Annotated in this window: 106 protein-coding genes (2 of these 106 running past the window's edge); 64 read left to right on the top strand and 42 right to left on the bottom strand. The window is 68.4% G+C overall.

Annotated features, from left to right (window positions below):
• The 3 genes from KLK06_RS35795 to KLK06_RS35785 all read left to right on the top strand — a co-directional run.
• On the top strand, positions 1–776 hold the 3' portion of the coding sequence (locus KLK06_RS35795; RefSeq protein WP_214640045.1) for an LLM class flavin-dependent oxidoreductase. 76 nt of this gene lie to the left of the window's left edge; 776 of the gene's 852 nt are visible here — the last part of the coding sequence; its start codon lies off the left edge, out of view; it ends in the stop codon at positions 774–776.
• A gap of 526 nt (positions 777–1302) precedes the next feature.
• Positions 1303–7581 (top strand): RHS repeat-associated core domain-containing protein, encoded by a 6279-nt coding sequence (locus tag KLK06_RS62590; RefSeq protein WP_214640044.1) that lies wholly within the window; start codon positions 1303–1305, stop codon positions 7579–7581.
• 500 nt (positions 7582–8081) lie between these two features.
• Positions 8082–9485 (top strand): DUF6444 domain-containing protein, encoded by a 1404-nt coding sequence (locus KLK06_RS35785; protein WP_214640043.1) that lies wholly within the window; start codon positions 8082–8084, stop codon positions 9483–9485.
• Positions 9486–9489: 4 nt separating this feature from the next.
• On the opposite strand, the gene KLK06_RS35780 is transcribed toward KLK06_RS35785, so the two are convergent.
• Positions 9490–10128: a methyltransferase domain-containing protein gene (locus KLK06_RS35780; protein WP_308168598.1), complete on the bottom strand. Its 639-nt coding sequence runs from the start codon at positions 10126–10128 to the stop codon at positions 9490–9492.
• 278 nt (positions 10129–10406) lie between these two features.
• On the opposite strand from KLK06_RS35780, the gene KLK06_RS35775 reads away from it, so the two are divergent.
• Entirely contained in the window at positions 10407–10673 is a 267-nt protein-coding gene (locus KLK06_RS35775; RefSeq protein ID WP_214640041.1) for a S1 family peptidase, read from the top strand.
• A 25-nt stretch (positions 10674–10698) separates the two neighbouring features.
• Positions 10699–11145 carry a hypothetical protein gene (locus KLK06_RS35770; RefSeq protein ID WP_214640040.1) on the top strand — a complete coding sequence of 149 codons (447 nt, stop codon included), beginning with the start codon at positions 10699–10701 and terminating at the stop codon, positions 11143–11145.
• A gap of 62 nt (positions 11146–11207) precedes the next feature.
• Here KLK06_RS35770 and KLK06_RS35765 read toward each other — a convergent pair whose 3' ends face one another.
• Positions 11208–11903 (bottom strand): GbsR/MarR family transcriptional regulator, encoded by a 696-nt coding sequence (locus KLK06_RS35765; protein WP_250906531.1) that lies wholly within the window; start codon positions 11901–11903, stop codon positions 11208–11210.
• Positions 11904–12104: 201 nt separating this feature from the next.
• Here KLK06_RS35765 and KLK06_RS35760 point away from each other — a divergent pair, with 201 nt between their 5' ends.
• The 3 genes from KLK06_RS35760 to KLK06_RS35750 all read left to right on the top strand — a co-directional run bounded on the left by KLK06_RS35760 (position 12105) and on the right by KLK06_RS35750 (position 15662).
• A complete protein-coding gene (locus tag KLK06_RS35760; protein WP_214640038.1) occupies positions 12105–12926 on the top strand; it encodes an oxidoreductase in 822 nt (273 codons plus the stop codon).
• Positions 12927–12935: 9 nt separating this feature from the next.
• A complete protein-coding gene (locus KLK06_RS35755; protein ID WP_214640037.1) occupies positions 12936–14447 on the top strand; it encodes a DHA2 family efflux MFS transporter permease subunit in 1512 nt (503 codons plus the stop codon).
• Between the two features lie 138 nt (positions 14448–14585).
• Complete coding sequence (locus KLK06_RS35750; RefSeq protein WP_214640036.1) at positions 14586–15662, top strand: serine hydrolase; 1077 nt, start codon at positions 14586–14588, stop codon at positions 15660–15662.
• A gap of 72 nt (positions 15663–15734) precedes the next feature.
• On the opposite strand, the gene KLK06_RS35745 is transcribed toward KLK06_RS35750, so the two are convergent.
• Complete coding sequence (locus tag KLK06_RS35745) at positions 15735–16922, bottom strand: cytochrome P450 (protein WP_214640035.1); 1188 nt, start codon at positions 16920–16922, stop codon at positions 15735–15737.
• A gap of 667 nt (positions 16923–17589) precedes the next feature.
• On the opposite strand from KLK06_RS35745, the gene KLK06_RS35740 reads away from it, so the two are divergent.
• From KLK06_RS35740 to KLK06_RS35705, 8 genes are read left to right on the top strand one after another with little or no spacing between them, the layout of a single operon-like run.
• The gene (locus tag KLK06_RS35740) at positions 17590–18435 is read left to right on the top strand and encodes a fumarylacetoacetate hydrolase family protein (RefSeq protein WP_214640034.1); all 846 of its coding nucleotides are present in this window, start codon (positions 17590–17592) and stop codon (positions 18433–18435) included.
• Positions 18432–19739: an L-fuconate dehydratase gene (locus KLK06_RS35735; RefSeq protein ID WP_214640033.1), complete on the top strand. Its 1308-nt coding sequence runs from the start codon at positions 18432–18434 to the stop codon at positions 19737–19739. The genes KLK06_RS35740 and KLK06_RS35735 overlap by 4 nt, the downstream gene beginning before the upstream one ends.
• A complete protein-coding gene (locus KLK06_RS35730) occupies positions 19736–20470 on the top strand; it encodes an SDR family NAD(P)-dependent oxidoreductase (protein WP_214640032.1) in 735 nt (244 codons plus the stop codon). Before KLK06_RS35735 ends, KLK06_RS35730 begins: the two co-directional genes overlap by 4 nt.
• 51 nt (positions 20471–20521) lie before the next feature.
• A complete protein-coding gene (locus KLK06_RS35725; protein WP_214640031.1) occupies positions 20522–21550 on the top strand; it encodes a sugar ABC transporter substrate-binding protein in 1029 nt (342 codons plus the stop codon).
• Entirely contained in the window at positions 21550–23031 is a 1482-nt protein-coding gene (locus KLK06_RS35720) for a sugar ABC transporter ATP-binding protein (protein ID WP_214640030.1), read from the top strand. Before KLK06_RS35725 ends, KLK06_RS35720 begins: the two co-directional genes overlap by 1 nt.
• Positions 23028–24017, top strand: coding sequence for an ABC transporter permease (locus KLK06_RS35715; protein ID WP_308168597.1), 990 nt, complete (start codon positions 23028–23030; stop codon positions 24015–24017). Before KLK06_RS35720 ends, KLK06_RS35715 begins: the two co-directional genes overlap by 4 nt.
• Positions 24017–24322, top strand: coding sequence for an L-rhamnose mutarotase (locus tag KLK06_RS35710; protein WP_214640029.1), 306 nt, complete (start codon positions 24017–24019; stop codon positions 24320–24322). The genes KLK06_RS35715 and KLK06_RS35710 overlap by 1 nt, the downstream gene beginning before the upstream one ends.
• 20 nt (positions 24323–24342) lie before the next feature.
• A complete protein-coding gene (locus KLK06_RS35705) occupies positions 24343–25272 on the top strand; it encodes an aldo/keto reductase (RefSeq protein ID WP_214640028.1) in 930 nt (309 codons plus the stop codon).
• A gap of 35 nt (positions 25273–25307) precedes the next feature.
• Here the strand turns inward: KLK06_RS35705 and KLK06_RS35700 are convergent, their stop codons facing one another.
• From KLK06_RS35700 to KLK06_RS35690, 3 genes are all read right to left on the bottom strand, one after another.
• Positions 25308–25646 carry an N-acetyltransferase gene (locus KLK06_RS35700; protein WP_214640027.1) on the bottom strand — a complete coding sequence of 113 codons (339 nt, stop codon included), beginning with the start codon at positions 25644–25646 and terminating at the stop codon, positions 25308–25310.
• 131 nt (positions 25647–25777) lie between these two features.
• On the bottom strand, positions 25778–26983 hold the full coding sequence (locus KLK06_RS35695; protein ID WP_308168596.1) for an ATP-binding protein: 1206 nt from the start codon (positions 26981–26983) through the stop codon (positions 25778–25780).
• 384 nt (positions 26984–27367) lie between these two features.
• Positions 27368–27961, bottom strand: coding sequence for a TetR/AcrR family transcriptional regulator (locus KLK06_RS35690; protein ID WP_214640025.1), 594 nt, complete (start codon positions 27959–27961; stop codon positions 27368–27370).
• A 155-nt stretch (positions 27962–28116) separates the two neighbouring features.
• On the opposite strand from KLK06_RS35690, the gene KLK06_RS35685 reads away from it, so the two are divergent.
• Together KLK06_RS35685 and KLK06_RS35680 are read left to right on the top strand one after the other, a co-directional pair.
• Positions 28117–29211, top strand: a complete 1095-nt coding sequence (locus KLK06_RS35685; RefSeq protein ID WP_214640024.1) for an aldo/keto reductase — start codon at positions 28117–28119, stop codon at positions 29209–29211.
• Positions 29212–29433: 222 nt separating this feature from the next.
• Positions 29434–30609 carry a C45 family peptidase gene (locus KLK06_RS35680; RefSeq protein ID WP_214640023.1) on the top strand — a complete coding sequence of 392 codons (1176 nt, stop codon included), beginning with the start codon at positions 29434–29436 and terminating at the stop codon, positions 30607–30609.
• A 46-nt stretch (positions 30610–30655) separates the two neighbouring features.
• On the opposite strand, the gene KLK06_RS35675 is transcribed toward KLK06_RS35680, so the two are convergent.
• From KLK06_RS35675 to KLK06_RS35650, 6 genes are all read right to left on the bottom strand, one after another.
• Complete coding sequence (locus KLK06_RS35675) at positions 30656–31603, bottom strand: DNA polymerase ligase N-terminal domain-containing protein (protein WP_214640022.1); 948 nt, start codon at positions 31601–31603, stop codon at positions 30656–30658.
• A gap of 15 nt (positions 31604–31618) precedes the next feature.
• Positions 31619–32293 carry a FadR/GntR family transcriptional regulator gene (locus tag KLK06_RS35670; protein WP_214640021.1) on the bottom strand — a complete coding sequence of 225 codons (675 nt, stop codon included), beginning with the start codon at positions 32291–32293 and terminating at the stop codon, positions 31619–31621.
• A 25-nt stretch (positions 32294–32318) separates the two neighbouring features.
• The gene (locus KLK06_RS35665; RefSeq protein ID WP_214640020.1) at positions 32319–33344 is read right to left on the bottom strand and encodes an MBL fold metallo-hydrolase; all 1026 of its coding nucleotides are present in this window, start codon (positions 33342–33344) and stop codon (positions 32319–32321) included.
• A gap of 199 nt (positions 33345–33543) precedes the next feature.
• Positions 33544–34662, bottom strand: coding sequence for a steroid 3-ketoacyl-CoA thiolase (locus KLK06_RS35660; RefSeq protein ID WP_214640019.1), 1119 nt, complete (start codon positions 34660–34662; stop codon positions 33544–33546).
• A 43-nt stretch (positions 34663–34705) separates the two neighbouring features.
• Positions 34706–35698: a sigma-70 family RNA polymerase sigma factor gene (locus tag KLK06_RS35655; protein ID WP_214640018.1), complete on the bottom strand. Its 993-nt coding sequence runs from the start codon at positions 35696–35698 to the stop codon at positions 34706–34708.
• A gap of 52 nt (positions 35699–35750) precedes the next feature.
• Positions 35751–36692, bottom strand: coding sequence for an NADP-dependent oxidoreductase (locus KLK06_RS35650; protein ID WP_214640194.1), 942 nt, complete (start codon positions 36690–36692; stop codon positions 35751–35753).
• Between the two features lie 78 nt (positions 36693–36770).
• On the opposite strand from KLK06_RS35650, the gene KLK06_RS35645 reads away from it, so the two are divergent.
• Positions 36771–37748 carry a GlxA family transcriptional regulator gene (locus KLK06_RS35645; protein ID WP_214640017.1) on the top strand — a complete coding sequence of 326 codons (978 nt, stop codon included), beginning with the start codon at positions 36771–36773 and terminating at the stop codon, positions 37746–37748.
• Between the two features lie 309 nt (positions 37749–38057).
• On the opposite strand, the gene KLK06_RS35640 is transcribed toward KLK06_RS35645, so the two are convergent.
• Positions 38058–38660, bottom strand: a complete 603-nt coding sequence (locus KLK06_RS35640; protein ID WP_250906565.1) for a TetR family transcriptional regulator — start codon at positions 38658–38660, stop codon at positions 38058–38060.
• Between the two features lie 242 nt (positions 38661–38902).
• Here KLK06_RS35640 and KLK06_RS35635 point away from each other — a divergent pair, with 242 nt between their 5' ends.
• The 6 genes from KLK06_RS35635 (at position 38903) to KLK06_RS35610 (ending at position 45412) form a co-directional block, all read left to right on the top strand.
• On the top strand, positions 38903–40564 hold the full coding sequence (locus tag KLK06_RS35635; protein WP_214640015.1) for an AMP-binding protein: 1662 nt from the start codon (positions 38903–38905) through the stop codon (positions 40562–40564).
• Positions 40564–41607 carry an acyl-CoA dehydrogenase family protein gene (locus tag KLK06_RS35630; protein WP_214640014.1) on the top strand — a complete coding sequence of 348 codons (1044 nt, stop codon included), beginning with the start codon at positions 40564–40566 and terminating at the stop codon, positions 41605–41607. Before KLK06_RS35635 ends, KLK06_RS35630 begins: the two co-directional genes overlap by 1 nt.
• Entirely contained in the window at positions 41607–42761 is a 1155-nt protein-coding gene (locus KLK06_RS35625) for an acyl-CoA dehydrogenase family protein (protein ID WP_214640013.1), read from the top strand. The genes KLK06_RS35630 and KLK06_RS35625 overlap by 1 nt, the downstream gene beginning before the upstream one ends.
• Positions 42758–43765, top strand: coding sequence for a bifunctional MaoC family dehydratase N-terminal/OB-fold nucleic acid binding domain-containing protein (locus KLK06_RS35620; protein WP_214640012.1), 1008 nt, complete (start codon positions 42758–42760; stop codon positions 43763–43765). Before KLK06_RS35625 ends, KLK06_RS35620 begins: the two co-directional genes overlap by 4 nt.
• Entirely contained in the window at positions 43765–44178 is a 414-nt protein-coding gene (locus KLK06_RS35615; protein WP_214640011.1) for a MaoC family dehydratase, read from the top strand. The genes KLK06_RS35620 and KLK06_RS35615 overlap by 1 nt, the downstream gene beginning before the upstream one ends.
• Before the next feature lie 67 nt (positions 44179–44245).
• Positions 44246–45412, top strand: coding sequence for a lipid-transfer protein (locus KLK06_RS35610; RefSeq protein WP_214640010.1), 1167 nt, complete (start codon positions 44246–44248; stop codon positions 45410–45412).
• Between the two features lie 16 nt (positions 45413–45428).
• On the opposite strand, the gene KLK06_RS35605 is transcribed toward KLK06_RS35610, so the two are convergent.
• Positions 45429–46871: a hypothetical protein gene (locus tag KLK06_RS35605; RefSeq protein WP_214640009.1), complete on the bottom strand. Its 1443-nt coding sequence runs from the start codon at positions 46869–46871 to the stop codon at positions 45429–45431.
• Positions 46872–47138: 267 nt separating this feature from the next.
• On the opposite strand from KLK06_RS35605, the gene KLK06_RS35600 reads away from it, so the two are divergent.
• From KLK06_RS35600 to KLK06_RS35580, 5 genes are read left to right on the top strand one after another with little or no spacing between them, the layout of a single operon-like run.
• Positions 47139–48197, top strand: a complete 1059-nt coding sequence (locus KLK06_RS35600) for an ABC transporter ATP-binding protein (RefSeq protein WP_214640008.1) — start codon at positions 47139–47141, stop codon at positions 48195–48197.
• Positions 48190–48864, top strand: a complete 675-nt coding sequence (locus KLK06_RS35595) for an ABC transporter permease (protein ID WP_214640007.1) — start codon at positions 48190–48192, stop codon at positions 48862–48864. The genes KLK06_RS35600 and KLK06_RS35595 overlap by 8 nt, the downstream gene beginning before the upstream one ends.
• Positions 48861–49532: an ABC transporter permease gene (locus KLK06_RS35590; RefSeq protein ID WP_214640006.1), complete on the top strand. Its 672-nt coding sequence runs from the start codon at positions 48861–48863 to the stop codon at positions 49530–49532. The genes KLK06_RS35595 and KLK06_RS35590 overlap by 4 nt, the downstream gene beginning before the upstream one ends.
• 44 nt (positions 49533–49576) lie before the next feature.
• Positions 49577–50494: an ABC transporter substrate-binding protein gene (locus KLK06_RS35585; protein WP_250906530.1), complete on the top strand. Its 918-nt coding sequence runs from the start codon at positions 49577–49579 to the stop codon at positions 50492–50494.
• 40 nt (positions 50495–50534) lie between these two features.
• On the top strand, positions 50535–51017 hold the full coding sequence (locus tag KLK06_RS35580) for a flavin reductase family protein (protein WP_308168595.1): 483 nt from the start codon (positions 50535–50537) through the stop codon (positions 51015–51017).
• A 21-nt stretch (positions 51018–51038) separates the two neighbouring features.
• Here the strand turns inward: KLK06_RS35580 and sppA are convergent, their stop codons facing one another.
• The 4 genes from sppA to KLK06_RS35560 form a co-directional block, all read right to left on the bottom strand.
• Positions 51039–52736 carry a signal peptide peptidase SppA gene (sppA, locus tag KLK06_RS35575; RefSeq protein ID WP_214640004.1) on the bottom strand — a complete coding sequence of 566 codons (1698 nt, stop codon included), beginning with the start codon at positions 52734–52736 and terminating at the stop codon, positions 51039–51041.
• Positions 52737–52847: 111 nt separating this feature from the next.
• The gene (locus KLK06_RS35570) at positions 52848–54719 is read right to left on the bottom strand and encodes a S8 family serine peptidase (protein ID WP_214640003.1); all 1872 of its coding nucleotides are present in this window, start codon (positions 54717–54719) and stop codon (positions 52848–52850) included.
• A gap of 66 nt (positions 54720–54785) precedes the next feature.
• The gene (glgB, locus tag KLK06_RS35565; RefSeq protein ID WP_214640192.1) at positions 54786–56945 is read right to left on the bottom strand and encodes a 1,4-alpha-glucan branching protein GlgB; all 2160 of its coding nucleotides are present in this window, start codon (positions 56943–56945) and stop codon (positions 54786–54788) included.
• Positions 56946–57242: 297 nt separating this feature from the next.
• Positions 57243–60449 (bottom strand): BTAD domain-containing putative transcriptional regulator, encoded by a 3207-nt coding sequence (locus KLK06_RS35560; RefSeq protein WP_214640002.1) that lies wholly within the window; start codon positions 60447–60449, stop codon positions 57243–57245.
• Positions 60450–60531: 82 nt separating this feature from the next.
• Here KLK06_RS35560 and KLK06_RS35555 point away from each other — a divergent pair, with 82 nt between their 5' ends.
• On the top strand, positions 60532–61371 hold the full coding sequence (locus KLK06_RS35555) for an NAD(P)-dependent oxidoreductase (RefSeq protein ID WP_214640001.1): 840 nt from the start codon (positions 60532–60534) through the stop codon (positions 61369–61371).
• On the opposite strand, the gene KLK06_RS35550 is transcribed toward KLK06_RS35555, so the two are convergent.
• The 3 genes from KLK06_RS35550 to KLK06_RS35540 all read right to left on the bottom strand — a co-directional run bounded on the left by KLK06_RS35550 (position 61368) and on the right by KLK06_RS35540 (position 66550).
• Entirely contained in the window at positions 61368–62732 is a 1365-nt protein-coding gene (locus tag KLK06_RS35550) for a phosphotransferase (RefSeq protein WP_214640000.1), read from the bottom strand. The two genes, KLK06_RS35555 and KLK06_RS35550, sit on opposite strands and share 4 nt — an antisense overlap.
• 3 nt (positions 62733–62735) lie before the next feature.
• Positions 62736–64436 (bottom strand): maltose alpha-D-glucosyltransferase, encoded by a 1701-nt coding sequence (gene treS, locus KLK06_RS35545; protein WP_214639999.1) that lies wholly within the window; start codon positions 64434–64436, stop codon positions 62736–62738.
• Positions 64437–64504: 68 nt separating this feature from the next.
• Positions 64505–66550 (bottom strand): alpha-1,4-glucan--maltose-1-phosphate maltosyltransferase, encoded by a 2046-nt coding sequence (locus KLK06_RS35540; RefSeq protein WP_214639998.1) that lies wholly within the window; start codon positions 66548–66550, stop codon positions 64505–64507.
• 239 nt (positions 66551–66789) lie between these two features.
• Here KLK06_RS35540 and glgP point away from each other — a divergent pair, with 239 nt between their 5' ends.
• On the top strand, positions 66790–69372 hold the full coding sequence (glgP, locus tag KLK06_RS35535; protein ID WP_214639997.1) for an alpha-glucan family phosphorylase: 2583 nt from the start codon (positions 66790–66792) through the stop codon (positions 69370–69372).
• A gap of 80 nt (positions 69373–69452) precedes the next feature.
• Positions 69453–70349: a MurR/RpiR family transcriptional regulator gene (locus tag KLK06_RS35530; RefSeq protein WP_214639996.1), complete on the top strand. Its 897-nt coding sequence runs from the start codon at positions 69453–69455 to the stop codon at positions 70347–70349.
• Here KLK06_RS35530 and KLK06_RS35525 read toward each other — a convergent pair.
• Entirely contained in the window at positions 70312–72240 is a 1929-nt protein-coding gene (locus tag KLK06_RS35525; protein WP_214639995.1) for an N-acetylmuramoyl-L-alanine amidase, read from the bottom strand. The two genes, KLK06_RS35530 and KLK06_RS35525, sit on opposite strands and share 38 nt — an antisense overlap.
• Positions 72241–72351: 111 nt before the next feature.
• On the opposite strand from KLK06_RS35525, the gene KLK06_RS35520 reads away from it, so the two are divergent.
• Entirely contained in the window at positions 72352–73257 is a 906-nt protein-coding gene (locus KLK06_RS35520; protein ID WP_214639994.1) for an NAD(P)-dependent oxidoreductase, read from the top strand.
• 2 nt (positions 73258–73259) lie between these two features.
• Positions 73260–74033, top strand: a complete 774-nt coding sequence (locus KLK06_RS35515; protein ID WP_214639993.1) for an enoyl-CoA hydratase/isomerase family protein — start codon at positions 73260–73262, stop codon at positions 74031–74033.
• A gap of 123 nt (positions 74034–74156) precedes the next feature.
• Here the strand turns inward: KLK06_RS35515 and KLK06_RS35510 are convergent, their stop codons facing one another.
• The 3 genes from KLK06_RS35510 to KLK06_RS60390 all read right to left on the bottom strand — a co-directional run bounded on the left by KLK06_RS35510 (position 74157) and on the right by KLK06_RS60390 (position 76672).
• Complete coding sequence (locus tag KLK06_RS35510) at positions 74157–75503, bottom strand: glycoside hydrolase (RefSeq protein WP_214639992.1); 1347 nt, start codon at positions 75501–75503, stop codon at positions 74157–74159.
• Between the two features lie 510 nt (positions 75504–76013).
• Positions 76014–76511, bottom strand: a complete 498-nt coding sequence (locus KLK06_RS35505; RefSeq protein ID WP_250906559.1) for a trans-aconitate 2-methyltransferase — start codon at positions 76509–76511, stop codon at positions 76014–76016.
• Positions 76493–76672, bottom strand: coding sequence for a hypothetical protein (locus KLK06_RS60390; protein ID WP_250906528.1), 180 nt, complete (start codon positions 76670–76672; stop codon positions 76493–76495). Before KLK06_RS60390 ends, KLK06_RS35505 begins: the two co-directional genes overlap by 19 nt.
• 214 nt (positions 76673–76886) lie before the next feature.
• On the opposite strand from KLK06_RS60390, the gene KLK06_RS35500 reads away from it, so the two are divergent.
• The 3 genes from KLK06_RS35500 to KLK06_RS62585 all read left to right on the top strand — a co-directional run bounded on the left by KLK06_RS35500 (position 76887) and on the right by KLK06_RS62585 (position 80053).
• Positions 76887–78188 (top strand): ATP-binding protein, encoded by a 1302-nt coding sequence (locus KLK06_RS35500; RefSeq protein WP_308168594.1) that lies wholly within the window; start codon positions 76887–76889, stop codon positions 78186–78188.
• Positions 78189–78205: 17 nt separating this feature from the next.
• Positions 78206–78772, top strand: coding sequence for an RloB family protein (locus KLK06_RS63200; RefSeq protein WP_214640189.1), 567 nt, complete (start codon positions 78206–78208; stop codon positions 78770–78772).
• 465 nt (positions 78773–79237) lie between these two features.
• Complete coding sequence (locus tag KLK06_RS62585) at positions 79238–80053, top strand: RDD family protein (RefSeq protein ID WP_308168593.1); 816 nt, start codon at positions 79238–79240, stop codon at positions 80051–80053.
• 625 nt (positions 80054–80678) lie between these two features.
• On the opposite strand, the gene KLK06_RS35485 is transcribed toward KLK06_RS62585, so the two are convergent.
• From KLK06_RS35485 to KLK06_RS60385, 5 genes are all read right to left on the bottom strand, one after another.
• Positions 80679–80780 (bottom strand): DUF3703 domain-containing protein, encoded by a 102-nt coding sequence (locus tag KLK06_RS35485; RefSeq protein ID WP_214640188.1) that lies wholly within the window; start codon positions 80778–80780, stop codon positions 80679–80681.
• Positions 80781–81066: 286 nt separating this feature from the next.
• A complete protein-coding gene (locus tag KLK06_RS35480; protein WP_214639990.1) occupies positions 81067–81264 on the bottom strand; it encodes a hypothetical protein in 198 nt (65 codons plus the stop codon).
• Between the two features lie 102 nt (positions 81265–81366).
• Positions 81367–83328 carry a PQQ-binding-like beta-propeller repeat protein gene (locus tag KLK06_RS35475; RefSeq protein ID WP_214639989.1) on the bottom strand — a complete coding sequence of 654 codons (1962 nt, stop codon included), beginning with the start codon at positions 83326–83328 and terminating at the stop codon, positions 81367–81369.
• A complete protein-coding gene (locus KLK06_RS35470) occupies positions 83318–83668 on the bottom strand; it encodes a hypothetical protein (RefSeq protein WP_214639988.1) in 351 nt (116 codons plus the stop codon). The genes KLK06_RS35475 and KLK06_RS35470 overlap by 11 nt, the downstream gene beginning before the upstream one ends.
• Positions 83669–84355: 687 nt before the next feature.
• On the bottom strand, positions 84356–84592 hold the full coding sequence (locus KLK06_RS60385) for a YciI family protein (protein WP_250906527.1): 237 nt from the start codon (positions 84590–84592) through the stop codon (positions 84356–84358).
• Between the two features lie 338 nt (positions 84593–84930).
• Here KLK06_RS60385 and KLK06_RS35460 point away from each other — a divergent pair, with 338 nt between their 5' ends.
• From KLK06_RS35460 to KLK06_RS35440, 5 genes are all read left to right on the top strand, one after another.
• Complete coding sequence (locus tag KLK06_RS35460) at positions 84931–85575, top strand: DNA alkylation repair protein (RefSeq protein ID WP_214640187.1); 645 nt, start codon at positions 84931–84933, stop codon at positions 85573–85575.
• A 180-nt stretch (positions 85576–85755) separates the two neighbouring features.
• Positions 85756–86727: a PLP-dependent cysteine synthase family protein gene (locus KLK06_RS35455; RefSeq protein WP_214639986.1), complete on the top strand. Its 972-nt coding sequence runs from the start codon at positions 85756–85758 to the stop codon at positions 86725–86727.
• A 172-nt stretch (positions 86728–86899) separates the two neighbouring features.
• Positions 86900–87241 (top strand): pyridoxal-phosphate dependent enzyme, encoded by a 342-nt coding sequence (locus KLK06_RS35450; protein ID WP_214639985.1) that lies wholly within the window; start codon positions 86900–86902, stop codon positions 87239–87241.
• Entirely contained in the window at positions 87124–87537 is a 414-nt protein-coding gene (locus KLK06_RS63195) for a pyridoxal-phosphate dependent enzyme (RefSeq protein WP_374197172.1), read from the top strand. Before KLK06_RS35450 ends, KLK06_RS63195 begins: the two co-directional genes overlap by 118 nt.
• Positions 87485–88057, top strand: a complete 573-nt coding sequence (locus KLK06_RS35440) for a TetR/AcrR family transcriptional regulator (protein ID WP_214639983.1) — start codon at positions 87485–87487, stop codon at positions 88055–88057. Before KLK06_RS63195 ends, KLK06_RS35440 begins: the two co-directional genes overlap by 53 nt.
• Here KLK06_RS35440 and KLK06_RS35435 read toward each other — a convergent pair.
• Positions 88054–88740, bottom strand: a complete 687-nt coding sequence (locus KLK06_RS35435; protein WP_250906526.1) for an NmrA family NAD(P)-binding protein — start codon at positions 88738–88740, stop codon at positions 88054–88056. The genes KLK06_RS35440 and KLK06_RS35435 overlap by 4 nt on opposite strands.
• Between KLK06_RS35435 and KLK06_RS35430 the strand changes: the two genes are divergently transcribed.
• The 3 genes from KLK06_RS35430 (at position 88717) to KLK06_RS35420 (ending at position 91425) form a co-directional block, all read left to right on the top strand.
• Positions 88717–89733 carry a hypothetical protein gene (locus KLK06_RS35430; protein WP_250906525.1) on the top strand — a complete coding sequence of 339 codons (1017 nt, stop codon included), beginning with the start codon at positions 88717–88719 and terminating at the stop codon, positions 89731–89733. The two genes, KLK06_RS35435 and KLK06_RS35430, sit on opposite strands and share 24 nt — an antisense overlap.
• A gap of 272 nt (positions 89734–90005) precedes the next feature.
• Complete coding sequence (locus KLK06_RS35425) at positions 90006–90950, top strand: NADP-dependent oxidoreductase (RefSeq protein WP_214639980.1); 945 nt, start codon at positions 90006–90008, stop codon at positions 90948–90950.
• Positions 90889–91425 (top strand): alpha/beta hydrolase fold domain-containing protein, encoded by a 537-nt coding sequence (locus tag KLK06_RS35420; protein ID WP_284735222.1) that lies wholly within the window; start codon positions 90889–90891, stop codon positions 91423–91425. The genes KLK06_RS35425 and KLK06_RS35420 overlap by 62 nt, the downstream gene beginning before the upstream one ends.
• Positions 91426–91566: 141 nt before the next feature.
• Here the strand turns inward: KLK06_RS35420 and KLK06_RS35415 are convergent, their stop codons facing one another.
• Positions 91567–93129: an alpha/beta fold hydrolase gene (locus KLK06_RS35415; protein WP_214639978.1), complete on the bottom strand. Its 1563-nt coding sequence runs from the start codon at positions 93127–93129 to the stop codon at positions 91567–91569.
• 285 nt (positions 93130–93414) lie between these two features.
• On the opposite strand from KLK06_RS35415, the gene KLK06_RS35410 reads away from it, so the two are divergent.
• A complete protein-coding gene (locus KLK06_RS35410; protein ID WP_214639977.1) occupies positions 93415–93831 on the top strand; it encodes a hypothetical protein in 417 nt (138 codons plus the stop codon).
• On the top strand, positions 93831–94259 hold the full coding sequence (locus tag KLK06_RS35405; protein ID WP_214639976.1) for a MarR family winged helix-turn-helix transcriptional regulator: 429 nt from the start codon (positions 93831–93833) through the stop codon (positions 94257–94259). The genes KLK06_RS35410 and KLK06_RS35405 overlap by 1 nt, the downstream gene beginning before the upstream one ends.
• A 154-nt stretch (positions 94260–94413) precedes the next feature.
• Here KLK06_RS35405 and KLK06_RS35400 read toward each other — a convergent pair whose 3' ends face one another.
• Genes KLK06_RS35400 through KLK06_RS35390 form a run of 3 tightly spaced genes read right to left on the bottom strand, consistent with a single transcriptional unit; the run spans position 94414 to position 97775 of the window.
• Complete coding sequence (locus tag KLK06_RS35400; protein ID WP_214639975.1) at positions 94414–95988, bottom strand: extracellular solute-binding protein; 1575 nt, start codon at positions 95986–95988, stop codon at positions 94414–94416.
• Between the two features lie 27 nt (positions 95989–96015).
• On the bottom strand, positions 96016–96882 hold the full coding sequence (locus KLK06_RS35395; protein ID WP_214639974.1) for a carbohydrate ABC transporter permease: 867 nt from the start codon (positions 96880–96882) through the stop codon (positions 96016–96018).
• Positions 96879–97775 (bottom strand): sugar ABC transporter permease, encoded by an 897-nt coding sequence (locus KLK06_RS35390; protein ID WP_214639973.1) that lies wholly within the window; start codon positions 97773–97775, stop codon positions 96879–96881. Before KLK06_RS35390 ends, KLK06_RS35395 begins: the two co-directional genes overlap by 4 nt.
• A gap of 423 nt (positions 97776–98198) precedes the next feature.
• Between KLK06_RS35390 and KLK06_RS35385 the strand changes: the two genes are divergently transcribed.
• From KLK06_RS35385 to KLK06_RS35370, 4 genes are all read left to right on the top strand, one after another.
• Positions 98199–99185: a hydroxyacid dehydrogenase gene (locus KLK06_RS35385; protein ID WP_308168592.1), complete on the top strand. Its 987-nt coding sequence runs from the start codon at positions 98199–98201 to the stop codon at positions 99183–99185.
• A gap of 118 nt (positions 99186–99303) precedes the next feature.
• Positions 99304–100149, top strand: a complete 846-nt coding sequence (locus KLK06_RS35380) for an NAD(P)H-binding protein (RefSeq protein WP_214639972.1) — start codon at positions 99304–99306, stop codon at positions 100147–100149.
• A 33-nt stretch (positions 100150–100182) separates the two neighbouring features.
• Positions 100183–100818 (top strand): TetR/AcrR family transcriptional regulator, encoded by a 636-nt coding sequence (locus KLK06_RS35375; protein WP_214639971.1) that lies wholly within the window; start codon positions 100183–100185, stop codon positions 100816–100818.
• Positions 100819–100820: 2 nt separating this feature from the next.
• A complete protein-coding gene (locus KLK06_RS35370) occupies positions 100821–102194 on the top strand; it encodes a phenylacetate--CoA ligase family protein (protein ID WP_214639970.1) in 1374 nt (457 codons plus the stop codon).
• Between the two features lie 31 nt (positions 102195–102225).
• Here KLK06_RS35370 and KLK06_RS35365 read toward each other — a convergent pair whose 3' ends face one another.
• Positions 102226–103026, bottom strand: a complete 801-nt coding sequence (locus KLK06_RS35365) for an alpha/beta fold hydrolase (protein WP_214639969.1) — start codon at positions 103024–103026, stop codon at positions 102226–102228.
• Positions 103027–103086: 60 nt separating this feature from the next.
• Here KLK06_RS35365 and KLK06_RS35360 point away from each other — a divergent pair, with 60 nt between their 5' ends.
• A complete protein-coding gene (locus tag KLK06_RS35360) occupies positions 103087–103506 on the top strand; it encodes a MarR family winged helix-turn-helix transcriptional regulator (protein WP_214639968.1) in 420 nt (139 codons plus the stop codon).
• A 140-nt stretch (positions 103507–103646) separates the two neighbouring features.
• On the opposite strand, the gene KLK06_RS35355 is transcribed toward KLK06_RS35360, so the two are convergent.
• Complete coding sequence (locus KLK06_RS35355) at positions 103647–104192, bottom strand: RICIN domain-containing protein (RefSeq protein ID WP_214639967.1); 546 nt, start codon at positions 104190–104192, stop codon at positions 103647–103649.
• Positions 104193–104371: 179 nt separating this feature from the next.
• Here KLK06_RS35355 and KLK06_RS35350 point away from each other — a divergent pair, with 179 nt between their 5' ends.
• A complete protein-coding gene (locus tag KLK06_RS35350; RefSeq protein ID WP_214639966.1) occupies positions 104372–104875 on the top strand; it encodes a nucleotidyltransferase domain-containing protein in 504 nt (167 codons plus the stop codon).
• 39 nt (positions 104876–104914) lie between these two features.
• On the top strand, positions 104915–105607 hold the full coding sequence (locus KLK06_RS35345) for a dihydrofolate reductase family protein (RefSeq protein WP_214639965.1): 693 nt from the start codon (positions 104915–104917) through the stop codon (positions 105605–105607).
• Here KLK06_RS35345 and KLK06_RS35340 read toward each other — a convergent pair.
• Positions 105604–105852 carry a hypothetical protein gene (locus KLK06_RS35340; protein ID WP_214639964.1) on the bottom strand — a complete coding sequence of 83 codons (249 nt, stop codon included), beginning with the start codon at positions 105850–105852 and terminating at the stop codon, positions 105604–105606. The two genes, KLK06_RS35345 and KLK06_RS35340, sit on opposite strands and share 4 nt — an antisense overlap.
• Positions 105849–106703: a hypothetical protein gene (locus tag KLK06_RS35335; RefSeq protein WP_214639963.1), complete on the bottom strand. Its 855-nt coding sequence runs from the start codon at positions 106701–106703 to the stop codon at positions 105849–105851. Before KLK06_RS35335 ends, KLK06_RS35340 begins: the two co-directional genes overlap by 4 nt.
• Positions 106704–106851: 148 nt before the next feature.
• Here KLK06_RS35335 and KLK06_RS35330 point away from each other — a divergent pair, with 148 nt between their 5' ends.
• Positions 106852–107160 (top strand): helix-turn-helix transcriptional regulator, encoded by a 309-nt coding sequence (locus tag KLK06_RS35330; RefSeq protein WP_214639962.1) that lies wholly within the window; start codon positions 106852–106854, stop codon positions 107158–107160.
• 2 nt (positions 107161–107162) lie between these two features.
• Positions 107163–107732 (top strand): SRPBCC family protein, encoded by a 570-nt coding sequence (locus KLK06_RS35325; RefSeq protein ID WP_214639961.1) that lies wholly within the window; start codon positions 107163–107165, stop codon positions 107730–107732.
• A 15-nt stretch (positions 107733–107747) separates the two neighbouring features.
• Here the strand turns inward: KLK06_RS35325 and KLK06_RS35320 are convergent, their stop codons facing one another.
• Positions 107748–108287: a DinB family protein gene (locus tag KLK06_RS35320; protein WP_214639960.1), complete on the bottom strand. Its 540-nt coding sequence runs from the start codon at positions 108285–108287 to the stop codon at positions 107748–107750.
• 64 nt (positions 108288–108351) lie between these two features.
• On the opposite strand from KLK06_RS35320, the gene KLK06_RS35315 reads away from it, so the two are divergent.
• A complete protein-coding gene (locus KLK06_RS35315) occupies positions 108352–108504 on the top strand; it encodes a hypothetical protein (RefSeq protein WP_214639959.1) in 153 nt (50 codons plus the stop codon).
• Positions 108501–109085 carry a hypothetical protein gene (locus KLK06_RS35310; protein ID WP_214639958.1) on the top strand — a complete coding sequence of 195 codons (585 nt, stop codon included), beginning with the start codon at positions 108501–108503 and terminating at the stop codon, positions 109083–109085. The genes KLK06_RS35315 and KLK06_RS35310 overlap by 4 nt, the downstream gene beginning before the upstream one ends.
• Before the next feature lie 66 nt (positions 109086–109151).
• Here KLK06_RS35310 and KLK06_RS35305 read toward each other — a convergent pair whose 3' ends face one another.
• On the bottom strand, positions 109152–110165 hold the full coding sequence (locus KLK06_RS35305) for a phosphotransferase enzyme family protein (protein WP_214639957.1): 1014 nt from the start codon (positions 110163–110165) through the stop codon (positions 109152–109154).
• 172 nt (positions 110166–110337) lie between these two features.
• The gene (locus KLK06_RS35300) at positions 110338–110940 is read right to left on the bottom strand and encodes an alpha/beta fold hydrolase (RefSeq protein ID WP_214639956.1); all 603 of its coding nucleotides are present in this window, start codon (positions 110938–110940) and stop codon (positions 110338–110340) included.
• A gap of 139 nt (positions 110941–111079) precedes the next feature.
• On the opposite strand from KLK06_RS35300, the gene KLK06_RS35295 reads away from it, so the two are divergent.
• The 5 genes from KLK06_RS35295 to KLK06_RS35275 form a co-directional block, all read left to right on the top strand.
• Complete coding sequence (locus tag KLK06_RS35295; protein ID WP_214639955.1) at positions 111080–111988, top strand: LysR family transcriptional regulator; 909 nt, start codon at positions 111080–111082, stop codon at positions 111986–111988.
• Positions 111989–112139: 151 nt separating this feature from the next.
• Entirely contained in the window at positions 112140–112508 is a 369-nt protein-coding gene (locus tag KLK06_RS35290; protein ID WP_214639954.1) for a hypothetical protein, read from the top strand.
• Positions 112499–113704, top strand: a complete 1206-nt coding sequence (locus KLK06_RS35285) for a DUF6395 domain-containing protein (RefSeq protein ID WP_214639953.1) — start codon at positions 112499–112501, stop codon at positions 113702–113704. The genes KLK06_RS35290 and KLK06_RS35285 overlap by 10 nt, the downstream gene beginning before the upstream one ends.
• A gap of 42 nt (positions 113705–113746) precedes the next feature.
• Positions 113747–114589, top strand: coding sequence for a M55 family metallopeptidase (locus KLK06_RS35280; protein WP_214639952.1), 843 nt, complete (start codon positions 113747–113749; stop codon positions 114587–114589).
• 204 nt (positions 114590–114793) lie between these two features.
• Positions 114794–115343, top strand: the 5' end (the start) of a protein-coding gene (locus KLK06_RS35275) for a flavin monoamine oxidase family protein (protein WP_214639951.1). The gene runs 1001 nt beyond the window's last position; only the first 550 of its 1551 coding nucleotides appear in the window; the start codon lies at positions 114794–114796; its stop codon lies off the right edge, out of view.

The raw sequence follows: 115343 nt of genomic DNA, 5'->3' as shown, positions 1-115343 counted from the left end.
TGGGGTTCGACTTCGTGTCGACGTCCGACCATCCGTGTGGCACGTCGCCGACGTACGAGATCTGGACGCTGTTGACCTGGATCGCCGCCGCCACCTCGCGGATCCGCGTCGCCACGCGGGTCCTCGGGGTGCCGTACCGGCCGCCGGCGATGGTGGCCAAGATGGCGGAGTCCCTGCACCGGCTCTCCGGGGGGCGGCTGATTTTGGGCCTTGGTGGCGGCTATTCGGATGAGGAGTTCCGGGCCTTCGGGCTGGGTGTGCCGACGCCGAGGGAGAAGGTCGACGGCATGGTGGAGGCGATCCACATCATCCGCGGGCTGTGGTCGTCGCCGTCGTTCAGCTACCAGGGCAATCGCTATCACACGTTGGACGCCGCGCTTTCGCCCAAGCCCGTCAGCCCGATCCCCATCTGGCTGGGCACGTACGGCAACCGGGCGCTGGCGGCCACGGGGGAGCTGGCGGACGGGTGGATCCCGTCGCTGGGGTTCGCGCCGCCTGCGGTGGCGGGGGAGATGCGTGCGCGGGTGCTGGCGTCGGCTGGTCGGGTGGGGCGGGAGGTGGAGTGTGTGTACAACGTGTCGGTTTTGGTTGGTGGGAGCTCGGACTCGCCTTCGACGGTGGCGGGGTCGGCTGAGGAGGTGGTGGAGGGGTTGATGAGGTTGATGCGGCTGGGGTTCACCTCGTTGAACCTGATGCCTGTGGGGGCGGACTTCCGTGGGCAGATGGAACGGCTGGCCACCGACGTCCTTCCCGTGTTGCGGGCGTTCTCTTCATAGGCCGGATTTTGGTGCACCGTTTCCGACTTCTGGACGATGACGCTCCTCCTGTACTCGGCGCACGGCCAAAAGGCACTCTCCCGCGCACGTCGTTCTATTGCGCTACTCCGCCCTGAGGGCGGCGATATCCGATCGCGTATTTCTGACGCCGCAGTTCTCGGATGGCTTGCAGGGAAAACACCTACGGTCGGCGCCGCCAGTACATTCAAGAACCTTGGCCTTCCTTCGCAGCGCTCGCGCTCCGTAGGAAGTTGCGCACCCATAGGCGTTACCATGTCATCGGTGATCAATCCCCCGGTAGGGGTCATGGCAAACATGACTCGAGGCTCGGCATGAATCGCCGCCGTCTACGGCCATCTGCCATGGGGTGACCTCGTACTCGGCATATCTCATTCCGAAACGGTTTGGCCGATGATCGTGGAATATTGCTCTCCGTAAGGCATTCGCGACAAATTGGCCCCTATCGCATCTTTGCCTGCTGATCTAGCATCCGACTGTCTTTCTGATCTTTACTTTCGGAGGTCGGGTGCACATCCCCCACAAGGTTGGCCTTGCCATGCCCAAAACAGGGCGGGTAAGATCCCGAGTAGTCCTCACCACAGGCTTGGTAACCGCGCTGCTCTTGACAACCGGCCATGCAGCTGAAGCCGCCATCCCAATATCCGCAACTCCCACCCATGCCTTCACGCCCGCCAAAGTGCAGCCGGTCGCCCAACGCCCTGATCGCGTCTCGGCCGCCCTGTCGGCCCGGCTGCAAGGCGGCCGAGTTCTGGTGTCCGGAGAGACGACCGAGTCGACGCTCACATATGTCAATCCGGATGGCACGGTCACGCTGGAGGCGTCCGGTGGGCCGGTCCGGGTCAAGCAGGGCGATGCGTGGACGCCGATCGATACCACGCTGGTGGCGGTCGACGGGGTGCTGCGGCCGAAGGCGTCGCTGGCGAAGGCGACCTTCTCTGCTGGTGGCGCGGACAAGCCGCTGGCCAAGCTGGAACGTTCCGATAGCGAGTTCTACGCTCTGACCTGGCCCACCCCGCTGCCCGCACCGAAGGTGGAAGGCAACAAGGCCACCTATCCCGATGCTGCCGGTCCCGGCGCCGATCTGGTCGTCACCGCCCTGCCGAGCGGCTTCGGCCACGACATCGTGCTGCGCGAGCGGCCCACCGGCTCGGTGGAGTACAAGATTCCCATCGAGGTCAAGGGGCTCACGCTCGCCGAGGCCAAGCAGGGCGGGCTCAAGCTCACCGATGGCAAGGGCAAGACGGTGGCCGCCGCTCCGCAGCCGGTCATGTACGGGGCCACCCCCGAAAACGCGCAGTCCGGCCGGGCAGCATCCGACACCAGGCAGGCGGCGCCGACAGGCGCCATCGACACCCAGGTGATCGAGCAGGACGGCCGCCCGATGTTGGTGCTGCGGCCGGATACGAAATTCCTGGCCGATCCCGCCACCACCTATCCGGTAACGGTGGATCCAGTCAGCTCGCTGACCACGCTCGGCGATGTCACCGTGGTCTCGCCCAACGGGCAGTCGGGCAGCACCACGATCTCGGTCGGCAACAGTGACTCCAGCAACCAGCGTAACTTCATGCGCACCATGCTGGCCTTCAACACCTCCGCCATCGCCGGCAAGTCGGTCACCGACGCACGGCTGGAGCTGCAAAGCGGCGGCAGTTTCGACTGGGGCTGCTTGACCGGGCAGAGCGTCAAGGCGCAACGCATCACCTCGACCTGGGACCCCCGCACCACCTACTGGAGCAACCAGCCGACCACCACCACCGAAGACGAAAAGCCCGCCACCGAGCCGGGCAAGTGCACCAGCAACTCCGCCATCCCCGCTGGCACCTGGACCTGGCCGGTCACCGACATGGCCAAGGACTGGGCAAGCGGCGCCCCCGGCAACGGCATCGCCCTGCGCCTGGTGACCGAAGACCCCACCCCGTACAAGGACCAGTACGAGCGCTCCTGGCAGGCCGAAGAATCGGCGGGCAGCGGCGGCACCCCGGCCAAACTGATCATCACCTACGGTTCCACCCCCTCGGTTGAGCAGCTGCGCGCCGCGCCGATCGTGGCCAACGAAGGCATCGTCTACACCTCCTCCACCACCCCGACCCTGTTCACCGGGGTCAAGGACCCCGACGGCGGCCTGCTGCGGGCGGAGTTCGAGGTGGAGAAGGACCCGGCCTCCGGCAGCACAGGCCAGCTGTGGGCCGGGGCCGTGGATGGGATCACTGCGGGAGACAACGCGAAGATCGCCGTGCCCGCGGGCAAGCTGACCGACGGATCGAAGGTCCGCTGGCACGCTCGCGCGTTCGACGGCATCGACTATTCGGCGTGGTCGTCATGGCAACTGCTGACCATCGACGCCACCGCACCGGCCGCTCCCACCACCTGGTGCCCGGAATACGACAACGACACCTGGACCGCCCGGCGCCGCCCCCTCGGCGATCCCACCGAGTGCGACCTGTCCAGCACCTCTGACGATCGGCGCGCATTCCGCTGGGGACTGGACGACCCGGCCACCCCCAATGAGGCGCCGCTCAAGGACGGCACGATCTACTACCCCAACGGCCGCCCCATCAAGATCGACCCCACCGACGGCTGGCACACCCTGTACGTGCGCACCGTCGACGTGGCCTCCAACACCTCCACTCTGACCGGCTACAGCTTCGGCATCGGCGCCGGCGGCCTGGTCAAATCCGCAGTAGGCGACCGCACCCAGCGATGGCTGGCGCTGATCACCGCCGCCGCACCGGACCGCACCCAGGCCCGCTACGAGTATCGCAAGGCCGGATCAAGCGCCTCCTTCACCGTCATCCCGACCACCGATGTCACCGTGCCAGGCTCCGGCCAGCCGATCGCCGCCTGGCCACAAACCCGCACCGACACCAGCAAGAACTTCCCCGAACTGGCCTGGGACCTGGCCAAAACCCTGCGCGACGCCCAGATCGCCGACGGCGCGATAGAGGTCCGGGCATGCCTGCCCGCAAGTGCCGGCGAGACCTGCGCCGAACCGGTCAAGACCACCCTCGACCAGTCCGCCTTCGGCGGCTCCTACGCCACCACCGACGTCGGCCCCGGCACGGTGGCACTGCAAAGCGGCGACTACTCCATCACCGCAACCGATGCCGACCTGTTCGGCATCACCGTGGCTCGCACCCACGCCTCGCTGACCCCCGGTCCTGACCGCCTCGACGAACAACTGGCCGAGAACAAAGTGTTCGGGCCTGGCTGGCGAGCCGGCTTCCCCTCAGCCCCATCGGATATCGCCGACTTCGTCCCGACCAGCGCCGGAGAGTCGGGCTCGCTGCAACTGGTCGGAGCCGACGGCACCACGCTGTCCTACGTCAAGAACGGAACCGGCTTCTCCGGGGTCGGGGACACCGCCGACGGCTCCATCGTCACCGCCACCAGCGAAGAGCTGACCGTCACCACACCCGCCGGGTCCAAAACCACCTACACCAAGGCCAACAACACCTGGGTGGTCTCCCGCACCCAAACCGCGGCCGCCGAGTCTACGGTCACCTACCTGCGCGATACCCAGGGCCGCATCACCCGCATCCTCGCCCCAACACCGACCGGGCTCACCTGCGGGCCGACCCTGGTCGCGGGCTGCCGGGCCCTCGAGCTGTCCTACGCCCCCACCACCACCGCCACGGGCGTGGCCTCCGGCTGGGGTGACTTCAAGGACCAAGTCAAGAGCGTGTCCCTCACCGCCTTCGACCCCGACTCGAACGCGATGAAGACCACGGTGCTCGCCTCATACGCCTACGACACGACCGGCCACCTACGCCAGGTCACCGACCCGCGCACCACCCTGGCCACCATCTACTACTACAACGGAGAGGGCCGCGCCTCTCAGCTCACCCCACCCGGCCTGGCTCCCTGGCGGTTCGAGTACGACGCCAAGGGACGCCTGGCCAACGTGCAACGAGAGGGCGGTGACATCGACCCCACCCAAGCCGTCGCCTACGACGTGCCGATCGGCGGGACCGGTGCACCCATTGACCTGACCGCTGCCCAGACCGCCAAGTGGGGTCAGGCGACCGATCTGCCCATCGTAGGCACCGCGACCTTCCCCGCTTCACACGTGCCGGCGCGCGGGTCTGATGGCTCCTACAATCCTGCGGCAGCGGATTGGGAGTACGCCGACATCACCCACACCGACGTCAACGGCCGCGCTGTCAACAACACCTCCTATGGCGCCGGTGCCTGGCAAATCGGCACTGCCCGCTACGACGACAAGGGCAACACGGTGTGGAAGCTGACGCCGGGTAACCGCGCCCAGGCGCTCACGCCCAGCGCGGACACCGACCCGTACGTGGCAGCCCGAAGGGACTCGGCCGAGCGGGCCAACCTGCTGGCCACGATCAGCACCTACAATTCCGATAGCGACCCGCTGACGGTGGACGCCCCGGCGCTGCAGGCGCAGCTCGCGGACGGCACGCTGGTGTCCGCACGCCGCCACACCTCCACTGTCTATGATGAAGGCAAGCCATCCAACGCCATCAACTATCACCTGGCCACCACGACCAAGGTGGAACCGGTCGTACTGGATGGCACCGCATCACCAGCCACGGCCGACACTAAGACTACCAAAACGGGATACGACCCGATCAAGTCAGGTGACGCCTCCGGCTGGGACCTGCGTCAGCCCACCAACTCGGTGACCGTCATGTCTGGAGCGACGGACATCGTCAGGAAGGCCCGTTACGACGCGTCGGGTCGTGAGATCGAACGACGTCAACCCGCCTCCAACGGCAGCGACGCCGGAACCACTGCCACCACCTACTTCACCGCTGGCGCACACCCCAGCTTGGCGGCATGTGGGAACAAGCCGCAATGGGCGGGGTTGGCCTGCCAGCGGGCGCCGCTCAGCCAGCCGACCGGCAAGCCGCTGCCGGTAACGCTCGTGACCTACGGCTACTACGGCGGGCCGACCAGCAGCGTGGATACGGCGGGGTCGACAGTGCGCACCACCACCTCGACCTACGACGTGGCGGGTCGCCCCTTCAAGAGCAAGATCATCGCAAGTCCGGCCGCGGACGGGGGCACACCGTTGCCTGAGACCACCGTCAGCTATGACCCAGCCACCGGACTGCGCGCCAGCCTGACCGATGGGACCAACACGCTGACCAATACCTACGACAGCTTCGGTAGGCGCGCCTCGACCAAGGACGCTGACGGCAACACCACCACCGTCAGCTACACCATCGACGGACAGTTGGCTTCGCTCAGTGACGCCAAGGGGAACACCACCTACACATACGACGGCACCGACGCCGCCGGACGCACCGAACGCCGAGGCCTCCCCACCGCGATTACCTCCGGCAAAACCGGCACGTTCACCGCGGCCTATACCGCCGACGGACAGCTGGCCGTCCAGACCTACCCAAACAGCCTGACCGCAACCAGCAACTACGACAACGCTGGCTTCCAAACCGGCCTGTCCTATGCCAAGGCGGGCACACCCTGGCTGGTCTTCCACAACGTCAGCGACGTTACCGGCCGGGTCGTCCAATCCGGCGACACCCGAGGCGCCGGCCAGCGCTACAGCTACGACGCTGCCGGGCGGCTGGTCAAGACCACTGACATCGACTCGGGTACTTGCACCACCCGCCAGTACACCCTCGACCCCAACAGCAACCGCACCAACCTGGACACCTTTCCGGCCGACGCCAGTGGCGCATGCTCCACCAGCACAAGCCCGGTCACCAAGGCCAGCACCTTCGACGGCGCCGACCGCATCACCAACAGTGGATACGCCTACGACGCGCTCGGCCGTACCACCACCGTCCCCGCGGCTGACGTGGCTGGCGGCGCCAACCTGACCGTCACCTACCACGTCAACGACATGGCCGCCTCACTCACGCAGAACAGCACTACCAAGACCTACGGCCTCGACCCGGCCAGCCGAGTCCGCACCATCACCACGACCACGCAGGGCGGATCCCCCGGAACCATCGTCAACCACTACGCCGACGACAGCGACAATCCGTCGTGGATCGCCGAAGCGGACGGCTCCTGGACACGGAACATCACTGGGTTCGACGGGATAGCCGCGATGGAACGCAGCGACGGCACCTCCCAGGTGAAACTGACCAACCTGCACGGCGACATCATTGCCAGCTGCGACAACACATCGAACGGAGCGATCACCGCCTACTACGACACCACCGAATACGGAGAGCATCGGCCCGGAAGTGATGACCCAGGCCGCTACGGCTGGCTCGGAAGCCACCAACGCTCCACCGGCGACGGTACCGGCGGCATCATCTTGATGGGTTCCCGCCTCTACAACCCGGCCACCGGACGGTTCCTCCAGGTCGACCCGATCCCCGGCGGAAGCGATAATCCCTATGAATACGCCGCACAGGATCCCATCAATAATGTGGACCTAGCCGGAACCAAGAAGAAGAAAAAGGTTCCAACACTCACGGCGTCCGACGTAAGAGTCAAATTCATTGGAGGCAGCTTCTATATCAGGCTATCGCCACGTGCCGTACGGGCTATCGCTCAAGCCGGTGTATGGGGTACCGCAGGCATGATCGCCGAAGCCGCGTGCACGAAAGTGAAAAGCTCATATGGGAAACTGGGCTGTCTCGGAGCAGTAGGGGCCGTCGCAGGCTACGTGTCCTCCATCGTCTCTGACGAGTACCAACCAGGTGCATCGCTCGTCTTTAAGGTTACCGGGAGGCTTGTCCGTAACCCAACTGTCAGTGTGGGTATGCCGTCTCAACCGTGGATCCTCGTGTGGGACGTATCCCATTCCTGGAGTTCTACACGATCTACCAATGTGGTGTGGTGATTGCAGCTTGCTCTAGCCGCTAGGGCAAGCCGCCACTAAGCCATCTTGCCCCTCGTGGCGCGCGGGACCCCATTGCTGTGGGTCCCGCGCGCTGCGAGACACAGGAATGCGGGATTATGCCTAGGCATTGTTGTCCCAGTCCAACGGTTAAGAAAATTTTGCACTACTAAAGACTCCCGGAAAGGTTTTAATGAAGCGAGTAGCTAAAAGAGGTTCGATCTGGCTCTTCTTTGCCTTCGGTCTCACCTTTGCCGTGATGCGTAGTGATCCAAGTCCAACCGTTTTGGTAATTGCGCTTGCCGTATACGCATTAATCGTACTCTTGGTAGAGCTGGCAATATTCTTGGTGAATAGCCTGCGAGATCGGCCCCCAATGGAGTAAGCGTGATTTCGGCCCGTGGCAGTAGACATTCAGCCTGTGCGCGGTAAGTGATGGGCGTTCTGGTCTCGTCACAGGGTGTGCTTTTGATCATTTGGGTCGGGCGGGGTGGGATCGTTGGATGTCTGGCCTGGCGGAGTTGTCGCGGGAGAAGCTGATCGCTCTCGCGCGTGCTCTGGCCGGGCGGGTTATCGCGCTGGAGAAGGAGAACGGCGAACTGCGTGAGCGGGTCGCGCGGTTGGAGCGGTTGATCTCGCGCAACAGCGGAAACTCGGGGATGCCGTCGTCCGGGGATGATCTGCCCGGCAAGCCGCAGCCGAAGGCCAAGCCCGCCAAGACGAAGGGCGGTGCGAAGCGTCGCCCGGGCAAGCCATCCGGCATGCCGGTCACCTATCTTGCCTGGTCAGAGTATCCAGACGGCCGTGTCGAGTATTTCCTTCCGGCATGTGCGGCTGTGGTCGAGTGGTTGTCCACAGGCGGTTGTCTATCTGTACACAGCCGCTGCGGACAGGTGTCCGACCATCCACAGAACCCGATTCTGCGCCGAAAATCGCCCGGGTTCTCACCCATCCTGGACAGCGTGAACCAACCCCTCCCGGAATCCTCCCCGTCGGCCAGGCCCTCCCCGCTGCCCTCTCTGGCGGAACGCACGCGGCGCGTCACAAGGTCGGTCCCGCAGGCGGTCGCGTGCCGCCGGACGGCCGCCCATATCTGGGGCCTGCACGTACTGAGCGTCGACACCACCGAAGACGACTGGCCGGTAGAACTCATCGCCCCCGGCCACTTGGCGATCCCCGGCTGCGTCACCCACGTGACCACCCTCCCTGCCGAAGACATCACGGAGCACAAAGGCGTCCGCCTCACCACCCAGGAGCGCACGGCCCTCGACTGCGTCCGCTGGCTTCCCCGTCTGGAGGCTGTGGCCGCCGTGGACCAGTTCCTCCGTCGCGGAGTGGACCTGGAGGCCCTCTGGCACCAGTCCACCTCGTGGCACCTACGCGACACACTCAGCCTCGCCGACCGGGGCGCCGGCTCACCCCGGGAAAGCTGGCTACGCGTGATCCTCGTGGACGGCGGCCTCCCCAGACCCACCACCCAGATCCGCGTACCCCTGGCGGACGACCGCGTCGCCTACCTCGACCTCGGCTGGCCGGAGTTCCAGGTGGCGGTCGAATACGACGGTCAGCAACACCACACGTCGTCCGCCGACCAACTCCACGACGAGCGACGCCGCGCGGAGCTACGTAGCCTCGGCTGGCGGATCATCGCTGTCCGCCGAGACGTGTTCCCCGGCCAGATCGCCGACCTCCTTCACCAGGTGGCGGACACCCTCATCCAGCAGGGCTGGCAACCAGGCACCCGTCAGACGACCCGCATCCTCGCCCGCATCAGAGCCGCCCGCCGTCGCCGACGGTTACTCGGTATGGGCGGGGCCTGCCTGTCCACGGATGGCCACCTGGAGCGTGACATCTCGACCACGCATGCCCCAATGGCGGAGTTCCCGCCACTCGGGTGTCCGGCCTGAGACGCTAGCGCGCTTGGTCGCCGTCACCGACGGCCCGCACCACCCGGGGACGGCGGGATACATAGACCACGGCGGGCGGCAGGTTGCGCCAGACCGTCATGGTCGTCACGACCTCTTCGAACTCTGTCCGCAGGCCACCGAGCAGCCGGCGCGCCGGAGCGGCCCAGCGCGTCCAGTTGTAGGCGAACTGCGTGTAGACCCCGGCGGGGGAGAGTACGCGGGCGACGGACTCGATCAGAGGAGGCCGGCCGGCGTAGGCGACCCAGGGCAGCCCGCTGACCACGACGTCCACCGGTCCGACGCGGAGCTCGGCGAGCAGGTCGGGCAGGCGCACGGCGTCCTCGCACACCACCTCGACCGACGGGTACGCCCGCGCGATCTCCGCGGCGAACCTGCCGTTGAGTTCCACCACGATGTGCCTGCCACGGCCGCCCAGCCGTTGTTGGATGGCAGAGGTGAAGGCGCCCGTCCCCGCGCCGAGTTCGACCACCACCGGCTCGCCGCGCTCCGGGATACCCACCACCATTTGTGCCGCCAGCCGCGCCGAACTCGGCAGCACCGAAGCCGTCTGCATGGGCGACCTGATGAATTCCCGCAGGATTCGACCGCTGCCGAGATTGTGGTGCTCCTGCTCGGTCGTCACAGTCCTTCTCCCCGAGTCCGCCGCTCCGCCGTGCCGCTCCGATCCTGGCGTACGTGTGGCGGTGCGACATGGCGCGTACATGGCTCAGAGGTGAACACGAAGGCTGGAAACTGCCTGACCCGAATGCAGCACGGAGGAATGCTGGTTGAGACCGGGTCGGTATGGCGCCCACACCAGCTGTCCGGGCTTGAATCCGCGGACTTGCCTGGCGCGTACTCCTCGCGATCCGGCCGCCTGTGGCCTTGTGGGCTGGAGGCGGCATCACCCGAGGAGGTCCGATGCGACGCCATCAACGATTACCCGCTGTTCACGTCCCCGACTTCTCGCACTACAACGGGGAACGCCGCGTGACCTACGAACATCAGGTCATCGTCGAAGGGCCGTCGGAGATGAGCGCCAAGGGAGACAGCGGCGGCCCTTGGTACTTCGGCAATACCGCGTACGGCATCCACCACGGTGGCGCGCTCAATCCGCCACACAATTGGGGGATGTTCACCCCCGTCCATTTCCTGCGCGCCCTCGGCGCGTTTGTCTATCAGCGTTAGCTCCCCACCCGGAGCGGGAGGCGAGATGAAGGGCGCGCTTGGCTTGTGCCTCGTCGTCTTGGCCGCCACAGGCTGCGGCGGCGTGGATCAGAGCACGTTCGTGGGTGCGGACCCGCGGGTCATCGTCGATGCCGAAAGAGACATCAGCCTGGAGATGAACATCCCGGGTGTCCTCGGCTACGACGCCAAGAGCAAGTGCCTGCACATGACCTTGACCGGCGGGCATGGGCAGGTTGTCGCCCCCGTGTGGCCCGCAGGAAGCAAGCCGGTGATCGAGCACGGCAAACATGGCGTCGCCGTCCCTGGTGCGGGTTCGATCCTCGAAGGCGACCGGGTGTACGGCGACGCCTACGTCGCCCGAACCACCGACGCCTTCGATCACCTCAGCTTGCCGGTCGACTGTGTGCCGCCCAATCGCGCGTTCGTCTTCATCACACTCGATCAGTCCCCCGCAGAGCCGGCACGGACGTAGGACGCGATCGCCACCACACCAGGACCATGTTGTGGCCCAGCACGCCGCAGTCAGACCTCACTTCACCGACTCGGGCGTTGCATGGAGAGGGCCTGTCGCCAATGCTCGGCCGCCTGGCCCATGTCGTGGCCGAGGAGTTCGAAGAACTGGCTGGTGGTGCGGAGCCGGTCGCCGGTGGGTGTGTCGGTGCCGAAGATTTCCACGCCGTGTCGGGCGGTGTCGGCCCATATCGCTATCGACCTGGCACTGGCCGCCCAGGTGTGGTACCAGACGTCGACGTCGACGAAGTACCGCATCCGGCGCGCCTCGCGCTCCCGGGCGACCATCCCTCTCTGCTCGAGCCACTTGATGGCATGGGAGATCGTCGCCGGACTGACGTGGAGTTGCTGGACGAGTTCCGTGGCGGTCAAGCTGCCGCCCTCGCTGAGGAACAGCGCGGCGAACACCCTGGCGGTCATGGGTGCCATCCCGCCCACGACCATCATGGCGACGAACTGTTCTTCGAACTCCCGGGCCGTATGGACGTCACGGTTGTCGGTGGTGTGCGGAACGTCGGCGTGGGGGGCGCGCTTGCGGCGGCGGGCGCGCCAGCTCGTCGCGTGCTGCGCGCGGGCCGCCCGGTAGCCGTGCGGGCCGCCGTTCCTGGCGATCTCGCGGGTGACGGTGGACGTGGACCGTCCCAGCCGACGGGCGATCTCCGCGTACGTCAAACCGGCCGCCAGCCCTTCGGCGATGCGGCGACGATCCTCGGCGGTCAACCGCTCTCCTGGCATGGCATCCTCTCCCCGGGTTGAGCGCTCACCGGCCCATGACGAACGCGGTGCCGGCAACACGGTTGCACTCAGCTACAAGCTCATTGCACCGATATATGGCCCACTACCTGCGCATATGAGTTTGGCGAGTTGTCTCATCTCGGAACACAAGCCTAGCGTTCACCCAGACCGAAGAGGAGATTCATCATGGAAAAGGTCGTTCTCGTCACGGGCGCCTCCGCCGGCATCGGCAAGGCCACCGCCCTCGAACTCATCCGCGCCGGCCACACCGTCTACGGCGCCGCGCGGCGCGTACCCAAGATGGACGACATCCGCGACGCCGGGGGACACGTCCTGGCGCTGGACGCACGCCGGCCGGAGGACCTGGAACGCGTCATCGGCGCCGTCGTCGAGGAGCAGGGTCGCATCGACGTACTGATCAACAATGCCGGCACCGTTCTGCACGGCGCTGCCGAGGACATCCCCATCGACCTGGCGCGCGACCAGTTTGAGGTCAACCTCTTCGCACCGGCCCGGCTGACGCAGCTCGTCCTTCCGTACATGCGCGAGCAGGCCTCCGGCACGATCATCAACGTCTCCTCCATCGGAGGCGAGATCGCGCTCCCGCTCGGCTGCTGGTACTACGCGAGCAAGCACGCGCTGGAGGCCTACTCCGACTCCCTGCGCATGGAGGTGGAGCCGTTCGGCATCGACGTCGTGATCATCCAGCCCGGCATCATCAAGACCGAGTTCGAAGACCGCACGGCACAAGACCTCCGTGAGATCTCCGGCACGACCGCGTACGGGGAGATGGCCGAAGCCATGGCCACACGCGCCGAGACGCAGCTCGGCGAGAACTCCCAGGGCAGCGACCCCAGCGTCGTCGCCACCACCATCCGGCAGGCCATCGAAGCCGGCAAGCCCGAGACGCGCTACGCGGTCGGCTGGACGGCCGACAAGCTCCTGGAACTCAACAGGACACTGCCGGACCGCGAATTCGACAAGCTCGTCATGAATGCCGCGAAGTAGGCCCCCGCCATGTCGCACCAACCCGACCCACGCAGATGGTGGGCGCTCACCGCGCTCGTGCTCACCTCGCTGGCCGTGGGTTTCGACGTGACCATCCTGAATCTGGCGCTGCCGAGCATGGCCGAGAGCCTGCACGCCGACAGCGCCCAACTGCAGTGGTTCGTCACCGTCTACACGCTGGTGCTCGCCGCCGGCATGATCCCGGCGGGAGCGCTCGGCGACCGCTTCGGCCGCAAGAGGACGCTTCTGCTGGCGCTGGTCATCTTCGGCGTCAGCTCGCTGGCCGCCGCCTACGCGCCCTCGACCGGTATCTTCATCGCGGCGCGGGCCATGCTCGGCCTGGGAGCGGCGCTCATCATGCCCACGATGCTGGCGCTGATCCCGACGATGTTCACCGCCAAGGAGCGGCCGAAGGCGATCGGAACGCTGGCGGGCGCCTCGATGCTGGCCTTTCCCATCGGCCCGCTCCTGGGCGGCTGGCTGCTGGACCACTTCTGGTGGGGCTCGGTCTTCCTGATCAATATCCCTGTGGTCGTCCTGGCGTTCCTCGCGGTCGCAGCCTGCCTGTCCGAATCGCAGCGGGAGCGCGGCAGGCGGATCGACGTGGGCGGCATGGTGCTGTCGAGCGCGGCGCTGACGGCGTTGACCTACGGCCTCATCGAAATCGGTGAGCGAGGCTGGACCGACGCCGCCGTGCTCGGACCGATCCTCGCAGGAATGGCCGCGTTGGTGCTGTTCGTGCTCTGGGAACGACGGGCCGGCGAGCCGCTGGTGGACTTTGCGCTGTTCGCCAATGCGCGCTTCACCGTCGGCACCGCGCTGGCCACGCTCGCCAACTTCACCATGTTCGGCGTTCTGTTCGCGCTGCCGCAGTACTTCCGGGCGAACCTGGGCACGGACGCGATGGGCAGCAGCTTGCGCCTGTTGCCGCTCATCGCCGGGATGCTCATCGGGATGACGGCGGCAGGCAGGCTGAGCAGGATGATCAGTCCCAAGCTCGCGGTCGGCCTGGGGTTCGTTCTGCTCAGCGGGGGCCTGTTCTGGGGGGCCACCACCGGTACGGGCAGCGGCACCGTGTGGGCGGCCGCGTGGACGGCCATGTACGGCCTCGGGCTCGGCTGCGTCCTGCCCACGGTCATGGACGCGGCGCTGGGCGCTCTGTCGCCCGGCAACGCCGGCGTCGGCGCCGCGGTGAATCAGTCCATCCGTACCCTGGGCGGCAGCTTCGGCGCGGCGGTGCTGGGCTCGATCTTGACGTCCGCCTATCGCGCCGCAGTGCCGGAGGAAGCACGCGAGAGCGTCTTCGCGGGACTGGCCGCCGCACGATCTGCCGGCTCCGCAGCCTCGGAAGATACGGTCCGCTCTGCCTTCGTCCATGGCCTGGACCTCGTCCTGGCCACCAGCGGCGGCCTCGGCCTCCTTGGCCTCATCCTCGCCCTGGCTTGGCTGCCCGCTACACCCGAGCGTCCCCGGCCGAACACGACCCCGGCACAGCGGGTCCACGTACCGAATCTCGAGTGAGTGCTTGATCGCGGGAGTTTCGTCTGATGATCTCGGCCGGTTGCGGCTTGGCGGTCGCCTCGATGGTAGGGAAGGCCCCACCCCAACAGGCAGGCGGGCGTGACTGATCCTGAGTGATCTTCCCGCGACATTGGAGGCATGAAGAAATTGCTCGCTGCTGCGGTCGCCAGTTGTCTGGTTCTCGCCCCTGTCGCTCCCGCTTTCGCCGCCGCAACGCCCTCGCCGCAGTCCCGCCTTGACCTGCTCACCACCGAGGACGGTATGGCGGGCGCGTTGAGCCAGATGCGGAGTCCGGGCGGCGCGAGCGTGACCCGGCGTTCCGGCACCGCGGAGCGGGGCACCGGGAAGGCGATGATCGGCCCCCAGGGTCGGTTCAGGATTGCCAGCGGGAGCAAGCCGATCATTGCCGCCACGGTGCTGCGGCTGGTCGATCAGAGGGAGATCGACTTGGACGCGAGGGTGGAGCGTTACCTGCCCGGGGTGCTGCGTGGCACCGGCGACGGGGCCGAGATCGACGGTCGAGAGATCACCGTACGGATGCTGCTGCAGCAGACCAGCGGCCTGCCCGAGTTCCTCAACGCGATCAAGTGGAAGGAACCCTTCCCGGACTTCCTGAAGGTGGCGCTGACGCTCAAGCCCACGCCCCGCGGCTCCTTCGCCTATGCCAACACCAACTACCTGGTCCTCGGCATGATCGTGACCGCGGTGACCGGTAAGGACTTCCGCCAGGCGAGCCGGGACCTGGTCCTCAAGCCGTACGGGATGCTGGACACGTACTGGCCGGCCAAGGGCGACTACGGCATCCGCGGGCCGCACGCCCACACCTACGGAGTGCACCCCGGCCAGCCGCGGGGCGGTGAGGTGGACCTGACCGACCAGTTGCCCACCTACGAGTTCGGTCCCAGCGGCGGCCTGGTCTCCACTCCCGACGACCTCAACCGGTTCTGGCGTAAGGCCCCGTTGAGTAAGTTGATGTCCCGGTCAGTGAAGGTCGAGCAGGAAGGCTGGCCCGCGGGCGCCCGCTACGGCTACGGCGTGGCCCGGATGAAGTCGAGCTGCGGCTACGTCTACTTCGCCGCCGGCGACATGCCGGGGGCCGCGGTGTTCAGCGGCCGGGATCAGGCCGGGCGCGCCGCCACCGTCTACGTGACTGGCGTGCCCGGCAAACGGCAGCACCTGATCGACGCCTTCGTCGCCGCCATGTGCGACCGCTGAGTCCGGAGGCCGGGCGGACCGGTTCAGTGCGGCCCCGCAGCCACAAACCCGGTCCGAACGTCTGGCCGGCGGTCAGCCCATGACGACCGGCAGTTCCTTGATGCCGTTGATGAAGTTCGACCGCAACCGGCGCGCCTCGCCCGTCTGCCGCAGCCGTGGATACCGCCGGGCCAGTTGCTCGAACAGCACCCGCAACTCCAGCTTCGCCAGGTGATTGCCCAGGCAGAAGTGCGCCCCGCCGCCCCCGAACCCGATGTGCGGGTTCGGGTCGCGGCCGATGTCGAACACCTCGGCATCCGGGAAGACGGAGGTGTCCCGGTTCGCCGACGAGTAGAACACCACGACCTTGTCGCCCTCGGCGATCTGCTGCCCGCCCAGCACCGTGTCCGCCGTGGCCGTACGCCGGAACAGGTTCACCGGTGACACCCACCGGACGATCTCGTCGGACGCCGTCCCCGCCAGTCCCGGGTCCGCCACGAGCCGCTGCCACTGCTCGGGATGCTCGAAGAGCGCGAGCATCCCGCCGGAGGCCGCGTTGCGGGTGGTCTCGTTCCCGGCGACCACCAGCAAGAGGACGAACAGGTCGAACTCATCCTCCCCGAGCGTCTCGCCGCTCTTCTCGTCGGGCTGGATGAGCTTGGTGACGATGTCGTCGCGCGGGTTCGCCCTGCGCTGGGCGGCCAGTTGGTTGGCGTACGCGTACACCTCCATGGCCGCCGCGCCGCCCTCGTCCGGGGAGGAGGCGTAGTCGGGGTCCTGCGCGCCGATCATGCGGTTCGACCAGTTGAAGATCTTGTCCCGGTCGGTGACCGGGGCGCCGAGCAGTTCGCAGATCACGTAGAGCGGCAACGGGGCCGCCACCTCGGTGACGAAGTCCGCCTCGCCCGAGCACTTGTCGAGAAGGTCGTCGCAGATGTCCCGGATGTGCTGTTCGAGCGCTCCAATCGTGCGCGGTGTGAACCCCCGGTTGACCAGCGACCGCCGCCTTGTGTGCTCCGGCGGGTCCTGGTTGAGCATCATCAGCCGCTGCAGCGCCCGCTGCTCCTCGGTGACCTCGTTGAAGAGCGCCAGCTTCTTGGCGGAGGAGAACAGGTCCGAGTGCCGGGACACATGTACGACGTCCTCATACCGGGTGACCGCCCAGAAGTCGGGCTCGTCCTCGTGCCGGTATACGGGGTTGTTGGCGCGCAGCCAGCGCAACTGCTCGTGTGGCGGGCCGGAGGTCGCGTAGTGGTCCTGGTCAACAAGGTCAATATGCACTCGGACTCACCTCAGGCCGATGGAACGATCAAGCGCTTGGTTAAGCACCTTATTGAAACGTGTTCTATTACGCGCCGTCGCCTCAGTCAACCGCCCGCCCCGCCATCATCCCGGTCCCCCATTACTCGGCTCACGACGACCCTACGCGCGTTCTGCTGCGCCTGAGCCCGCCTCACCTTGTGTACTTAATCCATGATCATGCCAACCCGCCCGCCCGTCCACTCGCCCGGGCCCCCGCGCCCGCTCCGGCCCCGTAGTGTGCGGCCCGTTCTTGGGAGTGGCGGATTCATCGGGTGTTTGGTGGTATTTGAGGGAGGTTTACCCGTTAAGTGAGGCTTGTGGTGGAGGTGGATGGGGAAGGCTGCGGGGTGGGTCGGCCTCAGCTCCGCCTAGCGGTTTGCGCTAGACCTCCGAGGATGTATCCGTTGTGCAGGTGAAAGGAGTCCGGCATGTGGACCGGGTGCCATCCGATGTCTGTGGCCAGCATGGCGCTAACCTGTCCGTGAGGGCCGACCTTCGCGGGACATTGCAACCGTTTGTAGTGCGGCTTCATTGGTCAGCCCGATCTCACGGATCCGATGTATCGGCGCAGGAAGACTTGACAGGCCATACCCAGGCCGACCAGCATCGGGCTAGATACATCGGATGTATAACCTAAGGATGCGGTGTGAAGCTGCTGCGAGTAGGACCTGTCGGCCAGGAGCGCCCGGTGGTGATGGATGGCGCCGGTAACCTGCGCGACATCGGAGAGCCCGAGATCGATGGGGCTTTCCTCGCTTCCGGGGGAGTGGCGCGCGTCCGGGACGCGCTCGAGCGCGATGTGCTGCCCGTCGTCGCGGCCGAAGGGCTCCGTGTCGGCGCCCCGGTCGCGCGGCCAGGCAAGATCGTCTGTATTGGCCTGAACTACAGCGACCACGCGGCCGAGTCCGGCGCGGAGGTCCCGGCGGAGCCGGTCGTGTTCATGAAGGCCACCAACACCATGGTCGGCCCGTACGACGAGGTGCTCGTGCCGCGGGGCAGCCTGAAGACAGACTGGGAGGTGGAGCTGGCCGTCATCATCGGTAAGCAGGCCCGCTACCTGGGCAGCCGGGAGGAGGCGCGCGAGGTCATCGCGGGGTACGCGGTGGCCAACGATGTCTCTGAACGCGAGTTCCAGCTGGAGCGGGGCGGTCAGTGGGACAAGGGCAAGTCGTGCGAGACGTTCAATCCGCTCGGGCCGTGGCTGGTGACCGCCGACGAGGTACCCGACCCGCAGAACCTGGCCATGCGGCTGTCGGTGAACGGTGAGGTGCGTCAGGACGGCGTCACGAAGAACATGATCTTCGACGTGGCGGAGATCGTCCGGTACCTGAGCCAGTTCATGGTGCTCGATCCGGGTGACGTGATCAACACCGGCACTCCGGCCGGGGTGGCCATGGGGATGCCCGGCCAGCCGTACCTGCGGGCGGGTGACGTGATGGAGCTGGAGATCGAGGGGCTCGGCCGTCAGCGCCAGACGGTGGGCCAGGCATGACGACTCCCGAGGAACGAAACAGCTACCGGATCGTGGAGTTGGAGACGCACGACATCCGTTTCCCCACGTCCCGCGAGCTGGACGGCTCCGACGCCATGAACCCCGACCCCGACTACTCCGCCGCCTACGTGGTCCTCAAGACCGACGACGGCTACGCGGGGCACGGGTTCGCGTTCACCATCGGGCGCGGCAACGACGTGCAGACCGCGGCGATCAGCGCCCTCGAGTCCTACGTGATCGGCCGGGACGTCGAGGACCTGGGCGCCCTCTACAAGGAGATGGTCTACGACTCGCAGCTGCGCTGGCTGGGCCCCGAGAAGGGCGTCATGCACATGGCGATCTCCGCCGTGGTCAACGCGCTGTGGGATCTGAAAGCGAAGCGGGCGGGCAAGCCGCTCTGGCTGCTGCTGTCCGAGATGACGTCCGAGCAGATCATCGATCTCATCGACTTCCGCTACCTGAGCGACGTCCTGACGCCCGAACAAGCCCTAGAAATCCTGAAAAAGGCTGAAAAGGGGAAGGGGGAGCGGGTCGAACACCTCAAGCGTGCGGGGTACCCCGCCTACACCACCTCTCCGGGTTGGCTCGGGTACGACGACGACAAGCTGCGCAGGCTGTGCAAAGAGGCGCTCGACGCGGGCTTCGGCCAGATCAAGCTCAAGGTGGGCGCCGACCTCGACGACGACATCCGACGTTTCCGGGTGGCCCGCGAGGTGTGCGGGGCCGACTTCCCGATCGCGATCGACGCCAACCAGCGCTGGGACGTGCCCGCCGCCATCGACTGGGTGAACGCTCTCAAGCAGTTCAACCCGCACTGGGTGGAGGAGCCGACCAGCCCCGACGACGTGCTGGGCCACGCCGCCATCGCCGCGGGCATCAAGCCCATCCCGGTGGCCACCGGCGAGCACGTGCAGAACCGGATCGTGTTCAAGCAGCTCCTGCAGGCCGAGGCGATCTCGTACCTGCAACTGGACTCGGCCCGGGTCGGCGGTGTTAACGAGAACATCGCGATCCTGCTGCTCGCGGCCAGGTTCGGCATCCCGGTCTGCCCGCACGCCGGCGGCGTCGGGCTGTGCGAGCTGGTGCAGCACCTGTCGATGTTCGACTACGTGGCGGTGAGCGGCACGATGGAGAACCGGGTGATCGAGTACGTCGACCACCTGCACGAGCACTTCGTCGACCCCGTGGTCATCGAGGACGGCCGCTACGCCGCCCCCAGCTCGCCGGGCTTCAGCGCGGCGATGCACCCCGAATCGATCGCCGCCCACAGCTTTCCCGGCGGCGAGGTCTGGAGGGACGCATGAGTCTCAAAGCGATCGTCACCGGCGGCGGCTCCGGAATCGGCCTGGCAACCGCCACGTTATTGGCCGAGCGCGGCATGAAGGTCGCCTGTCTCGACCTGAACCCGCCCGGCGACCCGTTCATCGGCATCAAGGTGGACGTCACGGACGACGCCGGCGTACGCGCGGCTGTGGCCGAGGCGGCCGCGCGGCTCGGCGGCATCGACGTGGTGGTCAACAACGCGGGCATCGGGGCACAGGGCACCGTCGAGGACAACTCGGACAGCGAGTGGCAGAAGGCGTTCGACGTCAACGTCTTCGGCATGGTCCGCGTGACCCGGGCGGCCTTGCCGTACCTCAGGCAGTCGGAGCACGCGGCGGTGGTCAACACGTGCTCGATCGCGGCCACCGCGGGCCTGCCGAACCGGGCGCTCTACAGCGCCACCAAGGGTGCGGTCCTGTCGCTGACGCTGGCGATGGCGGCGGATCACGTACGGGAAGGCATCCGCGTCAACTGCGTCAACCCGGGCACCGCGGACACCCCGTGGGTCGGCAGGCTGCTCGACTCGGCCGACGACCCGGTGGCGGAGCGGGAGGCGCTCAACGCCAGGCAGCCGATGGGCCGGCTGGTCAGCGCGGAGGAGGTCGCCGCGGCGATCGCCTACCTGGCCGGGCCCGAGGCCGGGGCCACGACCGGGACCTCGCTCGCGGTCGACGGCGGCATGCAGGGGCTCCGGCTGCGGCCGGTCAACTAGGGCATTCGACGGCCGGTCAGGCAAGGCATTCGAGGAAGGTAACCCCCCACCATGAAGTTCGGTCCTTTAGCCGCAGGTGCGGCCCTCCTCGCGGTCATCACCGCGTGCGGTTCCGGAGGTCAGACGGGAGGTGGAGGCGGCGGCGCGGGCGGGAAGATCGGCATCGACCACCCGCGCGCCGACTCCGACTTCTGGAACTCCTACATCAAGTACGTCCCGCAGATGGCGAGCGAGCTCAAGGTCGACCTGATGCCCGCCACCAACTCGCAGAACGACGTGACCAAGCTGGTCAACAACGTTCAGGCGCTGATCGGCCAGGGGGCCAAGGCGATCGTCATGGCTCCCCAGGACACCGGCGCGATCGCCACGACCCTCCAGACGCTGGCGAACAAGAAGATCCCCGTCGTGACCGTCGACACCAGGCCGGACAAGGGTCAGGTCTACATGGTCGTACGCGCCGACAACCGGGCGTACGGGACGAAGGCCTGCGAGTTTCTCGGCGAGAAGCTCGGCGGCAAGGGCAAGGTCGTTCAACTGATGGGCTCCCTGAGCTCGATCAACGGGCGCGACCGGGCCGAGGCGTTCCGCGAGTGCATGAAGAGCAAGTTCCCCGGGATCACGGTCTTCGAGGAGCCGACCGAGTGGGAGGGCAGCAAGGCCGCGTCCATGCTGCAGACCAGGCTGGAGCAGAACCCTGACATCAAGGGGATCTACATGCATGCCGGTGGCGTGCACCTGGCCCCGACGCTGCAGGTGCTGAAGCAGAAGGGCCTGCTCGTCCCGCCGGGCGACGCCAAGCACGTGTTCGTGGTGTCGAACGACGGCATCCCGCAGGAGTTCGAGGCGATCCGCAAGGGCGAGATCGACGCCACGGTGTCACAGCCCGCCGACCTGTACGCGAAGTACGCCCTCTACTACGCGAAAGCGGCGATCGACGGCAAGACCTTCAAGCCTGGACCGACCGACCACGACAGCACGATCATCCAGCTGCCGAACGGCCTGGAGGACCAGCTTCCCGCCCCGCTCGTCACGAAGGACAATGTGGACGACAAGAGCCTTTGGGGCAACCAGGTCAAGTGATGAAAAATCACATTGAAGCCCGAAATATCGTGAAGCGCTTCGGCCCGACCGTCGCGCTGAACGGCGCGGGCATCACGATCGCCGAGGGGGAGACCCACGCGCTCGTCGGCAGGAACGGCGCGGGAAAGTCCACCCTGGTGTCGATCCTCACCGGGCTCCAGCGGCCGGACGAGGGCGAGGTGCTGTTCTCGGGAGAGACGGCGCCCGCCCTCGCCGATCGCGACGCCTGGCGGCAGCGGGTCGCCTGTGTGTACCAGAAGTCGACGATCATCCCGGCGCTGACCGTGGCCGAGAACCTGTTCCTCAACCGCCAGACCACCGGCGGGCCGATCAACTGGCGGGCGCTCCGGGCGAAGGCCCGCGAACTGCTCAGCACGTACGAGGTGGACGTGGATGCGGCGGCACTCGCGAGTGACCTCAACGTCGAACAGCGCCAGCTCGTGGAGATCGCCCGCGCGCTGTCGTTCGGCGCGCGGTTCATCATCCTCGACGAACCGACCGCCCGGCTGGACGGCCTGGCCATCGAGCGGTTGTTCGCCCGCATGCGGGCGCTGCGCGAGCAGGGCGTGACGATGATGTACATTTCCCACCACCTCGATGAGGTGTACGAGATCTGCCAGAGCGTCACGGTCTTCCGCGATGCCCGGCATGTCATGACCAGACCGGTCGCCGCACTGCCGCACGACGAGCTGGTCTCGGCGATGACGGGCGAGGCCACGACGGTGTACGAGGCCAGGACCCGCGGCGCGGCGAACGGCACCGTGGTCCTGTCGGCAGAGAGCCTGTCGCTGGCCGGCCGCTTCCAGGCGGTGGATCTGGCCGTCAGGACAGGCGAGGTGGTCGGCCTGGCCGGGTCCGGCAGCAGCGGCAAGGTCGGTCTGGCCGAGACCCTGGTCGGCCTGCACAAACCCGACTCGGGCACGGTCACGGTCAACGGCACCCGGGTCAGACCGGGCGACGTCCCGGCGGCCCTCGGCGCGGGCCTCGGCTTCGTGCCCGAGGACCGCAACCGTGAGGGTTTCGTCCCCCTGCTGTCGGTCGGGGAGAACGGCACGCTCCCGATCGCCCGCAAGCTCGGCAGGTACGGCGTCATCTCACCGGCGAGACGCAGGAGCAAGGCCGTACAGCTGATCAAGGAGCTCGACATCAAGACCGAGGGGCCCGACCAGCCCGTCGGCGACCTGTCAGGAGGAAACGCGCAGAAGGTGGTGTTCGCGCGGGCACTGGTCGACAACCCGGCCGCGCTGGTGGTGATCAACCCGACCGCGGGCGTCGACGTCAAGGCCAAACAGGCCCTGCTCGGCGCGGTCGAGGACGCGGTCGAGCGGGGAGCGGGGGCCGTGCTGGTCTCCGACGAGCTCGACGACCTGCGTATCTGCGACCGGGTGCTGGTGATGTTCCACGGCCGGGTCGTGAAGGACGTGCCGCGTGGGTGGACCGACCACGAGCTCGTGGCCGTGATGGAAGGCATCGAAGAGTGACCACATTGACCGCGCCGCCCCCTCGGGTGCGCCTCGCCAGGTTCCGGGACCTGACGCTGGTGCCGGTGATCCTGATCCTGCTCGTCGTGGGCGCGTTCCTTGACCCGATCTTCTTATCGGTCGGCAACCTGACGAACGTGCTCCAGCAGCAGGCGTCGATCTCGCTGCTGGTGCTGGCCGAGGCGCTGATCCTGATCGCCGGTAAGTTCGACCTGTCGCTGGAGTCGACGGTCGGCATGGCCCCGGCGATCGCGGTGATGCTGGTGATCCCGGCGTCGGCCGGCGGGTTCGGGCTCGGCCTGCCCGGGCCGTTGGTGATCCCGCTCTGCCTGCTGGTCGGGGCGGCGATCGGGGTGTTCAACGGGTTCCTGATCATCAAGTTTCAGCTGTCGGCGTTCATCGTCACGCTGGCCATGCTGATCATCGTGCACGGCCTGCAACTGGGCCCCACCGAGGGCAAGACGCTGTTCGAGCTGCCCGAATCCATTCTCTACCTGGGCAGCGCCACCTGGTTCGGCCTACCCGCGGCGATCTGGATCGCGGCCGTGCTGTTCGCGGCGGGCATCGCCGGGCTCGCCTACTTCCGGCTCGGGCGCGCGCTCTACGCGATCGGCGGCAACGCCGACGCGGCGCGGGCGGCGGGCATCCGGGTGGACCGGGTGCTCTGGGGCGTTTTCATCCTCGGTGGCACGCTGGCGGCGCTGGCCGGTGTCCTGGAGACCGGGCGGCTCGGCGCCATCGGCTCCAACCAGGGCGTGGGCTGGATCTTCATGGTGTTCGCCGCGGCCGTCATCGGCGGCGTCAGCATGGACGGCGGCAAGGGCACGATCCTCGGCGCGCTCACCGGCGTGCTGGTGATCGGCCTGGTCCAGAACATCCTCACGCTCAAAGGTGTCTCCGGCTTCTGGCAGCCGGTTGTCTACGGGTGCATCATTCTGATCGCGCTCATCATCAGCCGCATCGCCGGCGGAAAGGCGCAGGACTGATGGAACGGATCGCACTGCGTACCCGGCTCAAACCGGGTTACGAGGCAACATACGACCGGGAGCACGCGAGCATCCCCGCCGACCTGGAAGCGGTCATGCGGGCGAACGGCGTGCACTCCTGGCGCATCTTCCGCGACGGACTCGACCTGTTCCACTTCGTCGAGGTCGACGACTACGCCGCGCTGCAGGCGGCGCTCAAGGACGATCCCGCCGACCAGGCGTGGCAGGTGCAGATGAACCGGCTGCTCGACGGCGACTTCGACAAGGGCGCGGGCGGACTCGCGCTGGTCTGGGAGATGACGTGATAGCCGCTGGTGGTGATGGCGTGATCGAGTTGCCCCGCCACGGCTTCGGGGCGGCTCCGATCGCCGGGCTCTACCAGGCGGTCAGCGACGAGCAGGCGCGCGCGACCGTGGACGCCGCCTGGGCTCATGGCGTGCGCTTGTTCGACACGGCCCCGCACTACGGGGTCGGCCTGTCGGAACGCCGCCTCGGCGCCGCGCTCGCCGGTCGCCAGGGCTATGTGCTCTCGACCAAGGTCGGCCGCCTGCTCGTCCCCTCCGGCGGGGGCGGCCGGGACGAGCAGGGCTTCGACGTACCGGCTGCGTTCGAGCGCGTCTGGGACTTCTCGCGCGACGGCGTACGGAGATCGCTGGAGGAGTCTCTCAAACGGCTCGGCCTGGACCGCGTCGACATCGCCCTGATCCACGACCCGGACGACCACGTCGACCAGGCGCTCACCGAGGCGTACCCGGCACTGGCCGAACTCCGCTCGCAGGGCGTGATCGGCGCGGTCGGCATCGGCATGAACCAGTGGAAGGTGCCGCTGCGGTTCGTCCAGGAGACCGACATCGACATGGTCATGCTGGCCGGCCGCTACACGCTGCTCGACCAGTCGGGGCTCCCGCTGCTCGACGCCTGCGCCGCCCGGGGCGTACGGGTGCTGGCGGCGGGCGTCTTCAACAGCGGCCTGCTGGCCACCTCCACCCCCGCGGGCACCTACGACTACGAGCCCGCCCCCGCCGAGGTGCTCGGCCGCGCCAGACGGATCGCCAAGATCTGCGAGAGGTATGACGTGGCGCTCCCGCAGGCGGCCATGGCCTTCCCGCTCCGGCACTCGGCGGTCGCGTCCATCGTCATCGGTGCCCGCTCACCGGAGGAGGTCGCGACCAACGCCGCGCTCTGGGATCGTCCGGTCCCCGACAACCTGTGGTCGGAACTGGAGGCCGAAGACCTTCTCCCGCGATCGAGCTAGCCGGCGTCGGCTGAGTCGCCATCGAGGTGGTCGGCTCAGCCGCCGTAGGCGTAGTTGGCGATCCACAGCCCCGGGATCACCTCCACCTCGTCGAGGCCCACGAACCCCAGCCGCTCGTACAACGTCCGTGCCGGAGCATTGTCCCGGCCGGTCGACACCACGATCCTGCGGCCATCCGCCCTGTTCATGACCTCCTCGACCAGCGCCCGGCCCACCCCCCGCCGATGCGCCCCGGGATCGACCACCAGCCGGTTGATGTCCACCTCATCCACCGTCTCCTCCCAGGCGACGGCCCCCACCAACAGCTCACCCTCATCGAACGCCCCCGCCCACCGCAACGGCTGCGCCCGCAACTCCTCGAGCGTCTCACTCAACGGAGGAATGCGATCATCACCGATGATCTTCGCCTCGATCGCGTAAGCGGCATGCTGAACGGCCAGCAACCGAGGCCCCACCGACTCACCATCAGGTGATATTCCGGAAATACGCATCCCCGGATTATCCCCTAACCGATCTCCCACAACGCACTCACCGGCATCGCTCGCATCCGGTCACCGAACGAGTAGGTCCGATCGCCGGTGTAGAGCACGAGACCCGCGACGAAGTCGTCACCGAGCCTGTCGGCCAGATGCCTCAATCCCTTGAAATCCTCACTACGTACGGTTGACGAGGCCTTCACCTCGATCCCGACCACGCGTCCCTGCCGGTTCTGGAGAACCGCGTCGACCTCGACCTTGTCCTTGGTCCTGAAGTGGAACAGCTCCACTCTTTCCGCAGACCACGTCAGCTGGCGAGCGAGCTCCATCAGGACAAACCCCTCCAGCAAGGGGCCGAACAGGCTGCCTGGTCGGACCAGGCCGCGCGGGTCGGCGCCGATCAGGTTCGCGGCTATGCCGGAGTCGACACAGGCGACTTTGGGCGTTCCGACGGCCCGGCTGCTGATGTTCCTCGACCACGCGGGGATGCGCTTGATCAGGAACACCTCTTCCAACAGGGCGAGGTGGCGGCGGACGGTGTTGGCCGAGATGCCGAGTTCGTTGCTCAGACCGGTGCCGACCAGGAGCTGACCGGAGCGGGCCGCAACTAGGCGAACCAGAGCCCGCATATCGTCAGTCCGCTCGATCTCGGCCAGTTGGGTCACATCGCGGGCGATCAGGTCGCCCACGTATGAGTCGAAGAAGTGCTGCCTACGCTTGGCGGTCGGCCGAGCGACAGCCTCGGGGAAACCGCCCCTGACGAGTCGTTCGGCGTAGTCGCCTCGCGAGACCTTGGACGTGTGATGCAGCTCGGCACCTTCGGCGAAGATAGCGTCCACGAAACCGTCCGGCGTGCCGTCGATCTCTCCCTGAGAGAAGGGCCAGAGCTCGATGGTCTCCATCCGTCCGGGAAGCGTGTCGGGCAGTCCTCGGAGACCGAGCACGCGGGACGAGCCGGTCAAGAGATAGCGGCCCGGCCTTGGATCCTGGTCGACTTGGACCTTGATGGCGAGTAGCAGGTCGGGTACGCGCTGGATCTCGTCGATGACCATCAGGTCCGGGAACGCCACGAATCCGTCGGGATCTGTTGTGGCCGCCTGCCGGTCGATAGCGGTGTCGAGGTCCCGCCATTCGGCGGTTCTGTCTTTGGCGACCACTCGTACCAACGTGCTCTTGCCGGACTGGCGAGCTCCGTTGAGGAGGACGACTCGAGTGTCCGCCAGAGCCTCGGTCACAGCACGTTCGGCATGACGAGGAACGACCCTGTTCAGTGCATTGCTGACCACGGCTAAAGCATCTCACGAAGAGCGGATCATGGCGCGATAGTCGCCATGATCATGGCGTTCTGGTCGCAGGAGTCATGGCGTTTTAGTCGCAAAGGTCATAGCGCGTTGGTCGCCAGGCTGATGGCGCGCTGGCCGTATTGATCGTGACGCACTGGCCGCGGTTTGGCAGCATGTCGTGACTCTGGATGCCGGGAGTCGGTAGGCCGAGATATGTGAGGGGGCCGGCGTCGGCAACGTTGAGTGGCTGGAACCCGAGCCGGTCGTAGAAGCGCCGGGCTCGGTGGTTGGCGGTGACAACGTGTACGCCCGGCGTCCCCGTCTTGACCAAGGCGGTCAGGCGCCGGCGCGGAGGTGGGCGATGCCCATGTCCAGGGCGGCCTCCAGGTGAGTGGTCTCGCCCGTCGACATCTGGATCAGGACGCCGCCCTGGATGCCGGCGAGCAGGGCGGCCGCGGCCCGGTCAGGGTCGAGGGCCGGGTCGATCTCGCCGGCGTCCTGCATGTGCCGCACGCCGGTGGCGATCTCGGCCTGCCAGCGCCGCATCAGCTCGGTGACCACGGCCTGCGCGCCCGGTGTGGCGCCGCCCAATTGCGACATGACCGCGTTGAGCGGGCACAGACGGCCCTGCCGCCGGTAGCGGTCGACGACCTTGTCCCGCCACGACCGCCAGGCGGGCCAGGAGGTGAGCTCGCCGAGCTGAGGCCGCTGGTCCTCCAATACGTGGTCGGCTTCGAGGCGGGCCACGGCGAGCAGTAGCTCCTCCCGGCCCCCGGGGAAGTAGTGGAACAGCTGGCTCTTGCTCGTCGCGGTCCTGGCCAGCACGTCGTCGAGGGTCGTGGCGGCCACGCCGTACTCGCGGATGTGCGCGGCCGCGCCTTCAAGGATGCGCTGCCGGGTCGCGGCTCCCTTGCGGGTCAGCGTGCGCATGTGCTCCCTCCAGAAACTGGACCAACCAGTCCATACTAGCTTCGGCGTGGCGCCTCCGGTTTCTGGACTTGACAGTCCATTTTTGATTTCGCAGGCTGATGACCGGCGCGGCGCGCAAGGCGCGTCCCCGCTGCTCACGAACGGAGTGACACCCCATGTCCATGGACCACTACTACCTGCTGGGACGCTCCGGGCTGCGCGTCAGCCGGCTGGCGCTCGGCACGATGAACTTCGGCACCAGCGGTTTTCATGCCTCCTACGGCAAGACCGAGGAGGAGGCCCGGCCCATCTTCCGCCGCTACCTCGAAGCGGGCGGCAACCTCATCGACACCGCCGACTTCTACACCGCCGGCGAGAGCGAGACGATTCTCGGCGGCCTCGTCGCGGAGGCGAAAGTACGCGACAGGGTGGTGATCACGACCAAGTTCACCAACAGCGTCGACCCCGGCGATCCGAACGCGGGCGGCAACGGCCGCAAACACATGATCAGAGCCGTCGAGGCGTCGCTGCGCCGCCTGCGCACCGACTACATCGACCTGTTCATGATGCACACCTGGGACCGGATCACCCCGGTCGAGGAGGTCGTACGGACCCTCGACGATCTCACCCGGGCCGGGAAGATCCGGTACGCCGGCCTGTCGGACGTGCCCAGCTGGTACGCGGCCCGCGCCCAGACCTACGCCGAGGCCCACTCCCTGGCGCCGATGGTCGCCCTGCAACTGCCCTACTCCCTCATCGACCGGACGATCGAGACGGAGCACGTGGCCATGGGGCAGAGCCTCGGCCTGGGCATCACCGCGTGGAGCCCGCTCGGCGGCGGCTTCCTCACGGGAAAGTACCGGAACGGCGACCAGGGCCTGGTCGGGGAGGGCCGGCTCAGCGGCGACGCAGGCGCGGCCGGAGGCTCGCGGACGGACCGCGAATGGCGGCTGCTGGCCACCCTCGAAAGTGTCGCAGGCGAGCTCGGCGTGACGATGGCACAGGTAGCCGTCAACTGGGTCGCCACCCAGCCCGGGATCGCCGCCGCGATCGCCGGGGCGAGCGGCACCGGTCAGCTGACCGCGAACCTGGCCGCCCTCGACTTCGAGCTGCCGGACGAGCTGCGCGCGAAGCTCGACGAGGCGAGCGCGGTGCCGCCCCGGTCGGTCTACCAGATGTTCACGCCGGACTATCAGAGCTGGCTGATCAGCCCTGGCGCCAAGGTCGGGGACAAGCCGGCCGGATACGCTCCGGCCGTACGCAACTGGTGAACGACGGCACGCTCTCTCGCCTGATCGGGCGTCCTGCCACAAGGCTGCCGCCGAGGAAACAGGGCAAGCCCCGAAACGGCCAGTGGCCGCCCGCCCGCCTACAACGCAATCGGTTGCCGTCCATATCCCTGGCCAATTCCGGATTCTGAACCGTCCGGTAATGGGGTCGCTCAACCAGGGCAGCTTCTAGGTGCGGAGCGTGTTCCGACGACTGGAGGAAACATGATCGAGTTCGGTCAGCCCAACCCGGCGGCGGGCCCGCCGCTCGTCGCCGTCGAAGGGACGCCCCGTGAGATGGGGGCCGAGATCGGCCGCAGGACCAGAGACCTCGTCGAGCGGAGCCTGGCGACGTACCTGCGCAGGTTCCGCGACGACGCGGGGCTGTCGGACGCGGACGTGCTGCGCTGGGGCGCCACCTATCTCAGAGTGGCGCGCGAATACGACCGGACGATCGCGGAGATGCTGGAGGGCCTGGCCGAGGGCGCGGGCAGGCGCGTCGAGCACATCACGGCGCTCAACGCGCGCACCGAGCTGCTCTACGGCACCGGCTACCACGACGAGGGCTGCACCTCGCTGGCGGTGCTGCCGCAGTACACGCGCGACGACCACACCCTGCTCGCGCAGAACTGGGACTGGCACCCCGAGCAGGGACCCGTCACGTTCCTGCTGGCGACCCGCGACACCGAGGGGTTCTCGGTGCTCACGCTGGCCGAGGCGGGCATGCTGGCCAAGAGCGGTCTGAACTCCGCGGGCATCGGCGTCTGCGCCAACCTGCTCGTCTCCGACCGGGACACCGGGGGCGAGGGCGTGCCGTACCACTATCTGCTGCGCGGGGTGCTGAACGCGCCGCGGATGAGCACCGCGCTGCGCAGGACGCTGAACGTCACCCGCGTCTCCTCGGGGAACGTGCTCATCGCCGACGCCGGAGGTGAGGCGATCGATCTGGAGGTGGCTCCGGGCGTGTTCGGGCACCTGTTGCCGGAGGACGGCCTGCTGGCGCACTCCAACCACTTCCAGTGCCCGCTCCCGCTGCACGATGAGAAGGTGGCGGCCTCGGCGTTGACACTGCTGCGGCCCGCGCGGGTCCGCCACCTGCTGGAGGACGCGGCCCGGGTACGGGCGCTGACCGTCGAGGACATCGTGGCCGCGCTGCGCGATCATTTCTCCTTCCCCGACGGGATCTGCCGCCACCGCGATCCGGACGTCGCGGAGGCCGACCTGTCCACCACGGTGTACTCGATCGTGATGGACCTCGACGAGCGCGTCCTGTCCATCGCGTCCGGCCCGCCGTGCGAGCACCGCTACGCGAGCTGGCGCCTGGACGACGTCTTCACGCCGGACGCCGTGCCCGCCCTGCACTTCAGGCCCGACGAACCGGTCGGCGCCCTACGGGGGTGAAGATCGCTGGTCGGCGTCAGGCAGGAATGAAGATCGCCGGTCGGCGCTAGGTGGGGACGAAGATCCAGGACTTCGACTCGCCCGGCTCGTAAGGGGAGTCCAGGCGCTTGGCGAGCACGCCGGGCAACCCCTGTTCGCGAGCCGCCTGCCGTACCGGCTTGGCCTGGCCCGGCCACGAGGGGGCGGTCTGCCAGCGGGCGGACGCCAGCCCGAGCGCTTCGAGGGCCGCCCGGCGGGCCGTGTACGGCAGTGCGACCAGCGAGTGGCCGTCGTCGTAGAGGAGGTCGTAGCAGACCAGGACCTCCGCGCCCGACAGCGTGACCACCTCACCGTCCAGCACCGCCGCGCGGCTGCCGAACGACGCCGCGAGCGGGCGCAGCCATGGATAGCGCCGCGCCACCTCAGTACGCCCGCCGTCGATCGGCACCAGCACGCGTTCCCCGCCCCAGGCGAACTCGAACGCGTGGCCGTCCGCGTCGCGCGGCAGCCGGGTCCGTTCGACCGGGAGCATCGGGTCGAGCGGGGGCAGGGGGTCGCGGGAGGGCGGGTCCATGCGGTGGATCATCCAGTTCTTGCCGTTCGTCTGGAACAGCACGAACCGCCCCGAGGCTCGCGAGCCCCGCAGCACGACCTTGACCTCGCGGTCGGACCACTTCTCCGTCTCGTACGTGCCGCGGTCCCAGACCGTCATCGTGCCGCCGCCGTACTCGCCCTTGGGGATCTCGCCGTGGAAGTCGAGGTACTCCATCGGGTGGTCCTCGGTGTGCACGGCCAGGTGGTTGGTGCTCGGATCGGCGGGCAGCCCCTTGGGGACCGCCCACGAGACGAGCACGCCGTCGCGCTCCAGCCGCAGGTCCCAGTGCAGGGAGCGGGCGTGGTGCTCCTGGATCACGAACGCCGCGCCGTCGCCCGGCTCGGGGGCCGCGCCGGGGACGGGCTCGGGGGTACGGCTGGCGTCGCGTTTACTGCGATATTTCTCCAGTTTGTCGGGCACGCAGGGTTTCTACCCCTAGTCGAGGGCCTTGCGCAGCCAGGATTCCACTCCCGCGATGTGCACCGTGGCCCAGGAGCGGGCCACGTCGGGCTGGCGGGTGGCGATGGCCTCGTAGATCGCGGTGTGCTGCTCCCGCGTCTTCTCCATCGCGCCCTCCTGGGTCAGCCCGCGCCAGATCCGCGCCCGGGTCGTCGGCCCGGACAGGCTCTCGATGAACGAGCAGAGCACGCTGTTGCCCGAACCCCGCGCGATCCGGTGGTGGAAGTCGAGGTCGTTGGCCACCAACTCCTCCACCGTGGGCGCGGCGGGCAGCGACTCCAGGATCACCCGGAGCTCGTCGATCTCCGCGTCGGTCATCTGCTCGGTCGCCATCGCCGTCGCCGCGGGCTCCAGGATGCGGCGTACCTCGAAGAACTGGATCACCGTGTCGTCACGGTGCAGGTCGAGCACGAACGACATGGTGTCGAGCAGCAGGCGCGGCTCGAGGCTGGTGACATAGGTGCCGTCACCCTGCCGTACGTCGAGGACGTTGATCAGCGCCAGCGCGCGTACGGCCTCACGGAGCGAGTTGCGCGACAGGCCGAGGCGTTCGGCCAGGTCGGCCTCTTTCGGCAGCCGGTCGCCGGGCGTGAGCTCGCCCGAGAGGATCATCTGCTTGATCTTGTCGATGGCTGCGTCGGTGACCGCCACACTTTTCTCCCTAGACATCGGATGTCTAGGATTCTAGGGCCTGGAAGCGCACCGTATCGACTCCGGGGACGCGGCGAATCTCGCCACGCGCCTCCAGCGTGCGCAGATGCGCCGCGGCCTCGCCCGCGGCCATGCCGCGAAGTACGGGGGACAGGTCGTCCCAGGGCCGGTTCCAGGTCATCATCGCGGCGGTCTCCCAGATGGTCAGCGGTTCCGCGCGCTCGGACAGGAGGGCGCCGAGCCGCTGGAGCTTCTCCTCGTGATGGTGGCGGATCTCGGCGGCGCGCGCGGCTACATCTGGAAATATCCACTCATGGGCGGGCAGTGCGTCCAGCAGGCCCAACTCGCCGACGCGGTCCAGGGACTCCAGGAAATCACCCAAAGGATCGACATCGTCCCTGTCGTAGGGATAAATCCCGACGTGGGGGGTGATGTCGGGGAGGACGTGGTCGCCGGTGAAGAGGCGGTCGGCGTCCTCCAGGTGCAGGCAGATGTGGCCGGGGGTGTGGCCCGGTGTGTGCACGGCCCGCAGCTTGCGGCCCGGCAGGTCCACCAGGTCACCGTCGCGCAGCTCACGGTCGGGCAGTGCGGGCGTGTCGGGGCGACCGGCCGTCGCGACCGCCACGTCCTCCTGCCCGGCGCCCGCCCGCCGGAGCATCTCGGCCTGGAAGTCGCGGTGCTCGCCGTCGGCGAAGCTGTGCATGAGCCTGACCAGCGCGGCGTCCGCTTCGTGCATCGCGATCCAGGCGCCGGACTCCGCCCTGACCTGTCCGGCCAGCCCGGCGTGGTCGGGGTGGAAGTGGGTGACGACCACGCCTCTGACCGCGGTCACGTCGAGGCCGAGCGTTCGCAGGCCACCGCTGAGGGCCGCCCAGGCGTCCGGGTGGTTCCAGCCGGCGTCCACCAGCACGGGGCCCTGGGGGGAGTCGACGGCGTAGACGAGCGTGTAACCGAGTGGGTTACCGGGGATCGGCACGGGCACGCTCCACACCCCGCCGCCGAGGTCCTGCGGGCGCTGCTCGGCGTACGGCCTGCGCCGGGTCGTCTTCATCCACTGTCCCCCGTTGAGCTTGCTGGTCTTCGGTCGAGTGTGCGGGAAAAGAACGTGAGATTGGTACCGGATTTCCCGGGGTGCGGTCGTACCCGACACGCGTGAGGACCGTGGAGCGGACGCGCGTGATGCGCCGGGTGATCGCGGGGCGGACGTGGACGGTGCGCCGGGTGATCGCGGGGCGGTCGCGCGGGGTGTGTCACGTGATGCGCTCGAGGATCGTGGCCGTGGCCAGCGCGCCGCCCGCGCACATCGTGACCAGCGCGGTCGTCGAGTCGGAGCGCTCGAGCTCGTGCAGCGCCGTCGTGAGCAGCCGTGCCCCCGTGGCGCCGACGGGGTGGCCGAGCGCGATCGCGCCGCCGTTCACGTTGACGCGGTCGAAGTCGGGCTCGTGCACGCTCGCCCACGACAGCACGACCGACGCGAACGCCTCGTTCACCTCGAACCTGTCGATGTCGCCGATCGCCATCCCGGCCGTCGCGAGCACCTTTGCCGTCGCGTCCACCGGCCCGTCGAGGTGGTAGTACGGCTCGGCGCCGACGAGGGCCTGGGCCAGGATCCGTGCCCGGGGCCGCAGGCCGTACCGCGAGGCCGTCTCCTCGCCCATCACCAGCACCGCGGCGGCGCCGTCGGAGATCTGCGACGAGGTGCCCGCGGTGTGCCTGCCGTTCTCGCCCAGCACCGGCTTGAGCCCGGCGAGCCCGTCGACGGTGGTCTCGCGTAAGCCCTGGTCCCTGCGTACCTGCCCGACGGGCACGATCTCCCGTTCGAACCGCCCGTCAGCCCACGCCTTGGCGGCCAGTTGCTGCGAGCGCGCCCCGAACCAGTCGAGCCGCTCGCGGGTCAGCCCGCGCCGCTCCGCGATCCGCTCGGCCGCGGTGAACTGGTCGGGCAGGTCGATGCTCCAGTCGTCGGGCTTCGGCTTGGCGGGCAGGACGTTGCTGCCGAGCGGCGCCCGGCTCATCACCTCGACACCGCACCCGATGCCCACGTCGATCACGCCGGCCCGGATCATCGCCGCCGCCAGGTGCACGGCCTGCTGCGACGATCCGCACTGCGCGTCGACCGTGGTCACCCCGGCCTGGTACGGCAGGCCCGCGTACAGCCAGGAGTGCCGCCCCACATGCCCGCCCTGCTCGCCCGCCTGGGTCACGCACCCGGCGAAGACCTGCTCGACGATCGCCGGGTCGATCCCGGACCGCTCGATCAGGCCGTTGAGCGCGGTGGCCAGCACCTGTTGCGGTTTGAGTTCGGACAGCCAGCCGCCGCGCTTGCCGATGGGGGTGCGGACGGCCTCGACGATCACCGGTGTGCCCACAGTCGCCTCCAGAACGATGCTCTGGTCGTGACTGTAACGCGTTCTAGTTTCCGGTGGAAGTCCCGCTCAGTGTGCGGGGCAGCCCGAAGGTGTCGAAGAGGCCGAGGTCGAAGAACATCGCGACATGGCTGACCCGCGAGCCGGTGAACGTGAGCACCGGCAGCCCGAACGCCTCATAGACGTCGCCGCGCCGGAAGTACATCCCGAACGCCGGCTGCCCGTTCGCCTCGATCGGCACCAGTCGCAGATCGCCGGGCTGCTTCGCGGGGCAGTTGGTCGCGATGAGCCGGCCGATGTTGTCGGCACCCTGATACCAGCCGGTGAACGGCGGCATCTCCCAGATCGCGTCCTTCGTGAACAGCTCCACGATGCCCGCCACGTCGTAATTCTGGAACGCCGCCACATAGCGGTCGAGCTGGGCCCGCTGCTCGGCCGTCAACGGCTCGACCGGGTCGTCGAGGCTCGGCGACACCTCGTCGAGCTGGGCACGGGCGCGTTGCAGGGTGCTGTTGACGGCGACGGTCGTGGTGTCGAGCACCTCGGCCACCTCGGCGGCCCGCCACTTGAGCACGTCGCGCAGGACCAGCACCGCCCGCTGCCGGGGCGGCAGGTGCTGCAGCGCGGCGATGAGCGCGAGCCGGATGCTGTCGCGCGAGGTGACGATGGCGGCGGGATCGTCGGCCCCGGCGCCGACCATCCCGTCGGGTATGGGCTCCAGCCACGGCACCTCGTCCCCCTCGACCAGGGGGCCGGTCGCCTCGGACGCAGGCGCGCCGAGCCCGGTCGGCAGCGGCCTCCTGCTCCGGCTGTCGAGCGCCGTCAGGCAGGCCGTCGTGGCGATGCGGTAGAGCCAGGTGCGCAGCGACGAACGCCCCTCGAACCCGTCGTAGGCGCGCCACGCGCGCAGGTAGGTCTCCTGGACGAGGTCCTCGGCGTCGTGCACCGACCCCAGCATGCGGTAGCAGTGCGCAAGCAACTCACGCCGCAGCGCGTCAGCCTGCCGGAGGAAATCCTCGTTTGACGGCCTCTCTGTCATACCCCCTGTATAGCTTCCGCCACCGACAGACCGATGAGTCCCTGAAGACCGGCTACTGTCGTACGGAGAGGACGATCTTCCCCGTCGTACGGTCGGACTCGCCCAGCTCGTGTGCCTTGGCCGCGTCCGCCAGCGGCAGCACGGCCGCCAGCACGGCCCGCAGCTTCCCGGCCTTCGCGAGTGCGGCCAGCGCCTTCATCGCGGCGTGGTCGGGCTCGACGAGCATGGCCGCCGACCGGATGCCCCGCTCCGCGGCCCGCGCGTGCAGGCCCGCGTCCATGAGCCCGAGAGCCAGCGAGACGATCGTGCCGCCCTCGCGCAGGGTACGCAGCGAGCGCTGGCCGTAGTCGCCGCCGATGGTCTCGACCACCACGTCGACGTCGCGGACGACCTCGGCGAAGTCCTCGCTCCGGTAGTCGACCAGTTCGTCGGCGCCGAGGTCGCGGAGCAACTCGTGCTTGGCCGCGCTGGCCGTGCCGATGACGTACGCGCCACGTGCCTTGGCGATCTGCACGGCGAAGTGCCCCACACCGCCCGCCGCGGCGTGCACGAGCACCCGCTGGCCCTCCTTCAGCCCCGCGGTGTCCACCAGCGCCTGCCAGGCGGTCAGCGCGGCGAGCGGGATCGCGGCGGCCTGGGTGTGGTCGAGGTTCGGGGGCTTGGGAGCGAAATGCCGGGCTGGGGCGCTCACGTACTCGGCGTAGGCGCCGTTGCCCTGCGGGTAACGGAGCATGCCGAAGACCTCGTCGCCGGGCTGGTAGATGGTCGTGCCCAGGCCGACCTGCTCGACGACGCCGGAGACGTCCCAGCCGAGCACGAACGGCGGTTCCATCCGGTTCAGGCCGCCACTGGTCCGGGTCTTCCAGTCCGTGGGGTTGACCCCGGCCGCGTGCACCCGCACGAGCACCTCGGTCGGCCCCGGCGTGGGCCTGTCCACCTCGACTGTCTTCAGCACTTCTGGTCCGCCCAGGGCGTCCTGGCTGATTGCGCGCATCTTCATACCGCCAAGCCTGCTGTGCCGGGGTAGTGGTCTGCGAGTGGCCCAGTGGCCAAGATGTGTAAAGATCGGGCCATGCATCGTGTGGTCGTACTGGCGCTGCCGAACGTCATCCCTTTCGAGCTGAGCGTGCCGTCCAGGATCTTCTGTGCGGCGCGCGGTCCGGGAGACGAGCCGCTCTACGAGGTGATCACCTGCACGCTCGACGGCGGCCCCGTCGCCACGGCCGCCGACTACGCGATCGCCGTCGAACATGACGCGGGCGCGCTGGCCACCGCCGACACCGTCGTCATCCCCGCCGCAGAGGGCTTCGCAGACATCACCCGCCCGGAGTCGCTGCCTCCCGGACTGCCCGACGCCCTCTCCTTGGTACGTCCGGGCACCCGGGTCGTGTCGATCTGCATCGCCACCTTCGTCCTGGCCGCCGCGGGCCTCCTCGACGGCCGCCCGGCCACCACCCACTGGCGGCACGCCGAGCGCTTCGCCCGCCTCTTCCCGGGGGTGCGGATGGACTCCGATGTGCTGTTCGTGGACGACGGCGACGTACTCACCTCGGCGGGCGCGTCGGCGGGCGTGGACCTCTGCCTGCACCTGGTACGGCGTGACCACGGCAGCGAGATCGCCAACCAGGTGGCCCGCCTCTGCATCGTCCCCCCGTGGCGGGACGGCGGCCAAGCCCAGTACATCGAACGCCCGGTCCCCGAGCCATCGGCCTCGGGCACCGCCCCCACCAGGGCATGGGCCCTCCAACACCTGTCCACCCCCCTTCAACTGGCCGACCTGGCCGAACACGCGGGCATGAGCAGACGCACCTTCACCCGGCACTTCCGCCACGAGGTAGGCCAGAGCCCCGGCCAATGGCTGACTCAGCAACGCATCGAACTGGCCAGACACCTCCTGGAAACCACAGATTTGCCGGTGGACCGGGTGGCGGAGCAGTCGGGCTTCGGCACAGCAGCCTCAATGAGGCAACACCTGCACGCGTCGCTGGGAGTGTCCCCACACACGTATCGCCGCACCTTCAGGACTGTGGTCGACGCCGCCAATCGGTGAGCCAAGGCCAACACCGCGCGTCGCCAATCGGTGAGGCAAGCCCAACGCCGTGCGTCGCAGACCGGTGAGGCGAGGCCAACGCCGTGCGTCGCAGACCGGTGAGCCGGAGTCACCGCCGTGCGTCGCAGATCGGTGGGCGAAGTCACCGCCGCGGGCTGTCGGCCGACCACGCCACCGGCCAAGAACACGCCGTCACGGCGCCCAGCCCTGTGCGGGTCAGAAGCCGTCCCCCTGGAGGTCCTCAGCCACGTGCGGTGGGTGGCGCCGGCCAGGCGGTGCCGTAAAAAATAGAGGTGGTTTTGAGCAGTATTACGCCGTGGAGAGGTCGTTTACCAGCCGGGCGGCGGCGATTTCGATGCGGCGCTGGATCTGCTCATATGTGCGGCGACCACGGAGCATCTCCAGCAGCTCCTGCACCCACACGCTGGACAGCGACCCCGCCAGGTCGAGCTGCACCTCACTGGCCCGATCCCGCGTGAGGCCGGCCGAGACGCGCAGCAGCAGCCCCGTCATCCGATCGCCGAACGGGGTCTCCACCTCGGCCATGATCAGTGACCGGATCAGCGCGTCGGCCAGCTCGGGCTCGCGCATGAGGCCACGGGTGGCCCGCATCAGCACGTCGACCGCGCGGCCCGCCGGGGTGGAGGCGCTCGGCGGACGGCGTTCGATGCTGCTCTCCAGCAGGTCGATCTCTTCGCCGACGACCGCCACGACCAGGTCCATCTTCGACGGGAAGTAGCGGTAGAGGGTGCCGAGCGCGACGCCCGCCCGCTCGGCGACCGTGCGCATCTGCATCGCCTCGACGCCGCCGCGCGAGGCGAGGGCGGCGGCGGCCTGGACGATGCGCTTGCGGCGCTGGTGCTGGCTACGCGTACGGACGCTGTGACCGCCGGACGTGGAATGGCTCTCCATGATCCCCTCGGTGTCGCTGGGGGGCGCGGCGGACGACGCCTGCGGGGTGCGCATGAGAACACGTTATCTGATTTCTCGATAACTCGGCTTGTTACCCACGAGTCACAAAGAACCCGTATAGGCGCATGTCTGGGCCGCTACAGGCATATATCCGGAGTTGTTGTGATGTGTCGCCTATGGACAGAGATTAGAATCTGTTCTAGTTTGCGGAACTGTTGACCGAGCGCTTGCTGGGAGGGTCGATGGCCGCGGACACGCTCGCCGCTCTGTTGCTGGCCCGGGCCGGTGACGATCGTCCGGGGCTGGTATTCGAGGATCGCGTGTGGTCGTGGCGCGCGCACGTGGCCGCCTGCCGCACCGCCGCCGCCTGGCTGAACACCCGCGCCTTCGACGGACCGCCGCACGTGGGGGTGCTCTGCGACAACGTGCCGGAGATGGTGTTCCTGCTGGGCGGGGCCGCGCTCTCGGGGCGGGTCCTGGTGGCGCTGAACCCGACCCGCTCGGTGGAAGAGCTGACCCGCGACGCCCGCGCCACCGACGTCGGCCTGCTGCTGTGGGACGGGCCTTACGAGGCGGTGGCACACTCCGTGGCCGACGCCCTGGGAGTGGCATCGGCGCCCATCCCGGACTGGGGCTCAGCGCTCACAACGGCCCCGGACGTACGCGACCCGGCCCCGGACGTACGCGATCTGGATCCGGACCTGGACACGCACGCGCCGGATCCTGGCGCGCTGGTCATGCTGATCTTCACCTCCGGCACGTCCGGCCGGCCGCGGGCGGTGCGGATCACGCATCGGAAGATCGCCGTCCCCGGCGTCTCGCTCGCCGCGATGCTCAGCCCCACCGACGCCGTCTACTGCGCGATGCCGCTCTTCCACTCCGGCGCCGTCATGGCGGCCTACGCGCCGGCCGTGGCGTCGGGGGCGGCGCTGGTGCTGCGGCGGAGGTTCTCCGCGTCGGGCCTGCTGCCGGACATCAGACGCTACGGCTGTACGTACCTCCACTACGTTGGAAAAGCGCTCTCCTATGTCCTGGCCACCCCACGACGCCCGGAGGACGCGGACAACCCTCTGAGGCTCGCCTTCGGCAACGAGGGGAGCGCCACGGCGACCAGGAAGTTCGGGGAGCGGTTCGGCTGCCATGTGATCGACGCGTTCGGGTCGACGGAGACGGCCATCTCGCTCAGCCCGGATCCGACGGGCCCGCCCGGCTGTCTCGGCAGGCTGCCGCTGGGCATCGAGATCCGCAGCCCGCTGACCGGCCTGCCGTGCCCGCCGGGCCGCGTCGAGGACGGGCGGCTGCTCAACCCCGACGAGGCGATCGGCGAGCTGGTGAACACCGGCGGCCTCGGCCTGTTCGACGGCTACTACAACGACCCGGACGCCGACGCCGAGCGGATGCGGGAGGGCGCGTTCTGGTCGGGCGACCTGGCGTACGCGGACGCCGACGGCTACGTGTTCTTCGCCGGGCGGGGCACCGAGCGGCTCCGCGTGGACGGCGAGAACCTGGCGGTGGCCCCGATCGAGGCGGTCCTGCGGGAGTTCCCGGGCGTGATCGAGGCGGCCGTCTACCCCGTGCCGGACGCGGCGGCCGGAGACCAGGTCATGGCGGCGCTCGTCCTGGAAGCGTCGTTCGACCCCGCCGCGTTCGCCGGCTTCCTCACCTCTCGCCGCGACCTGGGGGCCAAGTCGTTCCCCCGGTACGTACGCATCTCCGAGGGCCTGCCCCAAACCTCCTCGCACAAGGTCGTCAAGCGGGTCCTGGTGAAGGAGGGCTGGTGGACGGCCGACCCGGTCTGGTGGCGTCCCAGCGGCGCGGAGATCCGATTACTGGGCGGTGAGGACGTCGCGGCGATCGAGCGGGAGTTCGCCCGGCACGGCCGGCAACACCTTTTGGAGAAATAGTGGATTTCAACCTGGACGACACTCAACAGGACCTGCGCACCCTGACCGCCGACCTCCTGGCCAAGGAGGCGACCTCGGAGCGGCTGGAGGCGCACGAGAAGAGCGGCCTGCCGTACGACGAGCGGCTCTGGCAGGCGCTGTGCCAGGCGGAGCTGATGAGCGTGTGCGTGCCGGAGGACGCGGGCGGCGCCGGGCTCGGGCCCGTCGAACTGGCCGTGGTGCTCCGCGAGGTCGGCGCGCGGGCCGCGCCGGTCCCCGCGCTGGCGACGCTGGTGAGCACGCTGGCGCTGGCCCGGTACGGAACACCCGCACACACGCGGCAGCAGCCCGCTGACAGCGTCGGCACGGTGGCGCTGCGTGAACCCGGCAGGGCGCCGGCGGACCCGCCCCTGACCACCGCCGAGCAGGTTGGCGACGGCTGGGTGCTGACCGGGCGCAAGGTCGGGGTCCCGTACGGGAATGAGGCCGCGTATGTGCTGGTCACCGCCGACGAGGGCGTGTTCCTGGCCACCGGCTCGTGGACGGCGCACCCGGAGTTCGCCGCCAACGGCGAGCCGCTGGCCAGCGTCGTGTTCGACCGGACGCCGGCCGAGCGGCTGGCCGGTCCGGAGGCGGTCGCCGGTCTGCGGCAGATCTTCACGGCGGCCGTCGCGGCCCAGGCCAGTGGCGTGCTGGCCGGCGCGCTCAAACTGACCACCGAGTACATCAGGACCAGGAAGCAGTTCGGCCGGGCCCTGGCCGAGTTCCAGGCGGTCACCGTGCAGATCGCCGACGTCTACATCGCCACGCGGGCGCTCGACGTGGCCGTGTGGTCGGGCGCCTGGCTGCTCGCCAACGACCTCCCGGCCGAGGAGGACCTGGCCGTGGCCGCGTTCCACGTCAGCGAGGCGTTCACGGCGCTCTACACCTGCCAGCACCTGCACGGCGGTCTGGGCCTCGACGTGACGTACCCGCTGCACCGCTACTTCGCGCACGCCAAGCACCTGACGCACCTGCTCGGCGGCGCCGACGCCCAGCTCGACCTGATCGGAGCGCTCGTCTGATGCTGATCGACCTGACCCCCGACCAGCGCAGGCTCCGCGACGAGCTGCGCGAGTACTTCCAGAACTGCCTCACCCAGGAGGACCGCCGCAAGATCGCCGAGGACCCCTTCGGCACCGCCTACATGGAGCACTGCCGCAGGCTCGGCCGCGACCGCAAGCTCGGTCTCGGCTGGCCGAAGGAGTACGGCGGCGGCGGTTTCGGCCCCCTCGAACAGCAGATCTTCGCCAACGAGATCGCCCGGGCCGGCGTGCCGTATCCGCTCATCACGCTGCAGACGGTCGGGCCGACGCTGATGCAGTACGGCACGCAGGAGCAGAAGGAGAAGTTCCTGCCGAGCATCCTGGCGGGGGAGTGCCACTTCGCGATCGGCTACAGCGAGCCCGAGGCCGGCACGGACCTGGCCTCGCTCCGGACCACGGCGGTGCTCGACGGCGACCACTACGTCGTCAACGGCCAGAAGATCTTCACCAGCGGCGCCCACTACGCCCAGTACATCTGGCTGGCCACCCGCACCAACCCCGATGCCAAGAAGCACAAGGGCATCACGATGATGATCGCCTCGACCGACGACCCGGGCTTCTCCTGGACGCCGATCGTCACCATGGACGGCCGCCACCACACGAACTCCACCTACTACGCCGACGTCCGCGTCCCGGCGAACATGGTCGTGGGCGAGGTGGACAAGGGCTGGGACCTGATCGTCAACCAGCTCAACCACGAACGCGTCACGCTCGGCCCCGCCGGGAACCTCGGCCAGACCTACGACCGCTTCCTGGCCTGGGCGCGCCGTACCGGGCTGGTGGACCAGCCGGACGTACGCCGGGCGCTCGGCCGGGTGCGGGCCTACTTCCGGACGAACGAGCTGCTCAACTGGCAGGTCGCGGCGAACATGGACCTCGGCTGGCTGGGCGCGCCCGACGCGTCGGCCACCAAGATCTACGCCTCGGAGCGGGTGCAGGAGGTCGGCCGGCTCATCGGCGACATCCTGGCCCGCTACGCGGATCCGTCGGACCCGGAGACGGCCGAGCTCCTGGAGCGCTTCGACCACGGGGTGAAGGGCGCGGTGGTGCTGACGTTCGGCGGCGGGGTGAACGAGGTGCAACGCGAGCTGATCGCGATGCTCGGCCTGAGCCTCCCGAGGCCGCCCCGATGACGGCCCCCCAGCCGACGGACGCCCAGCCAACCGACGCCCCGACGACGGCCCCCCAGCCGATCGGAGCCCCGAGCGCGGACAGGGAGCTGCGTGAGCTGGCGGACAAGCAGGCCGCCCTCGGGGAGGTACGCGGCGCCGCCGCGCCGGACCCGGTGAACGCCCCCATGATCAGGCACTGGCTGGACGCCATGGGCGACACGAACCCGGCCTACCTCGACAAAGGTCTCGCCCCACCCGCGATGATCCAGGTCTGGACCATGCAGGGCCTCCGCCGGGGCACCAAGGACCGCTCACCGGTCGACGACATGATCGCCGCCCTGAACACGCACGGCTACACGGGCGTGGTGGCGACGAACTGCGAGCAGACCTATCACCGGTACGCCCGGCTGGGCGAGCGTCTGACCCCGTCGACCCGCTTCACCAGCCTCGTGGGCCCGAAGCGGACGGCACTCGGCGAGGGCTACTTCGCCACCTGGAACGTCACCTGGTACGGCGACACGGACGACCCAGTGGCCGAGATGATGTTCCGAATCCTGAAATTTCGCCCACGCACCACCGCACAAGCTCCACCGGCCGCCGCACCCTCCCCAGAGGCGAGCCGCAAGCCGTACCCGCTGCGGCCCGCCGTCAACGACGACACGGCCTTCTTCTGGGAAGGCGTCCAGCAGGGCGAGCTGCGCATCCAGCGCTGCGCCGACTGCGGCGAGCTACGCCACCCGCCAGGCCCGATATGTCCCGCCTGCCGCTCCACCAACCGCACCCACACCGTGGCAAGCGGCGAGGGCACCGTCTACAGCTATGTCGTGCACCACCACCCCCCGGTCCCGGGACGAGAGACGCCGTTTGTGGTGGCAGTGGTGGAGCTGCCGGAAGGGGTGAGGATCGTGGGGAACATCGTGGACTGCCCACCCGACGCCGTGGGTATCGGGATGGCATTGCGTACGACATATCGTGCTATGGACGACGAACTTGTTCTTCCTATGTGGGCGCCATGGGAGTCGTGATGCGGACGCTGACCGAAGATCAAGTCGAGATCGGTTCGGTGCTTCCCGAGCTGTCGATCGACCTCACGCCCACGGTGGTCGTCTCCACCGCCCTCGCCACCATGGACTTCACCCCGGTTCACCACGACGTCGAGGGCGCCCGCGCGCAGGGCTCCAAGGACATCTTCCTCAACATCCTGACCACGATGGGGCTGGTGGAACGGTACGTCACGGACTGGGCGGGTCCTGAGGCGATCATCAGGCGCATCAAGGTCAAGCTCGGCGTCCCGGCGTACGCGGGCGACCGGCTGAGCTTCAACGGCACGGTCGTCTCGCGGGAGGCGGAGGAGTTCACGGTCGAGGTGCGGGGCAAGGTCAGCCTCGGCGACCACGCCACCGGCACGATCACCCTCAGCCTCCCCTCGGCCCCCTGACCTCGCGGGCGGTCCCGCCGACGCGACGGCGGCACGAGACCTGATCACCTCAATGAAGGAGCGGTAAGTGCTCAAGTCCCAAGCCGCCATCGCGGGCATCGGCGCCACCGAGTTCAGCAAGCGGTCCGGCCGGTCGGAGTTGCGGCTGGCCGCCGAGGCCGTGTTCGCCGCGCTCGACGACGCCGGGGTGGCGCCGGGTGACGTGGACGGGATGGTGACCTTCACCCAGGACACCAACCAGGAGATCGCCGTGGCCCGCGAGATCGGCGCCGGTGAGCTCACCTACTTCTCGCGGGTCGAGTACGGCGGCGGCGCGGCGTGCGGCACGGTGGCGCAGGCCGCCATGGCCGTCGCGACCGGAGCGGCGACCACCGTGGTCTGCTACCGGGCGTTCAACGAGCGCTCCGGCCGCAGGTTCGGGCAGCCCGACGCCCGCCTGGGCGGCCAGCCGACCTCGCAGGGGCTGGAGATGAGCTGGCACGTGCCGTTCGGGCTGATGACGCCCGCCGGGTGGGTGGCCATGTTCGCCCAGCGGTACATGCACACCTACGGCGCCACCTCAGAGGACTTCGGCCGGGTGGCCGTCGCCATGCGCAGGCACGCCTCCACGAACCCCGCCGCCTGGTTCCACGGCCGGCCCATCACGCTGGCGGAGCACCAGGCGTCCAAGTGGATCGTGGAGCCGCTGCACCTGCTCGACTGCTGCCAGGAGAGCGACGGGGCCGTGGCCCTGGTGGTCACGACCGCCGAACGGGCCCGGGACCTGCGCCGCTCCCCGGCCGTGATCACGGCCGTCGCGCAGGGCGCGGGCGTGGGGCAGATGATGATGACCAGCTACTACCGCGATGACATGAGCGGCCTGCCCGAGATGGGAGTCGTCGGGCGACGCTTGTGGGAAATGTCCGGCCTGAGCCCGGAGGACATCCAGACAGCCATCCTGTACGACCACTTCACCCCGTTCGTCCTGGCCCAACTGGAGGAGCTCGGATTCTGCGGCCGGGGCGAGGCCCCCGGCTACCTCCAGGACGGCGGCATCGAGCTCGGCGGCCGCCTGCCCGTCAACCCGAACGGCGGCCAGCTCGGCGAGGCCTACATCCACGGCATGAACGGCATCGCCGAGGCCGTACGCCAGGTCAGAGGCACCTCCGCCAATCAGGTGAGCGGAGTGCGCAACGTCCTGGTCACGGCCGGCACCGGCGTCCCGACCAGTGGCCTGATCCTCTCGGCCGACTGACCCGCCGGCTCGGAGGTCACGGGCCGATGATGATCGGGACAGCGAAGAAGACGATCATCGCGATGGCGACGCAGACCAGGAACCCGATCAGCTCCCACGCCCAGTCGTAGTGCTTGTCCCGGCTGGGCCGTACCCGGGTCTCCGGTACGTCTGGCATGTCGGGGAAGTCGTCGGCGGGCAGGTCGTCCACGATGGGCAGGTCGTCCACGGTGGGCGGGAACAGCAGCGGGGCCGGCATCCGGTAGACGGGCTCCTTGGCGGCGGTCCTCGGGACGAAGAAGGAGCCAGGCTCCCTGGCCTGGCCCTTGTGCACGAGGATGTCGCCGATGGCGGGCAACTCCTGGGTCGCCGCGTCGTCGTCCAGCACGTCCCCCGGAATGGACGCCGAGAGCGGGAAGGGCAGCTTCGTCACGGGCTCGCCGACCGGCTTGTCGAAGCCCGGCACGCCGGCCTGCGGCAGACGGAACAGCCCATCACGCACCGGCTTCGCGCCAGAGGACGCGTCTTCGGGCGGGCGCGCGCCGAAAAGGGCATCCCAGGACGACCGCGCGCCCGACGGCCGGGGCGTGAAGAACCGCTGCCCCGCAGGAGCCTGGTCGGGACCGGAGGGAACACGACCAGGCCCCTCCAGCCGCCCTCCGAGCCCGGAAAGCGTGTGGTCGGGCCCGAACGGGTCGCGGAGTTTCGGCATCGGCGCCGTGGGCGCCTCGTGCTCCGGCACCCGTGACGGCGACGGCGGCGTCAGCAGCTCCGTCGGGAAGATCCCCGTGCTGGTCGCCGGATCCGCCTCGCCCAACGGCAGCGGCCACGTCGGCGGCCCCGGCCATAGCGGCTTGACGAACATCGGCGCCACCGTACGACCGGGCATGCCCCGGGGCGCGAAGCGCTGGCGAAGAGACTCGGGCGGCGGCGGCCACGGCAGCCGCCCCAGCACGTCGCGCAGCGGCGCGACGCCGAGCGCCCCGTAGACGTCGGCCACCGGCTTGGACACGCGGGGACCGACATAGGCCAGGGCGGTGTCGAGCGCCTGCCGGTAGCGGTGCGCGGCGTTGGTGACCAGCTCCTCCGCCGTGTCGGGCGCCACGTCGAGCACCCAGGCCAGCTCGGCGAGATCCAGCCCGCACACCTCGCCCAGCACGAGCACCTCGCGCTGGTGCGGGCGTAACTCCCGCAGCGCCCGCTCCACCAGCGCGGACGCCGGGTCGATCAGCGGGTCGACCACCGAAGGCGCGTAGACGACGTCGCGGCGGTGGATCTCGCGGCGGGCGAACGCGAACAGAGCGGCGCGCGGAGGCGGCGCCGCCGGGACGCTCGAGAGGACGGACACCAGGGCGTCGGCTGCGGAACCGTGGTCCCCGAGCTGGTCAGCGCAGTACGCGAACAGCCCGGCGGCGTAACGGTCGTAGAGCTCCGCGATCAATTCCGCCCGGGAGGGGTGATCGGTGAGCGAGTGTGTCACGGGGCCGGATCCTCTTGCTGAAATACGGACGCTTGAGGGTGGGGGGTGCGGCGTCGATGTCTGTGGTAGTAATCATGCCAACTTACCCAGGTAAAGCGCACTACCAGCACCGCATTTCGCATGAAACTTGCAGCTACCTGAAGCGTTTCAGATGGGACTGAGGGGACAGAGTAGTCAGGATCACCGTAGTCTTGTCGCTCTGAGAGATCATGCGGCGGCTGTAGCAGGGGGAACTGCGGCCCCCGCCACGAACGCGAGAGGTCGCGCGTGATCACATTTGACGACGTCACCAAACGCTATCCGGACGGCACAGTCGCCGTGGATCACCTGAGCCTTGAGGCGCCCACAGGTGAGATCACGGTGTTCGTCGGCCCTTCGGGTTGCGGGAAGACGACATCCCTTCGAATGATCAACCGGATGATCGATGCCTCAGAGGGGCAGATCCTCCTTGACGGCGTGCCTGTACAGGGCATCGATCCGCCGACGTTGCGGCGCGGGATCGGGTACGTCATCCAGCAGGCGGGACTCTTCCCGCACCGGAAGATCGTCGACAATATCGCCACCGTCCCCTATTTGCTCGGCTGGGACCGCAAGAAGGCCCGGAACCGGGCCATGGAGCTGCTCGAACGTGTGGGGCTCGACCCGGTCATGGGCGAGCGTTACCCGTTCCAGCTCTCCGGCGGTCAGCAGCAGCGTGTCGGCGTGGCCAGGGCACTCGCGGCGGACCCGCCGGTGCTGCTCATGGACGAGCCGTTCAGCGCGGTCGACCCGATCGTGCGCACCAGCCTCCAGGAGGAACTGCTCAGACTGCAGTCGGAGCTGAACAAGACCATCGTCTTCGTCACCCACGACATCGACGAGGCCATCAAGCTCGGCGACCGGGTCGCCGTCCTGCGCGTGGGCGGCAAGCTGGCGCAGCTGGCCGATCCCAAGACGCTGCTGTCGGAGCCCGCCGACGACTTCGTCCGCGAGTTCCTCGGCCATGACCGGGGCATCAGGCGTCTGCAGTTCATCTCGACGAAGGGCCTGCGCCTGCGCTCCGACCTGACCGTGCCCGAAGGGTTCGAGGGCCCGACGGACGAGCCGTGGCTGCTCGTCGTCACCGCCGATGACCGGCCGGTCGGCTGGATCTCGCGCGAGCGGCCCGACGAGCTGGAGTCGTACGGGACTTTCGTGCTCGGCCGCGACTCGATGCGCTCGACCCTCGACGCGGCGCTGCTGTCGCCGTCGGGCTGCGCGGTGGCCGTGGACGAGGACGGCAAGGTCGTCGGCGTGGCCACCAGAGAGGCGCTCGACGAGGCTCTGGCGGAGGCGGCCGATGGCTGACGGCCCTCCTTCCGTATGGGAGTGGATCGCCCGCAACTGGGACACCGGACGGGTCGACAGCATCAAGAACCTGCTCGGCGATCACCTGATCATGTCCCTGGTGCCGATCGTCGTCGCGCTGGTCCTGGCGCTGCCGCTGGGGCTGGCCTGCGTACGGTGGCGCTGGCTCTACCAGCCGACGTCCGGCGTGATGAACATCTTCTACGCGCTCCCATCGCTGCCGGTCTTCATGCTGCTCATCCAGTTCACCGGCCTGTCGAAGACGACCGTGATCGTGCCGCTGACCCTCTACGCGTGCGCCGTGCTCATCCCGTCCGTGGTGGACGGGCTCGGCGCGGTGCCCGAGCACGTGCGGCAGTCGGCGGTGGCGATGGGGTTCACCCCGCTGCGCCGCCTGGTGCAGGTCGAGCTGCCGATCGCCACGCCCGTCGTGCTCGCCGGGCTCCGAGTCGTCGCCGTCTCCAGCATCAGCCTCGTGAGTGTCGGCGCGCTGATCGGGCAGGGCGGTCTGGGGATGCTGTTCACCCGGGCCTACCAGAACCCGTTCGTGCCGCCCGCGCTCGTCGGCATCGTGCTGATCGTGCTGCTGGCTCTGGTCGCCGACGGCCTCCTGGTGCTCGCGCAGCGGCTGCTGACCCCCTGGGTCAGGGCTAGGAGGTCCGCGTGAACTGGCTGCTGGAGTTCTTCGGCAAGGCGGAGAACTGGTCGGGACCCGCGAGCATCCCCGCGCGGCTGCTCGAACACCTGGAATTCTCGGTCATGGCGCTGGTCCTGGCCGTGCTGATCGCGATCCCGCTCGGCCTGCTGATCGGGCACACCGGCAAGGGCGGCCTCGGCGTGGTCGTCACGGCCAACCTGGCCAGGGCGCTGCCGACGCTGGGGCTGCTGGTGCTGTTCGTGCTGCTGCTCGGCACCGCGTCGATCCTGCCGGTGATCATCCCGCTGGTGCTGCTGGCCATACCGCCGATCCTGGTCAACACGTTCGAGGGCATCAGAGGCGTGGACCCGGAGCTCCGCGACGCCGCCTACGGGATGGGGCTGCGCGGCGGGCAGGTGCTCGGCCGGGTGCTGGTGCCCGTGGCGCTGCCGCTGATCCTGCTGGGGCTCCGGCTGTCGGCCATCCAGGTGGTGGCCACCACCACGATCGCGGCCTACACCGGGCTGGGCGGGCTCGGCCGATTCGTGATCGACGGATTCGCCACGCAGGATTACGCGAGCGTGGTCGGGGGTTCAGTACTGATTGTGTTGTTCGCGCTCGTCGTGCAGGTCCTGTTCACCGTCGTTCGGTGGGTGACGGTCTCTCCAGGGGTGAGTCAGCGGGTCAAGGTCCGCTAATCTCTCTATTACCTGCCGCTTAGGAAGGAAATAAGATGAAACGCATGTTCAGCACTGCGGCGGTGCTGCTGTCGGCGACGCTCGCGTTGGCCGCGTGTGGAGGCGGCGGCGGTGGGGGCAACCCGCTCAACACCACGAGCGCGGCGCCCAGCGGCTCGGCGTCCGCCAGTGGCGGGGGCAAGGTGATCATCGGTTCCGCCAACTTCGACGAGAACACGTTGCTCGCCTCCCTTTACGCCCAGGCATTGGAGGCCAAGGGCGTCCAGGTCGAGGAGAAGCCCGGCATCGGCACTCGTGAGGTCATCTACGACCAGGTCAAGAGTGGCGGGCTGACCATAGTGCCCGAGTACAACGGCAACTTGCTGGCCTTCGTCGACAAGGCGACCAAGGCGAAGACCACCGAGGAGGTCAACGCGGAGCTCAAGACGAAGCTGCCGCCCGAGCTGGAGGTCCTCGACTCCTCGCCCGCCGAGGACAAGGACACCCTGACGATCACCAAGGACGAGCAGTCCAAGGGCTCGCTCAACTCCATGGAAGACCTGGCCAAGGTGTCCAAGACCTGGGTCATTGGCGCTCCGCCCGAGTTCAAGCAGCGCTGGGAGGCGGAGCTGAAGTCGGTCTACGGGATCGAGTTCAAGGACTGGAAGGCCACCGGCGCCACCACGGCCGACGCCATCAAGGACGGCACGGTCCAGGTCGGCAACGTGTTCAGCACGGACCCGAAGATCGCCGCGAACAACCTCGTCTCGCTCCAGGACACGAAGAACCTCTTCGCCGCCCAGAACGTGACGCCGCTGGTCAACAAGGCGGCCATGAACGACACCATCACCACCACGCTCAACGCCATCTCGGCCAAGCTCACGACGCAGTCGCTGCTCGACATGATGCAGAAGATCGCCGTCAACAAGGACGAGCCCGCCACGGTGGCCAAGGAATGGCTGACCTCCAACGGCCTCGGCTGACCCGCCCGGCGAGGGTCCCCGGACTCCGGGGGCTCTCGCCGTGAGCGAGTTCACCGAGGCGATGGCCCAGCTCGCGGCGGGCGTGGCGGTGGTCACCGTCCGCGACGACCGCGATGACCTGGGCACCACGGTCTCGGCGCTGATGTCCGTCTCGCTGGAGCCGCCGCTGGTGCTGGTGAGCCTGCGCAGCGACGGCTACCTCTGCGAGGTGCTGCTGCGCCAGGACCGCTGGGCGGCCTCGCTCCTGTCGGCCGGGCAGGCCGCGATCGCCAGCCGCTTCGCCGCCGTCGGCCGGCCCAGCGCCCGCCACCTGGTGGCGGGCACCGCGCACCACCGCGGCAGCCACTCGGAGGCGATCGTCGTCGAGAACGGCGTCGCGGCCCTGGAGGCGGAGACCACCCAGGTGGTCCCCGCCGGGGATCACACGCTGTTCATCGCGCGCGTGCTCGCGGTGCCGTACGTCACGCCCTCTCTCCAGCCGCTGGTACGCCTCCGCGGCCGCTACCGCCCGATGGGCTCCTGACCCCCAGCGCGTACGGCAGGCTCACTGGATCCGGTACCACGCGGGGAGGGACAGCGGCCCGGCGGCCGGGAAGCCCAGCTCGGCGGAGAGCCGGGCGAACGGCCCCCAGGCTTCCAGGCGGACACGGGTCAGCGCGGCGGCCTTGTCCTCGCTCGACTCCGGGCCGCGCAGCCGCTCCAGCGGGTTGAGCCGCGGATAGACGCGTACGGGCGCCTCCGCGCCCAGGCCCGCGCGCTTCCTGGCCATGCCGAGCGCGTCCTCGAGGCCGCCCAGCTCGTCCACCAGGCCGCAGGACCGCGCGTCGGAACCGGTCCAGACCCGGCCGCGGGCCAGCTCGTGGGCGCGGTCGCGGGTCAGGCCGCGACCCTCGGCGACCTTGCCCACGAAGTCATCGTAGATACGGTCGAGCCAGGCGTTGACCCGCTCCCACTGCTCGGGCGACCAGGCCCGCGTCGCGGAGAACATGCCGGCGTTGGTGCCCTCGGCCACCAGCTCGGAGTTGACGCCGACCTTCTCCAGCAGCTCGCGCATCACCGGCTTGCCGGCGAACACCCCGATGGAGCCGGTCAGTGTGCCGGGCTGGGCGACGATCACGTCGGCGGCCATCGAGACGAAGTAGCCGCCGGACGCGGCCACGTCGCCCATCGACACGATCACCGGCTTGACCTTGCGCGCCAGCACCACCTCGCGCCAGACCGTGTCCGAGGCGACGTACGAGCCGCCGGGGCTGTCCACCCGGAACACGATCGCCTTGACGTGCTCGTCGCGCCGGGCGGCCCGCAGCGCGGCGCTGACCGTGTCGGAGCCCATCGCGCCACCGCCGCCGAGCGGGCTGCGCCCGCTGCGGCCGGACCTGATCTGCCCGTTGCCGTGGATGAGCGCGATGCCGTCGGCCGTCGGGTGCGGCAGCTTGCGCACGGCCGCGGCTCTGGCGTATCGGGAGATGTACTGCAGGTGCGGGTCACTGCCCGCGGCCTGCCTGACCTCGTCGTACACCTCGTCGCGGTAGGCCAGGCCGTCGACCAGACCGGCCTCCAGCGCCTCGGCGCCGATGAAGGGCCCGCGGTCGACGAGCTCGCGCACCTTGGCCGGGTCGAGCCGGCGGCCGTCGGCGATGCCCGCGGTGACCTGCTCGATGACCGACTCGACGATGCGGGTCATCGACTCGCGGTGCGGCTCGGTCATGTGGTCCTGGGTGAACATGTTGGCCGCGGTCTTGTACTCGTGGCGCTGGCCGCCCTCGTAGCCGATGCCCAGCTTGGTCAGGCTGCCCTTGACGAACCGCTGCTCCAGCGCCACGCCCGTCAGCCCCACGTCGCCGCTGGGCTGCAGGTAGATCCGCTCGAAGGCGGTGGCCAGGTAGTAGGGCACGGTGGCGTTGCCGAACTCGCCGAACGTCTCGGCGAACGCGACGGTCAGCTTGCCCGAGGCGCGGAACTGCGCCACCGCCTGGCGCAGCTCCTGCACCATCGCCAGGCCGAGCGGATTGCCGCCGATCTTCACGACCAGTGCCTTGACCCTGGAGTCCTGCCTGGCCCGCTTGAGCCCCGACAGCACATCGGACAGTCGCGTCTTGCGCATGGACAGCACGGCGGAGAGCGGGTCCGCCGGCGGTCCTTCAGTGAGCCCTTCGGTGAGATCGAGCTCCAGCACCAGCGGGGCGGTGCGCCGCTGGCGATACCTGTCAACCGTGTCCAAGATCGCCTTGCCTGCGTCCATAAAAGCCACCCTAAGCGGCAGGAGTCGGTCATGGGTTACCCAACTCCTGCCGATGGCCGGACGTGGTCAGCGCTCGTGACGCGGCGCAGGTAAGTCAGTGAAACCTTTTCGCTACTTCGGCAGGACGCTCTTGGCCGCCTTCTTCAGCGCGGTGGTCGCGGACTTCGCGGAAAGCCGGACCTTCTCGGCGGACTTCAAGGTCGCGGTCCCGTTGGTGCCGTTGGCCCAGTTCAGCCAGCCCGTCAGCAGGGCGGCGTCCAGCTTCTCCCTGTTCGTCTTGGCGGCCTTCAGCACCCGGTACGCGGTGCCCAGGGATGACGCCTTGGTCAGCTCGGGGAAGACCGTGCTGGCCTTCTGCGCCAGCTTCAGGTAGCAGGTGAGCGTGGCGTCGGAGAGCTTGCCGCTGCTCCGGTGCACCTCCACGGCCCACTTCTTGGCCGTCATGCGGGTGCCGGTCGTACCGCGCGTACAGACCGTGGCGGGAGCCGTGGGGGTGACGGTCACCGTCACGGTCACGGTGAGGGTCGGCAGCGGGACCGGTGTTGTCGTGCTCGTCTCCGACGGCTCGGGCGACGGCGAGGGGCCGCTGCTGTCCGACGGGTCGGGCTCGGGGTCGGACGGGTCGGGGTCTTCGGGGGCCGGCGCCGGCGTCTGCGTGATGGGCGGCTGCGGGGTGCTGCCGGTCAGCGCGGCGAGCACGTCCAGGCGCGGCGTGGTGACCTCGGTGTCGCCGACCTGATAGACGTACGGCCGCCCGGCCGACTTGAGCTTGGCGATCAGGTCGGGCATCGGGGTCTGCGGAGACTGCGCCTTCAGCAGCGCCAGCGCGCCCGCCACGTGCGGCGTCGCCATCGAGGTGCCGCTGTAGACGGCTGTCTGGTTGTCGGGCACCGACGACTCGATGTCCACGCCCGGCGCGAACAGGTCCACCCCGGCTCCCCGGTTGGAGAAGTCGGCGATCTCGTCGCTGTCGTCGTTCGCGCCCACGGCCACCGCGGAGGTGATGCAGGCGGGGAACGAGGTGCCCTCGAAGTACTCGTTGCCGGCCGCGACCACGGTCGCGATGCCCTTGGCCAGCAGGGCGTCGATCTTCGGCTTGAAGATCGCGCCCTCCTCGCTGTCGTCGCACGAGGTCTCGGACAGCCCGCCGCCCAGACTCAGGTTCACCGCGGCGATCGGCTGGGTCGAGCCGGCCACGTAGTCCAGGGCTAGCCGCAGCGACGACTCGTAGGCCAGCAGGCACGACGACTCGCCGCAGATCGACGCGTCGTTGACCCGGCTGAACACCTGCACCGCGACGATCCCCGCGCCGGGCGCGACGCCGCTGTCGCCCGCCGCGATGCCGGCGACGTGGGTGCCGTGCTCGCACAGGTTCACGCCGTCCGCCAGGCACTTGGCCGTCATGGCGTTGGCCGCGCCCTTTCCGGTCTGCGAGGTCTGGCCGTTCGGACACAGCGACTCCGCGTCCGTGTCCACCGCGGAGAAGCACGCCTCGTCCACGATCCGGCTGCCGAAGTTCGGGTGGTCCTCGTCGATGCCGGTGTCGAGCACGGCCACCGCCTGACCGGTGCCGGTGAAGCCCTGGGCGTGGGCTTGGTCGGCGCCGATCTGGGTGAGGTTGCCGGCCGCCGTCGGGGGATAGGCGCGATCGCGGTGGATCGAGGTGATGCGCGAGTCCTCGGCGAGCGCGGCGAGCTCCTCGGCGGTGCCCTGAACCACGATGAACGGCTGGCTCTCCGGCCGCAGGACGACGTCCACGCTGTCGGCCGCCGCCTGGCTGGCGACGGGCGCGTTCTGCCCCGGGTCGGCCAGCTCGACGATGGCGCGCACGGTGCCGCCATCGAGAGCCAGACCGTCTTCGAGCTTCTCCTGGGACGCGCTCGGCGAGGGAGTCGCAGTAGGCGTCGGGTCGTCGGCGAAGGCCGGAGCAGCCGGCACCAAGGCCAGCACGATCGCGCACACGATCAAGGGGCGAAGTCGCACGATCTCGGAGTTTAGGGTGATTTATCCGGCGCGCACAGGGGCGCCGGCCCCTTTCTCAGCGAACTGTCATGAACTTCCCAGCCCGTCGTGACGCAGCCACACGGCGCCCAGCGGCGGAACCCGCAGCGTGGCGGAGTACGGCAGGCCATGCCAGGGCTCCTCGACGGCCTGGACCGAGCCCATGTTGCCGACCCCGCTGCCCCAGTATTCGTAGGCGTCGGTGTTGACGGTCTCCGCCCACTGCCCGCCGTACGGCAGGCCGAGCTGGTAGTTCTCGTACGGCCCGCCGCTGAAGTTGGCCACGCACGCCACCGCGGACCCGTCGGTCGCATAGCGGACGAACGAGAACGTGTTACCCCGCGCGTCGTCGGCGTCGATCCAGCGGAAGCCCTCGGGGGACGCGTCCTGCTCCCACAGGGCCGGGTTCTCGCGATAGAGCCGGTTCAGGTCGCGTACCAGCCGTTGTACGCCCGCATGCCCGTCGAACTCCAGCACCCACCAGTCGAGCCCGCGCTCCTCCGACCACTCCGAGCCCTGGCCGAACTCACCGCCCATGAACAGCAACTGCTTGCCCGGATGCGCCCACATGAACGCGAGCAGGGCCCTGAGCTGGGCGAACCGCTGCCATTCGTCGCCCGGCATCTTGCCCAGCAACGAGCCCTTGCCGTGCACGACCTCGTCGTGGGACAGCGGCAGCACGAAGTTCTCGGAGTAGGCGTACATGAGCGAAAAAGTCATCTGATGGTGGTGGTACTGGCGAAATACCGGCTCATGTCGGAGATAGCTGAGCGTGTCGTGCATCCAGCCCATGTTCCACTTGAAGCCGAATCCGAGGCCGCCCAGGTGCACGGGCCGCGAAACGCCCGGCCATGCCGTCGACTCCTCCGCCACGGTGGTGATGCCCGGAGCCTCTCGGTAGCAGACGGCGTTCATCTCCTTGAGGAACTCCACCGCGTCGAGATTCTCCCTGCCGCCGTAGATGTTCGGCGTCCACTCGCCCTCGCGCCGCGAGTAGTCGAGATAGAGCATCGAGGCGACCGCGTCGACCCGCAGCCCGTCGATGTGGAACTCCTTCATCCAGTAGAGCGCGTTGGCGACCAGGAAGTTACGGACCTCGCGGCGGCCGAAGTCGAAGACGTAGGTCCCCCAGTCGGGGTGCTCGCCGCGGGCCGGGTCGGCGTGCTCGTACAGCGGGGTGCCGTCGAAGCGGGCCAGCGCCCACTCGTCCATCGGGAAGTGCGCGGGCACCCAGTCGAGCAGCACCCCGATCCCGGCCTGGTGCATCCGGTCCACCAGGTGGCGGAACTCGTCGGGCGACCCGAACCGGGAAGTCGGCGCGTAGTAGGAGGTCACCTGGTAGCCCCACGACCCGCCGAACGGGTGCTCGGCCACCGGCAGCAGCTCCACATGCGTGAAGCCCATGTCCTGGACGTAGTCGACGAGCTGCTCGGCCAGCTCCAGGTAGGACAGGCCGGGCCGCCACGACCCCAGGTGCACCTCGTAGACGCTCGCGGGGCCCCGCTGCGCGTCCTTCTCGGCGCGCTCGGCCATCCACGCGGTGTCGTCCCAGGTGTAGGCCGACTGCTCGACCACGGAGGCGGTCTGCGGCGGCACCTCGGTCCGCCTGGCCATCGGGTCGGCCTTGTCCCGCCACACCCCGTCGGCGCCGAGAATGTGGAACTTGTACCGCTCGCCCTGCCCCACCTCGGGGATGAACAGCTCCCACACCCCGGAACGGCCCAGCGACCGCATCGGGAAGGCGGTGCCGTCCCAGTGGTTGAAGTCGCCGACGACCCTGACACCGCGCGCGTTCGGCGCCCAGACGGCGAACGCGGTGCCGTCGACGTCCTCATGCCGCATCACCCGCGAGCCGAGCACCTCCCACAGCCGTTCGTGGCGTCCCTCGCCGATCAGGTGCAGGTCCACCTCGCCCAGCGTGGGCCAGTGACGGTAGGGGTCACGCGCCTGGTAGGGCTCGGCGCCGGCGTACTCGACGCTGAAGGTGTAGGAGGGCACCTTGTCGAGCCCCTTGACCGTGACCTCGAACACCCCATGGGCCTGGTGTTTCAGATCGTGGGCCGTTCCGTCGTCCATCACCACGCGCACCCGCTCGGCGAGCGGGCGCAGCGTACGGAACGTGATACCGCCCTCGACGGGATGCGCTCCCAGCACGGAATGCGGATCGTGATGCGCTCCGCCCGCGAGTCGGTCGAGCTCTGTCCTCATCGGCATGCTCCCACCTTGCCCTACGTCAGCCCTCCAACCCATGGCACTGCCCGCAATCACGTAGACAATCACCGAAAGTGCAGAATCTTGGGTTTATCGAGAGAAGACGCCAGGTAGAAATGCCGCTTTGCGCTGGGTATTGGATGATCTGCGCGGGCCGCGCCTGCGTGCCCGGCGACGGCGACGAACAGAGCGAGCGCGAGTTGGAGGAACACCATCACTCCTGTGTGTACGGGAACGCCCACGTAGAGTAATGGCGAATCATTACCTTGGCTGCCAAACCCGGATATTTGCAGGTCAGGAATGGTCCGCCGTGGCGGCCCGCGGCGGTCGCCGGTCGAGCGCCACCCGCACCGCGGCCGCGATCCGATCGACGTCGCCGCGTTCCGCCTCGGGCAGCGGCGCGCCCACCGACGCCCTGAGCGCGCCGGCCGTGCCCAGCAGCCGGGCAGCCTCCTCGGGCCGGCCGCCGAGCGCCTGGGCCCCCGCCAGGCCCTCCATCGCGAGCGCGATCGCGCGTGGATCGCCCACCCGCCGCGCCACCGCCAGCCCCTCCCGCTGCCACTCCAGCGCGGCCGCCGTGTCCCCGCGCCGCTCGGCGACGAACCCCAGCTCGGCCAGGATCAGCGCCGCCCCCGGCTCGCCCGCCACCTGACGCACCCAGCGCAACCAGCGGCGCAGCAACCCTTCCGCCTCGTCGAGCCGTCCCTGCCGCCGGGCCACCAAGGCCAGCCCGACCTCGGCGAACTCCTCCAACGGCACATCCGACCTGGCGACGGCCAGCCGCCTGGCCCGCTCGTGCAGCTCCCGAGCCCCGTCGAGGTCACCGGTCAGCAGCGCCACCCGGCCCAGCCTGGACAGCGCGCCCGACACCTCGCTCCACAATCCGAGCTCCTCGGCGATGCGCAGCCCGTCGCGGCGCAGCTCCGCGGCCTGCTCGTAGTCGCCGGTGATCTCGGCCAGCGTGCCGAGGTTCTCGGCGGCCCGCATCTCGCCCCACCGGTCGCCCACCTCGCGGAACAGCTCCAGCCCCCGCTCTCCGTCACGCCGCAGCGCCGCCAGATCACCGCGCAGCAGCGCCCGCCTGGCCCGCAGACTCAGCGCCGCCGCCGTGCCCCACCGGTCGTCCGCGGCGAGAAAGGACTCCATGGCGCTGTCCAGGTACGCGTCGGTGGCCGCCGGGTCGTCGTAGCCGTAGAGCGTGAAGGCCAGGAACCACTGCGCCCTGGCGCGGCGCGCCGGGTCCGCGATATCGGCCAGTCGTTCCAGGTCGGGGGCCCGCCCCTGCCCCGCCAGCATCCGCAGCCCGGCCAGCCAGACACGGGCCTCCGCGTCGTCGACGACGGCCAGCACCGCCTCAAGCGCCCGCTGCCCCTCGCCGAGCCTGCCCCGCAGCACCCAATACCAGGCCAGCGCATTCACCAGCCGGACCGTGTCGTGCGGGGCGGCGAGGCGGAGTGAGGTCTCGATCGCGGTGCGCAGGTTGGCGGCGTCGGCGTCGAGGAGGGCGAGCCACCGCGGTTGGTCGGGTCCGCGTAGGCCGGGCTCGGCGCGTTCCGCCAGGTCGGCGTAGTGGCGGGCGTGCCGCAGCCGGACCGCCACCGTCTCGTCCGCCTCGGACAGCCGTTCCAGGCAGTACGCGGCGACCGACTCCAGCAGCCGGTACCTGCCGCCCGGCACCCGTACCACCAGCGACCTGTCCACCAACCTGGCCAGCAGGTCGAGCACGTCCAGGCCGGGTTCGGCGCAGACCGCCTCGGCGGCTTCGAGCGTGCACCCGTCGGCGTGGACGGCCAGCCGCCGCAGCACCAGCCGCTCGCCACCGGTCAGCAGCTCCCAGCTCCAGTCGATCATCGCCCGAAGCGTCCGCTGCCTCGCGGGCGCTCCCCGATGCCCCGTGGCGAGCACCCGGAACCGGTCGTCGAGCCGGGCCGCGAGCTGACGCGGAGTGAGCGCGCGCAGCCGGGTGGCGGCCAGCTCCAGCGCGAGCGGGATCCCGTCGAGCCGCGCACAGATCTCCGCCACGCCGTCGTCACCCGCCCCGACGCCCGCCCGCGCCGCGAGCAGCTCCGCGGCGGCCGCCGGCCCGAGCGGCGGCACACTCCACAGCACCTCACCGGGGACGCGCAGCGACTCCTGGCTGGTCGCCAGCACGCGCAGCTCGGGCGCGGCCCGCAACAGCCGCTCGGCCAGCTCGGCGACCTGTTCGACCACGTGCTCGCAGTTGTCGAGGACGAGCAGCGTCGCGCGGGTACGCAGCGCGGCGGCGAGCCGGTCGACCGCCGACCCTGGCCGGTCATCCCTGACCCCCAACACCGACGCCACTGCCCCCGCCACCATGCCCGGCTCAGCGGGCGATGTGATCGAGGCCAGCTCGACCAGCCACACACCTCCGGGAAACGCTCGGCCCGGCTCGGCCGCGGCCTCCAGAGCGAGCCGGGTCTTGCCCACCCCACCCGGCCCGGTCAGCGTGACAAGCCGCCCGTCCCGCACCAGCGACCGCACCTCAGCCACCTCGGCGCCCCGCCCGATCAGCCCGGTAAGCGGCGCAGGCAGATTCGTCCCCGGCGGCCCGACAACCGACCCGGCCACGCCGATGTGCGGCGGGTCCACGAGAGGTGCGGCCGGGTCGGAGCGTGGCGGGCCCGCAAGTGGCGCGGGTGGATCGGAGTGCGGCAGACCCGTGTCCGGCGCGGCCGGGCCGAGGCGTGGGGGATCGAGGCGTGGGGGATCGAGGCGTGGGGGATCGGGGCGTGTCGGGACGGGGCGGGGTGGGGCGAGGGTGGGGTCCTGGCGGAGGATTGCCGCGTGTAGGGCCGTCAGTTCGGGTGCGGGGTCGATGCCCAGTTCGTCCGCCAGCAGCTCGCGTAGCTGCCCGTATTCGGCCAGCGCCTCGCTCTGCCGCCCCGCCCGGTACAGCGCTCGCAGGTGCGCGGCCCGCAGGCGTTCGCGCAGCGGGTGCGCGGCCACCAGGCCGGCCAGTTCGGCCGCCAGGGCTCCGTGGTCGCCCAGGTCGAGCCGGGTCTCGGCCAGCTCCTCCAGTGCCACCAGGCGCTGTTCCTCCAGCCGGGCCGCGGCCGCCTGCGCGAAGTCGCCGAACTCGGCGTACGGAGCCCCCCGCCACAGGCCCAGCGCCTCGGTCAGCAGCGCCTGCCGTACCAGCGGATCGTCGCTCCGCCCGGCGCGGGCGAGGAGGGACTGGAACAGGCCCGCGTCCACCGCCTCCGCGTCCACCGCGAGCAGGTACCCCGGCGGCCGAAAGGCCACCAGCGAGCGGTCGCCGAGCGCCCGGCGCAGTTGGGAGACCTTGACCCGGAGCGCGGCCGACGGGTTGCCGGGCGGGCGGTCGCCCCACAGGTCGTCGATGAGCCGGTCGGTGGAGACCGGCCGGCCGCGGTGCGCCAGCAGGTCGGCGAGCAGCGCGCGGACCTTGGCTTCGGGCACCTGGACCGGCTGCCCGTCCGGCGTCCACACCGAGAGGGGGCCCAGCACCCCGAATCTCATCAGCCCCCCGTAAGCCAGTCCGAATCCGACCATAACCCCCGGCCAGCAGTGTGGGAGCCGTCAACCGAAAGGACTGCTCAGCATGCGTATCTCTATCCTCGGCCTGGGGCTCATGGGCCAGGCATTGGCCCGGACCCTGGTGCAGGCCGGTCACAGCGTCACCGTGTGGAACCGTACGGAAGGCAAGGCAGCCGGTTCGGGCGCCACCAGCGTGGCGACCGCGGCGGAGGCGGTCGAGGCCAGCCCGCTGGTGATCGTCTGCGTGCTCGACTACGCGGCCGTACGGGAGGTCCTCGGCTCGGTCCAGTTGGCCGACCGCGTCCTGCTGAACCTGACCAACGGCAGGCCCGCCGAGGCCAGGGAGCTGGCGGAGTGGGTGGCCGCGCGCGGCGGCGACTACCTGGACGGCGGCATCATGGCCGTGCCCCAGATGATCGGCACGCCCGGCGCGCTGGTCCTCTACAGCGGCTCGCAGCCCGCCTTCGAGCGGTACGAGGAGGCGCTGGGCGCGCTGGCCAGGCCGCGCTATCTGGGTGCGGACGCGGGGCTCGCGCCCCTGTACGACCTGGCCATGCTCACCGGTATGTACGGCCAGATCGCCGGTTTCCTGGAGGCGGCGGCGCTGATCGCCTCGGAGAAGCGGCCGGTGACGGAGTTCACCACGGAGCTGCTGGTGCCGTGGCTGACCGCGATGGCCGCGCAGCAACCCCGATGGGCGGTGGACATCGAGGCGGGCGACTACGCGACCGACGTCTCCAACCTGGAGGTCAACAGGGTCGGCATGGTCAACCTGCTCCGCGCCTTCGAGGACCAGGGGGTGAAGCCGGACCTGCTGCTCCCCATGAGGGATCTCCTAGACCGGCGGGTGGCGGCCGGCCACGGCGCCCAGGGTCTGTCGGGCCTGATCGAAGAGCTGCGTTAGCGGCGGAAGGCGGCCAGCGGGATGCGGATCCACGAGGGCCGGTTGCGGGCCTCGTACACCACCTCGTACACCGCCTTCGACAGCTCGAACGCGCGCAGCAGGGCCGCGTCCGCCGGGGTGATCACCCCGCCGCCCTCGGCGTAGCCTTCCAGGAAGGCCTGCCTGTTGCGGTCGGCCCACTCGGCGGCCCGTGGCTCCAGCGACTCGGGCTCTGAGTGGTCGGCCAGCAGGTGCCTGGCCGCGTAGTCGAACGAGCGGAGCATCCCGGCCACGTCACGCAGCGGGGACGACAGCGCCCGGCGTTCGGCCAGAGGCTGGCCCGGCTCGCCCTCGAAGTCGAGCACCACCCAGCCGATCGGGGTACGCATCACCTGGCCGAGGTGGTAGTCGCCGTGCACCCGTTGTACGGGCACCTCGACGGTCAGCTCCTCCACCTGGTGGTAGGCGTCCTCCAGCGCGTTGACGTGCTCGCGCAGCTCCGGCACCTCGCCCACGGCCCGGCCCAGCCGCCGCCGGAAGCCCTCGGCCATCCGCTTGACCTCGTGCACCTCGACCACGTCCGTGGGGAAGGCGCCGGCCAGCTCCCGGTGGACGTTGGCGGTGGCCACGCCGAGCCGGTGCGCCTCGGCGGCGAAGTCGCCCCCGGCGTCGGCCGCCGAGAGCTCGGGCATCGAGCCGTACAGGTCGCGCACGCTGGCCAGAGCCAGGTCCCAGCCGTCGTTGGCGGTGGACAGGTACTCCTGCATGATGGCGAGCGTCGTGGGCGTGCCGTCGAGGTCGGTCTCGATCCAGCCGTACGGCTTGGCGATGTGCGGGGATTCGCGGACGGCCAGCGCGGTGATGATCTCCAGCTCCGGGTTCACGCCGGGGATCAGGCGGCGGAAGAACTTGCAGATGTAGGCGTCCCCGTACACGAGCGAGGTGTTGGACTGCTCGGCGCCGAGCACCAGGCTGCGTGGTGAGGTGTCGATCGTGACGCCGGGCAGGTGGCGGAAGCGGACGGTTTCCCAGCCGGTGCCCTGGGCCATGCACTCCAGCACCCAGTGGGTCAGGGCTTGGTCGTGGACGGCGTCGTAGACGTACCACTCATGATGTTCGGGGCCACCGTCGAAGGCGTAGTGGCCGTGCGTGCCGATCAGCGCGTGTTTCAGCCGGTCGGGCAGCTCGGTGCGCATACCGAGCATGATCTGGTAGCGGTCTCTCGAGGCGCCCTGCCACACCGACACGATCAGGTGGCGTAGTCCCGGGTCGTCGGCGTAGATCACTACGTCCGACTCGATCGACAGGGAGTCGATCGCGCGCCCCTTGCCGCCGAACCATCGTTGGCGACTGATCCATGCGGCAAGGAGCTCGTCAAGCACGTCTTACTCCTCCTGGGTGATTGCCGGTGGGAGTGTGAACCAGTAGAAACCATGCCCGGGAAGCGTCAAAAGATACGGAAGTTCGCCAATTGCCGGAAATGGTACCCCACCCATTGTCTCAACGGGTGAGACGCCGACGAATCTGCGCAGGTCAAGCTCGACCGGCTGGGGGAAGCGCGAGAGGTTGTTGACGCAGAGCATCCGGTCGTCGCCCAGCTCTCGTACGAACGCGAGCACGCTCGGGTTGGAGGAGTTGAGCTCGATGAACTCGCCCAGGCCGAACACCGGGTGCCGCTTGCGGATCTCGATCATGCGCTTGGTCCAGTGCAGTAGCGAACCGTTGTTCTTCTGGTGCGCCTCGACGTTGAGTCCCTGGTAGCCGTAGATCGGGTCCATGATGACCGGCAGGTACAGCCGCCCCGGGTCGCAGTCGGAGAATCCGGCGTTGCGGTCGGGGTCCCACTGCATGGGCGTGCGTACGCCGTCGCGGTCGCCGAGCCAGATGTTGTCGCCCATGCCGATCTCGTCGCCGTAGTAGAGCACCGGCGAGCCGGGCAGCGACAGGAGCAGCGCAGTGAACAGCTCGATCTGGTTGCGGTCGTTCTCCAGCAGGGGCGCCAGGCGCCGCCGGATGCCGACGTTGGCCCGCATCCGCGGGTCCTTGGCGTACTCGGTGTACATGTAGTCGCGTTCCTCGTCCGTGACCATCTCGAGCGTCAGCTCATCATGGTTGCGGAGGAAGATCCCCCACTGGCAATGTTCCGGAATCTTCGGCGTTTGGGCCAAGATTTCGGAAATGGGGTAGCGCGATTCCCGGCGTACGGCCATGAAGATGCGCGGCATCAGCGGGAAGTGGAAGGCCATGTGACACTCGTCGCCGCCGCCCACCGGATCGCCGAAGTACTCGACCACGTCGGACGGCCACTGGTTGGCCTCGGCGAGCAGCACCCGGTCGTTGTAGAGCCGGTCGACCTCCTTGCGGATCCGCTTGAGGTACTGGTGCGTGCGCGGCAGGTTCTCGCAGTTGGTGCCCTCCTCCTCGAAGAGGTACGGCACGGCGTCCAGGCGGAACCCGTCGATGCCCAGGTCGAGCCAGAAGCGGAGCACCTCCAGCATCGCGTCCTGCACGTCCGGGTTCTCGTAGTTGAGGTCCGGCTGGTGGTGGAAGAAGCGGTGCCAGTAGTACTGGCCGCGGACCTGGTCATAGGTCCAGTTGGACGTCTCGGTGTCGATGAAGATGATCCGCGCGTCGGGGTAGGCGTTGTCGTTGTCCGACCAGACGTAGAAGTCGCCGAACGGCCCTTCCGGATCGTGGCGGGCGGCCTGGAACCAGGGATGGGCGTCGCTGGTGTGGTTCATCACCAGGTCGGCGATGACGCGCATGCCACGTTTGTGGGCCTCGTCGACCAGCTTCACGAAGTCTCCCAGGTCGCCGAACTCCGGCAGGATCTTCATGAAGTCGGCGATGTCGTAGCCGCCGTCGCGCAGCGGTGACTCGTACAGCGGCAACAGCCACAGGCAGTCGACGCCGAGCCACTGGAGATAGTCGAGCTTGCTGATCAAGCCCTTGATGTCACCGGTGCCATCGCCGTTGGAGTCGGCGAAGCCCCGGATCAGGACCTCGTAGAAGACCGCGCGCTTGTACCAGTAGGGATCGCGCGGCTTCTCCTCGTCGAAGGGATTGGGAATGGGTGTGGAGCTCATGAGCACTCCCTCGTGCTCATGAAGGAGGCGCTTTCACACACGTTGAAGACTCCCCGCTGAATTCTGTTCTACCGTGGCGCGGCTCGTACGGTGAAGATGTGGACAGGCTGGATGTGGGGGTCGAGGCGTACGTAGTTGTTCTGCCGCCAACGATACGACTCGCCCGATAGCTCGTCGTCCACGACGAACTCGGCATTCCAGTCGAGACCGATCGCCGGCATGTCCAGTTCGACCGTGGCCTCGTGGGTGTGGTGTGGGTCGAGATTGATGACCGCCAGAACGACGTCGCCCAGCCCGTGCCGTCGTGTGGCCGGGTCGTAGGCGCCCGGCAGCCGCTTGGAGAAGCACACGATGTCCGGTTGGTCGACCTGGTGGAACCGTAGATTACGCAACTCCTGCAGTGCCGGATGGGCTCTTCGGAACAAATTCAGGTGGGTGATGAAGGGCGCAAGGCTCCACCCTGCCCGCTCCGCCGCCGCCCAGTCGCGAGGTCGGTACTGATATTTCTCACTATCTAGGTATTCTTCACTACCCGGACGAACAGGGACATTCTCCCCCAGCTCGTACCCCGAGTAGACGCCCCAGGTGGGCGAGGCGAGCGCGGCCAGCGCGGCCCGGATGCGGAAAGCCGGGTTACCGCCGTGCTGTAGGTATTCGTGAAGAATGTCCGGAGTGTTGACGAACACATTGGGCCGCAGGAAGTGCGAGGTCTCCCCGGACAGCTCGGAGAGGTACGTCTCCACGTCGTGCTTGGAGTTCTTCCACGTGAAGTACGTGTAGGACTGGTGGTAGCCCACCTTGGCCAGCGTCTGCAGCATCGCCGGCCGGGTGAACGCCTCGGCCAGGAAGATCACGTCAGGATCGGTCGTGTGGATGTCGGCCAGCAGCCGCTCCCAGAACCCCACCGGCTTGGTGTGCGGGTTGTCCACCCGGAAGATCCGCACCCCGTGGTCCATCCAGTGGCGCAGGACCCGCTTCACCTCGGTATAGATGCCGACGGGGTCCTTGTCGAAGTTGACCGGGTAGATGTCCTGGTACTTCTTCGGCGGGTTCTCGGCGTAGGCGATCGTGCCGTCGGCCCGGATCGTGAACCACTCCGGATGCTCCTTGACCCACGGATGGTCGGGGGAGCACTGCAGGGCGAAGTCGAGCGCGACCTCCATGCCCAGCTCACGGGTGCGGGCGGTGAACTCGTCGAAGTCCTCGATCGTCCCCAGATCGGGGTGGATCGCGTCGTGGCCGCCGTCCTCGGAGCCGATCGCCCAGGGCGAGCCCGGCTCGTCGGGCTCGGGGCTCAGCGTGTTGTTGCGCCCCTTGCGGAACGTGTGGCCGATCGGGTGGATCGGCGGCAGGTAGACGACGTCGAAGCCCATCTTGGCGATCGCGGGCAAGCGCTTGGTCGCGGTCTGGAAATTTCCGGACTTGGAGATGCCCGACTCGCTGACGACCGCGCCCTCGGACCTGGGGAAGAACTCGTACCAGGAGCCGTACAGGGCCCTGCGCCGGTCCACCCTGATCTTCCGCGGCCGCGCCCTGGTCACCAGGGCGCGCAACGGATGCGCCTCCAGCAGCGCCGCCGTCTCCGGCAGTTGCGCGATGGACAGCCGGGCCCGCGGGTCGAGCTGCTCGTCGCGGAGTGTGGCGGCGATGCCCAGCAGCGCGGCGCGGTGCCCGCACGTGCTGTCACCGTTCCCGTTGCCGGGGGCGGGGCACTCGGCCTGCCGTACGGCCCTGGCCGCCCGGTCGAACAGCCGGGCGCCCTCCTCGCACATGAGGTCGGTGTCCATGCCGCGCGGGATCTTGATCTCCGCGTCGTGCAGCCATGTGGCGATGGGGTCGCTCCACGCCTCCACCCGGAACAGCCAGTCACCCTCCGTCGGCAGGCACACACTGATGCCCCACCTGTCGGTGCCCGGCGCTAGCTCGCGCATCGGTCTGAGGCGACCGCGCTGCCCATCGGGCGCGGTGAGCACCACGCCCGCGGCCACGGCGTCGTGGCCTTCTCGGAACACGGTCGCCGAGACCTGGAAGGTCTCGCCGGCGACCGCCTTGGCGGGCCACTGCCCGCAGTCGACGACGGGGGAGATGTCCGTGATGGGAATTCGTCCGATCATCGCATTTCAAGGTTGCGACGGCACGCTCGGTACCGCCGGAGGCTTCCGTGGTAGGAACGATCCTTGCATGTAAATTGTGGGCAGCAGTGGAGGACCTCCCGAGTGTCCCCAGGAGAACCAACATTGGGGGGAAGTTGCCCAAAAAGTCCCTCTTCATGCTTCTTCCCGGAAGGGGTTTGAACGGCCTTGCTGGAGGTGAGGGACTCACAGGTCCCTCCTAGCCCATAGGGTTCGAAAACGTGAGAGCAATCCGCCGGTTCACCGTCCGCACCGTCCTGCCCACGGAGCTGGCCTCCCTCGGCGAGCTCGTGCACAATCTGCGTTGGTCATGGCATCCAGAGACGACCGACCTCTTCGCCGAGGTCGACCCCCGCCTCTGGGAGCAGGTAGGGCACGACCCGGTCGCCCTGCTGGGCGCCGTCGACCACGCCAGGCTTGCCGAGCTGGCCGCTGACCGCCGCTTCCTACGGCGTCTCGCCGACGCCGCCGACGACCTGCGCGAATACATGACCGCGCCGCGCTGGTACCAGACACTGCCCGACGCCGCGCACGCCATCGCCTACTTCTCCCCCGAGTACGGCATAGCCGCCGCGCTCCCGCAGTATTCGGGTGGCCTGGGCATCCTGGCCGGAGACCACCTCAAGACCGCCAGCGACCTCGGGGTGCCGATCCTCGCGGTCGGCCTGCTGTACCGCCACGGCTACTTCACTCAGTCCCTCTCGCCAGAGGGCTGGCAGTTGGAGCACTATCCGTCGCTCGACGCGGGCGGCCTGCCGCTGACCCTCCTGAAGGAGGAGGACGGCACCCCTGTCAAGATCCGCATCTCCCTGCCCGATGAGCGGGTGCTGCACGCGCAGCTCTGGGTGGCGCAGGTGGGCCGGGTGCCGCTGCTGCTGCTCGACTCCGACGTGGCCGACAACGACATCGCCGCCCGCGACGTCACCGACCGCCTCTACGGCGGCGGCACCGACCATCGGCTCATGCAGGAGCTGCTCCTGGGCGTCGGCGGCGTACGGGCGATCCGCGCGTACTGCCGCATCACCGGGCACGCCGAACCCGAGGTGTTCCACACCAACGAGGGCCACGCCGGCTTCCTCGGCCTCGAACGCATCCGCGAGCTGACCGAGTCCCGCCTGTCCTTCGACGAGGCGCTGGAGGCCGTACGCGCGGGCACGGTCTTCACCACGCACACGCCGGTGCCCGCGGGCATCGACAGGTTCCCGGTCGACATGATCGAGCGCCAGTTCGGCGGCGACAACGCCTGGCCGACCGTGCCCGTCGAGCGCATCCTGGCGCTCGGCGCCGAGGACCAGCCCGGCCGGTTCAACATGGCGATCATGGGCATGCGGCTGGCCCAGCGCGTCAACGGCGTCTCCGTGCTGCACGGCGCGGTCAGCCGCGAGATGTTCAAGGGACTGTGGCCCGGCTTCGACCTCGACGAGGTGCCGATCGGCTCCATCACCAACGGCGTCCACGCGCCCACCTGGGTCGGCCGCGAGCTCATGGAGCTGGCCGGCCGTGAGCTGCCCTCGCTGATCGAGCGGTCGCGCGGCTGGGAGGGCGTCCAGAAGGTCCCCGACACCGACCTCTGGGACATCAGAGGCACGCTCCGGCGGCGCCTCGTCGAAGGGGCCAGGGTCAGGCTGCGCAAGGCGTGGCGCGACCGCGGCGCCTCCGACGCCGAACTCGGCTGGATCGACGACGCGCTCGACCCCGACGTGCTGACGATCGGGTTCGCCAGGCGGGTGCCGTCCTACAAGCGGCTCACGCTCATGCTGCGCGACGCCGAGCGGCTGACGGACCTGCTGCTCGACAGCGACAAGCCGGTCCAGATCCTGATCGCGGGCAAGGCACACCCCGCCGACGAGGGCGGCAAGAAGCTGATCCAGCAGATCGTCAAGTTCGCCGACCGGGCCGACGTGCGTCACCGCATCGTGTTCCTGCCCGACTACGACATGGCGCTCGGCCAGCTGCTCGTCCAGGGCTGCGACGTGTGGCTGAACAACCCGCTCCGGCCGCTGGAGGCGTCCGGCACCTCGGGCATGAAGTCGGCGCTGAACGGCGGGCTCAACCTGTCGATCCGCGACGGCTGGTGGGACGAGTGGTACGACGGCACCAACGGCTGGGCCATCCCCACCGCGGACGGGGTGACCGACCAGGACCGGCGCGACGAGCTGGAGGCCGCCGCCCTCTACGACCTGATCGAGCACGAGGTGGCCGACCGCTTCTACGACCGGGCCGGTGACGGGCTGCCGCGCCGCTGGCTGGAGATGGTCAAGCACACGCTCACCTCCCTCGGCCCCAAGGTGCTCGCCGGCCGGATGCTCCGCGACTACGTGGTCGGTCTGTACCTCCCCGCCGCGCTGTCGGCCCGCGCGCTGTCGGGCGACTCCTACGCCGCGGCCAAGGGGTTCGCCGCCTGGCGGGTGCGCGTCACGCGGGCCTGGCCGGGAGTCCGGGTCGAACACGTGGAGGCCTCGGGCGTCGGAGACACCCCGGAGGTCGGCGCGGCGCTCGAACTGCACGCCACCGTCGCGCTCGGCGACCTGGAGCCGGGCGACGTCCTGGTCGAGGCCGCCTACGGCCGGGTCGGGCCGCACGACGAGCTGGTCCACCCCGCGTACATGGAGCTGCGGACCGACGGCGTCGACGACGACGGCCGGGCCCACTACGCGGGCGTGATCCCGCTGGATCGCACCGGCCCGTTCGGCTACACGGTCCGCGTGGTCCCGCACCACGCGCTGGCCGCCTCCCGCGCCGAACTCGGGCTCATCGCCGTTCCCGAGGAACCCGCCGGCATGACGAACGGCGTGCTCCGGTGAAACGGTCCGGCCGGGCCGCACCAAGGCCCGGCTGGGCCGCACAATAGGGAAAACACTCAAGGAGCGTCATAATCGGGACCGTGGACGACAGCGGGAACGGCCTGCGGGCAGACACTCTGGTGGCGACGGTCCGAGGTGTGCTTCCGTCCTTGACCCCGGCTGCGCAGACGGTCGCCCGGCTCATCCTGGAAGACCCGGCGACGGTGGCTCGGAGCACGATCACCGAGCTGTCCGCCGCCTCGGGCACCAGCGAGGCGACGATCGTCCGCACGGCCAGGCTCCTGGGCTTCGCCGGCTACCCGCAACTCCGCCTCGCCCTGGCGGCGGCGGCCGCCCAGCCCGACCGGCTGGTGCCCGGCGACCTGGCGCCCGACGACCCGCTGTCGGAGGTCATCCAGAAGGTGGCCAGGGCCGAGTCGGAGGCGATCAACGACACGGTCGCCCAGCTCACCTCGGAGCGCCTCGGCCTGGTCGTCGACGCCATCGTCGGCGCCAGGCGGATCGACGCCTACGGCGTGAGCGCCTCCGGGCTGGTGGCCGAGGACGTGGCCCAGAAACTGCTGCGCATCGGGCTGTCCAGCCACGCCTTCCAGGACGTCCACCTGGCGCTGGTCAGCGCCGTGCTGCTCAAGCCCGGCGACGTGGCGATCGGCATCAGCACGTCGGGCGAGACGCCCGACGTGCTCGAACCGCTGTCGCGAGCGCGGGAGGCCGGCGCGACGACCGTCGCCATCACCAACAACCCGCGCTCGTCGATCGCGGAGCTGGCCGAACACGTGCTGATCTCGGCCGGGCGCGAGACGGAGTTCCGTCCCGGCGCCCTGGCCAGCCGGATCAGCCAGCTCCTCGTCGTCGACTGCGTGTTCGTCGGCGTCGCCCAGCGCACCTTCGACTCCTCTCAGGAGGCGTTGCAGAGCACCAGGCGCGCCGTCAAGGAGTTCACCAGGCGAGCGACACCCGTACGTCGTCAGCCTTGACGAACATCACCCGGTGCCCGAACTGGATCTGCAGGTACTTCGTCTTGCCCTTGACCACCTTGTGGCTCGCCTCGTCGAAGGTGACCGCCCGGTAGTACTCGGTGGCCGCCGTTCCGGCCAGCGTGTACTTCTCACCGGCCGAGAACGTGTACTGCAGCGGGGTGACCGCCTGGTACGGGATGTCGGCCGGGTAGGCCTCCTGCTCCGGGTACGCCCTGCCGTACACCGGGACGGTCGCCAGACCCGGCTTGGGCGTGACCACCAGGCCCGCGGACGGGACGGCGGTCGGCTTCGCGGCCGGGTTGTAGAACCAGCCCTTCTGGCCGAGGTACCAGATCGCGGTCCAGTCGCCCTGTCGTTCGGCCACGGCGAACCGCTGGCCGGTGCTCGCCCTGGCGCTGTGGTCGTACACGCTGTAGAGCGAGTCGTTGGTGCCGGTCGGGTGCTTGCCGATGTCCTTGATCAGCGGTGCGTCGTCGCGCGGCTCGGTACGCAGCCACACGGTGCCGGCGCTGAGGGGCGGGCAGGCGTTCTCGGGGTTCTTGCGGTCGCAGCCGTAGAAGTACGGCTTGTTGGTGGCGAAGTCGGGCCTGATCATGACCGAGCCCGCCTTGGGGCCGCCGAAACCATGCAGCGGCGCGCCGATCAGGTCGAAGTAGTGCTTCCAGTCCCAGAACGGGCCCGGGTCCTCGTGCATGCCCCGCACCGTGGTCGGCAGCGTGCCCGGCACGTTGTCGTGGCCCAGGATGTGCGCCCGGTCGAGCGGGATGTCGTACCTGAGCGCCAGGTATCGGACGAGCTTGGCGGACGAGCGGTACATCGCCTCGGTGTACCAGGTGCTGCCCTCGGCCAGGAAGCCCTCGTGCTCGATGCCGATGGACTTGGCGTTGATGTACCAGTTGCCGGCCTGCCAGGCGACGTCCTTGCCCTTGATGTGCTGGGCGATGTGGCCGTCGGCGGAGCGCACCGAGTACTGCCAGCTCGCGCCGTAGTTGACGTTCTGGTTCAGCCCGATCGACGGGCCGAAGTAGCCCTCCATGTCATGGATGATGATGTACTTGATCTTCTGGCTGACCGGCCGGGTCGCCAGGTCGTAGTGCCCGTAGTCGCCGTTCGGCTTCTGCGCGTAGGCCGACGGGATCCACTCACAGGAGATCGTCCTCGGGCACTCGACGCCGTCGCGGCGCGGCGGCCTGAGGCCGAGCTTCTCCAGCCACTTCTCGATCCGCTCCAGGCCGGGGATCGGCGTGAGCTCGACCTTCTGCCCGTCGTCGGTGACCCGCTCGGCGCCGTCCTCGATCGTGCTGTAGACCTCGTCGGCGAAGACCTTGGCCGCCTCGGACTCGTCGGCGCCGGAGTACTTGGCGACCGCGCCGTACCACTCGCCCGGGTCGGCGCTCAGCGGCGCGCCGATCGACTTCTGGTAGTCGGCCAGCAGCGCCGCGCCGCCCCTGATGTTCGCGGCGGCGTCCGTCCGCAGCGCCTCGTGGCTCTGGCCGGTCAGCTCGGCGGCCTTGTCCATGGTCTTGAGCGAGGCCGGGATCTCCGCGGGCGCGACCGTCGTCGCGGTCGGGGCCAGCGGCCTGCTCTCGTCGCCGCGCGCGTCCTCCTCGCCCTCGGCGTGGTGGTTGGAGCCGGTGAAGGCGGTGGCGTCGGTCAGGTGCATGGGGCCGAACCCGGCGTCGTTGCTGGGCTGCCCGGCATGGGCGTCCCAGCGCGACTCAAGATAGGAGACACCGAGCAGCACGCTCTCCGGAACCTGGAACTCCTTGGCCGCCGCGGCGAACGCCGCCTGCCGGTCCGGGGGTTCCTCGGCAGTGGTGCCGGCCGCCGCTGTCATGTTGACTAATGGCAGGAGGGCGACCACCGCGATCGCCAGCGCTCTGCGCATCTACTGCTCCTCGACTGGGGGAATGACGGAGTCAGCGTTTCAACAATTTCCTTCTCTGGCGAGAGCTTTGCGAAGATATTTTTCAGCAGTTAACGCCCTATGGTGGGGCGGGTGACGTCGATCGTGACCGGTGCGGCCGGATTCATCGGCCGCGCGCTGACGTCGGTCCTGCTGTCGTCCGGCTCGCCGGTCGTCGCCATCGACCGCCGGCCCATCGAGGAGCGGCCTGGGCTCACCGTGATCACGGCTGACCTCTTGGATGTCTTCGACGGTTCTTCCGATGCTTTTTCCACCGCCTTTTCCGCCGCCGACGAGGTCTATCACCTGGCCGGATGTGCGGGCGTGCGGGACGCCGCTCCTGGGATCGCCTGGCGGCGTCATCGGGACAATGTGCTGGCGGGCGCGCGGGTGCTGGCCCTCACGCCGCCCGGCGTCCCGCTCCTGGTCACCTCGTCCAGTTCCGTGTACGGCGGCGCGGCACGCGGCCGTTTCAGCGGGGAGTCTGGCCCGGTCCGTCCCAGCGTGGAGTCTGACCCGGTTCGTCCTGTTGGCGGCTATGCCACGAGCAAGGTCGCGCTGGAACGGCTCTGCCTCGACCGTCCCGACGTCACGATCGTCCGGCCGTTCACCGTCGCCGGGGAGGGGCAACGGCCCGACATGGCGCTGTCGGTATGGCTGCGGGCCGCCGAGGAGGGCCGCCCGCTGCGCGTGCTCGGCTCGCTCGACCGTACCCGCGACATCACCGACGTACGGCAGGCCGCCCGCGCGATGATCGAGCTCATCGGCGTCCCCGGCATCGTGAACCTCGGCACGGGCCACGGCCAGACCCTCCGGGGCATGGCGGAGGCGGTGGCCACGGTGACCGGAGCCTCACTGGCCTTCGACGTCGTACCCGCCCCGCCTGACGAGCCCGGCGACTCGCTGGCCGACACCCGCCGCCTCCACTCGCTGCTCGGCTGGACCCCGCGTACCGATCTGCTGGACTTGGTCCGCCGCCAGCAGCTTGTAGTGTCCTGAGCATGGGTGAGTTCGTACACGTAGAAGTGGCCGACCAGATCGCCACGATCAGGCTTGACCGTCCCAAGATGAACGCCCTCAACGGCCAGATGCAGCGAGAGCTCGGTGAAGCGGCCCGAGCCGTCGACGCCGACCCCGAAGCGCACGCCGTCGTCGTCTATGGCGGCGAGCGGGTGTTCGCGGCCGGGGTCGACATCAAGGAGATGGTCGTCATGTCCTATGCCGACATGGCCGCCCACTCCCGCGCGCTCCAGGGCTGCTTCACCTCGGTGGCCGCCATCGGCAAGCCCGTCATCGCCGCCGTCACCGGTTACGCCCTGGGCGGCGGCTGCGAGCTGGCCCTGTGCGCCGACTTCCGGGTGGCGGGGGAGTCGGCCAAGCTGGGGCAGCCGGAGATCCAGCTCGGCCTTATCCCCGGTGCGGGCGGCAGCCAGCGCCTGCCCCGCCTGATCGGGCCCGCCCGGGCCAAGGACCTGATCTACTCCGGTCGGCATGTGTCCGCCGAGGAGGCGCTGGCGCTGGGGCTGGTGGATCGGGTGGTGCCTGACGCCGAGGTGTATGCGGCGGCGCTGGCCTGGGCGGGGACCTTCACGGGTGGGCCGGCTGTGGCGCTGCGGGCTGCCAAGCAGGCGGTGGATCGGGGGTTGGAGGTTGACCTGGATACGGGGTTGGAGATCGAGCGGCTGCAGTTCTCCGGGCTTTTCGCCACGGATGACGCAAAGATCGGGATGACGGCGTTCACGGACAAGGCCCAGCCGAAGTTCACGGGGCGCTGACGGGCGACTCGCGCCGGACGTCGAATTCACTGCACGCCCCCGCGGTAGAAGACCAGCGCCGGTCAGCCCACGCTCGGGGTGACCGGCGCTTTCACCCCGCGCCCAGGATGTCCAGCGCCGTCATCAGTGTGCCCTGATGACGACGGTCGTGAGCGCTCGAGGCTGCAGGATCACTGTCCCGCCGGTGACCGGGCTCGCGGCGAGGGAGTTGGCGTTGTCCGTCACGTACGCGGTGGCCCGCCCGTACACACCCTTCCACGTCACGGCGGCGGTGCCGGTGTTGAGCACCTCGACCACCTGAGAGCCATCGGCGTTGCGAAACGCTGAAACTTTCAGCGCCGGATCGCCCGCCACCGCGTCCACCCGCACCGCGCCCGGCCGGATGAACCTGCTGTACGCCGCCAACGCCCACAGCCGCTTGGAGACGTGATACGTACCCGCGGCCTCGTCGATCTGAAGCAGCGCCCGGGTGGCGCCGCGCGAGGCGCCCAGCCAGTAGATGTAACCGCTGACGTTGCCGAGCGTAAGGGCGTCATGAACGGCCTGCGCGATCGTGAACCCGTCGTAGCCGCTGCCGTCGTCCCAGCTCTCGTTCCAGGTGGAGCCGTTGGGATTCCACTCCGACATCCAGGTATTTCCGCTGGTCGGCAGCGGGCCGTCCACCGGGCTGGCGTACGTGTGGCCGGTGTGCGTCTTGACCCAGCAGCGAGCCTGGGGGTCGGCCTCGATTGCGGCGGTGTACGCCTTCGCCTCGGTCCAGCCGAACGAGTCGCAGCAGGCCACCTTGAGACCCTTGACGTCCTTGGCGATCGGGCCGAGCACCTTGACGAACTCGGCGGCCTGCTGCGGGGTGAACCGCATCGAGGCGTACGTCGCCGTCCAGTCGGGCTCGTTGGTGAAGCCGAGGTCGGTGATCCTGATGCCTTCCCGGGCATAGAACTTCGCGTATTGCACCAGGTAACGGGCGTAGGCCTGCTGCCACTCCGGCTTCAGCGTGCCGCCGTTCTTGTCGTCGCCGTTGTCCTTCATGTACGCGGGCGCGCTCCAGGCGTCGGCGAAGAACCGCTGGACCCCGTACCCTTTGGCCGCCTTCGCCACCCAGACCTGGCTGTTGTCCTCGCCGTCCCAGACGTACTGGGGCGGGGCGTCCGGCCCGCCCGGGTCTACGGGCTGGATCGAGACCATCTGGTCGTACGGGCTGCCCACGGGAGCGGAGCCGATGCCGAGCCGCAGGATACTGAGCCCGGCACCCTTGTCGCGGTTGAACCACAGGTCGAGAATCTCCCGCTGCTGCCCTTCGCCGAGCGCCCGAACCAACTCGTTACGACGGAACGCCTGAGAGATCCCGAACCCGTCGATCTCCTGGTGCCGGACGCGGTCGCGCACGGTGATCGCGGGAGGATCCACCTGGTACGGCGCCTGCACGATGGGCAGACCGAGCAGGGTGACCGCGACAACGCCTCGTAACATACCGCCTCCGAAATTTTCGGAACCACCGCGATAATTTCGCTCCCGGAAACGTAAACACGCACGAGCCCTTCGTCAACCTCTCGCCCGAACCCCGGAGCCACCCACCCGCCCGTCCACAAAAGGCCCTCCGCTTCGCTCCGGCCGTTCTTCCGGAAGCGCCTCCGGCGCACAACGGGGCTTCGCAATGGGCGCTTCGCGCTCGGGACTCAGACGTTTCTTCCAGTCGCGCCAAGGGCCCGACCCCTGAAGGCCCTCGCTCCGCTCGGACGCCCTCCCAAGCGCGGGCTCCGCCCGCGCACGCTTCGCCACTGGTTAGCCGGGTCTGCCGAGAAGATGTCCTGTGACAGGAGATCGTCCTCAGCACTGGGCTCTGCCGTGGTGTGAGGAATCTTGAGTGGCGAACTGATGGAACTCAGAGGCGTTTGGCTGCTCAAGAAGCCGAGGGTTTCGCCAGTGGATCTTGCTCAATCTTGTTTGTCGTAGGTGCCGATGCGTTTCCCAACAGCACAGCTAGCGGCCGGGTTTTTCCCAGGTCAGCGAGTACCGGCGGAGCACGTGCCGGCGATAGCGCATGCCGGGCAGCAGTCGCCGCGCCGCGGCTCGCACCTGCCCGTAGCTCATCGGCGGGGCGGCGACCGGCATCCCCTCCGGGCCGTGCGCGCGGCGGAGCACCTTGATGATCCGCACGACGGGGGCAGCCGCGATCGTCACTGCCCACTCCGCCGGGGTCGCCGCGTGGGCCAGGCCGACCACCACCAACGTGCCGCCGGGGCGCAGCATCTGGCGCATGCGGGCGAGCGCCGCCTCGAAGTCCATGTGATGGATCGCAGATACCGAGCAGATGAAGTCGTAGCCCGCGGTGGCCAGGTCGGCGGTAAGGAAGTCACCCTCGACGAAGGTGAGATCCGGGCGGCCAGCGGCGAGTTCACGGGCGCGGGCGATCATCTGTGGCGAGTTGTCGATGCCGGTGACGTGCTTTGCCCGCTCGGTCAGCTTCCGCGCGAGCAGGCCGTCCCCGCAGCCGACGTCCAGCGCATCGCCGCACCCCCGGGGACGGCGCGGAGGATGCCCGGATGCCGGGCGACGTTGGTGTTCCAGTAGGGCTTCGGGTCGGCCTGGCGGATCGGATCATCGTAGGGGCGTAGTGGCAGGAACCCGAGCTTGAGCAAGATTCACTGGGCAAGAGGAAGATCAACTGTCACAGGACAGAGGAACAGGCATCGTCCATCAACTCGGCGATGATGTTTTCCCCTGTCCCGGCTGCATCGCAGTTTCGGCGGCTGGCCGAGCCACTCATGCAGGACCCAACGAGACACCAAGCCGCCTGGTCACGTAGAGTTGCTCCCATCCTGGCGTGCGGTTCTTCCGCGCGAGAGGGGGTTTGTGCCCCGTGATGAGGAGGGCAGCCGGGCAATGCTGCTGAGTTTTCGCGTCAGTAATCATCGCTCGCTTCGCGACGAGCAACAGCTACTACTAACCCCAACATACGGGGAAGATGATCCTGGAGACGGTTGGGAAGCGGTCCCTGTCGCGGCGCTTTTCGGCGCCAACGCTTCCGGCAAGTCCAATGTGCTGGATGCTTTGGCATATATGCGCAATATGGTGCGCGGTTCCCTCCGAGAGAGCGAACCTGGAACCGGGATTTCGCGCCATTCATTCGCATTGGATCCAGCAATGCGCGATGAACCATCCACGTATGTTGCTGATATTCTCCTTGAAGGAATTCGATACACTTACGGCTTCGCGGTTGACGACTCGCAAGTGGTCGAAGAGTGGATGTTCAGCTATCCAAAAAAGAAGAAGAGAGAGATCTTCCATAGGCGTGGCGACGATTATTCGATCGGCGACCAATCCCCTGCTTCCATGCACCAGGTGGCAGCGATCACAGAGTCGAACGTGCTATTCCTCTCCGTCGCAGCGCGCTCAAAACAGGATTTGGTTCGGCCGGTCTATGATTGGTTTACCGAAGTAATCTATCGCAACCCCCAAATTCTTCGATTTTCGCGCCTGAGCACACTTGTCGAATCTCTAGAGCGTTTCGGCTATCTGGAAAGAATGGCATCTCTACTTCAGGCCGCAGATACCGGTATCGAATCTGCGGAGATCGTGGAGGAAAGTGATGCAGAGCTGGCCCAAAGGTCCGCACGTACTAAGGGGATTGGCAGCCATTCGCCAACACGGCGAAAGGATGTACTCTTCAGACATCGAGGTGAAAGCGGAACGTTTCCACTAAATCTGAGAGACCAGTCTTTGGGGACGCAAACGCTGTATGATCTTGGGCTCGGTGTTTTCAGATCGCTAGACACTGGATCGGTGCTCATCGTAGACGAGCTAGATTCGAGCCTGCATCCTTACTTGACTGCACAGCTCGTAAGATTGTTCCGCGATCAGAATGTTAATATACACGGCGCTCAGCTGATTTTCAGCAGTCATGACGCTACACTTCTCGGACGGATCCAAGGCGAAGAAGTGCTACAACGCGACCACGTCTGGTTCACCGAAAAGAATGAATGTGGCGTTACCGAACTGTTTTCGCTTTCGGACTTCAAGCCGCGTCGTGAAGACAACCGTGAACGCCGATACCTGGCTGGTCGCTACGGTGCCGTTCCGATCGTCAGTGATGAACTCTTCGCTGCCGCACTAGCTGAACGTCGAGAGGCGGACGATGTCCCCTCGAACATCTAAGACGGGAAAGGGGGGGCATCCGGACAGATACCGATCTTGAGCACAAGAAGAAGGGGACGCGGCAAGAGCGTGCGAGCTTCCTAATCCTCTGCGAAGGAAAGACTGAAAAGGATTACTTCGTAGGGATGCGGTCGCGACAGGGTCCTCATATTGATGTTGACGCCCCCAAAGTCGATCATCTTTCCATAATCCGGCAGGCTGTCGCCAGACGATCGGACGAGTACGATGCCGTCTGGTGCGTATTGGACACGGAGTTGGACGAGGCCCTTACGTCGGCGCTGATAAGTGAGGCAAAACGTGGTTCGATCGACCTCTGCCTGTCGACGCCATGTTTCGAGGTCTGGTTGATTATGCATCATACAGACTGCACCCGCCCCTTTCTGTCGGCGAACGAGGCGAAGCGCAAGCTGAAATTTGTGGCACCAGGCTGGAGTGAAGGGAATACTCGATTTTCCGATTTCCTCCATGGGTTGGATGCGGCCTGCCTAAGAGCTCGCCAACTCGATCCGACTGGAGAAGACTTTCTAAGGAACCCTTCAACTAATGCTTGGCAACTAGTTCTGGCCCTTCGACCAGAAGCTTGATCCGCAAGAGGACCACGCCGCCGTACTGATCCGAACCGTCATCCGGTGGTCACGAACGGAGGCCATGGTGCTGAATGTGGTCACGATCTGGGACTCCTGTAGATCAACTTTCGCCAGTCACAAAGGACGCCCGAGCATTAGCGTCGGACGCCCTGTGGCGTGCTTTCATCCGAGAGCATCTCTGCCGCTTCGCTGGAGGAGCGATCGGTAAGGTGTTGCTCCCAAGGCGAAAGGATCATCTTGCCGCAGGTTTCCCGATTATCGTGGTTGGCGCTGTCGGCATGGACGGCGGCTGTGGTCGTCGCCGCGTTCCCAACATGGGAACGGTGGCGCGAGCGACTCGCCAGTGAGGAGTTCGCCCGGACCCATGAGGAGCCCGACCGAATTTATGGGTACGTGTGCCAATTCAGCGGTGGACCGACGCTGTCCCCGCTTGCCCCTCTGCGCCGTGATCTCGATACGGTCATGGAGATCACGGCGGAGGGGGCGCTTCCGGCTCTCGTGGTCCTCCTCGGTCTCCTCGCGTGTCTCGCCCGCAGGGATGGCGGGGTAACAGCTCGGCGGGTGGCGGGACTCCTCGTCCTGATCTCGGTGACCGGGCCCCTCGTTTCGCCGTACCGCGACTCGATTTGCCCTGAGACGATCCCGCTGCTCAGCACCGCTTGGTTCAGGGCTGTGGCCGGCGCTTGGGGGATCACCCAACTGTGTCTGCTGATAGCTGCGGTGCTGGTGCTCGCAGCGTCGCGGGCGATACGTCCTTCCAGCGGAGAAGAACCGGTCCCGTCAGAGACCGGGATGGCATGGCGCCGAGCAGCGGCGGCTCTGGTCGACTACCTGATCGTAACTGGGGTCCTGGGCGTCGTCGTGGGGCCGCTCTGGTCTGTGGTCGGCCTCGGCCCCGGGTCTCACGTGGGGGACGGACTTCTGGAGCATGTCGGCGTGTTTCAGAGCAGCGTGAGGCCCGCTGACCTGGCCATCCCGTCCGGGCTGTTCCTCTACTTCTGGGTGCCGTACGCCCTGTGGGGGCGGACGCTGGGCAAGAGGCTCCTGGGCATGCGTGTCGTCGCCGCAGGGACGGGCGGACGGGTGGGCGCGGGCAGGGCGGCTCTTCGCACGATGGCCTTCCCCCTGATCGCTTTCATCCCTGGCGTAGGGCTGCTGTGCCTCTTCGCGGACGGGTTGTGGATGCTCCTCGACCCGGAGGGCCGTGTTCTTCATGACCGCTGGCTGGGCACCGCGGTGGTACGCGACCGGGTGAAGAACGCCCAGCCTCAGACGTAGAAAGGCTCGCAATCGGCGCTTCGCGCACTGCAAGGGCCTCCGCTTCGCTCCGGCCGTTCTTCTGGGGCGCCTCCGGCCACAACGGGCTTCGCTTTGGGCGCTTCGCACTCGCGGCTCAGACGTTTCTTCTAGTCGGGCCAAGGGCCCGACCCCTGAAGGACCTCGCTCCGCTCGGACGCCCTCCTGAGCGCGGGCTTCGCCACAGATAGCTCCGGCCATCCGGTGGCTTGTGACCGGATGTGAGAACGACCACTTGACCCGTGCCTAAGAGTCTCGGGCTCGAATCCCGAAGGTGGCTCCAGCTCGAAGGCCCGTCCGGATGAGGTCACCGCGCTTGACCGCTCAGGAGGCGTCCCCATAGCTCGTTGGCTGCCGATGCGTTCGAGGACGGCATCGGCTCCATGCACCGGCTTGGGCGCCCCAGCCGTTCGCCGGGCCAGACCGGACGCTGTTGCGTCCTAGGCACTGCCCGGTGCCGCTCCAGGACCAACTGGTCATAGACAGCCCTTAGGTTCGCCGGAACTCTGGGCTTTCGAGGGGATTCGGGGATTGAACATCGGGCCCTGCCATCAGCGAAGCATCGCCTCGGTCGAGATACGGGGTCAGCCATGCCAGCCCGTGCCGGCTAGGCCGCTGACAGCGCGGCGGCCAGGTCCTCGGGAATGGGCATGGGTTGAGTCAGACCGACGGTGGCGCGGCCGGTGTTGCCCTCGGGACAGCGGCCCAGCGCTCACCTGAATCGGAGGTCATGCCTCACCTCTTACCCGTCTCCGCTCTGGCCGTGGCGCCGGCGCGCTTCTCAGAAGCCGAACGTCGAGTCCCTCCAGGGTGGCTTCGCGGACGTTCTCCCGTTCGGTCCCGGCCATCGCCGCGAAGAAGGCGTACAGCAGCCTCTCGGCCATCCTGATGGGAGCAACGACGACCCCGACGAGAGTAGCGAGGATTAGCCCGAACCGGTTGCTGGAAGTCCATCTCAGACGGGCATGATCTGGTGTTGAGCCTGGTGTCAACGTTCAGTTGATGTTTGACGGTTTGGCATCGGCTGATGCTTTACACCGTGCCTGGATCTCGTAGTCGATGTGGCCGCTGACTCGCAGCCCATTGACCTCCTTGACGGTGGTGCGGGAGTGCGCCGACAACAGCTTGCCCTCGAACAGCACCCGCAGCTGGGTGTTCTCCAGGACGACGGCGACGACCTTGCCCCGATGCACCTGGCCGACCTGGACCTTGCAGCCGGCCGCCTTGAGGGCTGCCAGACGGTCAAGGTCGGCACCTGCTGAATGCGGCTGGAGTAGGCGTCCTGATTGCGGGGGTCAGAGGCGGCCCGTCGCAGCGTCCAGTGCGTACACCTTGCCATCGGTGCTGCCGAAGTACACAAGCCCATCGACCACCACGGGACTGGACCAACTGATGTCGCCGAGGGTGGTACGGCTCCAGCGCACCTTGCCGGTGGTCGCGTCCAGCGCATGAAGCTTGTCATCGTGGCCGCCGATGTACACCATTCCGTTGGCCACCGCCGGACGGGAGTCGATCTTGTCGCCGGTGGCGTAGGTCCAGCGCACCCGGGCGGTGGCCGCGTCCAGCGCGTACACCTTGCCATCGCCGCCGCCGACGTACACCACTCCCTCGGTCACCGCAGGGCTGGAAAGGACGGCGCCGCCGGTGGGGCGGGTCCAGTACACCTGGCCGGTGGCCGCGTTCAGTGCGTACACCTTGCCGTCGCCGCTGCCGACGTACACCACTCCCTTGGCCACCGTAGGGCTGGAGTTGACGGCGCCGCCGGTGGGGCGGGTCCAGCGCACCCGGCCGGTGGCCGCGTCCAGTGCGTACACCTTGTCGTCGTTGCTGCCGATGTACACGATTCCGTCGGCCACCGCAGGACCGGAGTCGACGGCGCCGCCGGTGGGGCGGGTCCAGCGCACTCGGCCGGTCGCACCGTCCAGGGCATACACCTTGCCGTCGCGACTGCCGACGTACACCATTCCCCCGGCCACCGCCAGATTGGAGTTGACCTCGCCCCTGGTCGCATGGGTCCAGCGCACCCGGCCGGTGGCCGCGTCCAGCGCATGCACCTTCTTGTCGCGACTGCCGACATACACCATTCCGTCGGCCACCGCCGGACTGGAGTAGACGTGGCCGCCGGTGGTGTAGGTCCAGCTCACCCGGCCGGTGGCCGCGTCCAGCGCATGCACCTTGTCGTCGCTGCTGCCGATGTACACGATCCCGTCGGCCACTGTCGGGCTGGAGATGATGAAATCGCCGGTGGTGTAGGTCCAGCCGATCGCGTGGATCGGTGCGGTGGAAGCGCTGGGCGCAGTAGGCGTGCCGCCGGCGGAGCCGGCCGTTTGCGGCCCTCGTGAAGCCAGCAGCCACCACAGCAGCAGGCCGGCGGTGATGACGGCAAAGGTCGCGGTGGCGGTCACCGCGGTTCTCCATCCGGTCCGGGCCCGTGACGTAAGGGCGGCGCGACTGGACTCACCGGGGGGTGGGTCGGCGGGTCGGCTTGAAGAGGACGCCTGGCTTTGGGAAGCCGGGTTGCGGGTGAAGACAAGACGGCCGGCGGTGTCGGTGCCACGCTGGTTGGGCTCAGGCAGGCCCCGGCTGTGGAGACGGTGGCGCAGATGCGGGTAGAGCAGGTCCAAGGTGAGCCACTTTGGCCCGTCGGGCAGGCCGGTGCGGACCAGGTTCAGAAGTTCGCCGGTGAAGGAGGTGCAGGCGTTGGCCTGCCGGCCCAGCGGAGGAACATGAGCGGTGTGGTCGCTGGCGGTCAGCGTGTAGGCGCCACGGATGCCCGCGCTGTCGGCGACGCCCTCGGCGGACAGCGCCTGGACGGCACGGCCGGAGTAGCAGCAGTCCAGGATCACCACTTTGACCCGTGCGGGGCTGTCCAGCAGCGCTTGACGTAGGCGTTCGTACTCCAGGCCGGTGACGTCGGGATCACCCTCGTCCGTGCCGGTCAGGGGCAGGCACAGATGCCCGTTCTGCAGGATGATCCCGTGTCCGACGAAGTACACCAGCAACACATCTGCTGTGTCGCGGGCCAGACGCCGCAAGGTCCGCACGAGGCCGGCCACGTCGGCAGGGTTGGGGATGAGGGTGATCTGCTCCGCTGGCCAGCCGCACAGGGCGGGGTCCATCAGGACTTGATGCAGTCCGTCAAGGCTGTTGGCCGCAGCGAGTAGGGGTCGGAACGCCTTGTCGGCGTAAGCCGAGACACCGATCAGGATTGCCCGGGAGCGGGCATAGTCCGGCGAGCGGGGCGTCTCAGTGCTCATCGGGCGCTCGCAGTACTTGGCGCAGCAGCGGCGCGATGTCCTGGTCTTTGACCCGCCGGGCGTCTAGTTTCACCTCGCCGGAGGCTTTGACGGTGATGGTGACGTCCGCCCGGCGGGTGGCCAGCCAGACGGTCAGCGCCCGTGACAGGGCCGCGACCGCGCCTGCTGAACTGAGTGCCAAGACGAGCGTGTCCAAGGCCCCGCCCAGCTCGTCCTCCGCCGTCGGCCTCCGCACGACCCTTACCGTCCCGGTCAGCGCCCGCTCGCTGGTCAACCATTGCCACAACCCGGTGAACTCCGCTATCTCATCGCCACCTGTGAGCTGGATCTGTGCCTGCATCAGTCACCTCTATACCGATGGGACCATCACGCCAAGCAAAGCATGGGGAGCGGTCCCTTCATTGCGGAATGCATCAAAGCGTGACCAACTGACAACAGACCGTCAATGGATGCAACACCTTCTCTAAGGACGCCGAATGCCAACGTCCCGCCGTCGGGCATCGAACCCGGCAAAGGGGACAAGGCGCCGGAGAGATCGGATCCTGGCTGGCACTTGCTCGTCAACCGGGTGATCGCGGTGGGAAAACCGGCAGAACCACGCATAGGGGATTCCGCAGTTCCATGAAGAGCGCGTGGGGCGTCCAATGGACGAGGCGGTCGGCAAGACAGAAACATGCCTCTCGGAAAAAGCCATCCTGCGCCAGAATCAGGCCAGAACCGGACGGCCTCTGCTAGTAATTCTATTGTATTTGTCTTACTTGGAGACTTTTGTCGCACCGTGAGCCTCGGCCAGCGCGGTACGGTCCACTGCGAACGGTCCTGCTCCTGAAGCCGCAGCAGCCGACCGTCAGCGCCGGTCCGGGGATCCCATCGCGTTCCCAGGGCGAGAGCGCCACGGCATACGCCTCCTGAACACACTCCTCCGCCAGGTCCAGATCCTGCGCGACGCGCACCGTCACGGCGAGCACGAAAGCCCACTCGCCCCGATGCGCGTCGGCGACCGCCCGTCCCGCGTCCGCCGCAGCCGTCATCGGGCGATGGGCGCGATGCCGCCCGCGACGGGACGCACCTCCACACCGCCGCGACCCCACTGGACGGCGGGGTTACGACGCGCCAGGTCCAGGGCGGCGTCCAGGTCGGGAGCCTCGATGATGCAGACGCCGGCGATGACTTCCTTGGAGTCGATGAAGGGCCCGTCAGTGACCACGTCGCCGCGCAACGAGGTGGCGGTGTCGGCAGGCTGCAGCGCGTACGCTGCGATCATGGCGCCGGAGTCGACGAGGTCGTCGGCGTGCCGCTGGCTCGCCGCCTGCTGCTCGGGGTGTAGTCGCCGGCTGCGGCGTTGTCGAAGATGAGGATCGCGTACTGGGCCATGAGTGGGTCTCCTTGGCTGTGTGTCTGGTCGGTACGCCTCCACGTCGGACGGGCGACGCGAATTCGACAGACCGTACGCGAACTTTTCCCGATGCGCCCTGGCGCTGACCCTCGCGGACGATCCGGGCTTGGGGTCGCCAAGGCATACCGGACACCATCGGCCGTGGGCTAGGTTTCATGCGCGACGGACAGGAGGCTGAGGTGACCGAGACGACGGTGGCGCAGGTCATGGCTGAGTTGGCCGTGCTTGAGGACCCGAGGATGCGCGAGGTGAATGAGAAGCACGGTGACGATCACGGTGTGAACCTCGGCAAGCTACGCGCGCTCGCGAAGCAGCTCAAGACGCAGCAGGATCTCGCGCGCGAGCTCTGGAAGACGGATGACACCGGGGCGAAGCTCCTGGCGATCCTGATCTGCCGTCCGAAGGCATTCGAGCGCGATGAGCTGGACACCATGCTGCGCGAGACGCGCGCCCCCAAGGTGCACGACTGGCTCGTGAACTACGTGGTGAAGAAGAGCCCGTACTCCGAAGAGCTGCGCCTCGCCTGGTGTACGGATCCGGATTCAGTGGTCGCGAGTGCTGGCTGGGCGCTGACCACCGAGCGGGTCGCGAAGAAGCCCGAGGGCCTCGACCTCGCGGGATTGCTCGATGTCATCGAGGCGGAGATGAAGGACGCCCCGGATCGTCTGCAGTGGGCGATGAACCACTGCCTGGCGCAGATCGGGATTCAGCACGCCGAGCACCGCGCCCGTGCGATCGACATCGGCGAGCGCCTGGAAGTGCTCAAGGATTACCCGACTCCGCCGAACTGCACGTCTCCGTTCGCGCCCGTCTGGATCGCCGAGATGGTGCGCCGTCAGCACAAGAGATAGAGAGGTTCTGCCACGAGTCCGCGGGCTCCGGGCGGTCGAGCCGTTGGGCTGGTGCTTATCTGCACTTGGGCCGATCCGGCAACCGCAACGTCATTTCAGGGAAACGCGGGTGGATTCTTGACCGCCTCGCTCATGGCGAACGGGCGCGGTCTTTCGGACCGCACCTGACATGGTGGAACGGTGAACTGGAACACGCGAGCGCTCGACGTGCTGGCGCTGGGCGACCCCACCCCGCTGATCGACTTCCCGGTATCGGCACCCGGGATCAGGCTGCTGCTGAAGAACGAGTCCGCGCAGCCGACCGGGAGCCTGCGGCACCGGCACGCCAGAGCACTGTTCCGCCGGGCCGTGCTCGACGGGTCGATCGCCGAGGGCGTGACCGTGGTGGAGGCGACCGGCGGCAACGCGGCCGTGGCACAGGCCTGGTTCGCGCGGCGGCTCGGGCTGCCGTACATCGTCGTCATGCCGGGCGAGCGCAGCCAGGCGCGGGCGCGGCCGGTGGAGGAACTGGGCGGGGAGTGCCGGTTCGTGACACCGCCGCTGGCGATCTACAACGCTGCACGGGAGATCGACGGGCATTTCCTGGACCAGTTCGGGCGAGCCGCGCCGCATGACCTGGCGGAGGAGTTGTTCGGGCAGGTGCGGCCGGAATGGGTGGTGACGGGAGCGAGCACCGGAGCGACCTCGGCCACCCTCGGCCAGTGGATCCGGTCCCACGGTGAGAGCTGTCGGGTCGCGGTGGCGGATCCCGAGAATTCGGCCTATTTTCCGGGATGGACCCTCGACGCGCCCGACTACGGCACCGGGATGCCGTCGCGGATCGAAGGCATCGGACGGCCACGCGTCGAGCCCGGCTTCCGGCCCGACCTCGTGGACCTGATCGTCCCCGTGCCCGACGCGGCCAGCGTGGCGGCGGCCCGGCGCATCCGCGAGGTCACCGGGCTGCCGGTTGGCGCCTCGTCGGGCACCGCGTTGTGGGCGGCGCTGGAACTGGTCGAGCGCATGCGGGCCAGGAGCGAGACCGGCACGGTGGTGGCGCTGATCGGCGACGCGGCCGATCGACATCTGGCGACCTGTCACGACGACAGGTGGGCCGCCGGGAAAGGGCTGGACGTCGGGCAGTACACCGGCACACTGCGGCAGCGCACCTGAAACGTAGCGATTCATGAAAGGTGCGCTCTCCGGCAGTGTGGGGTGCGGGTGTTCGGACCTCTCAGTTCCACCAGACCGCAGTAGTAGCGGACCACGCCAGTCAACTGCCATGGGTCGGCCGGGTCCATGGCGTTGACGGTCAAGGCGGCATCCTCGGGTGTATCGTCTCGGCGTGCTCAAGACGCGGCTTGATCTTGACCGGATCCACGCGGCCCGCCGCGTGATCGACCCCATATTTCTGCATACGCCGATGTACCAATGCGATGCACTGGGACGCCGACTTGGCTGCACAGTGAGTATCAAACTGGAAACGGCGAACCCGGTCCGCAGCTTCAAGGCCCGGGGTACCGAGCTTGTCGCGAGCCTGCTGACCGAGCAGGGCCGGACCGCAGTGGTGTGCGCCAGTGCCGGCAACCTCGGCCAGGCGCTCAGTTGGTCAGGCCGCCGCCGTGGCCTCGATGTGACGGTCGTGGCATCGCGGCGGGCCCCCGTTGCCAAGCACGATCGGCCTTGAGTTGGCGGGCGAGGAATCCACGTTTCCTGGACGACCTCCTCACGGTGGCTGACGACGCCGTCCTTGTCCGCGAGTCGTCGATCATCGCGGGCATGCAGCTGCTTCTGGAGCACACGGGTCTGGTCGTCGAGCCGTCAGCTGCCCTAGGCGTCGCTGCCGTTCTGGAAGACCGTGACCGTTTCGTCGGCCGTCACGTCGTCACTGTCATCTGCGGCAGCAACGCTCGCGTAGGGTGTGTTGTTCATGACCTCCACGCGAACGCGCAAGCCCCGGAAGGATGCGGCGGAGAACACTGAGCGGCTGATTGCTGCAGCTGTGCGTGCGGGGCTGGCCGAGGGTAAGTTCGTTCCGCTGGAGCAGATCGCTGCTGAGGCGGGAGTCGGGATCGGGACGCTCTACCGTCGCTACCCGAACCGGGAGGCGCTGCTTGAGGCGATGGCGGTCCGCGCCTATCGTCTGATCCTGGCCGAGGCCGAGGACGCGCTGACGTCCGGCGATACCGGTCATGACTCGATCAGCCGGTTCCTCCATCAAACCTTCGCTCATCGCGACGAACTGGTGCTTCCGCTCCACGGAGCGCCCATGACCGAGGGCACCGAGTCCGCGGAGCTGCGCGCGCGCATGCAGCAGACCATGGGCGCCATCCTCGAGCGCGGCCATCAGGACGGTTCGGTCCGCACGGATGTGAATGCGGGGACCGTGGTGCGTTTCGGGGCGATGCTCGCGCAGCCGATGTCGAACGTGCCCGGCTGGGCAGAGGCGGCCGCCGAGCTGCGCGCGGTGTTCCTGCGCGGCATCGCACCCGATCGCGGTTAGTTCGACGCGTCAGTTCCGGCGCGCGCGGGACCCTGGTCCGATACCCATGCTGCGAAGTCGCGCACGTCGGGGACGAGGTGGCGCGTGACGTCGAAGTCGGCCTGGTAGGCGGGGACGGTGGTGAACCACTGGAACATCGCTCGCATGTCCTCGTCATTACCGAGCACATCGATCGGCAGCCCTTCGTACCGCGTCGGTCGGCCGAGCTTGGCTGCGATCCGGTCGGCCACCTGAGCCATGGTGAGCTCATCGCCGGCGAGTTCGACCGCATCACCATCGATTGCATCAGGGACGATCAAGAGACGCGCGGCGGCGGCGCCGATGTCGCGAACGGCGATCATCTGGAGCGGAACGTCACCCGCAACCGGCAGGCGAAGCACCAGCTCCCCACTCCCGCCGTCGGCGAGCTGCGGCGCCAGGTTTTCCATGAAGAACGTCGGGCGGACGAACTTCGTCGGCACCACCTTGCTAAGCCGCTGTTCGACCCGGTGCTTGCTCTCGAAGTGCGGGATCCCTGTCGCTCGCTCTGCCCCGCCGACCGACGAGTACACGACGTGCGGCACGCCCGCGCGTGCTGCGGCACCCGCGACGGTCACACCGCGGCGATCGATCCCGAGTCGCGCGTCGCCGTGGTTGGGGCCGGCGCAACCTGGTCTGCGATGAACGCCGCCGCCGAACAGCATGGCTTGCTCGGATTAGCCGGCTCAGCCCCGAGTGTGTCCGTGTCCGGTTACACCTTCGGCGGCGGCATCGGTTGGCTTGTCCGACGGGATGGACTTGCCAGTGGAGCACTTCGTGCCGTCCACTATGTCGACGGCAGCGGTCGTTCCCGCACCGCTGCGGACGATGCCACCGACGAGGTCGATCGAGCGGCGATTTGGGCCTTCCGCGGAGCGGGGGGAGTCGGGATCGCTCACACGCTGGAGTTCGACCTCGTCCCAGCGGCGGACCTCCATGCCGGAGCACTGCTGTGGCATGCCGACGCGCTACCGAAACTCGTCGCAGCATGGTCGAGCACCATCGGAACAGTCGGTAGCAGCGTTTCCTCCAGCATCGCGGTGCTCCACGTGCCGCCTCTGCCCCCGTTCCCGGAGGAACTGCACGGGAGAGTCGCAGTTCACCTCGCGATCGCCGATCCTGACGGGCCCGTAGCGGCAACTCCGCTGCTCGACGCGATGCGGGCGGCAGCGGAGCCTGTCTCCGACAGCTGGAGCCCAACCGACGCGGCGGGACTTGCGCGGATCCACCTCGATCCACCTACGGCAACCCCGGCCATCGGCGACGCGCGGTGGCTCGACGCATCGACCCCTGTCATCGCCGAAGCGCTCCTCTCGACAGCCGCGGCAGACGACGCCCCGATCGTGATGATGGAGATCCGCCACGTGGCGGGCGCACCGGTCAGGCGCATCGGGGCCGTTGTGGCCCCGCCGGGCGACTTCATCTACCACGCGGTTGCGCCGCTCAACCTGTTCCCCCGTGAACGGATCGAAGCAGGGTTCGCTCGGGCACGATCTGTCTGGTCGATTGCCGACGCCGGCTCGACGCCGGGCTCGTGGGTCGAGGGCGCGGCCAGCGTGCCGGATGCGCTGCCGGCGGATGTCCGGAAGCGGTCCGCGGCGATCGCCGACGCTGTAGACCCGGACGCCCGAATCCGCCGCTCGCGCCTGCTCGGATGATTCCGCGGCGCTCGTTGACCCAGCGATGGGGCCGGGGCGCGATCAGGCTCCGCCGCGGGCGACGAGTCCGGCCTTCTCCAGCAGGCCCACCTGGTGAGTCAGGCCGCTGCGGCTGTACACAACCCCGTCTGCCAGCTCGGTCATGCGCCGGCTGCCGTTCTTCGGCCAAGCCGCAATCGCACTTGCTTCGAATTCGAAGCAGTGCTAGCTTCGTTTCACGGAAGTGCTTCGAATCCGAAGCATATTGACTCCCTCGAAGAAAGAAGTTCGTCATGAAGGCAGTGCGATTCCACGAGTACGGCGATGCTGATGTCCTGCGCTACGAGGACGTGGCGCTGCCCGTCCCCAGCGCTGGTGAGGTTCGCGTCCGGGTCGCGGCGACGTCGTTCAACCCGGTCGACGCCGGTATTCGCGGCGGTGGTCTCCAGGGCCCGTTCCCGGTGACGCTCCCGCACACGCCTGGCATCGACGTCGCCGGAACGGTCGACGCGCTCGGTGACGGCGTCGACGCGGTGGCGGTCGGTGACGAGGTCGTCGGATTCCTCCCGATGATCGGCGACGGCGCAGCTGCTGAGTACGTCATCGCGCCCGCCGAGGTCCTGGCGGCCGCGCCTTCGAGCGTGCCGCTCGCTGACGCGGCGGCCCTGCCACTGGTGGGCCTGACCGCATGGCAGGCACTGTTCGAACTCGGCGAGCTCACCGCCGGGCAACGCGTGCTCATCACCGGCGCCGGAGGCGCTGTCGGTGCCTACGCGGTGCAGCTGGCAAAGAACGTCGGCGCGCACGTCATCGCCACGGCGAGCCCGCGCAGCGCGGACCGGGTCCGGGCCGCCGGTGCCGACGAGGTCCTCGACCACACCGCGACCGACGTGGTGGATGCGGTGACCCAGCCGGTCGACCTCTTGCTCAACCTCGCACCGATCGAGCCCTCGCAGCTCGCCGACCAGGCCGCTCTCGTGCGGTCCGGCGGGGCCGTGGTCAACACCACGGTGTGGATGCAGGCGCCGAGCGACGAAACGCGCCATGTGCGCGGGCTCAACGTCTTCGTCCGGAGTGACTCCAAGCAGCTCGCCGGCCTCGTGGCGGCGATCGACCGAGGCGAACTTCACATCGACATCAGCCGCCGTATCCAGCTCAAGGACCTCCCGGCCTTCCATGCGGAAGTCGCCGCCGCTGCCGTGTCCGGCAAGGTCGTCGTCCTTGCGCCGACCGCCTGACCCGCTCATCCGCAGCGCCGGTGGGGGTATGGCGGCCGCACTCTCGATCCTCAGCCGCGACCGCCGCGGCCCGCAGATCGCCCGGCAGATCCTCCTGATGCCGATGCTCGACGACCGGAACACCACCCCGGACCCGCACATCGCACCTCTCGCCGTGTGGACCTACGACGACAGCCGCACCGCCTGGCCCGCACTCCTCGGCGACGCGGCCGGCGGGCCTGGCGTCCCGGCCACCGCCACCCCGGCTCGCCTCGAGAACGCGACCGACCTGCCGCCGGCCTACCTCGAAATCGGGCAGATCGCCGCCTTCCGCGACGAAGCCAGCGCCTACGCCATCACGCTCAGCCGCGCTGGCGTCCCGGTCGAGTTTCACCTCCACCCCGGAGTCCCGCACGAATTCGACTCCATCGCCTTCAACGCGGACGTCTCCCGACGCGCGATCGCCGACCGCATCCGCGTCCTGAAGTCAATCTGAAAACGACGCACTGGAGTTCGCTCGATACCGCCCCGATTCCCTCAGCACCGCCAAGGCCGCCGGGCTTGTTACCTGCAGCAGAGGTCCCAGCCGTATGAGAAGACCGCCGGACCGCGGTGTGCCGCGGTCCGGGGGCTCTGGTTACCTACCGGCCATGGCGGCCCAGTGCTGCTTGTCCGTTGGCCACGTCTTCTGCTGTTGCTGCTTGAGCATGCTTTCCTCAGGCGTGCCCACGGCGCAGCGGGTGCCGGGCGGGGGCACGGTCAGAGCGATCAGGTACTGGTCGATGATGTCCGTCTGGCACTTGTCCTTGCCGTAGATGCGGTGCCCCCAGCCCTCATAGGTGAGCAGCACGGCCTTCGGGCCGAGTTGCCGCGCGGCGTTGGCGGACCACATGTACGGCGTGGCGGGATCATGCAGCGAGTTTCCCAGCAGGATCGGTGTGTCGCCCGTGTACTTGAGCTGGTGCGGTGGGTTGGTCGTCGTGGAGTTGAGGCAGATGGGCATGTCGTCGATCGGGTACGGGTGATACCCCACGTCGGGCGCGAGGCGCTTGGAAACGCCCATGTAGAAGGCGTATTCGGCGTAGTTCCGCACCCGGAGGTTGTAGTCCTGGCAGAGGATCCGGGTGGGCAGCTGGGCGGTGTCGCCCTCCACGGGCCCCCGGCCCTCCAGCGGCGGCACCCACGACGGCTCGGGCCCGCCGCTCAGCCAGTTGATGACCTCACTCAGCAGGCGCCAGTCGGGCCCCTCGGTGCCGAGCGCCGCGTTGTAGATGACCTGCAGCTCGGTCATCGGGCGGTCCGGGGCGGTCGGGTAGCGCAGTTCGCCACGCCGGGCCTTGGCCCGCAGATCCCGCCACATCTGACGGACGTCACGCCCGTGCAGGACGCAGCTGGTGTCGGCCTCGCACCATCCCACGAACTCGTCGAAGGAGTCCTCGATGGCGATCGCCTCGGTGCTGAGGAAGCCCGCGACGCCGAGGCTGTGGTCCATGTTGCTGTCGAGAGCGAGGGCCCGGATCCGGTTCGGGAACATCTCGGCGTACATCTGGCCCATCAGCGTCCCGTAGGAGATGCCGTAGTAGGTCAGCTTCTCCTCGCCGAGGGCGGAGCGGAGGGCGTCCATGTCGCGCGCGACGTTGCGTGAGTCGACGTGGTCGTACAGGGGGCCGGTGCGTGCCCGGCAGTCCTGGTGCAGCTTTTTGGTGAAGGCGTCCCAGGCGTTGTAGTCGGCCTGGCTCGACATGACGGTGTGCGGCATCTGGTTGTACACCGAGGCCGAGCAGATCACCGGGTGGCTGCGGCCCACGCCCCGGGGGTCGAAGCCGACGATGTCGAAGCGCTTCTGCAGCTCCTCGGTGTAGGAGCCGGGAGCGCCGTACACGGCCTCCACGCCCGATCCGCCCGGGCCGCCAGGGTTGATCACCAGGGAGCCGACACGAGCCGTCGGGTCGGTGGCCTTGCGCCGGGCGATGGCCAGGTCGATGGTCTCGCCGTTCGGCTTGGACCAGTCGATGGGGACGGTCAGCTTGCCGCACTCGGCACTGGGTTCCTCCTCACAGGGCGCCCAGGTGATGCTGCTCTGTCGTGTGGCCGTGGTGGTGCCGGCTTCTGGCTCGGTCGCCGCGCCGGCCGCGGGAACAGGTAAAAGTGCCGCCAGTGCGAGGAATGCGGTAGCGAGCAGGTTTGTCCTTCTTCGCACGTTGCTCCAATCTTGGTCGGCCTGCACGCCCCCCGTTTTACGAGCGTGCGGCCAGCATTGATCATGGCTTGTGCGGGATGTTGATGGGACTTGTACTCATAAATTGTGGAAAGTCGACGCACCCCGGACAGGCAGTGTCGTTCAGCACATTTACCTTGTCCGCGAGGCCGCTGGTCGGGGCGGGAATCGGTATGCGCCCGGAGGTTGGAGGTTCCACGTGGACAGATAGTCTTCGCGTAGATAGTCTTCGCATTGATTGTCTGTCGAGAGCGGGGAGGACCCCTGATGTGGACGTACGAGCACAGCATCGAGACCGATGCCATGCCCGAGGCGATCTGGCGCCTGTGGGCTGATGTTGAGAGCTGGGGAGCCTGGAACGCCGACATCGAGAGCATCCAGATCAGTGGCCCGTTCGCGGCGGGTGCTGAGATCGTGATGACTCCGGCCGGACAGGACCCGGTGCGCCTGCGCGTCGCCGAGGCAACCGTCGACGAGCTGTTCGTGGACGAGGCTCGTATCGACGGCCTGGTCCTGCGCACTGTTCACCGGCTTGACCGGGGCGAGCGACTCCGCACTCGGATGGTGTACCGGATGGAGATCACGGGTGCCGCGGCCGACGAACTCGGGCCGCAGATCGGCCCGGCGGTCACCGCCGACTGGCCTGCCACCATGGCCACCCTCGTCGAGCGGGCGGGCGGCTGATGGCGCTCAGCCCTGGCGAAAGCCCGGGTTTCCTGCTCTGGCACGCCACGCTGCGTTGGCAGCGCGACATCGCCGCCGCCCTGATCCCCCTCGGCCTCACGCACGTCCAGTTCGTGCTGCTGGCCTGCACCTGGTGGCTCAACACCCACGGGGAGCACCCCAACCAGCTGGCTCTCGCCCGCCAGGCCGGCACCGACGTCAAGATGACCTCGCAGGTCCTGCGTGCTCTGGAGACCAAAGGACTGGTTGAGCGGGAGGTCGATCCCGCCGACACCCGCGCCAAGCGGTTGCGGGTCACCGCTGTCGGCGCCGAGCTGGCGCCCCGCGCGATCGCCGCCGTCGAACAGGTCGACGCGCGCTTCTTCAAGCCGGTGGTCCTCAACGACGCGGTCACCCTGCTCGCCCGCTTGGCCCATCCCGAGTCCTGAGGCGCCCCACGGCATTTCGCGGGCACCGCGCCTGGTGACCCGTGCACCACCACGCTGACCCGCCGAGGTACAGGTCGTGGAACGGCGGACGGCGCAGTCGCATCAGGCGGGCCCTCCCGGAGGATCCGGGAGGGCCTGGTGTGCCGTGTGGTGGTCACTGCCCCTTGAGGTAAGCGTCGGCCTGCTTGGCCATCTCGGCCTGCAGCTTGGCCAGGCCGGCCCGGTCGAGGGCCTTCTTCAGCTTGTCCAGCCCCTGGTCGACGTCGACCGCGCCGATGAACAACGGATTGGCGAACTGCGTCAGGGCGGCGGTGACCTGGGTGTTCTCCCGCTTCACCGGCTCGGGGTCTGGGGTGAAGCTGGCGTACGGGTCGATGGTGAAGTTGTCGGCCTTCTGCGCCCAGTCGAACCAGGCCGCCTCGGACGCGGTCATGTCCTTGATCCGGCGCTCCAGCTTGGCCCGCCAGGAGAGCGCGAAGCCCGGGAAGGTGTAGGTGGACAGCATCTCGTACTTGTCGTCGCCGATGGGGTTCCAGTCCTTGCCCTGGATGCCGTACGTGATCAGGTCGTGGTTCTCCTTGATCGACAGCCAGTCCTCCAGTTGCATGGCCTTCTCGTTGCTCTGCCCCTTGGCGTTGAGCACGAGGAAGTTGTCGGCCTGGAAGGTCTGGTACGGCTTGGCGTCCTTGCCGCCCTTGAGCGGGACCACGTTGGACAGCATCGCACCGGGGACGTTCTTGGTCAGCTCGGGCAGCATCTGCGAGGTCAGGCCATCGGTCATGGCCCAGGCCGTGGCGAAGCGGCCGGCCTTGAACTGGGACTCGAGCGCCTTGGAGTCCACGGTGAGCGCGTTCTTGTTGATCAGACCGTCCTGGTAGTACTTGCGTACCAGGCGGAGCGCGTCCAGCATGCCCGGCGCCTCCCAGAACGGCACCGGGTTGGCGGAGCCGGTCTGCTTGCCGTCGGCGGCGAGGACGAAGGCGAGCGATTCGCCGGTGAAGGACGCGATGCTCGTGCGGGGGTTCTCCCACATGTAGGGGTTGAGCCAGCCGACCGGGTTCCACGCGACCAGCAGTTTGGGCATGCGGGAGTTGACCCCGATCGGGGTGATGTCCTTTTCCTTCTGCTTGACGTCGTACCAGAACTTCTCCAGGCCGGCGAAGTCGGCGATCTCGCTCATGCCGTACTTGTCGGCCAGATCCTGGCGGATGGCGAAGTGGTGGAAGCGAGCGACCGAGTTGATCTGCGGCAGGCCGTACAGCTTGCCGCTCCACCGGTTCAGCTCGACGATCTTGGGGTCCAGGGTGGCGGTCAGGTTGGGGTACTTGCCGCTGCCGAGCAGGGAGCTCAGCTCCACGATCGAGCCGCTGGCGGCGAGCTGGGTCATGTTGAGCCAGCGGGCCTGCAGCGCGGTGTCGAAGCCCTCCCCGGCGGTGAACTTCAGCAGCGCCTGCTGGCCGTAGTTGGCCCACGGGATGAACTGCGGCTTGATGGTGAAGCCCTGCTCGGCCTGGAGCTTCTTGTTGACCTCGGCCAGGACGGCGTCCCAGCCGGCCGGCACGTCGCCGGGGAGCAGCAGGCTGAGCGTGAGCGCCTTGCCGGGCGCGCTGCTCTGGCTTCCCGCCGACCGCTGCGACGAGGAGCAGCCGGCACCGGCGAAGAGCGCGGCGAGGGTGAGGCCACCTCCGACGCTCAGCAGGCCGCGCCGAGACAAGTTCTGATCAGACACGGTGTCTCCTTGTTGGGGGGAGCGAGGTCAGCCCTTGGTGGCGCCAAGGGTGATGCCTTTGACGAAGTAGCGCTGGGCGAAGGGGTAGGCCAGCAGGATCGGGCCGATCGTGACGGCCGTGAGGGCCAGCCGGAGCTGGTAGACCGGAGTCGCCTGCTCGGCGAGCTGCGGCAGCATCTGAGTGAACGAGATGTTGGAGATCAGGTTCTGCAGGACCAGGGGGAGCGGGAACTTGTGGACGTCGTCGATGAACAGCAGCGCGGTGAACCACTCGTTCCAGTAGTGCACGGCGTAGAACAGGCCCACGACGGCGAGGATCGGTTTGGACAGCGGCAGCGCGATCTGGAAGAAGATCCGCAGCTCGCCAGCGCCGTCCACCTTGGCCGACTCGAAGATCGACGCGGGGAGCTGGCGGAAGGCGCTCACCTGGATGAAGACCAGGAACGGCGCGACCAGCAGCGGCAGGATCACGGCGAAATAGCTGTTCTGCAGGTGCAGGTACTGCGTGACCAGCAGGTACAGCGGTACGAGCCCTCCGGTGAACAGCATCGGCAGGTAGGCGAAGACGGTCAGCGGCCGGCTGATGTACGGCAGGCGCCGGGCGATGACCCAGCTCACCCCCGAGGTCACGGCCAGGGACAGGGCGGTGCCGACCACGGTGATGAAGACACTGGCGATGTAGGCGTCGAGCACCGCCGGACCGGTGAAGATCATCTTGTACGCGGTGAGGTCGAAGGCCGAGGGGAAGACGCTGTACCCGGTCACCGCAAGGTCCACCTCGCTGGTGAAGGACCCCGAGATGATCAGCCAGAACGGGATGGCGCAGGCCAGCACGGCGAATCCGACGCCGACGATGCTGATGATCGTGAAGGGCTCCAGCTTTCTACGGCTCATAGGACGCTGGTCTCCTTGGCGTACTTGCGCTGGATCATGACCGCGATCACCACGAAAATGAACCCGACCACCGACTGGAACAGGCCCACCGCGGCGGTGGTGCCGAAGTCGCCGAGCTGACGCAGGGCGCGGAAGACGTACGTGTCGATGACGTCCGTCGTGTCGAAGAGGGTGCCGTTGTCACCGACGATCGCGTAGATGGTGCCGAAGTCGCCGTAGAAGATGCGGCCGACACCCAGCACCGTCAGGACCCCGGCGGTGGGCCGCAGCAGCGGAAGGGTGATCCGCCAGGCCATCTGCGCCCTCGACGCGCCATCGATCATCCCGGCCTCGTAGACCTCCTCGGGGATCCCGGTGATCGCGGCCAGGAAGATGACGCTCATGTACCCGCCGAGCTGCCAGACCTTCACCACGGTGAGGATCCACGGCCACGGTCCCGGCTCGGTGTACCAGTCCAACGTGGGCAGGGAGAACACGTTCAGCATGTCGTTGACGGCCCCGCCCCCGCCGGAGGCGCCCGCGAGGAAGACCTGCAACATGATGCTGATCACTACAGGAGAGACGAAGTAGGGGAAGAAGACCACGGACTGGGAGACCCGTTTGAAAAGCGTGCTCCGGATCTCGTTCAGCATGATCGCCAGAGTGACCCCTGCGGCGAGGGTCGTGGCCAGGAACAGCGCGTTGAGGAAGACCGTGTTGAACAGGATCCGCGCCGCGTCCCCGGAATCCAGGAAGTACCTGAAGTTCTCCAGACCGTTCCACGGGCTGTCGAAGATGCCCTGAGAGACGTCGAAGGCCTTGAACGCGACCACCAGACCGGCCATGGGCAGGTAGTTGAAGACCACGAAGTAGATGACCGCCGGCAGCGCGAGCAGCCCGGCCGCCAGGCTCACCCGCGCCCTCCTGGACCGGACGCGACGCTTGGTCTTGGGCGGCTCTGACGGCGGTCTCGGCTGCGTTTCCCGCCTGGTCTGTACCCTGCTCATCGCCAAGACTGCTCTCTCGCCGCACTCGGCCGGTGGCATCGGGTGCCGTTCATGACATTCCTCCAGATCGGGCATCACGGCAGTTCTGCGCTCTGACATCCGCCGCGATGGTTGGCGGAGCTGTCCGGCGATAGAAACCGGTCTCTGCGAACGCTACGACTGCACGGCTCGTCCCACAAGAATGCGTTACGGATACGTTACAATAGACTACTCTTTGATCAAGAGAGATGCAGCTACCAGCGCAAATGTTGGCTTCCGGGGAAGCGTTGACCATTTAGCGGCCGTGGTTCTACCGTAGAAACCGATATCTACGAAGTGGAGGGCTACTCCGTGTCCACCCGCCCCAAGGCGCTGTTCGCCATGCACGAGGAACATCTCGCGCTGCTCTTCCCCGCGCCCCTGCTGCGGCGTCTGGACACGATCGCGGACATCGACGTGACGCTGGTCGCCGAGCGGTTCGACGATCCCCGCCTGTCCCTCGCCGACACCGAGATCCTGATCACCGGCTGGGGCTGCCCCCCGCTGGACGAGGAACTGCTGACCGCCGCCCCCAGGCTGCGGGCCGTGCTGCACGCGGCCGGCTCGGTGAAGAACCTGGTCTCCCCTGCCTGCTGGGAGCGCGATCTGCTGATCTCCTCGGCGGCCGACGCCAACGCGGTGCCCGTGGCCGAATACACCGTCGGCGCGATCCTGCTGGCCGGCAAGGGCGTCTTCACCCTGAGCGAGCGCTACCGGCGCGAGCGCGCCTTCACCCTCGCCCAGATCCAGCGCTCGGTCGGTAACTACGGCAGGCGGGTGGGCATCGTCGGCGCCTCCCGGATCGGCCGCAAGGTGATCGACCTGCTCGCGCCCTACGACCTGGACCTGTGCCTGTACGACCCCTACACCAGCGTCGAGGGGATACGGCAGGCATCACTCGAAGAGCTGCTCAGCCGCAGCGACATCGTCAGCCTGCACGCCCCGGCCACCCCGGAGACCAGGCACATGCTGGACCGCGAACGCCTGGAGCTGATGCCGGACGGCGCGGTGCTGATCAACACGGCCCGGGGCAGCCTGGTGGACACCGACGCGCTGGTGACCGAGCTGAAGTCGGGGCGGCTGTCGGCGATCCTCGACGTCACCGAGCCGGAGCCGCTCCCGCCGCACTCGCAGCTCTTCGACCTGCCCAACGTCTTCCTCACCCCGCACATCGCCGGCTCGCATGGCAATGAGTTGTCCCGGATGGGCGCCGCGGTGCTGGACGAGTTGGAACGGCTGGCTACCGGGCTGCCGCTGGCGCATCGGGTGACCTATGACGACCTGGAGAGGGCGGCCTGACGATGCTCGGGCGTGGATGTAGACGATCGCGTATGAATCCCGTACTTTAAAGCATTGGTCATCCTCTCTGGCCTCTCTACGTTTGAGCATCAGTTGATCCTTCAAGGGGAGGCATCGGATGCCACAACGAATTTTGGTCACCGGAGCGACCGGCACAGTCGGTCGCCAGGTGGTAGCGCAACTGCTGGAGGCCGGGGCCGAGGTCCGCGCGCTGACCCGGGGACCGGCCGATCTCCCGCCCTCCGTCGAGAGTGTGCGCGGTGATCTGTCGGTGCTCGATTCCCTGTACACCGCTGTCGAGGGCGTCGAGGCGGTGTTCCTGGTCTGGCCGTTCGCCTCGGCTGAGGGGCTGGAGGCGGTGCTGGCGGTGGCGGCCGAGCATGCCCGCCGGGTGGTCTATCTGTCATCGGCGGCGGTTCGTGAGCATGAACGGCAGGCCGAGCGGCTGATCGAACGGTCCGGGCTGGAGTGGACGATCCTGCGCCCGCACGCCTTCGCGGCCAACACCCTGCGCTGGGCCGAACAGATCCGCGCGGAGGGCGTGGTGCGCGCGCCGTACGGGCAGGCCGCGATGTCCCTGGTGCACGAGCGGGACATCGCGGCGGTCGCGGTGCGGGCACTGACCCGGGACGGACACGACGGCGCCGTGTACGAGCTGACCGGGCCGGACTCGCTGACCCAGGCCGAGCAGGCGCGCGTCATCGGTGAGGCGATCGGCCGCCCGGTGCGCTGGGAGGAGACCTCCCCGCAGGATGCCCGGCGGCAGCTGCTGGCCCGCGGCTGGCCGCCCGAGGCCGTGGACGGCATCCTGCGCGCCCAGGCCGACATGGCCAACGGCCCGGCGCCGGTCACCGCCACCGTGGAGCAGGTCACCGGGGGTGCGGCGCGCACGTTCCGCTCGTGGGCGGCCGAGCACGAGCACGCCTTTCGCACTAACCTGCGGAGCGCGCAATATTCCGGTTGATAGGAAAGTTCTGGTAGGCGTATATTTGGGGTCATGGAGGAGACGCGGCGCGAACGGAAGAAGCGGCTGACCAGACAGCGGATCGTCATGGCGGCCATCAGGCTGTTCGAGGAGCAGGGCTATGAGCAGACCACGATGGCGCAGATCGCCGCGGCGGCGGATGTCGACCCCAAGACGTTCTCCAACTACTTCCGCAGCAAGGACGAGGTGCTCTTCGTCGACGTCGGGCGGGACTACGACGTGATGTTCGAAGCGATCGCGGAGCGCCGGCCGCAAGAGAGCCCGGGCGAGGTGCTGGGCAGGATGGTCCAGGAGTACCGAGCCCACCGACGGCCCAAGGTTCCCCGCAGGGAACCCGAGGAGCTGTCGGCAACGGCCCGGCTGGTCCTGACCTCGCCGGCGCTCCAGGCGAAAAGCCTGTACCTGCTGTTGGAGCTGCAGCAACGGCTCGCCGATGAGCTGCTGAAGGCGTTCCCCGGTCAACTGGACCCGATCACGGCGGCGGCGATGATCGGATCCCTGCTGGGCGCCATTCAGCAGGCGGGCCTGGCGAGCGTCCAGCTCGGCCGGTCGCAGGAGGAACTGTGGGAGGCCACCCAGCGTGCCCTCGACATCGCCCTGTCCGGCCTGCTTTCGGTGCGGCCGCCCACCGGGGAAAGGACCAACTGATCATGGAAGAGAGCGCCCGGCAACTCGCTCGCGACGCGCGCCGCGCCATGCGCGAAGGACCCGCGGCGATCGCGCGGCGGCAGCGTGCGCACCTGGCCGAGATGGTGGCCTATGCCCGCGCCAACTCGCCGTACTACCGCGAGCTGTACCGAGACCTGCCGGAGCAGGTCGACGACCCCACGCTGCTGCCGGTCACCGACAAGAAGACACTGATGGGCCGCTTCGACGACTGGGTCACCGACCGCGAGGTGACCCTCGAGCGCGTCCAGGCGTTCGTGGCCGACCCCACCCTCGTGGGGGAGCGGTTCTGCGGCCGGTATCTGGTGGCCACGACCACCGGCACCAGTGGGGTGCGCGGCATCTTCCTGATGGATGAGCGGAGCATGACCGTGGAGACCTCCCTCGGGTCACGCGCCAGCGCCGGTGTGGGAGTCGGCGACGTCCTCCGCACCCTCGCGCGCGCCGGCCGTAGCGCCATCATGTCCGCACCCGGCGGCCATTTTCTCAGCGCCGCCTCGACGGCCCGGTTCCGCCGGGACAGCCCGCTGCTCGGCCGGGCGATGCGGACCTTCTCGATACACCAGCCAATGCCGGAACTCACCGCCGAGCTCAACCGGTACAACCCCGCGATCCTGGTCGGCTTCTTGAGCACGCTCACGCTGCTGGCCGGCGAGCAGGAAGCCGGTCGCCTGCGCATCCACCCGGTGCTGATCATCGTCGGCGGTGAGACGTCGACGGCGGGCGACCTGGAGCGGCTCGCCACCGCCTTCCGGGCCAAGGTGCGCGTCGCCTACGCCGCCACCGAGTGCAGCTTCCTCAGCATCGGCTGCCGGCACGGCTGGTACCACGTCAACAGCGACTGGGCCGTGCTCGAGCCGGTCGACGCCGATCACCGGCCTGTCGCGCCGGGTGAGTTGTCGCACACGGTCCTGGTCAGCAACCTCGTCAACCGCGTTCAGCCGATCCTGCGCTACGACCTCGGTGACAGCGTCCTGCTCCGCCCCGATCCCTGCCCGTGCGGCAACCCGCTGCCCGCCATCCAGGTGCGGGGCCGCGCCGCCGACATGCTCACCTTCCCCACCGGTCGCGGCGAGAACGTCAGCATCTCGCCCATGGCCTTCGGCACCCTGCTGGACCGCGCCCCCGGCATCGAACAGTTCCAGATCGTCCAGACCGCGCCCACCACGCTGCGCGTGCGCCTGCAGCCCGAGGACGGCGCCGACGCCGACCGCGTGTGGGAGGCGGTACGCGGCGAGATCACCCACCTGCTCACCGAGCACAAGGCCGGTGACGTCACGCTCGAACGCGCCGAGGAGCCGCCGCAGCGGGCGCCGGGCGGCAAGTACCGCAGGATCATCCCGCTGGCCAAGCCGTGACCATCATCGGTGGTGTGCGGTTCGCTCGTGGTCACTGAGCATTGATGGGAGCGGTGCTCATCTGGTGCAGGTAGGCGTCGATCAACGCGTGCGTGGCGCGCGGTTGTTCGATCTGTGGCAGGTGGCCGGCCTCGGGGATGATCTCTAGCCGGGCGTTGCCGAAGGCGGCCGCGTACGCCGTGCCGTAGGCGGGGGTGACGATGCGGTCGCTCTCTCCCCAGAGCAGCAGGGTAGGCAGGTCGACGCGGGCCAGGCGGTGCGCGAGTTTGGGGTCGTGCATGTAGGGGTCGCCGGCCAGGATGCGCATGGTGGCCATGTTCGACTGCCGGAGGGCGAGCTGCTCGGTGGGAATGTCGGCGGGGTCGACGTAGAAGCGGGCCGAGTCGTGCCAGGAGTACTCGGCGACGCCGCGGGCGTCGAGGGCGAAGAAGTCTCTGATCGGTTCGGTGGGGACGTCTACGCCGACGGGGTCGATCAGCACGAGCCCGGTGATGATCCCCGCGTTGTCGAGCACGGCCATCTCGGCGGCGGTCCAGCCGCCGAGCGAGGAGCCGATGACGAGCACGTCGGACAGCTGATGGTCACGCAGGTAGTGCAGGTAGGCAAGGGCGAGGTCGTCGATGCCGGTGAACCAGTCAGGGCGGGGGGTGCCGTCCCAGCCGGGATGGGTGGGGGCGATGGTGTGGGTGGTCCGCGCGAGATGGTCGGCGAGCCCGGCGACGGTGGCGGGGCCGCCACCGCCGTGCAGGACCAGGACGGGCCGGCCGGTTCCGGCCTCGGACAGGGTGAGCGGCAGGTCCGGGTAGAGCGCGATGGTGCGGGGTGTAGGCATGGCCTCACCATAACTAAACTTGTTGATATAAGCTAGTTGAGTAAGAGCTAGACTGGTTCCATGCCCGGTGAACTGCAAGTCCTTGGAAGAGCGGTCAAGCAAGCCCAGTACCGGCAACACCGGGCGCTGGACAGCCGGCTCGCCACCGTTGGCACCACGCTGGCCCAGTGGGATGCCCTGCGCGCGATCAGCCGTACGCCTGGGGCATCCGCCCGTGCTCTGGCCACGGCGACGTTCCAGAGCGAGCAGGCGTTCGGCACGCTCGCCAACCGGCTGGTGACGCAGGGCCTGATCGAGCGCAGGCCGGGCCATGGGCGACGTATCGAGCACCATCTGACGCCCGCCGGCGAGCAGGTGCTCGACGCGGGGCACCAGGTCGCCGACGAAGTCCTGGCCACCTGCTATTCGACCCTGTCGCCAGGGGACCGCGCGACCCTGCTCGATCTGCTGCGACGCCTCAACGAGGGCGGCGACGCATGACCTCTCGCGAGGTCCTGCCGTAACCAGCAGAAAGAGGCGCTTCACCAGCCAAAGGCGGTGAAGGCCTCTTTCGTTGTGTCCGGCTGTTCACGCCAGGCTACGGCCGCGGGAACGCGGCCCGGCGAGCCCGATCGTGTCGCTCAGGCGAGTCGCCACTCCTGGTTGCGCTGCCCGGGCAGGCAGGTCCACTGGTGAACGTTGGCCCCCTCGGAGATGCTGACACCCGCCACGTCCAGGCACTTGCCGCTGTGCCGAGCGACGACGGTGAAGTAGCCGTTGTCCTTCTGGACGAGCCGCCATTCCTGGTTGCGCTGGGCGAACAGGCAGGTCCACTGGTGGACGTTGGCTCCGTCGGCGGTGCTGACGCCCGAGACGTCCAGGCACTTGCCGCTGTGCGTGGCGCGGAGGGTGTAGTAACCATCGCTGGTCGCCACGAAGTTCCACTCCTGGTTGGCCTGGCCGTTGATGCAGGTCCACTGGTGGACGTTGGCTCCGTCGGCCGTGCTGACGCCGGCGACGTCCAGGCACTTGCCACTGTGACGGGCCACCAGGGTCGCCGAGAACTTGGGGAGCAGCCGTTCCGGGGCGCCGGCGGTGACGGCGTTCGCCGCTGACGCCGTGGTGAACGGACCGGCGAGCAGGGCAGCCGCGATAGCTACGGCTTGACCAGCATGAATGAGTGTCATCGAACCTCCTGAGACGCTCTCGAAAGATCAGCAGGTCCGTAGTAACACGGATCACTCAGCGTATCGGCGAGTTGCCGTGTGTATTGATCTTCGTGTCGCATCCCAAGTACAGGGCCATGATCGGGTGGGTCCTCAGCCGGTATCTGCCGTCCACCGCAGGACGGGGCAGAATGCCCCGCATGATGGATGCGAGTGTGCTGCTGCGGGTGTTGACGCTCCTGCGCGACGTGCGGTGCGAGGTATGGGTTGCCGGTGGATGGGGCATCGACGCCCTGATCGGCAAGGTCACCCGCGAGCACCGCGACCTTGACCTGTTGCACCGCGTCGAGCAGGAGCCGCTGCTGATCGAGACGCTGGAGGCCGCCGGGTTCGCCGAGCAGCCCGATGCCTCGCCGGGCCGGCCCGTCCGCTTCGTCATGATGGACCAGCATGGACACGAGCTGGACCTGCATCCGCTGCGGTTCGAGGCGGACGGCTCCGCCGTCCAGCAAGCCGACGATCACGGAGGCGTCTTTGTCTATCCGGCGGACGCCTTCACCACGGGCCTGATCGAGAGCGCTGCGGTGGGCTGCCTGTCAGCCGCCCAGCAGGTGGCATTCCACCAGGGCTACGAACCCAGCGACCGTGACCGTCACGACATGGCCCAACTGCGCGAGGCATTCGGTATCGCCACCCACTTCTAGGGCTGTTCAAGGCGTACGGAGGCCTTAAGGATTCCGTAAATGGGTTTCGGCAAGCTGAAGGCACAGGAAAACGGCGGGCCGGACGGGCCCGCTTTCCGCACCACGAGTGAGAAGAGTGGGCAGATGGCGAGCAGGCTGGTGGTTTCGACCTTCGTGTCGCTGGACGGTGTCATGCAGGGGCCCGGCGGGGTCGGTGAGGACGACTCCAATGACTTCCCGCATGGCGGATGGCTGCCCCCGCACGTGGATGAGGGGTTCGGCCGCATCATGAGCGAGCAGTTCGAGCGCGCGGACGGCATGCTTCTGGGTCGCAGGTCGTACGAGATCCTCGCCTCGCACTGGCCCGACGTGCCCGACGAGGAGGGCGGCGCCAAGATCAACGGCATGGCGAAGTACGTCGCCACGCGGACGCCGATGAACGCCGAGTGGCGCAACACCCAGGTCCTGGTGGGCGAGGCCGCTCAGACGGTCGCCGAGCTCAAGCAGCGCACCGACGGCGAGATCCTCGTCCAGGGCAGCAGCGACCTCATGCGTACGCTGCAGCAGGCCGAACTGATCGACGAGTACCGCCTGCTGGTCTTCCCGGTCATCCTCGGCCAGGGAAAGCGGCTCTTCGCCGAAGGGACCACTCCGGCTGGGCTGAAGGTCACCGGGTCGACCGTCACCGACGCCGGCGTCGTGTACACCACCTACGAGTGGGCGGGCAAACCCTCTTACGGTTCTGTCGCTTAGCCGCGAATGGTGAGCGTGGAGGCGAGGACGTAATCAACCTGGACGTGCCGGTAGGTGATGTTCTCCTCCACGCGATCCGGCAGGTTGGACCGATCGCTGCCGGAGCCTGACTCGTGACCGGGGCGGCCGGAGAACTCGACGTGCGTCTGCGGCGCCTCGTCGAAGCGGAGCTCGTCCGCCTTCACCGTGGCGGTGAGAACGATGTCCGGCTCATGGGGGAGCGGCTGCCCGCCATCGGCGTTCATGAGGGCCTCTCCGGTCGCCGGACCGGCCTGGGGCGCTCGCGCTCGGTCTCCTCCGGGGGGTGACGTCGGACGGGCTTGCCTTCCCGTACGGCGCGCTTTGCGGTCCGCTTCGGCACCCGGTCGCGGTCACGTACGGGCTCGTCGTCCCCCTCGCCTCCGCCTTTGACCGTGCCGCCCACGGATTCGGCCGTCTTACCGGCTCCCCGGCCGACTTCCTCGACGGCTGCGCTGGTGCCCCCGCCGAGGTCTTCCAAGACTTCCCCGGTTCCGCGGCCGACCTCATGGACGGCTCCGCCGGTTCCGCGGCCGACTTCTTCCACGGCTTCCCCGGCTCCGCGCCCGACGTCTTCCACGGCTCTTCCTGTTCCCCGGCCGAGTTCGCCGACGGCATGGCCGGCGCCGGTTCCGACGTCACGAAGAGTCGACTCCAGGCCGCGCGTCAGGTTCTCGAGGATCTGCGGATTCTGATCGATGGTCCGCAGCACCCTGTCAAGGATCAGCGCGACGTTGTCGAGTCGTACCTTGAGCAGCGCCTGGGCCTCGACGCCCTTGATGTCCAGCGCCACCCGGCCGAGCCCCACATCCGCTCCCACGCTGAGCCGGAGCAGGTCGAGGACTTCGGCGCTCAGTGACACCCGTGCCCGGAGATCGTCCACCTCGAGGTGGATCTCGTCCACCTTGAGCAGGGGAACGTCGAGGAACACATCCGGCTCGTCGCTCACAGCCCTCTCGCCCAACGCGATCTCGTCGTGCTCCAGCTCCTGGGCGTCGGTTCCGAGCTGCCCATTCGGCTGTTCACGCGGGCTCCGGTATCGGTACCGACGGGGTTGCTTCGCTGCACGGTCGGACATGTGCCCGCCTCGGTTCTTTCGGTATCTCTCTCACCACGATACCGAAAGCACCCAAAACACCACAAAAGGCGAATATAAGGCCATAATTCATGGCGTGTGAGACATGTATACCTTGACGGGCATATACTTGGCAGGGAATATAGGAGGCATGTCCGTCGATACGTTCTCCGTGCTCTCCGAACCGACCCGGCGCCGGATTCTCGGCCGGCTCCTGGAAGCCGAGAGCAGCGTGAACGATCTGGTCGACGCGCTCGACGTCAGCCAGCCCACGGTCTCCAAGCAGTTGAAGGTGCTCAGGGAAGCCGGTTTCGTCACCTGTCGTACGGAGGCGCAGCGGCGGATCTACCGCATTCAGGCGGGTCCCTTCCAGGCACTCGACGACTGGCTTCAGCCGTATCGTGCCCTGTGGGACCGGCACCTCGACGCTCTCGAGCGCCACCTCAACAATCTGGAGTAATCATGACCTCCGACGCATACCACCCGAGCCTGCCGGCCCAGGTCGGCTGCGAGGCGACGGAAGACCGCTGGACGCTGGTCTTCACCCGCGACCTGCGCCATCCGCCCGAGAAAGTGTGGGCCGCGCTGACCGAGCCCGAACAACTCGCCGCGTGGGCCCCCTACACCGCCGACCGCGATCTCTCCCAGGCGGGCCACGCCACGATCACGATGATCGACGACGAGAAGCCCCAGGACATGGCGGCCGAGGTGGTGCGCGCCGAACCACCGACGCTGCTGGAGTACACCCTCGGCACCGACCTGCTGCGCTGGGAACTGGCGGCCACCGACACCGGTTCCCGGCTGACCCTGCGGCACACCGTCCAGGACCGCGACTGGCTCCCGAAGGTCGCGGCCGGCTGGCACCTCTGCCTCGACGTGGCCGAGAAACTGCTCGAGGGGCATCCGATCCCGCCGATCCGCGGCGCGGCAGCCGTCGACTTCGGCTGGTCCGAACTCAACGATCAGTACGCGCAGAAGTTCGGCATCCCCAATACCGGCCTGCCCGAACACCTGAAGGGTGAGGAAGCGTAGGGCCCCACGGGGCGGTTACTCGCCGGTCAGCCCGTCCACCGACTCCCGGATGAGGTCGGCATGCCCGTTATGCCGCGCGTACTCCTCGACCAGATGGAACAGGATCCATCGCAGGCTGGGCGCCCGGCCGTCGGGCCAGGTGCGCCGGGCCAGCCGCTCCAGGCCGCCGTCGGCCATCGCCTCCGCGACCAGGACGCGGGACCGGGCCACGGTGTCCTGCCAGAGTGCATGGAGTTGTTCCGGGGCGTCCTCGGCGGCCGAGTGCCAGTCCCAGTCGGGGTCGGCCTGCCAGTCCACCGTGTCCCACGGGGGTTCCGGGTCTCGCCCGTGCAGCCACGTCGAGATCCAGTCGCTCTCGACGCAGGCCAGGTGCTTGAGCATCCCGCCCAGAGTCATCGGCGAGGCGGCGACGGTCGCGCTCAGGCCGGCCGCGTCCAGTCCCGCGCACTTCCACGCCAGGGTCGCGCGCTGGTACTCCAGGAAGCCCAGGAGCGTGCCGACCTCGTCGGCCGCAAGAGGAGGTTCCGGGCGTCCCTGCTCGTCCAGGTCGATCATGCGCGGTTAGTCTACGGCGGCGCCTGGCGAGCTGCCAGCCGTAGGGCGGCGTACCGTCACGGTTGTGTCGTCGTCTCCGACGCTACCGGGCCGCGACTCGGTCGGCACTGTCGCCGAAGTCCGTACGCGCTTCGCCGCCGGGCTCGAGATCGGCGCGGGCCCGTACGAAGGGCTGGAGATGTCCACTGGCCGGCTGCGTACCGGGAGCTGGGTATGAGCGATTATCTCGGGCCGCGCGTGGTCCTGGTGCCTGATCTGGGCGAGGACCTGGCCCGTGCGGTGGGAGAGCTGGAGGCGTTGCTGCTGACCCTGCGGGCCGCCGAGGACGACGGGGCGGTGCTGCCGGGGGCTCTGGCGGGCGGGGCCGCGCTGGCCGCATTGAGGCGGTTTTGGCGGGCGGTGGCGCCCACCCAGGGGCGGCGCGCGACCGCCGCGTGGCTGCCAGGATGGTTGTACGCCTCCAGCGGCCGGGTGGAGCTTGTCCCGCTGCGGTTGGTCGACGTCGACCCGATTGATGTGGCGACCTTGTCGGCGGCCGCCGTCATGCTCGGCGTCGGCGTAGGGGCGGTGCGGGAGGCATTGGAGGCCGGTTGCGCGGATCTGTCCGGCTACGGGCTTGCCGCTGTGGCGGCAGGTATCAGCGGCCTGCTGGATCTGGCCGACACCGCCGAGTCCATCCTGTTGCGTGAGCGCCTGGGCGCTGCCGGGCCCGGTGCCGATGTCGTCCTCACCCCGGTGGAGGAGGGGGCGTACCAGGCCACGGCGGATCGGCTCAACGCGATGTGGCCCCGTCGCTGACCGATGCCGGCGCTCGGCATCCACCGCGCGGACGGGCCGTCATATCGGCTGACTGCCGCGGTCGTGTCAGCTCCAGCACGTCCCGTGGGTGCGTGTCAGCTCCAGCACGTCGGCCAACTGCCGTGGGGTCGGCAGGATGCGCAGTCCCTCGTCGATCTCGCGTTCCGCCCACTCGCGGTGCCGCGGCTCGGCGCGCGGGTCGAGCGCGACGCGTGCCTGGACCCGCAGGAAGTTCAGGCGGGAGGCAAGGAGCATCGAGAAGTCCGCCGGTTCGGTGATGCGGCCCGGGCCGCCCTCACGCACGTACGCCTCGTACATGCCGCGCATGGTGTCGAGGTCGGCGATCGAGTTGTCGCAGAACCAGTCGAACAGCGCCCGGGCCAGTTCCCGGCCCGGCTCGGCCGGACCGAGGTTGTCCCAGTCGACGACCACCAGTGCGCCGGTGGGGTCGGCGAGGACGTTCTCCGGGTGCAGGTCGCGATGGCAGACGATCAGCCGGGCGGGATCGGCGGGCGCGACCGCCGCGCACAGCTCGGGCAGCGTGGTCAGCAGGTCGGCCAATCGCGCGGCCCACACCACGCCCGGCGCGGACGCTTCCGCCCACCCGGCGGACGCTTCCGCCCACTCATGCGCTGTGGGGACGCGGTCGTACCAGGGATCGGGCGGTCCGCCACCCGGCTCGACCGTCGCGGCTGGTGCGCACTGGTGCAGGCGTGCGAACAGCGCCCCGAGTTCTCGCGGCGTGGCCGGGGCCGTCAGCTCGATCGGCCGCAGGTCGAGCCAGTCGTACAGGCGCAGCCACGACCCGCCGGGCGGCGCGAGCAGGTGGCGCCCTGCGCGGTCGGGGTGGCTCGCGGGCAGCCGCACGCCCGCCTCGGCCGCCCGCCGCGCGAACGCCAGCTCCGCCTCGATCAACGCCTCCGACGGCGGCTCGGCGAAGATCTCTTTGAGCGCGTAGCGTGCCGCGCCGACGTCCAGCCGCCAGATCTGCCCCAGCGCACCCCGCGGCCCCGGGGTCGCCACGACGTCCTCATCCCACCCGAACGCCTCCCGCACGTACGCGACCAGCTCCTCGACCACGGTCAGACTCCCGTGGACAGCAAGGACGACCGGCGGGTGAGCACCGCGAAGATCTGGGGGACGAGGTTCACGCGAACAAGTATGGACCGCTTGGGGGGTCCGCAGGCTCTGGGCATCGAGCGCACCGATCAGGTTGGTTTGTGGTCCACGACGCGCCCCGGCCCCGGCGGGTTCACCGCTGCCGGGTGCGCTCGCTGAACCTGGCGGTGAAGCGGGTCAACGTCTCGCGGTCGACATCGAACAGGCGCCCGGCGACCTGGACGGCGGCATCGATGAACCGCTCTCGCACGGCGGATTCCGCCACGTGGGTAACCTGACCGCCTTGTATCAGCACCCGGCCGTCCACGATGACGGTGTCGAGGAACGCGATCTCGGCCTGCTTGTCCTGGTCGTCCTCGATGTTCTCGACACTGATCAGGATGGCGGCGCGTACCCGGTCCGGGTGGGCCAGTGCGGTGCGGAGGGTCACCGTGGCACCCAGGCCCGTACCGCCCAGCGCGGCGTCGCGGGTGCCCAGGTGATCCAACAGAGCGATGACGTCGGAGGTGTACTGCGTCCAGGTATGCCTGCCCGGATCGATGCAGACCGATCGGCCGTAGCCTCGCACGTCAGGAAGGATCACCGTGTGCAGGTCGGCGAGGTGGCGAGCCAGCGGCAGCAGGCTGTGGTGGTCTGGGCCGCCGCCGTGCAGAAGGACGAGTGGCGGCCCGCCCGCGCCGACCGTGATGGCGTACAACGAGCAGCCGTCTCCGCCTTTGTAGGTGAACTCGCTCATCGCGACGATCCTTTCTGCGGGCGGGCCGCCATCGATGGGCATCCCATACGTCAATCGAAATTGCCTGTATGTCAGGGTAGAAGGGCATGTGAGCTAGCGGCAAAGACGAATCTGCTGCGATACTCATAGCCAAATGGCTATGGACAACCGCATCTCCCTGCACAAACTCGAGGTCTTCTGCGCTGTCGTCGAACAGGGAGGCGTGGGCCGCGCCGCCGCCCACCTCTTCGTCTCGCAGCCCGTGGTGAGTGGACACATCCGCTCACTGGAGGAGCGGCTGGGTGTTGAGCTCTTCTATCGCGTCGGTCAGCGCATGGAGCTCACCGACGCCGGCCGCGCCGCTTATCAGTGGTCTCGCGACACCCTGCACAGTGGCAACGAGCTTGAGCGCGAGCTCGCCGGCATCACCGGCGGCACCACGGGAGCCGTGGCCGTGGCCACCAGCATGACCGTAGGCAGCTACTTGCTACCGCCCATTCTCACCGACTTCGTCCTGGCCAATCCCGGCGCGCGGATCGCGGCACACGTGTTCGACCCGAACCAGATCTGGGAGGCGGTCACCTCGGGACTGTGCGACCTGGCCGTGCCCATCGCCCCGCGAATCCCCTATGGCCGCGGCCTCACCGGCGAACTCGTCGGCCACCAGGATCTCGTGCTCACCTGCGCGCCGAACGCGGTGGACGTCGGCGACGGTCGCATCCCGGTGAGCGAGCTGGCCCGGCTGCCTTTCGTCTCCACCCCGCGTACGTCCATCCGGCGAGACATCGAGGACATGGCGTTCGCCGAACTCGGCATCACCGACCGCAAGGTGATCATCGAGTTCGGCCACCCCGAAGCGATCAAGCACGCCGTCCGGGCCGGGCTCGGCGTCGCGATGCTCTTCCGCGCCTCGGTCGCCGCCGACCTGGCCACAGGTTCGCTTCAGGAAATCCAGCTCGCCGACGCCCGCCCGCGCCTGCCGGTCTTCGTCGTCTGGCGCGCGGACAAACGCCTGTCCTCCTTGCAGCAAACCCTGATCACCGTCATCCGCGACGCGCTGGACTCGTGACCGCGGGGTTGAGGAACCTGTACACAGCCGCGGCTCGGCTTCCCCGCTGTGGCCGGTCGCGACAAGTGGTGTTGACACCAGTTATATGGCTTGGTTGCCATTCGGAAACGGCGTCCTGAAGGTCGAAGATTTGCCACTATCGTGGCGTTTCATGATGCGCGTCCTGGTCCCCGCCCGCCTGCGCAAAGCCGTGCGGACGTGGTTCGATTCCCGCTATATCTCCATCGGCGATCACCGTCAGGACATCAGGGACGCCCTCTGGGAGGTTCAAACCCTGCGCCGGGAGATGGCGAGCTTGCAGGACGAGGTCGAGCGCCTCAGGAACGCCAGACCCGCCACCGCGGCCACCACCGACAAGGCCAGGCTCGACGACACCCACCGCCTTGCCCGGGAGACGGCCAAGGCGCTGGACGGCGTGCTGCAGAACGAGGTTCTGCTCTGGCAGGCGATCGACGATCTCAAGTCGCGGACGCCGGGTCCCGGTGATGGCGTTCGGGCGGAGGATCAGTCATGCGCGTGAGCTGGGCCGGAGGCGAGCTGACGTTCCGGCTCGGGGCCGCTGACGAGATCACCGGCAAGGCCGCCGACGAGCATCCGGTCAAGCTGGCCACCAACTCCTGCACGGTCGCCGGTGTCCCCGAGGATGCGCACCCCGATCTCTTCGCCGTCGCCGCGTGGACCGTGGTGGCGCCGTGGACGCGCAAGGAGATCGTGTTCGACCGGGCCATCTCTCCTGAGGTGGCCGCCGCGCTGCACGACGGGTGGGGCGTCGAAGCGGGGCCGGTAGGTGCGGAGGTCCGTCACACCGGGACGAACTTAGCGATCTCCTACAGCGGTGGCGCGGACTCCGTGGCGGCGGCGGCCATCTATCCCGAGGCGCCGTTCGTGCACTTCCGGCGGGTGCCGCATCCTCGCGTGCCGAATCGGTGGCCGCATTACCGCTCCGACGTCCTGGCCAGGCTGGCCCGGCGGACCGGACGGGATCTCACCATCGTGGACTCCGACCTGGAGTTCACGCTGTCCGAGCCCCGGCCCGGATACCCGGAGCACCACGCGGTCGCGGTCGGGGCGTTGCTGCACGCCGACCGGATGGATCTCGGGGGACTGGCGTTCGGGTATGAACTGGGTTCACGGTGGCTCGGCGGGGATCGCTACTTGCTGCGGTACACGCCCGACAACCTGATGTGGGCGCCGCACGGGGCGTGGGGGCGGTTGTTCGCGGCGGCGGGGGTGCACATCGTGCTTCCCGTGGGCGGGGTGAGTGAGGCGGTCACCATGCGGCTGGCCGTGAACTCGGAGCTCAAGGAGCACGTCCGATGGTGTCTGCAGGGCACCGACGGCCCGTGCCGTACCTGCGGCAAGTGCCTGTACAAGGAGCTCATCCAGGCCGCCGTCGAGCGGCGGCCGCTCGACACGCCCTTCACCGCCGACGACCCCCGGGTGCGCAAGTGGCTCCAGCCGCCGCCGTACGGGGGACAGGAGATGGTCGAGTACGGCCTGGCGCGGGTGCCCGGCATCCAGGACACGCTGTTCGGGAAGGCGCTCGACTACTTCGACGCCACCGAGGAGTCGACGAGCTGGCTCGACCACTGCTACCCGCCGGCGCTCGACGAGATCCCCGCCCAGTGGCGTGACCAGGCGGCCGAGTTCATGACGTCCAAGGTCGGGCTCATGACCGAGGCCGAGGTCCGCCGGGTGGAGACATGGGGCACGTGAGATGTTGGCGTCCCTGAGCTGGGACAGGTGAGGAGTGCGGTTGTGAAGGTGTATCTGTCGGTCGACATGGAGGGCGTGACCGGGCTCACCGACCCCGAGGAGATGCACGCCGGTAAGCGTGGTTACGAGCGGGGATGCGAGCTCATGACCGCCGACGCCAACGCCGCCGTCGAGGGGGCGTTCGAGGCGGGGGCCACCACAGTGCTGGTGAACGACGCGCACGGGTCCACCAAGAACCTGCGGATCGACCTGCTGGACCCGCGTGCCACCCTCATCCGGGGACCGGGTAAGGCGCAGCGGATGGCGCAGGGGCTCGACGGGTCGTTCCAGGCCGCCTGTTTCGTGGGCTACCACGCTCGCGCGGGGGTGCCCCACGGCGTGCTCAACCACACCTGGATGGGCAAGGAGATCCAGAACGTCTATCTCAACGGCGAGGTGTGCGGCGAGACGCGGCTGGTGGCGGCGTGCGCCGGGTTCCACGGTGTTCCGGTCGTGGTGGTGACCGGGGACGAGGCCGTCGGTGAAGAGGCGCGCGAGTTGCTCGGCGATGTGGAGACGGTGGCGGTCAAGAAGGGGATCGACAAGTTCTCGGCCGAACTGCTGCCGCCGAGCGTCGCCCAGGCTCGGATCCGTGAGGCGACGGCAAGGGCGTTGGGGCGGTTGAGCGACTTCACGCCTTACCGGGTGGCGGCGCCGTACACGCTCGGGGTGGAGTGGAACTCCACTGCCATCGCGGCCGCTGTGGGGCTGGTGCCCGGCGTGAAGTCGGTCGGGGCGCGGCACACCGAGTTCACCACCGATGACTTCACACAGATCATGGCGTTGTTCGGTATCTTCGCCTCGATCGGCGGCCAGATCGCCTGCGGCAGCGGTCCGTACGGCTGAGCGCTCGCCAGGGGAGTGAGGCCGTACGACGACGCCCGATAAGTGAGGTCGTACGGCGACATCCGATAGACGAGACGCGCGGCGGTCGGACCCGCGAAGATGGGCCGCGAAAAGTGAAAGAGGGCGCGCGAGAGCGGGCCCGCATGGGCGGGCGCGCAAAGGTGAGTCCGCGGATGGTAGGCCCGCACAGTGGGGAGCAGGGGCATGGAGGGCGCGGCGCTGACCCGGCGGAGCTTGCTCGTCGGCATCGGGGCGGTGGGCGGCGCGGGAGCGATGTACGCCGCCATGGGCGCGCTGGGTCTGGCGCCGTCCGGGCAGGACAAGGACTTCGCCTCCCCCCGGCAGGGTGACTTCTCGCTGCGCGGCAAGGCGGCGGCCAAGGTAGTGATCATCGGGGCGGGCGTCGCCGGGCTGACCGCCGCGTACGAGCTGGGCAAGGCCGGCTACGACTGCACGCTGCTGGAGGCCAGGGACCGGGCCGGCGGCCGGAACCTCACGCTGCGCGGCGGCGATCGGCTGGCCGAGATGAACGGCCCCGCCCAGGACGTGACGTTCGGCGAGGGCGTCTACTTCAACGCGGGCCCGGGGCGGATCGCGCCGTGGATGGTCACCCTCGACTACTGCCGCGAGCTGGGCATCCCGATCGAGACGTTCATCAACAACAACGGGCAGGCGTTCGTCCACACGAACGGGCAGACGGCCCGGGCAAGAGCCGCTCGTGCTGATATGTACGGATATGTCGCGGAGCTGCTGG

It is taken from the genome of Nonomuraea sp. NEAU-A123, assembly GCF_018603905.1.
In the GTDB taxonomy this organism is placed as follows: domain Bacteria; phylum Actinomycetota; class Actinomycetes; order Streptosporangiales; family Streptosporangiaceae; genus Nonomuraea.
This window is presented reverse-complemented; position numbering and strand designations above follow the sequence as displayed.

What these genes read in the sequence shown, in the direction of transcription:
- KLK06_RS35285 (WP_214639953.1), top strand. Translation starts at nt 112,499, where the DNA reads ATGCGCGTGAGCTGGGCCGGAGGCGAGCTGACGTTCCGGCTCGGGGCC.
- glgB (WP_214640192.1), bottom strand. Translation starts at nt 56,945, where the DNA reads ATGAGGACAGAGCTCGACCGACTCGCGGGCGGAGCGCATCACGATCCG.
- KLK06_RS35335 (WP_214639963.1), bottom strand. Translation starts at nt 106,703, where the DNA reads ATGTCCGACCGTGCAGCGAAGCAACCCCGTCGGTACCGATACCGGAGC.
- KLK06_RS35655 (WP_214640018.1), bottom strand. Translation starts at nt 35,698, where the DNA reads ATGACAGAGAGGCCGTCAAACGAGGATTTCCTCCGGCAGGCTGACGCG.
- KLK06_RS35290 (WP_214639954.1), top strand. Translation starts at nt 112,140, where the DNA reads ATGATGCGCGTCCTGGTCCCCGCCCGCCTGCGCAAAGCCGTGCGGACG.
- KLK06_RS35460 (WP_214640187.1), top strand. Translation starts at nt 84,931, where the DNA reads ATGGCTGAGTTGGCCGTGCTTGAGGACCCGAGGATGCGCGAGGTGAAT.
- KLK06_RS35680 (WP_214640023.1), top strand. Translation starts at nt 29,434, where the DNA reads ATGATCGAGTTCGGTCAGCCCAACCCGGCGGCGGGCCCGCCGCTCGTC.
- KLK06_RS62585 (WP_308168593.1), top strand. Translation starts at nt 79,238, where the DNA reads ATGGAGATCACGGCGGAGGGGGCGCTTCCGGCTCTCGTGGTCCTCCTC.
- KLK06_RS35635 (WP_214640015.1), top strand. Translation starts at nt 38,903, where the DNA reads ATGGCCGCGGACACGCTCGCCGCTCTGTTGCTGGCCCGGGCCGGTGAC.
- KLK06_RS35640 (WP_250906565.1), bottom strand. Translation starts at nt 38,660, where the DNA reads ATGGAGAGCCATTCCACGTCCGGCGGTCACAGCGTCCGTACGCGTAGC.
- KLK06_RS35725 (WP_214640031.1), top strand. Translation starts at nt 20,522, where the DNA reads ATGAAGTTCGGTCCTTTAGCCGCAGGTGCGGCCCTCCTCGCGGTCATC.
- KLK06_RS35295 (WP_214639955.1), top strand. Translation starts at nt 111,080, where the DNA reads ATGGACAACCGCATCTCCCTGCACAAACTCGAGGTCTTCTGCGCTGTC.
- KLK06_RS35615 (WP_214640011.1), top strand. Translation starts at nt 43,765, where the DNA reads ATGCGGACGCTGACCGAAGATCAAGTCGAGATCGGTTCGGTGCTTCCC.
- KLK06_RS35620 (WP_214640012.1), top strand. Translation starts at nt 42,758, where the DNA reads ATGACGGCCCCCCAGCCGACGGACGCCCAGCCAACCGACGCCCCGACG.
- KLK06_RS35440 (WP_214639983.1), top strand. Translation starts at nt 87,485, where the DNA reads ATGACCTCCACGCGAACGCGCAAGCCCCGGAAGGATGCGGCGGAGAAC.
- KLK06_RS35365 (WP_214639969.1), bottom strand. Translation starts at nt 103,026, where the DNA reads ATGCCTACACCCCGCACCATCGCGCTCTACCCGGACCTGCCGCTCACC.
- KLK06_RS35735 (WP_214640033.1), top strand. Translation starts at nt 18,432, where the DNA reads ATGACGACTCCCGAGGAACGAAACAGCTACCGGATCGTGGAGTTGGAG.
- KLK06_RS35710 (WP_214640029.1), top strand. Translation starts at nt 24,017, where the DNA reads ATGGAACGGATCGCACTGCGTACCCGGCTCAAACCGGGTTACGAGGCA.
- KLK06_RS35645 (WP_214640017.1), top strand. Translation starts at nt 36,771, where the DNA reads ATGCATCGTGTGGTCGTACTGGCGCTGCCGAACGTCATCCCTTTCGAG.
- KLK06_RS35370 (WP_214639970.1), top strand. Translation starts at nt 100,821, where the DNA reads ATGGAAGAGAGCGCCCGGCAACTCGCTCGCGACGCGCGCCGCGCCATG.
- KLK06_RS35775 (WP_214640041.1), top strand. Translation starts at nt 10,407, where the DNA reads ATGCGACGCCATCAACGATTACCCGCTGTTCACGTCCCCGACTTCTCG.
- KLK06_RS35395 (WP_214639974.1), bottom strand. Translation starts at nt 96,882, where the DNA reads ATGAGCCGTAGAAAGCTGGAGCCCTTCACGATCATCAGCATCGTCGGC.
- KLK06_RS35330 (WP_214639962.1), top strand. Translation starts at nt 106,852, where the DNA reads ATGTCCGTCGATACGTTCTCCGTGCTCTCCGAACCGACCCGGCGCCGG.
- KLK06_RS35420 (WP_284735222.1), top strand. Translation starts at nt 90,889, where the DNA reads ATGCGGAAGTCGCCGCCGCTGCCGTGTCCGGCAAGGTCGTCGTCCTTG.
- KLK06_RS35760 (WP_214640038.1), top strand. Translation starts at nt 12,105, where the DNA reads ATGGAAAAGGTCGTTCTCGTCACGGGCGCCTCCGCCGGCATCGGCAAG.
- KLK06_RS35380 (WP_214639972.1), top strand. Translation starts at nt 99,304, where the DNA reads ATGCCACAACGAATTTTGGTCACCGGAGCGACCGGCACAGTCGGTCGC.
- KLK06_RS35350 (WP_214639966.1), top strand. Translation starts at nt 104,372, where the DNA reads ATGATGGATGCGAGTGTGCTGCTGCGGGTGTTGACGCTCCTGCGCGAC.
- KLK06_RS35555 (WP_214640001.1), top strand. Translation starts at nt 60,532, where the DNA reads ATGCGTATCTCTATCCTCGGCCTGGGGCTCATGGGCCAGGCATTGGCC.
- KLK06_RS35475 (WP_214639989.1), bottom strand. Translation starts at nt 83,328, where the DNA reads ATGAGCACTGAGACGCCCCGCTCGCCGGACTATGCCCGCTCCCGGGCA.
- KLK06_RS35625 (WP_214640013.1), top strand. Translation starts at nt 41,607, where the DNA reads ATGCTGATCGACCTGACCCCCGACCAGCGCAGGCTCCGCGACGAGCTG.
- treS (WP_214639999.1), bottom strand. Translation starts at nt 64,436, where the DNA reads ATGAGCTCCACACCCATTCCCAATCCCTTCGACGAGGAGAAGCCGCGC.
- KLK06_RS35595 (WP_214640007.1), top strand. Translation starts at nt 48,190, where the DNA reads ATGGCTGACGGCCCTCCTTCCGTATGGGAGTGGATCGCCCGCAACTGG.
- KLK06_RS35525 (WP_214639995.1), bottom strand. Translation starts at nt 72,240, where the DNA reads ATGCGCAGAGCGCTGGCGATCGCGGTGGTCGCCCTCCTGCCATTAGTC.
- KLK06_RS35410 (WP_214639977.1), top strand. Translation starts at nt 93,415, where the DNA reads ATGTGGACGTACGAGCACAGCATCGAGACCGATGCCATGCCCGAGGCG.
- KLK06_RS35470 (WP_214639988.1), bottom strand. Translation starts at nt 83,668, where the DNA reads ATGCAGGCACAGATCCAGCTCACAGGTGGCGATGAGATAGCGGAGTTC.
- KLK06_RS35325 (WP_214639961.1), top strand. Translation starts at nt 107,163, where the DNA reads ATGACCTCCGACGCATACCACCCGAGCCTGCCGGCCCAGGTCGGCTGC.
- KLK06_RS35560 (WP_214640002.1), bottom strand. Translation starts at nt 60,449, where the DNA reads ATGAGATTCGGGGTGCTGGGCCCCCTCTCGGTGTGGACGCCGGACGGG.
- KLK06_RS60385 (WP_250906527.1), bottom strand. Translation starts at nt 84,592, where the DNA reads ATGATCGCAGCGTACGCGCTGCAGCCTGCCGACACCGCCACCTCGTTG.
- KLK06_RS35435 (WP_250906526.1), bottom strand. Translation starts at nt 88,740, where the DNA reads ATGCTGTTCGGCGGCGGCGTTCATCGCAGACCAGGTTGCGCCGGCCCC.
- KLK06_RS35540 (WP_214639998.1), bottom strand. Translation starts at nt 66,550, where the DNA reads ATGATCGGACGAATTCCCATCACGGACATCTCCCCCGTCGTCGACTGC.
- KLK06_RS35320 (WP_214639960.1), bottom strand. Translation starts at nt 108,287, where the DNA reads ATGATCGACCTGGACGAGCAGGGACGCCCGGAACCTCCTCTTGCGGCC.
- KLK06_RS35665 (WP_214640020.1), bottom strand. Translation starts at nt 33,344, where the DNA reads ATGAAGACGACCCGGCGCAGGCCGTACGCCGAGCAGCGCCCGCAGGAC.
- KLK06_RS35345 (WP_214639965.1), top strand. Translation starts at nt 104,915, where the DNA reads ATGGGTTTCGGCAAGCTGAAGGCACAGGAAAACGGCGGGCCGGACGGG.
- KLK06_RS35310 (WP_214639958.1), top strand. Translation starts at nt 108,501, where the DNA reads ATGAGCGATTATCTCGGGCCGCGCGTGGTCCTGGTGCCTGATCTGGGC.
- KLK06_RS35300 (WP_214639956.1), bottom strand. Translation starts at nt 110,940, where the DNA reads ATGAGCGAGTTCACCTACAAAGGCGGAGACGGCTGCTCGTTGTACGCC.
- KLK06_RS35360 (WP_214639968.1), top strand. Translation starts at nt 103,087, where the DNA reads ATGCCCGGTGAACTGCAAGTCCTTGGAAGAGCGGTCAAGCAAGCCCAG.
- KLK06_RS35730 (WP_214640032.1), top strand. Translation starts at nt 19,736, where the DNA reads ATGAGTCTCAAAGCGATCGTCACCGGCGGCGGCTCCGGAATCGGCCTG.
- KLK06_RS35515 (WP_214639993.1), top strand. Translation starts at nt 73,260, where the DNA reads ATGGGTGAGTTCGTACACGTAGAAGTGGCCGACCAGATCGCCACGATC.
- KLK06_RS35355 (WP_214639967.1), bottom strand. Translation starts at nt 104,192, where the DNA reads ATGACACTCATTCATGCTGGTCAAGCCGTAGCTATCGCGGCTGCCCTG.
- KLK06_RS35405 (WP_214639976.1), top strand. Translation starts at nt 93,831, where the DNA reads ATGGCGCTCAGCCCTGGCGAAAGCCCGGGTTTCCTGCTCTGGCACGCC.
- KLK06_RS35785 (WP_214640043.1), top strand. Translation starts at nt 8,082, where the DNA reads ATGTCTGGCCTGGCGGAGTTGTCGCGGGAGAAGCTGATCGCTCTCGCG.
- KLK06_RS35340 (WP_214639964.1), bottom strand. Translation starts at nt 105,852, where the DNA reads ATGAACGCCGATGGCGGGCAGCCGCTCCCCCATGAGCCGGACATCGTT.
- KLK06_RS35720 (WP_214640030.1), top strand. Translation starts at nt 21,550, where the DNA reads ATGAAAAATCACATTGAAGCCCGAAATATCGTGAAGCGCTTCGGCCCG.
- KLK06_RS35375 (WP_214639971.1), top strand. Translation starts at nt 100,183, where the DNA reads ATGGAGGAGACGCGGCGCGAACGGAAGAAGCGGCTGACCAGACAGCGG.
- KLK06_RS35425 (WP_214639980.1), top strand. Translation starts at nt 90,006, where the DNA reads ATGAAGGCAGTGCGATTCCACGAGTACGGCGATGCTGATGTCCTGCGC.
- KLK06_RS35770 (WP_214640040.1), top strand. Translation starts at nt 10,699, where the DNA reads ATGAAGGGCGCGCTTGGCTTGTGCCTCGTCGTCTTGGCCGCCACAGGC.
- KLK06_RS35755 (WP_214640037.1), top strand. Translation starts at nt 12,936, where the DNA reads ATGTCGCACCAACCCGACCCACGCAGATGGTGGGCGCTCACCGCGCTC.
- KLK06_RS35650 (WP_214640194.1), bottom strand. Translation starts at nt 36,692, where the DNA reads ATGCGCGCAATCAGCCAGGACGCCCTGGGCGGACCAGAAGTGCTGAAG.
- KLK06_RS35585 (WP_250906530.1), top strand. Translation starts at nt 49,577, where the DNA reads ATGTTCAGCACTGCGGCGGTGCTGCTGTCGGCGACGCTCGCGTTGGCC.
- KLK06_RS35510 (WP_214639992.1), bottom strand. Translation starts at nt 75,503, where the DNA reads ATGTTACGAGGCGTTGTCGCGGTCACCCTGCTCGGTCTGCCCATCGTG.
- KLK06_RS35430 (WP_250906525.1), top strand. Translation starts at nt 88,717, where the DNA reads ATGAACGCCGCCGCCGAACAGCATGGCTTGCTCGGATTAGCCGGCTCA.
- KLK06_RS35750 (WP_214640036.1), top strand. Translation starts at nt 14,586, where the DNA reads ATGAAGAAATTGCTCGCTGCTGCGGTCGCCAGTTGTCTGGTTCTCGCC.
- sppA (WP_214640004.1), bottom strand. Translation starts at nt 52,736, where the DNA reads ATGGACGCAGGCAAGGCGATCTTGGACACGGTTGACAGGTATCGCCAG.
- KLK06_RS35685 (WP_214640024.1), top strand. Translation starts at nt 28,117, where the DNA reads ATGTCCATGGACCACTACTACCTGCTGGGACGCTCCGGGCTGCGCGTC.
- KLK06_RS35690 (WP_214640025.1), bottom strand. Translation starts at nt 27,961, where the DNA reads ATGCGCACGCTGACCCGCAAGGGAGCCGCGACCCGGCAGCGCATCCTT.